The 115,343-nt window shown below is 72.6% G+C and carries 94 protein-coding genes and 7 pseudogenes; 69 read left to right on the forward strand and 32 right to left on the reverse strand.

Features of this window, described 5'->3' with window-relative positions; all coding sequences use genetic code 11:
• Positions 1-115 precede the first annotated feature (115 nt).
• From ACXKR8_RS34415 to rny, 9 genes and pseudogenes are all read left to right on the forward strand, one after another.
• Entirely contained in the window at positions 116-1,714 is a 1,599-nt protein-coding gene (locus ACXKR8_RS34415) for an MFS transporter (RefSeq protein ID WP_458268463.1), read from the forward strand.
• A 157-nt stretch (positions 1,715-1,871) separates the two neighbouring features.
• A pseudogene (locus tag ACXKR8_RS34420) lies at positions 1,872-2,618 on the forward strand (AraC family transcriptional regulator); the annotation flags it as partial.
• Between the two features lie 112 nt (positions 2,619-2,730).
• Entirely contained in the window at positions 2,731-3,561 is an 831-nt protein-coding gene (locus tag ACXKR8_RS34425; RefSeq protein ID WP_458268464.1) for an AzlC family ABC transporter permease, read from the forward strand.
• Positions 3,558-3,866: an AzlD domain-containing protein gene (locus ACXKR8_RS34430; protein WP_458268465.1), complete on the forward strand. Its 309-nt coding sequence runs from the start codon at positions 3,558-3,560 to the stop codon at positions 3,864-3,866. Before ACXKR8_RS34425 ends, ACXKR8_RS34430 begins: the two co-directional genes overlap by 4 nt.
• A 31-nt stretch (positions 3,867-3,897) precedes the next feature.
• Positions 3,898-4,092: a DUF3046 domain-containing protein gene (locus ACXKR8_RS34435; protein ID WP_458268466.1), complete on the forward strand. Its 195-nt coding sequence runs from the start codon at positions 3,898-3,900 to the stop codon at positions 4,090-4,092.
• 45 nt (positions 4,093-4,137) lie between these two features.
• A complete protein-coding gene (locus tag ACXKR8_RS34440) occupies positions 4,138-5,328 on the forward strand; it encodes an AI-2E family transporter (RefSeq protein WP_462099956.1) in 1,191 nt (396 codons plus the stop codon).
• A 126-nt stretch (positions 5,329-5,454) separates the two neighbouring features.
• Positions 5,455-6,651 carry a recombinase RecA gene (gene recA, locus ACXKR8_RS34445; protein ID WP_458268467.1) on the forward strand — a complete coding sequence of 399 codons (1,197 nt, stop codon included), beginning with the start codon at positions 5,455-5,457 and terminating at the stop codon, positions 6,649-6,651.
• A gap of 29 nt (positions 6,652-6,680) precedes the next feature.
• On the forward strand, positions 6,681-7,364 hold the full coding sequence (gene recX, locus ACXKR8_RS34450; RefSeq protein ID WP_458275160.1) for a recombination regulator RecX: 684 nt from the start codon (positions 6,681-6,683) through the stop codon (positions 7,362-7,364).
• A 221-nt stretch (positions 7,365-7,585) separates the two neighbouring features.
• Positions 7,586-9,001 carry a ribonuclease Y gene (gene rny, locus ACXKR8_RS34455; RefSeq protein ID WP_458268468.1) on the forward strand — a complete coding sequence of 472 codons (1,416 nt, stop codon included), beginning with the start codon at positions 7,586-7,588 and terminating at the stop codon, positions 8,999-9,001.
• Between the two features lie 71 nt (positions 9,002-9,072).
• Here rny and ACXKR8_RS34460 read toward each other — a convergent pair whose 3' ends face one another.
• The 4 genes from ACXKR8_RS34460 to ACXKR8_RS34475 form a co-directional block, all read right to left on the reverse strand.
• Positions 9,073-9,489 carry a rhodanese-like domain-containing protein gene (locus ACXKR8_RS34460; RefSeq protein WP_458268469.1) on the reverse strand — a complete coding sequence of 139 codons (417 nt, stop codon included), beginning with the start codon at positions 9,487-9,489 and terminating at the stop codon, positions 9,073-9,075.
• Between the two features lie 2 nt (positions 9,490-9,491).
• A complete protein-coding gene (locus ACXKR8_RS34465; RefSeq protein WP_458275161.1) occupies positions 9,492-9,962 on the reverse strand; it encodes a cupin domain-containing protein in 471 nt (156 codons plus the stop codon).
• 506 nt (positions 9,963-10,468) lie between these two features.
• Positions 10,469-12,115: an FAD-dependent monooxygenase gene (locus ACXKR8_RS34470; protein ID WP_458268470.1), complete on the reverse strand. Its 1,647-nt coding sequence runs from the start codon at positions 12,113-12,115 to the stop codon at positions 10,469-10,471.
• A 233-nt stretch (positions 12,116-12,348) separates the two neighbouring features.
• A complete protein-coding gene (locus ACXKR8_RS34475; RefSeq protein ID WP_458268471.1) occupies positions 12,349-13,161 on the reverse strand; it encodes an ATP-binding cassette domain-containing protein in 813 nt (270 codons plus the stop codon).
• Positions 13,162-13,458: 297 nt separating this feature from the next.
• On the opposite strand from ACXKR8_RS34475, the gene ACXKR8_RS34480 reads away from it, so the two are divergent.
• A complete protein-coding gene (locus tag ACXKR8_RS34480; protein WP_458268472.1) occupies positions 13,459-14,205 on the forward strand; it encodes a response regulator transcription factor in 747 nt (248 codons plus the stop codon).
• Positions 14,205-15,616 (forward strand): annotated as a pseudogene (locus ACXKR8_RS34485) (sensor histidine kinase). The gene ACXKR8_RS34480 and the pseudogene ACXKR8_RS34485 overlap by 1 nt, the downstream one beginning before the upstream one ends.
• A gap of 27 nt (positions 15,617-15,643) precedes the next feature.
• Here ACXKR8_RS34485 and ACXKR8_RS34490 read toward each other — a convergent pair.
• Positions 15,644-16,441, reverse strand: a complete 798-nt coding sequence (locus ACXKR8_RS34490) for a class I SAM-dependent methyltransferase (protein WP_458268474.1) — start codon at positions 16,439-16,441, stop codon at positions 15,644-15,646.
• Between the two features lie 160 nt (positions 16,442-16,601).
• On the opposite strand from ACXKR8_RS34490, the gene ACXKR8_RS34495 reads away from it, so the two are divergent.
• Positions 16,602-17,405, forward strand: coding sequence for a MerR family transcriptional regulator (locus ACXKR8_RS34495; protein ID WP_458268475.1), 804 nt, complete (start codon positions 16,602-16,604; stop codon positions 17,403-17,405).
• A 36-nt stretch (positions 17,406-17,441) separates the two neighbouring features.
• On the opposite strand, the gene ACXKR8_RS34500 is transcribed toward ACXKR8_RS34495, so the two are convergent.
• Entirely contained in the window at positions 17,442-18,512 is a 1,071-nt protein-coding gene (locus ACXKR8_RS34500; RefSeq protein WP_458268476.1) for a TAXI family TRAP transporter solute-binding subunit, read from the reverse strand.
• Between the two features lie 39 nt (positions 18,513-18,551).
• Between ACXKR8_RS34500 and miaB the strand changes: the two genes are divergently transcribed.
• Positions 18,552-20,051 (forward strand): tRNA (N6-isopentenyl adenosine(37)-C2)-methylthiotransferase MiaB, encoded by a 1,500-nt coding sequence (miaB, locus tag ACXKR8_RS34505; RefSeq protein WP_458268477.1) that lies wholly within the window; start codon positions 18,552-18,554, stop codon positions 20,049-20,051.
• Between the two features lie 10 nt (positions 20,052-20,061).
• Positions 20,062-20,757 (forward strand): class III extradiol dioxygenase subunit B-like domain-containing protein, encoded by a 696-nt coding sequence (locus tag ACXKR8_RS34510; protein ID WP_458268478.1) that lies wholly within the window; start codon positions 20,062-20,064, stop codon positions 20,755-20,757.
• Here ACXKR8_RS34510 and ACXKR8_RS34515 read toward each other — a convergent pair.
• Positions 20,754-21,020, reverse strand: a complete 267-nt coding sequence (locus ACXKR8_RS34515; protein WP_458268479.1) for an antitoxin — start codon at positions 21,018-21,020, stop codon at positions 20,754-20,756. The two genes, ACXKR8_RS34510 and ACXKR8_RS34515, sit on opposite strands and share 4 nt — an antisense overlap.
• A 111-nt stretch (positions 21,021-21,131) precedes the next feature.
• On the opposite strand from ACXKR8_RS34515, the gene miaA reads away from it, so the two are divergent.
• From miaA to ACXKR8_RS34570, 11 genes and pseudogenes are all read left to right on the forward strand, one after another.
• Positions 21,132-22,088: a tRNA (adenosine(37)-N6)-dimethylallyltransferase MiaA gene (miaA, locus tag ACXKR8_RS34520; RefSeq protein ID WP_462099957.1), complete on the forward strand. Its 957-nt coding sequence runs from the start codon at positions 21,132-21,134 to the stop codon at positions 22,086-22,088.
• A gap of 228 nt (positions 22,089-22,316) precedes the next feature.
• Entirely contained in the window at positions 22,317-22,772 is a 456-nt protein-coding gene (locus ACXKR8_RS34525; RefSeq protein WP_458275162.1) for a hypothetical protein, read from the forward strand.
• 43 nt (positions 22,773-22,815) lie between these two features.
• Complete coding sequence (dapF, locus tag ACXKR8_RS34530) at positions 22,816-23,703, forward strand: diaminopimelate epimerase (protein ID WP_458268481.1); 888 nt, start codon at positions 22,816-22,818, stop codon at positions 23,701-23,703.
• Between the two features lie 193 nt (positions 23,704-23,896).
• Entirely contained in the window at positions 23,897-26,227 is a 2,331-nt protein-coding gene (locus tag ACXKR8_RS34535) for a RelA/SpoT family protein (protein ID WP_458268482.1), read from the forward strand.
• A 25-nt stretch (positions 26,228-26,252) separates the two neighbouring features.
• A complete protein-coding gene (gene hflX / locus ACXKR8_RS34540; RefSeq protein WP_458268483.1) occupies positions 26,253-27,788 on the forward strand; it encodes a GTPase HflX in 1,536 nt (511 codons plus the stop codon).
• A gap of 233 nt (positions 27,789-28,021) precedes the next feature.
• A pseudogene (locus tag ACXKR8_RS34545) lies at positions 28,022-29,427 on the forward strand (diaminobutyrate--2-oxoglutarate transaminase).
• A complete protein-coding gene (locus ACXKR8_RS34550) occupies positions 29,424-30,983 on the forward strand; it encodes a pyridoxal phosphate-dependent decarboxylase family protein (protein WP_458268484.1) in 1,560 nt (519 codons plus the stop codon). The pseudogene ACXKR8_RS34545 and the gene ACXKR8_RS34550 overlap by 4 nt, the downstream one beginning before the upstream one ends.
• Complete coding sequence (locus ACXKR8_RS34555; protein WP_458268485.1) at positions 30,980-32,887, forward strand: IucA/IucC family protein; 1,908 nt, start codon at positions 30,980-30,982, stop codon at positions 32,885-32,887. Before ACXKR8_RS34550 ends, ACXKR8_RS34555 begins: the two co-directional genes overlap by 4 nt.
• Positions 32,884-33,582, forward strand: a complete 699-nt coding sequence (locus tag ACXKR8_RS34560; RefSeq protein ID WP_458268486.1) for a GNAT family N-acetyltransferase — start codon at positions 32,884-32,886, stop codon at positions 33,580-33,582. Before ACXKR8_RS34555 ends, ACXKR8_RS34560 begins: the two co-directional genes overlap by 4 nt.
• Before the next feature lie 84 nt (positions 33,583-33,666).
• Positions 33,667-35,028: a lysine N(6)-hydroxylase/L-ornithine N(5)-oxygenase family protein gene (locus tag ACXKR8_RS34565; RefSeq protein ID WP_458268487.1), complete on the forward strand. Its 1,362-nt coding sequence runs from the start codon at positions 33,667-33,669 to the stop codon at positions 35,026-35,028.
• Positions 35,029-35,098: 70 nt separating this feature from the next.
• Positions 35,099-37,231, forward strand: coding sequence for an ATP-dependent DNA helicase (locus ACXKR8_RS34570; protein ID WP_458268488.1), 2,133 nt, complete (start codon positions 35,099-35,101; stop codon positions 37,229-37,231).
• A gap of 90 nt (positions 37,232-37,321) precedes the next feature.
• On the opposite strand, the gene lexA is transcribed toward ACXKR8_RS34570, so the two are convergent.
• On the reverse strand, positions 37,322-38,191 hold the full coding sequence (gene lexA, locus ACXKR8_RS34575) for a transcriptional repressor LexA (protein ID WP_458268489.1): 870 nt from the start codon (positions 38,189-38,191) through the stop codon (positions 37,322-37,324).
• Between the two features lie 483 nt (positions 38,192-38,674).
• On the opposite strand from lexA, the gene nrdR reads away from it, so the two are divergent.
• From nrdR to ACXKR8_RS34600, 5 genes are all read left to right on the forward strand, one after another.
• A complete protein-coding gene (nrdR, locus tag ACXKR8_RS34580) occupies positions 38,675-39,172 on the forward strand; it encodes a transcriptional regulator NrdR (protein WP_458268490.1) in 498 nt (165 codons plus the stop codon).
• Between the two features lie 164 nt (positions 39,173-39,336).
• Positions 39,337-42,225 (forward strand): vitamin B12-dependent ribonucleotide reductase, encoded by a 2,889-nt coding sequence (locus ACXKR8_RS34585; RefSeq protein ID WP_458268491.1) that lies wholly within the window; start codon positions 39,337-39,339, stop codon positions 42,223-42,225.
• A gap of 94 nt (positions 42,226-42,319) precedes the next feature.
• Complete coding sequence (locus ACXKR8_RS34590; protein ID WP_458268492.1) at positions 42,320-42,712, forward strand: hypothetical protein; 393 nt, start codon at positions 42,320-42,322, stop codon at positions 42,710-42,712.
• Positions 42,713-42,748: 36 nt separating this feature from the next.
• Positions 42,749-43,381, forward strand: coding sequence for a histidine phosphatase family protein (locus tag ACXKR8_RS34595; RefSeq protein WP_458268493.1), 633 nt, complete (start codon positions 42,749-42,751; stop codon positions 43,379-43,381).
• A 33-nt stretch (positions 43,382-43,414) separates the two neighbouring features.
• Positions 43,415-43,702, forward strand: a complete 288-nt coding sequence (locus ACXKR8_RS34600) for a YciI family protein (protein WP_458268494.1) — start codon at positions 43,415-43,417, stop codon at positions 43,700-43,702.
• Here the strand turns inward: ACXKR8_RS34600 and ACXKR8_RS34605 are convergent.
• A complete protein-coding gene (locus tag ACXKR8_RS34605) occupies positions 43,665-45,170 on the reverse strand; it encodes a DHA2 family efflux MFS transporter permease subunit (protein ID WP_458268495.1) in 1,506 nt (501 codons plus the stop codon). The two genes, ACXKR8_RS34600 and ACXKR8_RS34605, sit on opposite strands and share 38 nt — an antisense overlap.
• A 78-nt stretch (positions 45,171-45,248) precedes the next feature.
• On the opposite strand from ACXKR8_RS34605, the gene ACXKR8_RS34610 reads away from it, so the two are divergent.
• Positions 45,249-45,713: a winged helix-turn-helix transcriptional regulator gene (locus ACXKR8_RS34610; protein ID WP_458268496.1), complete on the forward strand. Its 465-nt coding sequence runs from the start codon at positions 45,249-45,251 to the stop codon at positions 45,711-45,713.
• Here the strand turns inward: ACXKR8_RS34610 and dapA are convergent.
• Entirely contained in the window at positions 45,662-46,570 is a 909-nt protein-coding gene (gene dapA, locus ACXKR8_RS34615) for a 4-hydroxy-tetrahydrodipicolinate synthase (protein ID WP_458268497.1), read from the reverse strand. The genes ACXKR8_RS34610 and dapA overlap by 52 nt on opposite strands.
• A 136-nt stretch (positions 46,571-46,706) precedes the next feature.
• Between dapA and ACXKR8_RS34620 the strand changes: the two genes are divergently transcribed.
• Positions 46,707-47,186, forward strand: a complete 480-nt coding sequence (locus ACXKR8_RS34620; protein ID WP_458268498.1) for a pyridoxamine 5'-phosphate oxidase family protein — start codon at positions 46,707-46,709, stop codon at positions 47,184-47,186.
• An 81-nt stretch (positions 47,187-47,267) separates the two neighbouring features.
• Here the strand turns inward: ACXKR8_RS34620 and ACXKR8_RS34625 are convergent, their stop codons facing one another.
• Positions 47,268-48,827, reverse strand: coding sequence for an MFS transporter (locus tag ACXKR8_RS34625; RefSeq protein ID WP_458268499.1), 1,560 nt, complete (start codon positions 48,825-48,827; stop codon positions 47,268-47,270).
• 111 nt (positions 48,828-48,938) lie between these two features.
• Here ACXKR8_RS34625 and ACXKR8_RS34630 point away from each other — a divergent pair, with 111 nt between their 5' ends.
• From ACXKR8_RS34630 to ACXKR8_RS34640, 3 genes are all read left to right on the forward strand, one after another.
• Positions 48,939-49,523 (forward strand): TetR/AcrR family transcriptional regulator, encoded by a 585-nt coding sequence (locus ACXKR8_RS34630; RefSeq protein WP_458268500.1) that lies wholly within the window; start codon positions 48,939-48,941, stop codon positions 49,521-49,523.
• A gap of 112 nt (positions 49,524-49,635) precedes the next feature.
• Positions 49,636-50,316 carry a ribonuclease HII gene (locus tag ACXKR8_RS34635; RefSeq protein ID WP_458268501.1) on the forward strand — a complete coding sequence of 227 codons (681 nt, stop codon included), beginning with the start codon at positions 49,636-49,638 and terminating at the stop codon, positions 50,314-50,316.
• A gap of 358 nt (positions 50,317-50,674) precedes the next feature.
• Positions 50,675-51,079, forward strand: a complete 405-nt coding sequence (locus ACXKR8_RS34640) for a hypothetical protein (RefSeq protein WP_458268502.1) — start codon at positions 50,675-50,677, stop codon at positions 51,077-51,079.
• Positions 51,080-51,082: 3 nt separating this feature from the next.
• Here the strand turns inward: ACXKR8_RS34640 and ACXKR8_RS34645 are convergent, their stop codons facing one another.
• Positions 51,083-51,739 (reverse strand): hypothetical protein, encoded by a 657-nt coding sequence (locus ACXKR8_RS34645; protein WP_458268503.1) that lies wholly within the window; start codon positions 51,737-51,739, stop codon positions 51,083-51,085.
• A gap of 220 nt (positions 51,740-51,959) precedes the next feature.
• Positions 51,960-54,218, reverse strand: a complete 2,259-nt coding sequence (locus ACXKR8_RS34650; protein WP_458268504.1) for a RecQ family ATP-dependent DNA helicase — start codon at positions 54,216-54,218, stop codon at positions 51,960-51,962.
• Positions 54,219-54,380: 162 nt separating this feature from the next.
• Here ACXKR8_RS34650 and ACXKR8_RS34655 point away from each other — a divergent pair, with 162 nt between their 5' ends.
• The 7 genes and pseudogenes from ACXKR8_RS34655 (at position 54,381) to ACXKR8_RS34685 (ending at position 62,647) form a co-directional block, all read left to right on the forward strand.
• Positions 54,381-55,610: a DUF4192 domain-containing protein gene (locus ACXKR8_RS34655; protein WP_458268505.1), complete on the forward strand. Its 1,230-nt coding sequence runs from the start codon at positions 54,381-54,383 to the stop codon at positions 55,608-55,610.
• 19 nt (positions 55,611-55,629) lie between these two features.
• Positions 55,630-56,375, forward strand: a pseudogene (locus ACXKR8_RS34660) (NUDIX hydrolase).
• Positions 56,376-56,511: 136 nt separating this feature from the next.
• Positions 56,512-57,729, forward strand: coding sequence for an ATP-binding cassette domain-containing protein (locus ACXKR8_RS34665; RefSeq protein WP_458268507.1), 1,218 nt, complete (start codon positions 56,512-56,514; stop codon positions 57,727-57,729).
• Between the two features lie 4 nt (positions 57,730-57,733).
• Positions 57,734-58,486, forward strand: coding sequence for a hypothetical protein (locus ACXKR8_RS34670; RefSeq protein ID WP_458268508.1), 753 nt, complete (start codon positions 57,734-57,736; stop codon positions 58,484-58,486).
• A 180-nt stretch (positions 58,487-58,666) separates the two neighbouring features.
• A complete protein-coding gene (locus ACXKR8_RS34675; RefSeq protein WP_458268509.1) occupies positions 58,667-59,629 on the forward strand; it encodes a FadR/GntR family transcriptional regulator in 963 nt (320 codons plus the stop codon).
• A gap of 284 nt (positions 59,630-59,913) precedes the next feature.
• Positions 59,914-61,560, forward strand: coding sequence for an RNA polymerase sigma factor (locus ACXKR8_RS34680; RefSeq protein ID WP_458268510.1), 1,647 nt, complete (start codon positions 59,914-59,916; stop codon positions 61,558-61,560).
• A gap of 283 nt (positions 61,561-61,843) precedes the next feature.
• Complete coding sequence (locus ACXKR8_RS34685; protein WP_458275164.1) at positions 61,844-62,647, forward strand: S1 family peptidase; 804 nt, start codon at positions 61,844-61,846, stop codon at positions 62,645-62,647.
• A gap of 227 nt (positions 62,648-62,874) precedes the next feature.
• Here the strand turns inward: ACXKR8_RS34685 and ACXKR8_RS34690 are convergent, their stop codons facing one another.
• Positions 62,875-63,105 (reverse strand): DUF7455 domain-containing protein, encoded by a 231-nt coding sequence (locus ACXKR8_RS34690; RefSeq protein ID WP_123500679.1) that lies wholly within the window; start codon positions 63,103-63,105, stop codon positions 62,875-62,877.
• A 529-nt stretch (positions 63,106-63,634) separates the two neighbouring features.
• Between ACXKR8_RS34690 and ACXKR8_RS34695 the strand changes: the two genes are divergently transcribed.
• The 6 genes and pseudogenes from ACXKR8_RS34695 to ACXKR8_RS34720 all read left to right on the forward strand — a co-directional run bounded on the left by ACXKR8_RS34695 (position 63,635) and on the right by ACXKR8_RS34720 (position 70,806).
• Positions 63,635-65,761 carry a DNA gyrase/topoisomerase IV subunit B gene (locus tag ACXKR8_RS34695; protein WP_458268511.1) on the forward strand — a complete coding sequence of 709 codons (2,127 nt, stop codon included), beginning with the start codon at positions 63,635-63,637 and terminating at the stop codon, positions 65,759-65,761.
• A gap of 178 nt (positions 65,762-65,939) precedes the next feature.
• Positions 65,940-66,425, forward strand: a complete 486-nt coding sequence (locus ACXKR8_RS34700; RefSeq protein WP_458268512.1) for a DUF1453 domain-containing protein — start codon at positions 65,940-65,942, stop codon at positions 66,423-66,425.
• A gap of 45 nt (positions 66,426-66,470) precedes the next feature.
• Positions 66,471-67,649: a sensor histidine kinase gene (locus ACXKR8_RS34705; protein ID WP_458268513.1), complete on the forward strand. Its 1,179-nt coding sequence runs from the start codon at positions 66,471-66,473 to the stop codon at positions 67,647-67,649.
• 28 nt (positions 67,650-67,677) lie between these two features.
• A complete protein-coding gene (locus tag ACXKR8_RS34710; RefSeq protein WP_458268514.1) occupies positions 67,678-68,409 on the forward strand; it encodes a response regulator in 732 nt (243 codons plus the stop codon).
• A gap of 212 nt (positions 68,410-68,621) precedes the next feature.
• Positions 68,622-69,209, forward strand: a complete 588-nt coding sequence (locus ACXKR8_RS34715; protein ID WP_458268515.1) for a DUF485 domain-containing protein — start codon at positions 68,622-68,624, stop codon at positions 69,207-69,209.
• A pseudogene (locus ACXKR8_RS34720) lies at positions 69,206-70,806 on the forward strand (solute symporter family protein). Before ACXKR8_RS34715 ends, ACXKR8_RS34720 begins: the two are co-directional and overlap by 4 nt.
• A 199-nt stretch (positions 70,807-71,005) precedes the next feature.
• Here the strand turns inward: ACXKR8_RS34720 and ACXKR8_RS34725 are convergent.
• Together ACXKR8_RS34725 and ACXKR8_RS34730 are read right to left on the reverse strand one after the other, a co-directional pair.
• Entirely contained in the window at positions 71,006-71,899 is an 894-nt protein-coding gene (locus ACXKR8_RS34725) for a sucrase ferredoxin (protein ID WP_458268517.1), read from the reverse strand.
• A gap of 37 nt (positions 71,900-71,936) precedes the next feature.
• Entirely contained in the window at positions 71,937-73,463 is a 1,527-nt protein-coding gene (locus tag ACXKR8_RS34730) for an IucA/IucC family protein (RefSeq protein WP_458268518.1), read from the reverse strand.
• 194 nt (positions 73,464-73,657) lie between these two features.
• Between ACXKR8_RS34730 and ACXKR8_RS34735 the strand changes: the two are divergent.
• Together ACXKR8_RS34735 and ACXKR8_RS34740 are read left to right on the forward strand one after the other, a co-directional pair.
• Positions 73,658-74,500, forward strand: a pseudogene (locus ACXKR8_RS34735) (IucA/IucC family protein); the annotation flags it as partial.
• Positions 74,382-75,167 (forward strand): IucA/IucC family C-terminal-domain containing protein, encoded by a 786-nt coding sequence (locus ACXKR8_RS34740; protein WP_462099958.1) that lies wholly within the window; start codon positions 74,382-74,384, stop codon positions 75,165-75,167. The pseudogene ACXKR8_RS34735 and the gene ACXKR8_RS34740, both read left to right, overlap by 119 nt.
• Before the next feature lie 14 nt (positions 75,168-75,181).
• Here ACXKR8_RS34740 and ACXKR8_RS34745 read toward each other — a convergent pair whose 3' ends face one another.
• The 3 genes from ACXKR8_RS34745 to ACXKR8_RS34755 all read right to left on the reverse strand — a co-directional run bounded on the left by ACXKR8_RS34745 (position 75,182) and on the right by ACXKR8_RS34755 (position 78,967).
• A complete protein-coding gene (locus ACXKR8_RS34745) occupies positions 75,182-75,418 on the reverse strand; it encodes a hypothetical protein (protein ID WP_458268520.1) in 237 nt (78 codons plus the stop codon).
• A gap of 136 nt (positions 75,419-75,554) precedes the next feature.
• On the reverse strand, positions 75,555-76,256 hold the full coding sequence (locus ACXKR8_RS34750; protein ID WP_458268521.1) for a DUF6082 family protein: 702 nt from the start codon (positions 76,254-76,256) through the stop codon (positions 75,555-75,557).
• 257 nt (positions 76,257-76,513) lie between these two features.
• Positions 76,514-78,967 carry a DNA gyrase/topoisomerase IV subunit A gene (locus tag ACXKR8_RS34755; RefSeq protein WP_458275165.1) on the reverse strand — a complete coding sequence of 818 codons (2,454 nt, stop codon included), beginning with the start codon at positions 78,965-78,967 and terminating at the stop codon, positions 76,514-76,516.
• A 297-nt stretch (positions 78,968-79,264) separates the two neighbouring features.
• On the opposite strand from ACXKR8_RS34755, the gene ACXKR8_RS34760 reads away from it, so the two are divergent.
• Both ACXKR8_RS34760 and ACXKR8_RS34765 read left to right on the forward strand, forming a co-directional pair.
• Positions 79,265-80,662: a M16 family metallopeptidase gene (locus ACXKR8_RS34760; protein WP_458275166.1), complete on the forward strand. Its 1,398-nt coding sequence runs from the start codon at positions 79,265-79,267 to the stop codon at positions 80,660-80,662.
• On the forward strand, positions 80,659-82,044 hold the full coding sequence (locus ACXKR8_RS34765) for a M16 family metallopeptidase (RefSeq protein WP_458268522.1): 1,386 nt from the start codon (positions 80,659-80,661) through the stop codon (positions 82,042-82,044). Before ACXKR8_RS34760 ends, ACXKR8_RS34765 begins: the two co-directional genes overlap by 4 nt.
• Here ACXKR8_RS34765 and ACXKR8_RS34770 read toward each other — a convergent pair.
• Positions 81,985-83,292: an MFS transporter gene (locus ACXKR8_RS34770; protein WP_458268523.1), complete on the reverse strand. Its 1,308-nt coding sequence runs from the start codon at positions 83,290-83,292 to the stop codon at positions 81,985-81,987. The two genes, ACXKR8_RS34765 and ACXKR8_RS34770, sit on opposite strands and share 60 nt — an antisense overlap.
• A gap of 127 nt (positions 83,293-83,419) precedes the next feature.
• The gene (locus ACXKR8_RS34775; RefSeq protein WP_458268524.1) at positions 83,420-84,673 is read right to left on the reverse strand and encodes an MFS transporter; all 1,254 of its coding nucleotides are present in this window, start codon (positions 84,671-84,673) and stop codon (positions 83,420-83,422) included.
• A 240-nt stretch (positions 84,674-84,913) separates the two neighbouring features.
• On the opposite strand from ACXKR8_RS34775, the gene ACXKR8_RS34780 reads away from it, so the two are divergent.
• The 3 genes from ACXKR8_RS34780 (at position 84,914) to ACXKR8_RS34790 (ending at position 88,733) form a co-directional block, all read left to right on the forward strand.
• Complete coding sequence (locus ACXKR8_RS34780) at positions 84,914-85,585, forward strand: TetR/AcrR family transcriptional regulator (protein WP_458268525.1); 672 nt, start codon at positions 84,914-84,916, stop codon at positions 85,583-85,585.
• 79 nt (positions 85,586-85,664) lie between these two features.
• Entirely contained in the window at positions 85,665-87,191 is a 1,527-nt protein-coding gene (locus ACXKR8_RS34785) for an MFS transporter (RefSeq protein WP_458268526.1), read from the forward strand.
• A gap of 348 nt (positions 87,192-87,539) precedes the next feature.
• Positions 87,540-88,733 (forward strand): RtcB family protein, encoded by a 1,194-nt coding sequence (locus ACXKR8_RS34790; protein ID WP_458268527.1) that lies wholly within the window; start codon positions 87,540-87,542, stop codon positions 88,731-88,733.
• A 44-nt stretch (positions 88,734-88,777) separates the two neighbouring features.
• On the opposite strand, the gene ACXKR8_RS34795 is transcribed toward ACXKR8_RS34790, so the two are convergent.
• Positions 88,778-89,878 carry a DNA glycosylase AlkZ-like family protein gene (locus tag ACXKR8_RS34795; RefSeq protein ID WP_458268528.1) on the reverse strand — a complete coding sequence of 367 codons (1,101 nt, stop codon included), beginning with the start codon at positions 89,876-89,878 and terminating at the stop codon, positions 88,778-88,780.
• A 304-nt stretch (positions 89,879-90,182) separates the two neighbouring features.
• Between ACXKR8_RS34795 and ACXKR8_RS34800 the strand changes: the two genes are divergently transcribed.
• The 3 genes from ACXKR8_RS34800 to ACXKR8_RS34810 all read left to right on the forward strand — a co-directional run bounded on the left by ACXKR8_RS34800 (position 90,183) and on the right by ACXKR8_RS34810 (position 91,200).
• Positions 90,183-90,410 (forward strand): hypothetical protein, encoded by a 228-nt coding sequence (locus tag ACXKR8_RS34800; protein ID WP_458268529.1) that lies wholly within the window; start codon positions 90,183-90,185, stop codon positions 90,408-90,410.
• A 156-nt stretch (positions 90,411-90,566) separates the two neighbouring features.
• Positions 90,567-91,031, forward strand: a complete 465-nt coding sequence (locus tag ACXKR8_RS34805; protein WP_458268530.1) for a luciferase domain-containing protein — start codon at positions 90,567-90,569, stop codon at positions 91,029-91,031.
• Positions 90,985-91,200, forward strand: coding sequence for a three-helix bundle dimerization domain-containing protein (locus ACXKR8_RS34810; RefSeq protein ID WP_458268531.1), 216 nt, complete (start codon positions 90,985-90,987; stop codon positions 91,198-91,200). Before ACXKR8_RS34805 ends, ACXKR8_RS34810 begins: the two co-directional genes overlap by 47 nt.
• A gap of 1 nt (position 91,201) precedes the next feature.
• Here the strand turns inward: ACXKR8_RS34810 and ACXKR8_RS34815 are convergent, their stop codons facing one another.
• On the reverse strand, positions 91,202-91,822 hold the full coding sequence (locus ACXKR8_RS34815) for a transglutaminase domain-containing protein (protein ID WP_462099959.1): 621 nt from the start codon (positions 91,820-91,822) through the stop codon (positions 91,202-91,204).
• Positions 91,823-91,992: 170 nt separating this feature from the next.
• On the reverse strand, positions 91,993-93,339 hold the full coding sequence (locus ACXKR8_RS34820; protein WP_458268533.1) for a hypothetical protein: 1,347 nt from the start codon (positions 93,337-93,339) through the stop codon (positions 91,993-91,995).
• Between the two features lie 187 nt (positions 93,340-93,526).
• Between ACXKR8_RS34820 and ACXKR8_RS34825 the strand changes: the two genes are divergently transcribed.
• The 3 genes from ACXKR8_RS34825 (at position 93,527) to ACXKR8_RS34835 (ending at position 97,015) form a co-directional block, all read left to right on the forward strand.
• Positions 93,527-94,612 carry an S-(hydroxymethyl)mycothiol dehydrogenase gene (locus ACXKR8_RS34825; RefSeq protein WP_458268534.1) on the forward strand — a complete coding sequence of 362 codons (1,086 nt, stop codon included), beginning with the start codon at positions 93,527-93,529 and terminating at the stop codon, positions 94,610-94,612.
• Positions 94,612-95,271, forward strand: coding sequence for an MBL fold metallo-hydrolase (locus ACXKR8_RS34830; protein ID WP_458268535.1), 660 nt, complete (start codon positions 94,612-94,614; stop codon positions 95,269-95,271). Before ACXKR8_RS34825 ends, ACXKR8_RS34830 begins: the two co-directional genes overlap by 1 nt.
• Before the next feature lie 139 nt (positions 95,272-95,410).
• The gene (locus tag ACXKR8_RS34835) at positions 95,411-97,015 is read left to right on the forward strand and encodes a BCCT family transporter (RefSeq protein ID WP_458268536.1); all 1,605 of its coding nucleotides are present in this window, start codon (positions 95,411-95,413) and stop codon (positions 97,013-97,015) included.
• A gap of 28 nt (positions 97,016-97,043) precedes the next feature.
• Here ACXKR8_RS34835 and ACXKR8_RS34840 read toward each other — a convergent pair whose 3' ends face one another.
• The 3 genes from ACXKR8_RS34840 to ACXKR8_RS34850 form a co-directional block, all read right to left on the reverse strand.
• Complete coding sequence (locus ACXKR8_RS34840; RefSeq protein ID WP_458268537.1) at positions 97,044-98,138, reverse strand: ATP-grasp domain-containing protein; 1,095 nt, start codon at positions 98,136-98,138, stop codon at positions 97,044-97,046.
• A gap of 245 nt (positions 98,139-98,383) precedes the next feature.
• Positions 98,384-100,132 carry an AMP-binding protein gene (locus tag ACXKR8_RS34845; RefSeq protein ID WP_458268538.1) on the reverse strand — a complete coding sequence of 583 codons (1,749 nt, stop codon included), beginning with the start codon at positions 100,130-100,132 and terminating at the stop codon, positions 98,384-98,386.
• Positions 100,133-100,254: 122 nt separating this feature from the next.
• A complete protein-coding gene (locus ACXKR8_RS34850; RefSeq protein ID WP_458268539.1) occupies positions 100,255-100,533 on the reverse strand; it encodes an HPr family phosphocarrier protein in 279 nt (92 codons plus the stop codon).
• 181 nt (positions 100,534-100,714) lie between these two features.
• Between ACXKR8_RS34850 and ACXKR8_RS34855 the strand changes: the two genes are divergently transcribed.
• From ACXKR8_RS34855 to ACXKR8_RS34870, 4 genes are all read left to right on the forward strand, one after another.
• On the forward strand, positions 100,715-103,531 hold the full coding sequence (locus ACXKR8_RS34855; protein ID WP_458268540.1) for a bifunctional acetate--CoA ligase family protein/GNAT family N-acetyltransferase: 2,817 nt from the start codon (positions 100,715-100,717) through the stop codon (positions 103,529-103,531).
• Between the two features lie 92 nt (positions 103,532-103,623).
• The gene (locus ACXKR8_RS34860; RefSeq protein ID WP_458268541.1) at positions 103,624-104,214 is read left to right on the forward strand and encodes a DUF5998 family protein; all 591 of its coding nucleotides are present in this window, start codon (positions 103,624-103,626) and stop codon (positions 104,212-104,214) included.
• Positions 104,215-104,264: 50 nt separating this feature from the next.
• Positions 104,265-105,431, forward strand: coding sequence for an alkaline phosphatase family protein (locus ACXKR8_RS34865; RefSeq protein WP_458268542.1), 1,167 nt, complete (start codon positions 104,265-104,267; stop codon positions 105,429-105,431).
• Positions 105,432-105,481: 50 nt separating this feature from the next.
• On the forward strand, positions 105,482-106,147 hold the full coding sequence (locus ACXKR8_RS34870) for a thymidine kinase (RefSeq protein ID WP_458268543.1): 666 nt from the start codon (positions 105,482-105,484) through the stop codon (positions 106,145-106,147).
• A gap of 7 nt (positions 106,148-106,154) precedes the next feature.
• Here the strand turns inward: ACXKR8_RS34870 and ACXKR8_RS34875 are convergent, their stop codons facing one another.
• Complete coding sequence (locus tag ACXKR8_RS34875; protein WP_462099960.1) at positions 106,155-106,883, reverse strand: VOC family protein; 729 nt, start codon at positions 106,881-106,883, stop codon at positions 106,155-106,157.
• Between the two features lie 141 nt (positions 106,884-107,024).
• Here ACXKR8_RS34875 and ACXKR8_RS34880 point away from each other — a divergent pair, with 141 nt between their 5' ends.
• Complete coding sequence (locus ACXKR8_RS34880) at positions 107,025-107,873, forward strand: sulfurtransferase (RefSeq protein WP_458268545.1); 849 nt, start codon at positions 107,025-107,027, stop codon at positions 107,871-107,873.
• A 59-nt stretch (positions 107,874-107,932) separates the two neighbouring features.
• On the opposite strand, the gene sepH is transcribed toward ACXKR8_RS34880, so the two are convergent.
• Positions 107,933-109,117 (reverse strand): septation protein SepH, encoded by a 1,185-nt coding sequence (sepH, locus tag ACXKR8_RS34885; RefSeq protein WP_458268546.1) that lies wholly within the window; start codon positions 109,115-109,117, stop codon positions 107,933-107,935.
• A gap of 389 nt (positions 109,118-109,506) precedes the next feature.
• Here sepH and ACXKR8_RS34890 point away from each other — a divergent pair, with 389 nt between their 5' ends.
• Entirely contained in the window at positions 109,507-110,310 is an 804-nt protein-coding gene (locus ACXKR8_RS34890) for a hypothetical protein (RefSeq protein ID WP_458268547.1), read from the forward strand.
• Between the two features lie 2 nt (positions 110,311-110,312).
• Here ACXKR8_RS34890 and ACXKR8_RS34895 read toward each other — a convergent pair whose 3' ends face one another.
• Positions 110,313-111,653 carry a D-arabinono-1,4-lactone oxidase gene (locus ACXKR8_RS34895; protein ID WP_458268548.1) on the reverse strand — a complete coding sequence of 447 codons (1,341 nt, stop codon included), beginning with the start codon at positions 111,651-111,653 and terminating at the stop codon, positions 110,313-110,315.
• Positions 111,616-112,857 carry an MFS transporter gene (locus ACXKR8_RS34900; RefSeq protein WP_458268549.1) on the reverse strand — a complete coding sequence of 414 codons (1,242 nt, stop codon included), beginning with the start codon at positions 112,855-112,857 and terminating at the stop codon, positions 111,616-111,618. Before ACXKR8_RS34900 ends, ACXKR8_RS34895 begins: the two co-directional genes overlap by 38 nt.
• Positions 112,858-112,949: 92 nt before the next feature.
• Between ACXKR8_RS34900 and ACXKR8_RS34905 the strand changes: the two genes are divergently transcribed.
• The gene (locus ACXKR8_RS34905; protein ID WP_458268550.1) at positions 112,950-114,095 is read left to right on the forward strand and encodes a ferrochelatase; all 1,146 of its coding nucleotides are present in this window, start codon (positions 112,950-112,952) and stop codon (positions 114,093-114,095) included.
• A gap of 2 nt (positions 114,096-114,097) precedes the next feature.
• A pseudogene (locus ACXKR8_RS34910) lies at positions 114,098-114,911 on the forward strand (inositol monophosphatase family protein).
• Positions 114,912-115,049: 138 nt separating this feature from the next.
• On the opposite strand, the gene ACXKR8_RS34915 reads toward ACXKR8_RS34910, so the two are convergent.
• Positions 115,050-115,232 carry a hypothetical protein gene (locus tag ACXKR8_RS34915; RefSeq protein WP_458268552.1) on the reverse strand — a complete coding sequence of 61 codons (183 nt, stop codon included), beginning with the start codon at positions 115,230-115,232 and terminating at the stop codon, positions 115,050-115,052.
• Between the last annotated feature and the right edge of the window lie 111 nt (positions 115,233-115,343).

The raw sequence follows: 115,343 nt of genomic DNA on the forward strand, positions 1-115,343 counted from the left end.
CGTCCCGACCTCGGGCAAGTCTAGGCGTGTTGACTAATGCGAGCAAAGACTCGTATTCTCGGGGCATCAAAAGCGAGTGATCGCTCGTATTCTACACTCCGCCAAGGGGACAGCCATGTCTGCCGTCGTCGAAACCGCGCACGCCCCGGACGGGGCCGCCGCCGATCGCGCCCCTACCGCCAACCGCTGGTGGACCCTGGGGATCGTCTCCATCGCCACCTTCATGCTGATGCTCGACCTGACCGTGGTGAACGTCGCCCTGCCCGACCTGCGCACCTCCCTGCACGCCGACTTCTCCGACCTGCAGTGGGTGCTGGACGCCTACGCCCTCACCCTCGCGGTGTTCCTGCTCACCGGCGGCTCGCTGGCCGACCGGCTCGGCCGCAAGCGGGTCTTCATCACCGGGTTCGCGATCTTCACCCTGTCCTCGCTGGCGGCCGGCGCCGCCCCCGGCATCCTGGAGCTCAACCTCGCCCGGGGCGCCCAGGGCATCGGCGCCGCGGTGCTGTTCGCGGTCGGTCCGGCCCTGCTCGGCCAGGAGTTCCGGGGCAAGGACCGGGCCATGGCCTTCGGGGTCTTCGGCGGCGTCGCCGGGCTCGCCATCGCCTTCGGGCCGCTGATCGGCGGCGGCCTCACCGACGGGCTCAGCTGGCGCTGGATCTTCCTGGTCAATGTGCCGATCGGGATCGTCGCGATGCTCCTCGGCCTGCTTCGGCTGCGTGAGTCCACCCAGCCCGGCGCGCACCGGGTCGACTGGTCCGGGCTGCTGGTGTTCTCCACCGCGCTGACCCTGCTGGTGCTGGGCTTCCTGCGCGGCGAGGCCGAGGGCTGGACCAGCCCGCCGATCCTCGGCATGTTCGCCGGCTCGGTGCTGCTGCTGGCCCTGTTCGTGCTGATCGAACGCCGGGCCGGGGCCGACGCCATGCTCGACCTCTCGCTGTTCCGGATCCGCACCTTCAACGGCATCTCCGCCGCCACCCTGCTCGGCAACGCCGCCGGGATGTCAGCGATCTTCCTCCAGGTCTCCTACGTGCAGAACGTCCTCGGCTACTCGCCCTGGGCGGCCGGGCTGCGCTTCCTGCCGATGACGCTCACCCTGTTCGTGGTCGCCGCGATCACCGGCAGCCTCACCGTCGCCGTCCCGCCCCGGGTCCTGGTCGGCAGCGCGCTCACGCTGATGGCCGTCGGCCTGTCCCTGGTCGCGCTGGTGCACGTGCACAGCTCCTGGACCGCGCTGCTGCCCAGCATGATCGTGACCGGCGCCGGGATGGGCATGTTCAACCCGCCGCGGGCCTCGCTGTCCATCGCCGTGGTCGAACCGGGACGCGCCGGGATGGCGGCCGGCATGGGCGAGACCTTCCAGCAGGTCGGCATCGCCGTCGGGATCGCCGGATTCGGTGCCATGTTCCAGCACCGGGTGGTCAGCGCCTTCGCCTCGTCCCCGGCCGGCAGCGCGCTCGGCCCGCAGGCGCAGGACTTCGGCCGGGGGGTCGCCGCCGGTGCGGGCGACCAGCTCGCCCGCACCCTGCCCGGCGGTGCGGCCCGGCCGGTCGCCGAGGCCGCCAGGACCGCCTTCGTCCACGGCCTCGACCAGGTGCTGCTCTGCTGCGGCGCGGTGGCCGCGGTCGCCGCGCTGATCGCCTTCGCCCTGATCCGCCGCAGCGACCTGCACGAGAGCGCGCTCGCCGGAGCGGAGACCGCGCACGCGGGCTGAGCCCGCCGCCGCTGCCTCCCGCGCCGCCGCTGCCTCCCGTGCCGCCGCTGCCTCCCGCGCTGCCCTGCCCCTCCCGCGCTGCCCTGCCCCGTCCCCCTGGGGCGGGGCAACGGCGTGGCCGGCGGCCGGTGCGAGGATGGACCCAGCGGAGGTCGCCATGTCCGAGGAACGCGCACACCACTGGACCCACCCGGCCCTGCCCGAGGTCGACCTGCTGGACGCCCACTACGTCCGGCACAACTTCGGCAGGCACACCCATGAGACCTATGTCATCGCCGCGATCACCGACGGGGTGGAGGCGTTCCACCACCGGGGCACCGTGGAGGTGGCCGCCGCGGGCAGCCTCGCCCTGGTCGACCCGGACACCCTGCACACCGGCCACGCCGGGCACCCGGCCGGCTGGAGCTACCAGGTGCTGTACCCGAGCGCCGACAGCGTCGCCGAGGTGGCCGCGGAGCTGGGCGCGCCGGCCGGGACCCCCGGCTTCCGCAGCGCCGTCACCGTGGACCACGAGCTGTCCCGGCTGATCGGCCGGGTGCACCGCGCCGCCGGGCAGAACCAGGCCCTGGCCGCCAGCATCCTGCTCCGGCTGACCCTGGAGCGGACCGTCCGGCTGCACACCACCGCCCGCAGCCCGGCCGCGCCGCCCCCGGCGGCCGGCCGCGAGGCCGCCCGCCGGGCCCGGGACCTGCTGGCCGCCGACCTCGCCGACCCGCCCACCCTGGACCAGCTCGCCGCCGCCGTCGGCGCCCGGCCGTTCCCGCTGCTCCGGGCCTTCCGCGAGGCCTACGGGCTGCCGCCGCACGCCTGGCTCACCCAGTACCGGGTCAGCACCGCCCGGCAGCTGCTCGACCGCGGCAGCATGCCCGCCGACGTGGCCGCCGCCGTCGGCTTCGTCGACCAGGCGCACCTCGGCCGCCACTTCCGGCGCATCGTCGGGGTGCCGCCCGGCGCCTACCGCAGCGCGCGCAGGAACGTACAAGACCTGGCGGCAGGCCCCGGGCCAGCATGGACGGATGACAGCACTCCGCCCGCCCGGCTCCTCCCCGACGGAGTCCTTCCCGCCCGACCCGTCCCCGCCCGACCCGTCCCCGGCCGACTCCTCCCCGACCGACTCCTCCCCGGCCGGCCCGACCGCTGACCCGGGGACGGCGCGGGCGCGCCCGGACGCGGCCGTGGTCCGCGACGCGCTCGGCGTGGGCCTGGCCGTCGGAGCCTCCGGGCTGGCCTTCGGCGTGGCCGGGGCCGGCGCCCACCTGACGGTCTGGCAGACCTGCGCGCTGAGCCTGCTGGTCTTCACCGGGGCCTCGCAGTTCGCCCTGGTCGGCGCGCTGGCGGCGGGCGCCGCCCCGCTCGCCGCCGTCGCCGGGGCGCTCTTCCTCGGCGTCCGCAACAGCCTGTACGGGCTGCGCCTCGGCCCCCGGCTGGAGATCCCGCGGCTGCTCCGACCGCTGGCCGCCCAGGTCGTGATCGACGAGACCACCGCGGTCACCCTGGTCCAGCCGGACCGGCGCTCCGCCCGGCTGGGCTTCACCGTCACCGGGGTCAGCCTCTACCTGGTCTGGAACCTGACCACGCTGGCCGGGGCGGTCGGCGCCGGGGCGCTCGGCGACCCCGGCCGGTACGGGCTGGACGCGGCGGGGCCTGCCGTCTTCCTCGCCCTGCTCTGGCCCAGGCTGCGGGAGGGCGGCGAGGAGCGCTCGGTCGCGCTGCTGGGCGCGCTGCTCGCGCTGGCCGCCGTCCCGCTGCTGCCGGCCGGGGTGCCGGTGCTGCTCGCCGTGCTGGCGGTACCGGCCGTCGCCCTGCTGCGCGGGGTGCGCGCCGCCCGTGGAAAGGACCGGGCATGAGCGTCTGGACCGCCGTGCTGCTCACCGCGGCCGGCTGCTACCTCTGCAAACTGCTCGGCCTCTCGGTCCCGGCCGGGCTGCTCGACCGCCCGGCGGTACGGCGCTTCGCCGCGCTGGCCCCGGTCGCCCTGCTCGCCGCGCTGACCGCGCTGCAGACCTTCGGCCACGGCACCCACGGACTGACCCTGGACCCGAGGGCGGCCGGCCTGGCCGCCGCCGGGATCGCGCTGTGGCGCCGGGCGCCGTTCCTGGCGGTGGTGCTGGTCGCGGTGGTGGTCACCGCGCTGGTGCGGCTGGTCGACTGAGGGGCGCACGGGGCGCGCGATAATGGACGCCATGCGTCTGACGGAGTTCTGGAACAGGATGAACGCCCACTTCGGGGCGACGTACGCGGACAGCTTCGCGCGGGATCACGTGATGACCGAGCTCGGCGGCCGTACCGTGCACCAGGCGCTGGACGCCGGGTGGGAGGCCAAGGACGTCTGGCGCGCCGTCTGCACCGCTGTGGACATCCCCACATCGGCGCGCTGAGCGTCCTACGCCGGTGCGGTCGGGTTCCTGGGAGAGACTGGGGCCGTGGCAGGCAGCAGCGGGATCCCCGACCCAGGCAACGACCCAGGCAACGGACCAGGCATCGGAGGCATGCCGCGCTGGCTGCCCCGGGCGATCGTCACCGCGCTGCTGCTGGTCGGTGCGTTCGAGCTGGTCAGCTGGGCTTTTCTGCAGCTCACCAGCTTTCTGTCGACCCTGCTGGTCTCCTTTGTGCTCTCCCTGGCGATGGAGCCGGCCGTCACCTGGATGGCGGCCCGCGGCATGCGCCGGGGCCTGGCCGCCTTCCTGGTCTTCCTGGTCGCCGCCGTGCTGGCGCTTGGCTTCGTCGCGGCCATAGTGACCCTGCTGGTGGACCAGGTCGGCCAGGTCGCGGCCCAGCTCCCGCAGCTGCTGGACTCGCTGATCAGCTGGATCAACAGCACCTTCCACGCGGACGTCTCGCTGGACAAGCTGCAGCAGATGCTGCTGAACAACGCCGGCAGCATCGAGCAGTACGCGCAGAAGGCCGCCAACAACATCTGGGGCGTCTCCAGCACCCTGCTCGGCGGGGTCTTCCAGCTGTTCACCATCGCCCTGTTCACCTTCTACTTCACGGCGGACGGGCCCAGGATGCGGCGGGTGCTGTGCTCGATGCTGCCGCCGGCCCGGCAGGCCGAGGTGCTGCGGGCCTGGGAGCTCGGCATCGAGAAGACCGGCGGCTACCTCTACTCGCGGGCCCTGCTCGCGGTCGCCTCCGCCGCCGCCCACTTCGTCCTGCTGTGGCTGCTCGGCATCCCCTACGCGGGCCCGCTGGCGATCTGGGTCGGGGTGGTCTCCCAGTTCGTGCCGACCATCGGCACCTATCTGGCCGGGGCACTGCCGATGCTGGTCGGGCTGACCGTGGACCCGGTGGACGCGGTCTGGATCCTGATCTTCGTGGTCGCCTACCAGCAGGTGGAGAACTACCTGCTGCAACCCCGGATCACGGCCAGGACGGTGGAGATCCACCCGGCGGTGGCCTTCGGCTCGGTGATCGCCGGCGCGGCCCTGCTGGGCGCGGTCGGCGCGCTGATCGCGATCCCGGTCACGGCCACCCTGCAGGGCTTCCTCAGCACCTACATCCGCCGCTACGAGCTGGTGGAACCCCCGACCGACCGGCTCCGCGACCCGGTTCGGCGGCGGCGACACGGGGAGGAGCAGGAGCAGGATGAGGGCTCCGAGGATAATTCGAACTAATGTTCTCTATACTGGGCCCGCAGCGAGTTATCCACAGGCGTGGCCCGGACCGCGACCGATTGTCAGTGGCGCGCGCTAGCGTCTTTGGTGATGAAGCGCTCAGCACCAACCCCCAGGACGGAATCCATGGCAGCGAATGACCGCGAGCGGGCCCTCGAGACCGCGCTCGCCCAGATTGAACGGCAGTTCGGCAAGGGCTCCGTCATGCGCCTCGGCGACGAGCCGCGCGCCCCGATCGAGGTCATCCCCACCGGCTCGGTCGCCCTGGACATCGCCCTCGGCGTCGGCGGCCTGCCGCGCGGCCGGGTGGTCGAGGTCTACGGCCCCGAGTCCTCCGGCAAGACCACGCTCACCCTGCACGCGGTGGCCAACGCGCAGAAGGCCGGCGGCATCGTCGCCTTCATCGACGCCGAGCACGCGCTCGACCCCGACTACGCCAAGAAGCTCGGCGTGGACCTCGACGCCCTGCTGATCTCCCAGCCGGACACCGGCGAGCAGGCGCTGGAGATCACCGACATGCTGATCCGCTCCGGCGCGGTCGACCTGATCGTGATCGACTCGGTGGCGGCGCTGGTTCCCCGCGCCGAGATCGAGGGCGAGATGGGCGACTCCCACGTCGGCCTGCAGGCCCGGCTGATGAGCCAGGCCCTGCGCAAGATCACCGGTGCGCTCAGCCAGTCCAACACCACCCTGATCTTCATCAACCAGCTCCGCGAGAAGGTCGGCGTGATGTTCGGCTCCCCGGAGACCACCACCGGTGGCCGGGCGCTGAAGTTCTACGCCTCGGTGCGGCTGGACATCCGGCGGATCGAGACCCTCAAGGACGGCACCGAGGCGGTCGGCAACCGCACCCGGGTCAAGGTCGTCAAGAACAAGGTGGCCTCGCCGTTCAAGCAGGCCGAGTTCGACATCATCTACGGCCAGGGGATCAGCCGCGAGGGCGGCCTGATCGACATGGGCGTGGAGCAGGGCTTCGTCCGCAAGGCCGGCGCCTGGTACACCTACGAGGGCGACCAGCTGGGGCAGGGCAAGGAGAACGCCCGCAACTTCCTCCGGGACAACCCGGAGCTGGCGGACGAGATCGAGACGAAGATCAAGGAGAAGCTCGGCGTCGGGCCGCGCAAGACCGAGGGCGCCGCGCCCGCGGTCAAGGAGATCACTCCGGTGGTGAAGTCGGTGACCACCCGGGCCAGCAAGGCCAGGGCGGAGAAGGCCGCCGCCGCCGCGGCGACCCCGGTGGTCCCGGAGCCCGCCGCCCCGGTGACGGTGCCGGCCGCCGCCACGGCGCCGGCTGAGCCGGTGGCCGCTGCGGCCAAGTCCTGACCGTGCCGGAACGCGAAGCCTGGGGGCCGCTGGACTGGTCGGTCAACGGTGCCGGCGGGGAGTCGTTCGATCTTCTCCCCGCCGACACCGCTGCGGACACCGCCGCCGACGCCGAACCCGGGTCCGGGCAGCGGCGGCCTGCGGCGGCCCTGCCCTGGAGCGCCGCGCCCGCAGGGCAACCGGGCGAGGGCGGCAAGGAGCCCAAGGATCCGGTCGCCCAGGCCAAGGGGCTGTGCCTGCGGCTGCTCACCGGTTCGTCGAAGACCCGGAAGCAGCTCGCCGACGCCATGCGCAAGCGGGAGATCCCGGACGAGGTCGCCGAGGAGGTGCTCTCCCGCTTCGAGGAGGTCGGGCTGATCGACGACGCCGCCTTCGCCGACGCCTGGGTGGAGTCCCGCCATCGCGGCCGCGGCCTGGCCCGTCGCGCGCTGGCGATGGAGCTGCGCAGCCGGGGGGTGGACCAGGCGGTGGTCGCCGAGGCGGTGGAGCGGCTGGATCCGGAGCAGGAGGCCGAGACGGCGCGGGAGCTGGTCCGGCGCAAGCTCCGGTCGACCCGGGGCCTGGACCGGCAGGTCCGGATCCGCCGGCTGGCCGGCATGCTCGCCCGGCGCGGCTATCCCGAGGGGTTGGCCCTGCGGGTGGTCAGACAGGCGCTGGATGACGAGGGCGCGGAGGATGAACAGGACATGCCGTCCTGGGGCGAATTTGAGTGAAGTTAGCGGGAAGAAGTCACGGAGGATATGTGAATTGGCTGATGACGAATGGTCAGCATCGATCGCTATCTTGACCATTTCGTAACCTGGTCTTAGCCTCGCATGCAGTGAGGGATCGCTACAAGCGCACCCGAACGGGCTGAAACCGACTGAACTGACGATCTGTTTCCTGTGGGTCACACGACCCTTCGGCATGCCCTACTGCCTGCAGGGGAGGACCGATGGAGATCGTGCTTTTCGCAGTGGCCGGTCTGGTCCTGGCAGGTGCGGCGCTGACCGCCCGCGCCCAGCTCCGCCGCGGCCGGGAGGAAGCGGCTCGGCTGCGGGTCGAGTGGGAGCGCAGGGAGTCCCGCAGCGCCGAACGGGAGAGCCGGCTGGACGACGAGCAGCGGCGGCTGCACATCTGTGCGGTCGAGGCGGCCGAGACCCAGGCGGTGCTGGCCCGGCAGCGTGAGGAGATCAGGGCCCAGAGCGTCCTCGCCGAGGCCGAGCAGCGGCTCGCCCTGGAGCGTGCGGCCGGGCTGAGCGCCGCCCAGGCCCGCGCCGAGATCGTCCGCACCGCGGAGGAGCAGGCCAAGCGCGAGGCGGTCAGGACCGTCCGCGAGATCGAGCGCAAGGCCCGCAGCGAGGGCGAGGCCCGGGCCAGGGAGATCGTCGCCACCGCGATCCAGCGGATCGCGGCCGAGCAGACCGCCGAGTCGGTGGTCGCCGTGGTGCGGCTGCCGGGGGACGAGATGAAGGGCCGGATCATCGGCCGCGAGGGCCGCAACATCCGCTCCTTCGAGTCCGTCACCGGGGTGAACCTGGTGATCGACGACACCCCCGCCTCGGTGCTGCTGTCCTGCTTCGACCCGGTCCGCCGGGAGATGGGCCGGCTCACCCTGGAGGCCCTGGTCGCGGACGGCCGGATCCATCCGATGCGGATAGAGGAGGAGTACGAGCGCAGCCAGGTCGAGGTGGAGCGGCTCTGCGCCCGCGCCGCCGAGGACGCGCTGGCCGAGGTCGGCGTCGGCGAGATGCACCCGGAACTGCTGCGGCTGCTCGGCCGGCTGCGCTACCGCACCTCCTACGGGCAGAACGTGCTGGGGCACCTGGTGGAGTCGGCGCACATCGCCGGGATGATGGCCGCCGAGCTGCGGGTCGACCCGGTGCTGGTGAAGCGCTGCACCCTGCTGCACGACGTGGGCAAGGCGCTGACCCATGAGGTGGAGGGCAGCCACGCGCTGATCGGCGCCGAGCTGGCCCGCCGCTACGGGGAGGCGGAGGAGGTGGTCCACGCGATAGAGGCGCACCACGGCGAGGTCGATCCGCAGACCGTCGAGGCGGTGCTGACCCAGGCCGCGGACGCCTGCTCCGGCGGCCGCCCCGGTGCCCGCCGGGAGTCGGTGGAGCTGTTCGCCCGCCGCCTGGAGCGGCTGGAGACGATCGCCCGGCGGCACGAGGGCGTGCACAAGGTGTTCGCGATGCAGGCCGGACGGGAGGTCCGGGTGATGGTGCTGCCGGAGGCCGTGGACGACCTCCAGGCGCAGGTCATCGCCAGGGACGTGGCCAAGCAGGTCGAGGAGGAGCTGACCTACCCGGGGCAGATCCGGATCACGGTGATCCGGGAGAGCCGGGCCACCGAGTTCGCCCGCTGAGCGGCGCCACCCTACCCTCAGCCGCTCAGCCGCTCAGCCGCTCAGCCGCCCGGCTCCCCGACCTCAACTGCTCAGTCCGCGGCGGGTTCGGTCCAGCCGACCGGCCGCTGGACCGGGAGCCCCGCCGCCGCCCAGGCCTGGAAGCCGCCGATCAGGTCGGTGGCCCGGTGCAGCCCCAGCGCCTGCAGCGACCGCGCGGCCAGACTGGAGGCGTAGCCCTCGTTGCAGAACACGATGACCTGCAGGTCGTGCCCGGTGACCTCGGGCAGCCGGTAGTCGCACAGCGGGTCCAGCCGCCACTCCAGCTCGTTGCGCTCCACGATCAGGGCGCCGGGTACGGTGCCGTCCCGGTCGCGCAGCGCGGCATAGCGGGTGTCGATCAGCAGCGCCCCCGCGTCGGTGACGGCGTCGGCCGCCTGCCGTGCGGTGAGTCGGCCGAGGTGGGTGCGTTCGCGTTCGAGCAGGTCGTCGATCCCGGTGGAGGCCATGGTCACCACTCCTCGGGGCCCTCGACCAGCGCCAGCCGCAGCGTGTCGCCGGTGCGGGCGTAGCGGCGCTGCATCGGCAGCGGCGGGTAGTAGCAGTGCACCGACACCGCGACCTGCTCCTCCGAGGGGTTGACCACCTGGTGCACATGGTGCGGTCCGAAGGACCGGCCGCGCCCGGCCGGAAGGGCCCGCTGCCGGTCGACGCCCTCCATCAGTTCCAGGCTGCGCCAGCCCGCGGTCGGGATCGGCAGGCCGAGCGACAGTTCGCTGAGCTCGCCGCTGGCGGTGACGAACGCGCCGCTGGAGCCGCCGTGGTCGTGCCAGCCGGTCTCCGACCCGGGCGGCCAGCCGATCAGCCAGGCCTCGCTGCCCATCGGGCCTTCGATCCGGACCCAGGTGCGCTCCTCCGGGTTGATCGGCAGTTGGGCCAGCACCTCGGGGTCGGCGGCGGTCGCCCTGGCGAAGGCCAGCATGTCGGCGAGGGTGGGTGCGGGGGTGGCGGACTCGTTTCTGGAGGGAGCGGGAGCGCTGGTGATCGACAAGGGAGCATCCTCGGGGTGTGGAGGCGACCGGGTGCGCAAAGGACCCACGCGACACTGCGCGGGTACGGGTACGCGAAAGCAGGAGGGGGCGGGACGGCTCCGCGGAACGCGGTCGTGCGCCGGAGGCGGCTCGAGGCCGTACGACGGGATGGTGCTACAGCTGGTTCGCGGCCGCTGCTAGCCGCGTGTACAGAGCGAGCCCAGGTACCTGACGAGGTCGAGGTGGGCTCGGCGGACCAGGTGGACACCGGTCATCGAGGGGGCGGGCAGCGCTCCGACGTCCCGGGGGGCGACACCCGGGCTCTCAGCCGAAACTCCGAGGGGCCGAAGCCTCCTGTACTGCTGCCGCATGGTCGCCAGTGAAGCACGGGGCCCATTGATCGTCAAGATTGCGCCATCGGCACTGAACCCGTTCGCGAGCTGCACTCCAGACACTTCTAGGCCCTTGCCCCATGGGCGGGAATGCGCTCCCCGGGGGCGGGTTCGCGGCGGCCGCGCGGGGTCGGCAGCTCGGCGGAGCCGCCCCTGGCCCGGTCGGCCAGGGTCCACAGGTCGTCCGGACGGCAGCCCTGGACGGCGGCGACCAGATGGCCGTCCGGGCGGATCAGCAGCACGGTGTGCGGGACCGCGGTCGGGTAGGCCTCGGTGACCAGCAGCTCGGCGGGCAGCGGCAGGGCCCGGGTGGCCTCGGTGAGCTGCGGCATCAGTCCGGCGCCGAGCCAGTGCTCGACCGCCCACACGGTGGTGCCGGGGGCGACCAGGACCACCAGGAAGCCCCGTCCGAGCCGGGCCCGCAGCCGGTCCGGGGTGCCGTCGGTGGTGACCACCGGCACGTCGGGGACGAGCACCCCGGGGCTGGTCGGCGACAGCGCCGGGCTGAGCGAGGGACGGGACTGCGCGGGGTGGCCCGGGTAGGCGGGGGCCGCGCCGAGCTGTCCCCGGCCGAGCGTGCCGTCGGACAGCAGGGTGGCGTTGCGTCGCAGCGAGCCGGAGAGCACGCTGCGGCGGGCCTCCAGCAGCGGGGTGCTGGGCTGGAGCAGCGGCATGGCCTGGTCGACGGCCCGCAGTCGGGCGATCACCGCGCTGCGGCGCTCCTGCTGGTAGGTCGCCAGCAGTCGCTCGGTGGCGCAGTGGTGCCAGACCAGGGCGAGCTTCCAGGCCAGGTTGTCGGCGTCCCGCAGGCCTTCGTCCAGGTTCTGCATGCCGAGCGAGCCGAGCAGGTGCGCGGCGTCGCCGGCCAGGAACACCCGGCCCACCTGGAAGCGGCTGGCGAGCCGCTGTTGGACCACGTAGTCGGCGCTGGTGATCAGCTCGTACGGGGGCACCGCGCCCTCGTGCCAGCCGGCCAGGGTCGACCGCAGCTGCTCGACCAGGATGTCCGGGGTGAGCGCGGGGCGGCCCACCGGCAGCCGCCAGTCGAACCGCCAGACCCCGTCGGGCAGCGGACGCGCGGTGACCTCGCGGCTGCCGGGGCGCCCGTTCGCGGAGCCGACGAGCAGCAGCGGGGCGTCGCGGTGCAGCCGGGCCTCGCCGGGGAAGGGCAGATCGACCCTGACCGTGGCGACGGCGTAGTGGTCGGCGGAGGCGCGTCCGGGGAAGCGCAGCTGCAACTGCTTGCGCACCACGGAGCGCGGTCCGTCGCAGCCGACCAGATGGCTGCCGCGCCACCAGGTCTTGGCGGTGTGGACGCTGATCCCGTCGGCGTCCTGCTCGACCTCGGTGACGACCGAGTCGTGCACCAGCTGGACCAGCGGCGCGGCCGAGACGGCGTCGCGCAGTCCGCGCTGCAGCCGGTGCTGGGCCAGGTGCAGCAGCTCCTCCTCGGGCAGCGGGAGGTGCAGCAGCTCGCGGCTGCGGCGCAGGGTACGCCAGGAGGTCAGCGCCCGGCCGTCGGCGGCGATCCGGCCGTAGCCGAGCCGGGTGAGGAACTCGGTGGTGTCGGCGCGCAGCACGGTGGAGCGCGCGCCCTCGGGCGACACCCCGGCCCCGTCGTCCAGCACCACGGAGGGGACCTGGTGCCGCGCCAGCGCCAGGGCCAGGGCCAGCCCGACCGGACCGGCGCCGACGATGATCACCGGGTCCACGGCCGCCCCCTGCTCGTGCCGGCCCGCGGCCCGGTCCGCGCCTGCGCGCCGGGCGCTGTCGGGCGCCCGGGTCGGGCTCGGCCAGTCATAGAGGCCACTGCAACAGATTGCCTGGTGCGTCGTCAAGCAGCGTCAGGTGTACGCCGGTTCGTGGCGCACCCAGGCGGCGCACTGCTGCGGTCCCGTGCGCCCTGCCCCGCGCCCCACAGGAGTTTCCGGCACGGGTCGAGGGGTCAGGGTTTGCCTGCGGAGGAGAGGAAGTCGCGGGCCCGGACCGTGCGGGGAGTGGTGAAGAACTCCTCCGGCGGCCCCTGCTCGATGATCCGTCCGCCCTCCATGAACACCACCCGGTCGGCGGCACGGCGGGCGAACGCCGGATCCCCGGTGGCGACCAGTACGGCGAGGCCGTCGGCGGCCAGCTCGCGCAGCAGTACCGGCAGCGGGGGCTGCAGCGGCGGCTCGTCGGCGGGCTGGTCCGCCGGGGCCGGCGGGGGCTGGTCCACCAGGATCAGCCGGGGCGCGCCCGCCAGCGCGCGGGCGATCGCCACCCGCTGCCGCCGCTCGCCGGACAGCTCCCAGGGGTAGTGGGCGGCGTACTCGGCCACGCCGACCCGCTCCAGCAGCGCCAGGGCCCGCCGCTGCCCGTCGGCGGCGCCGAGCCGCAGCCGCCGCCAGGAGTCGCCCACCCGCCGGCCCTGCGAGACGTTCTGCAGCACGGTGCGGTGGGCCAGCAGACTGCCCGGGTCGGCCACCGGCCCGACGCCGCCGCGGCCGTCCCCGCGGATCCTGGCGCTGGACAGCCGGCCGCGCCGCAGCGGTTCACCGGCGATGGTGACGCTGCCGGAGTCGATCCGCTCGCTGCCGCCGACGGCCCGGCACAGCATCGACTTCCCGGCGCCGGCCGGTCCCAGCAGGGCGGTGACCTGGCCGGCGGCCAGCTCCAGATCGATCCCGTTCAGCACCTGCACCAGACCGCTGCGCCGGCTGACCCCGCGCAGTACGACCAGGCTCCCGGCGGTGTCGGCCCGCTGCACGCCGTCCGGCACGGTCGGGCTCCCTTGCGAGGTCTGCGGTCCGCCTCCGGGCGATCGGAGGCCTGCCCCGACGATATGCCTGATGGGAGGGGCTGATCGGGGATCTGAGGGGGATTTGAGGAAGCCGTTTCACGAAACCGGACTACTCGGCTCGTCGCATCTCGATAACGGTCGGTCCACTCCGCGGGACAGCCCTTGACCGCGGGGGCGGAACCGGGATGAGGTGCACCCACCGGGTATGCCCCCGGGCCGACCCCAGCCCCAGCCCCGACCCACCATGGGCCCCGAACCGACACAGGAGAGACCACCGTGCGCCTGCTCCTCGTCGAGGACGACGACCATGTGGCCGCCGCGCTGGTGGCCGTGCTGAGCAAGCACGGCTTCGAGGTGCGCCACGCCCGGACCGGGAACGAGGCCCTGGACGCCCTGGTCCCGGACGGCCGCGGCCCGTACCGGGTGGTGCTGCTCGACCTGGGCCTCCCGGACCGGGACGGTTTCGAGGTCTGCGGGCAGATCCGCCGCCGCGGCGGAATACCTGTGATCATGGTCACCGCCCGCTCGGACATCAACTCCAGGATCCACGGCCTGAACCTCGGCGCGGACGACTACGTGGTCAAGCCCTACGACATGGGCGAGCTGCTGGCCCGGATCCACGCGGTGGCCCGGCGCGGGGCGGCCCCGTCGCCGAGCGCCGCCGGGGACCGGCCGCGGCCCGCCGAGGCCTCCGCCGACCTGCTGGTCCGCTCCTGCGGCCTGCGTCTGGACGCCGACGCCCGCCGCGCCCTGGTGCACGACCGGGACGTGCCGCTGACCCGCAAGGAGTACGACCTGCTGGCGCTGCTCGCGCAGAGCCCGGGCGTGGTGATCCGCCGCGAGCAGATCATCAGCGAGGTCTGGCGCAGCAGTTGGGAGGGCACCGCGCGCACCCTCGAGGTGCACATCGCCTCGCTGCGGCACAAGCTCGCGGTGCCCGCGCTGATCGAGACGGTCCGCGGGATCGGCTACCGCCTGGTCGTCCCGAGGGACGACCAGGACGCGGACCCGGCGGGCGGTTGATGCGCACCCGCCTGCTCGGCATCCTGCTCGCCCTGATGGCCTGTGTGCTGGTCGCGCTCGGTCTGCCGCTCGCGATCAGCGAGGCCGCGGCCGAGCAGCAGCGGGTGGTGGTGGACCGGATCGACGACACCGCGCGCTTCGCCGCGCTGGCCCAGAACCCGGTCGGCCAGCCGAACGGCCCGATGGCCGCCGAACAGCAGCTCACCCTGGACACCGAGGTCAAGCGCTACTACGACGTCTACGACATCAGGGCCGGGGTGTTCCGGCTGGACGGCAGCGCGATCACCGCCGACCCGGGATCCTGGACCGACGGCGCCAAGGACGCCTCGGCCCAGCCGTTCCTGGAGGCGCTGGACGGGCGCCGCAGCCACGACCCGCCGCAGGCCTGGCCCTGGCAGGACGACCGCCGGCTGGTCGTCGCCTCCCCGGTGGTCTGGGACGGCGACGTGGTCGCGGTCGTCGTCACCGAGTCGCCGACCGGCGCCCTGGGCTCCCGGATCCTGCACCGCTGGCTGCTGCTCGCGGGCGGTGAGGCGGCCGCGGTGCTGGTGGCCGTGGCGGCGGCGGTGCTGCTCACCGGCTGGGTGCTGCGACCGGTGCAGGACCTGGACAAGGTGACCCACGACATCGCCACCGGACGGCTCGCCTCCCGGGTCGCCCCGGCCGGTGGACCGCCCGAACTGCGGCGGCTGGCACGGGCGTTCAATGAGATGGCGGACCATGTCGAGCAGGTGCTCGACCAGCAGCGGGCCTTTGTCGCCGACGCCTCGCACCAGCTGCGCAACCCGCTGGCCGCACTGATGCTGCGGGTCGAGGCGATGGGGATGGAACTGCCCGAGGACATGAGGGCGAGATGGCCGGGGTCCGGGTCGAGGGCCGCCGGCTGGCCACGGTGCTGGACGACCTGCTGGGCCTGGCCGTGGCCGAGCACGCCGGGCAGGGCGCCCGGCCGACGGACCTGGCGGCGCTGGCCGCCGAGCGGGTCGAGGGCTGGTCCGCGCTGGCCCGGGAGCGCGGGGTGGGCCTGGCCTGCGAGGCCTCCGCGGGACCGGTCCTCGGCCTGGCCGACCCGGTCGGCTTCGGCAGCGCGCTGGACGCGGTGATCGACAACGCGTTGAAGTTCACCCCGCCCGGCGAGCTGGTGCGGGTCGCGGTGAGCGCCGACCGGGACCGGGGCCGGGCCGCGGTCGCCGTCTCCGACGCAGGGCCCGGGCTGACGGGTGAGGAGATGGACCGGGTCGGCGACCGCTTCTGGCGCAGCCCCCGGCACCAGAACGTGGACGGCTCCGGCCTCGGCCTCTCCATCGCCCGCACCCTGCTCACCGCCTCCGGCGGGTCGCTGGAGTTCGCCCCCGGCGAGCCCTGGGGGCTGACCGTGACCCTCACCGTCCCGGCGGTCGGCAAGCACTGACCAGCACCGGACAACGCTGGGCGGGGGTCAGGCCCGGCACAGCACCTCGCCGTGCAGCAGGCTGAACCAACCGTCCTGGTCCGCCGCCCAGCTCCGCCAGCCCGCGGCGATCCGGCGCAGGTCGTCCTCGGTGGCGAAGCCGCCCGCGACGGCCTGGGCGGCGATCGCGGAGTCGGTGATCCGCTCCGCCCACATCCCGCCCCACCAGGCCCGTTCCTCGTCGGAGGCGTAGCACCAGGTCGCGGAACCCGAGGCGATCTCGGTGAAGCCGGCCGCCCTGGCCCAGGAGCGCAGCATCCGCCCGGCCTCCGGCTCGCCGCCGTTGCCGCGGGCGACCCGGTGGTACAGCGCGTTCCACTCGTCCAGCGCCGGGACCTCGGGGAACCAGGTGAAGGCCGCGTAGTCGGAGTCGCGGGCGGCGACCACCCCGCCGGGGCGGCAGACCCGGCGCATCTCCCGCAGCGCCTGGACCGGGTCGGCGACATGCTGCAGCACCTGGTGCGCGTGCACCACGTCGAAGGAGTCGTCCGGGAACGGCAGCGCGTGGACGTCGGCGACCTCGAAGGCCACCCCGGTCACCCCGGCCTCCGCCACCGCGCGTTCGGCCTGGGCCAGCACCTCGGCCGAGTTGTCCACCGCGGTCACCCGGCCCGGGGCCACCGCCTTCGCCAGGTCCGCGGTGATGGTGCCGGGACCACAGCCGACGTCCAGCAGGTCCTGACCCGGCTTCAGCTCCGGCAGCAGGTAGGCGGCGGAGTTCGCCGCGGTGCGCCAGCTGTGCGAGCGCAGTACGGCGGCGTGGAAACCATGGGTATAGGGGGACATTTTGCTTCTCCTGTCATTCCGTCAGTGGCCGTGCCGGTACTGAGGACTCTAGGACGAGTCTCTCTCCTTGAGAAGATTTGTCTCAGCATTCGGTCTTTTTCGGCGAGCCGGCCATGGTCGGGCATTGACCGTGCCAGGAGCCACTGACACATTTGCTGCCGTGAAGCTTCCAGTGCCTTCGCAGGCCGCGGGCGACCGGGCCGAGTTGCGGATCGACGACCTGGCCCGCGCGGCAGGCACCACCGTCCGCAACGTCCGCGCCTACCAGGACCGCGGCCTGCTGCCGCCCGCGGCCCGCCGGGGGCGTGCCAACGTCTACGAGCAGGCCCATCTGGAGCGGCTGCGGCTGATAGCGCAACTGCTCGACCGCGGCCACACCCTGGCCGGGATCAAGGAACTGCTGGACGCCTGGGAGAGCGGCACCGGGCTCGGCGGCGTGCTCGGCCTGGTCGCCGAGGTCACCGCGCCCTGGACCGACGAGGAGCCGGTGCGGCTCGGGCGGGCGGCGCTGATCACCTACTTCCAGGGGGTCGAGGACCTGCAGGCCATCGCCGACGCGGTACGCCTCGGCGTCCTGGTCCCGGTCCCCGAGGGCGCCGACGTGGACGCGCACGAGTTCCTGGTGCCCAGCCCGGGCCTGCTCGATGTCGCCGTGGAACTGCATGCCCTGGGCGTCCCACTGGCCGCGATCACCGCGCACCTGGAGCAGCTGCGGCTCGACATCGGCCGGCTGGCCCGCCGCTTCGTGGAGTTCAGCGCCGTCCATATCTTCGTCCGCTATGCGGGACACCAGCTGACCGACGACGAGGCGGTCGAGGCGGTCGGCACGGTGCGCCGGCTCCGCCCGCTGGCCCAGGCCGCGGTGGACGCCGAGCTGGCCCGCGCCATGCGCCTGGAGGCGACCCGGCTGCTGGACGCCGCCGTCACCGGGCCGCTGCGCGAACTGGTGCGCGGCGAGTTCTGAAGCAGGTTCAGCTTCTGGGACAGACCCAGCGCAGGTTCAGGGCTTGACCGAGCGGTAGTACCGCCGGGCGCCCTCCGCCAGCGGCAGCGGGTCGGTGTAGATCGCCGACCGGATGTCCACCATCTGCGCCGAGTGCACCTTCTGGCCGATCGCGTCCCGGCTGTCGATGATCGCGGCGGTGACCCGTTCGACCAGTCCGGTCGGCACGTCGTCCCTGGTCACCATGAGGTTCGCCACCGCGAGGGTGGAGACGGCGGTGTCGGGGTCGGTCAGCGGGTAGGCGCTCGCGGGCACCGTGGAGGTCCGGTAGATCTGGCTGTGCTGCGCCCCCTGGTCCTCCTCGGAGGCGAGCGCGTCCAGCTGGGTGGCCAGCCCGCCGAGCGGCACCAGCCGGACCTTGGCCCGGGCGGTGAGCGTGGTCACGGCCGCGCTCGGCAGCCCGCCGGACCAGAAGAACGCGTCGATCTTTCCCTCCGCGAGCTGCTGCGGGGCCACGTCGATGCCCAGCGGCAGGGCGGTGAGATCCCCCTTCGCGGCGCTGAGCTTGGACACCCGCAGCACCCGGTCCGCGATCAGCGCCACCCCGGACCCGGGCTGCCCGGTGCCCACCCGCTTGCCGCGCAGGTCGGCGACGCTCTTGATCGGCGACCCGGTGGGCACCACCAGCTGCACGTAGTCGTCGTAGAGCCGCCCCAGCGACCGCAGGTGCACCGCCCCCGGGCCGGTGAAGTGGGCCACCGCGTCCGCGGTGGCGATGCCGAAGGTGTCCCGGCCGTCGCTGATCCGGCTGAGGTTGTCCGGGCCCCCGGCCGAGGCGTCGAGGCGCAGGGTCACGCCCGGCAGGTCCCGGTCCACGGTCGGCCGCAGCAGAGCCCCGTAGCGCTGGTAGACACCGCCGGTCGACCCGGTGGCGAGCCCGTAGCTGCCGCGCGGGTAGCCCGCCCCGCCCGGGGCGGCCAGCCACCAGCCGAAACCGGCCGCGGCCAGCACCACCAGCACCGCCGCCAGCCGTACCGCCCGCGACCGCAGGCTCCGCCGCAGGCCCTGGGCCATGCCCCGGCCCGGGCCGGCGCCCGGGAGCGCGTGCAACTGCGTGGTGTCCGCCATGCGGGTGATCCTGCCAGCACAACCCTTACTCTTGGGGGCGTGGGTACCGCAGAAGTTTCCAAGACCGTGGCAAAGACCTATGAGATCCGCACGCACGGATGTCAGATGAACGTGCACGACTCCGAGCGCCTGTCCGGGCTGATGGAGCAGGCCGGCTACGCCAGGGCCGGCTCGGGCACCGACGCCGACGTGGTGGTGTTCAACACCTGCGCGGTGCGGGAGAAGGCCGACAACCACCTCTACGGCAACCTCGGCCAGCTCGCCTCGGTCAAGGCGGTCAAGCCCGGCATGCAGATCGCCGTCGGCGGCTGCCTGGCCCAGAAGGACCGCGAGACCATCGTCAAGCGGGCCCCCTGGGTCGACGTGGTCTTCGGCACCCACAACATCGGCCACCTGCCCGCGCTGCTGGAGCGGGCCCGGGTGCAGGAGGAGGCCCAGGTCGAGATCCTGGAGTCGCTGGAAGTCTTCCCCTCCACCCTCCCCACCCGCCGCGAGTCCGCCTACGCGGCCTGGGTGTCGATCTCGGTCGGCTGCAACAACACCTGCACCTTCTGCATCGTCCCGGCGCTGCGCGGCAAGGAGAAGGACCGCCGCACCGGCGACATCCTCGCCGAGGTGCAGGCCCTGGTGGCGGAGGGCGTGGTCGAGGTCACCCTGCTCGGCCAGAACGTCAACGCCTACGGCCAGGACATCGGCGACCGCGCCGCCTTCGGCAAGCTGCTGCGCGCCTGCGGCGAGGTCGAAGGACTGGAGCGGGTCCGCTTCACCTCCCCGCACCCCAAGGACTTCACCGACGACGTCATCGCCGCGATGGCGGAGACCCCGAACGTGATGCCGCAGCTGCACATGCCGCTGCAGTCCGGCTCGGACGCCGTGCTGCGGGCGATGAAGCGCTCCTACCGGCAGGACCGCTACCTCGGCATCATCGAGAAGGTCCGCGCGGCGATGCCGGACGCGGCCATCACCACCGACATCATCGTCGGCTTCCCCGGTGAGACCGAGGAGGACTTCCAGCAGACCCTGCACGTGGTCCGCGAGGCCCGGTTCGCCAACGCCTACACCTTCCAGTACTCCAAGCGGCCCGGCACCCCCGCCGCCGAGATGGAGGGGCAGATCCCCAAGGAGGTCGTCCAGGAGCGCTATCTGCGCCTGGTCGCGCTCCAGGAGGAGATCTCCTGGGCGGAGAACAAGAAGCAGGTCGGACGGACCCTGGAGGTCCTGGTCGCGGAGGGCGAGGGACGCAAGGACCAGCACACCGACCGGCTCTCGGGCCGCGCCCCGGACAGCCGCCTGGTGCACTTCACCCGCCCCGACGAGGGCGTCCGCCCCGGCGACGTCGTGACGGTGGAGATCAGCTACGCGGCCCCGCACCACCTGCTGGCCGAGGGCGCGCCGCTCGCGGTGCGCCGGACCCGGGCAGGGGACGCCTGGGAGAAGCGCCAGGCGGAGCCCGCCAAGTCGGCCGGGGTGATGCTGGGCCTGCCGTCGCTCGGCGTGCCCGCGCCACTGGCCGCCGTCGACGCTCCGAGCTGCCGGTAGGGTCGGTCGCATGCTGGTCGCCGCTGCCGTCTGCCCCTGCCCGCCACTGCTGGTCCCCGAGCTCGCCTCGGGCGCCGCACCCGAGCTGGACGGCCTCCGCGCCGCCTGCGACAACGCGGTCCGCGCGGTCCTCGCGGCGGATCCGGACCTGCTGTGGGTGGTCGGACCCGACGCCGAGCACGGCAGTTTCGAGGACGGCGGCACCGGGAGCTTTCGCTCGTTCGGAGTGGATCTGGCGGTGACCCTCGGCCGCAGCGGTTCGACCGAGCCGCTGCCCGCCTCGCTCAGCGTCGGCGCCTGGCTGCTCGCCCGGGCCGGCTGGGACGGCGCCGCGAAGGGGCTGGCCGTCCCCGACTACCTGGAGCCCGAGCTCTGCGCCGCCAACGGGGTCCGGCTGGCCGAGTCGGCGACCCGGGTCGGCCTGCTGGTGCTCGGGGAGGGCAGCGCCCGGCGCACCGTGAAGGCCCCGGGATACCTGGACGAGCGCGCCGAGGGTTTCGACGCCGCCGCCGCCCGCGGCCTGGCCGGAGCGGACGCGGGCGGCGAGCTGGCGGCCATGGACGACGAGCTGGCATTCGAACTGATGGCCTCGGGGCGGGCCCCCTGGCAGGTGCTCTCCGGCGCGTCGAACGGCGCGCTGGACGCCGAACTGCTCTACCAGGACGCCCCGTACGGCGTCGGCTACTTCGTCGCCAGCTGGACCTAGCTCACCGGCGGGTCGGTCGGCTCGGCCGGGTCGGTCGGAGCAGTCGGCTCGGCCGACTTCTCGGCGAGGTGGTCCAGCGACTCCTTGGCCTTGTCCCGCCCTGAGTGGATCTTGTCGCTGTACTTGCCCTTGGTGGCCTTGTCCGCCAGGTCGCCGACCTTGTCCAGGCCGGAGTCGATGGTCGAATTGTGCTTGCCGGCAAGCTCGGTGGCCTTCTCCTTGGCCTGGTCCAGCGCACCCTTGAGACTGTCCGAGAGACCCATCACCACTCCTTGAATCACACCTGGGCAGATTTAGACAAACAGCCCAACATTACCCATAGCGTACGAGTGGCCACCGCTCCGCGCGCTTCGCACCGCCGGGGTTTGCGAGACTTGCCCCGTGAACAGCGACTCCACCCCTCGCGCCACCCCCCGCGGGTCATCGCCGTCGTCGGCGCCACCGCCTCGGGCAAGTCCGACCTCGGCGTGGCCCTGGCCCGCGAACTGGGCGGTGAGGTGGTCAACACCGACTCCATGCAGCTCTACCGGGGCATGGACATCGGCACCGCCAAACTCACCGTCGAGGAGCGCGGGGGCATCCCGCACCACCTGCTCGACGTCTGGGACGTCACCGTCGCCGCGAGCGTCGCCGAGTACCAGCGGATGGCGCGGGAGACCGTGGACGCGCTGCTCGCCCAGGGGCGCACACCGGTCCTGGTGGGCGGCTCGGGCCTCTACGTCCGCGCGGTGATCGACGAGCTGGAGTTCCCCGGCACCGACCCGGCCGTCCGGGCCCGGCTCGAACAGGAACTGGAGCAGCTCGGCTCCGCGGCGCTGCACGAGCGGCTGGCCGCGCTCGACCCGCCGGCCGGCCTGGCCATCCTGCCCAGCAACGGGCGCCGGATCGTCCGGGCGCTGGAGGTGGTGGAGATCACCGGCAAGCCCTTCACCGCCAATCTGCCCGGCCACCAGGCGGTCTACGACGCGGTGCAGATCGGGGTCCAGGTGCCCCGGCCCGAGCTGGACCGCAGGATCGCGCTGCGGGTGGACCTGATGTGGGAGGCCGGTCTGGTCGAGGAGGTGGAGCAACTGGCCGCGGTCGGTCTGCGCGAGGGCCGGACCGCGTCCAGGGCGCTCGGCTACCAGCAGGCGCTGTCCCAGCTGGCGGGGGAGTCCGCGGAGCAGGAGGCGCGGGACGAGACGGTGCGCGCGACCAAGCGCTTCGCCCGCCGCCAGGAGTCCTGGTTCCGCCGCGACCCGCGGGTGCACTGGCTGCCGCACGAGGGCCGCCCCGGCGACCAGGACGAGCTGCTGCGGCGCTCGCTGGAACTGATCGCGGCGGGAAGCTGAGCGGTTCCGCCGCAGGAACCCGACCGGTTCGCCCACAGATCCTCCGCACACCACCGGCGCCCGGTGGGGCGGGGGTTACGGGCTGATCACGTCATGGCCACGGATCACCGATCCGGCCCTGAGGAGCGTGGTCGGGTGAGATGTACGTGCCATCATCAAGCATCGAGAGAGCCAGTTGAGTTCCGAGCCGATTCGGGCCGGAACCGGGACCAGGGAGGCCGTGTGTCGATGGATACCGGCCCCGAGACCCATCGGCTGCCCGAGGACCCGTTCGGTCCCGTGGGACTCCCCTCCTTCGCCGAGCTGACCCCGCTCCCGCCCGCCGACAGCATCGGCGAGGGCAACTTCCAGGAACGCGAACTGCGTCCCGAGGGCCGGCTCAGGTACTGGCAGATCCTTCCCATCGCCGCGCTCGCCATCCTCGGCTCGCTGATGTTCGCCTTCCCGCTGGCCTTCGAGTCGGGGGACGCCGGATCGCTGGTGGGAATGCTCGGCCTGCTGCTCACCGCCGCCTCGGCGGGCTGGGGCGCGGTTGCCGCCCGCCGGGCCGGCTACAACTGGCCGGGGCTGCCGCGGCAGGGATCGGGCCGCCGGACCGGCTGGCGCGCGCTGCTCGGCTACACCGCCTTCACCGCGCTGGTGCTGGCCCTCGGCGTGTGGCGGGTCTCGCACATCAGCGGCTGATCCCGCCCGGCCGCCGGATCCGCCCGCCCCTTACCATGGAGCGGTGAGCGAGATCTTGAAGGGCCTGCGTTTCCTGAAGGGCCACGGCACCGAGAACGACTTCGTGATCGTCCCCGATCCGGAGGGCGAGCTCGACCTCTCGTCCGCCCAGGTGGCACGGCTGTGCGACCGGCGGGCCGGGATCGGCGGCGACGGGATGCTGCGGGTGGTGCGCTCCGCCGTGCACCCGGAGGCCGCGCCGATGGCGGCCGAGGCCGAGTGGTTCATGGACTACCGCAACTCCGACGGCAGCATCGCCGAGATGTGCGGCAACGGGGTCCGGGTCTTCGCCCGCTACCTGGTGCTGGCCGGCCTGGCGAGCAGCGGCGAGCTGGCCGTCGCCACCCGGGCCGGGGTGCGCCGGGTGCGCATCGGGGCCGAGGGCCCGGACGGCCCCGGCCAGGTCACCGTGCAGATGGGCCGGGCCGAACTGCCGGGCCCCGACGGGATCCGGGTCACCGTGGACGAGCGGCAGTGGCCGGCCGTCCACGTCAGCATGGGCAACCCGCACGCCGTCGCCTTCGTGGACGACCTGGCGCACGCGGGGAGCCTGCTGGACGCGCCCGCCGTGGCGCCGGCCGCCGCGTACCCGACCGGGGTGAACGTGGAGTTCGTGGTGGACCGGGGGCCGCGGCACGTGGCGATGCGGGTGCACGAGCGCGGCTCCGGCGAGACCCGCTCCTGCGGCACCGGCGCCTGCGCGGTGATGATCGCCGCCGCCCGCAGGGACGGGGTGGATCCGGCGCTGACCGGGCGGCCGGAGACCTACACCGTGGACCTGCCGGGCGGCCGGCTGCTGATCACCGAGCTGGTGGACGGCACGGTCGAGATGACCGGCCCGGCGGTGATCCTCGCCGAGGGCGAGATCGACCCGCTGTGGCTGGCCGGTTAGCACCGGCTGGTCGCACCGGCCGGATGACACCGGCCCAAACTAGTAAGCCTTGCCATTCCCGACCCACTTCAAATCCCCCGAACGGGTGATCAAGGTGACGTTGGGAACACAACGCATCGCCCAGCGTGTTGCAATCGCTAGCATGGACCATCGGGGTGCTGTACCACTCCGGTGATCGCTGCCGGAGGTGCGCATGAACGTCAATGCCAGTGATCTCCCCGCCGTCCCCCTGGTGGGTCGCAAACCCGCGCCGCCACCGGGCGCCGTACCGGTCTCGGCCGGCGGCTCCCGGCGCGCCCGGGGCCGCTCCGGGCTGGGCCGGGCCGGCTTCGCCGCGCTGCTGGCCGGCGGCCGGCCGCAGTTCGCCGACGCCCTGGAGCCGGTGCTCGGCGCGCACCGCACCCACCACCCCCGGGCCGACCTCGCCCTGCTCGACCGGGCCTACCAGGTCGCCGAGGCCTCGCACCGGGGCCAGATGCGCAAGAGCGGCGAGCCGTACATCACCCATCCGCTCGCGGTCACCATGATCCTGGCGCAGCTCGGCGCGGAGACCACGACCCTGGTCGCCTCGCTGCTCCACGACACGGTCGAGGACACCGCGGTGACGCTGGATCAGGTCCGCGAGGGCTTCGGCCAGGAGGTCGCCTATCTGGTCGACGGGGTCACCAAACTGGAGAAGGTCGACTTCGGCGCCGCCGCCGAGGCGGAGACCTTCCGCAAGATGCTGCTCGCCACCGGCGAGGACGTCCGAGTCATGGTGATCAAGCTCGCCGACCGGCTGCACAACATGCGCACCATCCGGCACATGAAGCCGGCCAGCCAGATCCGGATCGCCAAGGTCACCAGGGACGTGCTGATCCCGCTGGCCGAGCGGCTGGGGATCCAGGTCGTCAAGACCGAGCTGGAGGACATCGTCTTCGCCACCCTCCGCCCGGAGGAGTACGCGGCGACCCGCGCCCTGCTCGGCACCAGGGAGGCCGCCCAGGAGGACGGCGAGGACCTGCTCGCGGACTTCGCCGTCGCGCTGCGCCGGCAGCTGCGCGAGGCCAGGATCCAGGCCGAGGTCACTGTCCGCCCCCGGCACTGCGTGTCGCTGCACCGCACCCGGCTGCGCCGCAACGAGCTCGGTCCGGCCGACTTCGGCCGGGTGCTGGTGGTGGTCGAGGAGAACGCCGACTGCTACGCGGTCCTCGGCGAGCTGCACACCTGCTGGTCGCCGCTGCCCGGCGAGTTCAAGGACTTCGTCGCCGCCCCCAAGTTCAACCTCTACCAGTCGCTGCACACCGCCGTCGCCACCGGCCCGGCCGAGGTGGTCGAGGTGCTGGTGCGCACCGCGCAGATGCACCGGGTCGCCGAGTTCGGCGTGGTCGCCCTGGACAGCCCGGCCGCCCGCGCCGACGACGGCGCCGCCAGGGACGAGCTGGACCGCACCGACCCGTCCCGTCCCGGCTGGCTCTCCCGGCTGCTGGAGTGGCAGCGGGAGACCCCGGACGCCGACTCCTTCTGGTCCGCGCTCACCGCCGACCTCTCCGGCGACGGCGAGCTCACCGTGGTCACCGAGGACGGCCGGACGCTGCAGCTGCCGATCGGCTCCAGCTGCGTGGACGCCGCGTACGCGCTCGGCGAGGACGTCGGGCACCGATGTATCGGGGTACGGCTCGGCGGCCGCTTGGCCGCGCTCTCCACCCCGCTGCAGGACGGGGACGTGATCGACGTGCTCACCGAGGCGGAGGAGCAGGGCGGCCCGGCCAGGGAGTGGCTGGAGCACGCCAGGACGGCCGCCGCCCGGATCGCCATCGAACGCTGGCTGGCGGAGCATCCGGCGGCCGAGCAGGCCGGCTCCGGGTCCGTGGAGGGGCTGCCGCAGCAGGCGGTCGAGCGGCCCTTCCCCGATCCGCCGGTGCTGCCGGCCGGGTCCGAGGCCGCCGCCCGCGAGCCGGTGGCCGTAGTCGCCGAGGGGATGCCGGGCGCGTCGGTCCGGCTGGCCCGCTGCTGCACCCCGGTCCCGCCGGACCCGCTGCTCGGCTTCGCGGTCAAGGGCGGCGTCGCCGTGCACCGCACCGGCTGTCCGACCGGGGTCGGCATGGCCGGCGGCGGACGGGCGCCGGTGGCCGTGTCCTGGGTCCAGGACGCGGCGCCGGTCGGCTACATGGTCACGGTCCAGGCCGACGCCCTGGGTCGGCCCCGGCTGCTGGCCGACCTCACCGCGGCGATGTCGGCGGTGGGGGTGGACATCGTCTCCGCCTCGGTCGAACCCCCGCAGGAGCTGCGGGTACGGCACCGCTACACGGTCGAGCTGCCCGAGCCGGGGCTGCTGCCCGACCTGATGAAGGCGATGCTCAGGGTGCCCGGGGTCTACGACGTCTACCGGGCGGTCCCGCAGACCGCCGAGCATCAGTCCGCTGAGCACCAGTCCGTTGAAAATGCGGATGACCATTCCGGAGAGGGCGTGGGACGATCGTGGGGAATCCGCAGCACCGCTGCGGCGTTCACTGATGGTGAGGCGGAAATCTCGCCTCCGTGAACCGATCCCCTTTCCTAAGGATGCAATGACCTCCACGTACGAAGCCCGCGAAGCCTCCGCAGAGCAGGACCCCACGCAGGACCGCGGCTCACGCCGTGCGGACGCACTGATGGACGAGGACCTCGCGGGATTCGACGAGGGACTCGGCGGCGGCTACCGCGCCAACGACTACGACGGCGACCAGTTCGACCGCGGTGACCGCGCCTCGCTGCGCCGGGTGTCCGGGCTCTCCACCGAGCTCCAGGACGTCACCGAGGTCGAGTACCGCCAGCTCCGCCTGGAGCGGGTGGTCCTGGTCGGCGTCTGGACCGACGGCACGGCCCTGGAGGCGGAGAACTCCCTCGCGGAGCTCGCCGCGCTCGCCGAGACCGCCGGCTCCCAGGTGCTCGACGGCGTGATCCAGCGCCGCGACCGGCCGGACCCGGCCACCTACATCGGCTCCGGCAAGGCCAGGGAGCTGCGTGACATCGTCGAGTCCACCGGTGCGGACACCGTGGTCTGCGACGGAGAGCTCAGCCCCGGCCAGCTGATCCACCTGGAGGACGTGGTCAAGGTCAAGGTGGTCGACCGCACCGCCCTGATCCTGGACATCTTCGCCCAGCACGCCAAGTCCCGGGAGGGCAAGGCCCAGGTCTCGCTGGCGCAGATGCAGTACATGCTGCCGCGCCTGCGCGGCTGGGGCGCCTCGCTGTCCCGGCAGATGGGTGGCGGCGGCGGCTCCTCGGCCGGCGGCGGTGGTGGTATGGCCACCCGCGGCCCCGGTGAGACCAAGATCGAGACGGACCGGCGACGGATCCGCGAGAGGATGGCGAAGCTCCGCAGGGAGATCGCCGACATGAAGAAGGGCCGCGACACCAAGCGGCAGGAGCGGCGGCGCCACCAGGTGCCGTCGGTGGCCATCGCCGGCTACACCAACGCCGGGAAGTCCTCGCTGCTGAACCGGCTCACCGGAGCCGGCGTGCTGGTCGAGAACTCCCTCTTCGCCACCCTGGACCCGACGGTCCGGCGCGCGGAGACCCCCGGCGGCCGGGTCTACACCCTGGCCGACACCGTCGGATTCGTCCGGCACCTGCCGCACCACCTGGTCGAGGCGTTCCGCTCCACCATGGAGGAGGTCGCCGACGCCGACCTGATCCTGCACGTGGTCGACGGAGCCCACCCCGAGCCGGAGGCGCAGCTCGCCGCCGTCCGCGAGGTGATCGTCGAGGTCGACGCGCAGAACGTGCGCGAGATCGTGGTGATCAACAAGGCGGACGCGGCCGACCCCGAGGTGCTGGCCCGGCTGCTGCGCCGGGAGCCGCACGCCATCGCGGTGTCGGCCCGCACCGGGCAGGGCATGGCGGAGCTGCTCCGCCTGATCGAGGAGGAGCTGCCGCATCCGGCGGTCGAGGTGAACGTGCTGGTCCCCTACACCAGGGGGGACCTGGTCTCCCGGGTGCACCAGGACGGCGAGCTGCTGTCCGAGGAGCACACCGGCGAGGGCACGCTGCTCAGGGCCCTGGTCCTGGCGGACCTCGCGGCCGAGCTGCAGCAGTACGCCCCGGCCGTGCAGGCCGGCTGAGCAAGGCCTGAGTATCGCCCGAAGGGCGGCTGTCCCCGCAGGTCAGGGGCAGCCGCCCTTCGGCTTGTGATTTTCTCGCCGGCTCTCTCGCTACCTCCGGGGGTGCGGTCTCGTTAGACCAAAGGGGCGTCACCCGTGGGGGTGCACATCCAGCCGCCGGTGCTGCCCGTTCGGGTGGTTCCCGGCGGCCCGATCCTGCCCCGGAGCAGCCAGGAGGAACCGAGGCCGTGCCGCTGACCGTCCTGCCATCCGCAGCCGAGGCTGCCGCCCGATCGGCGGTGGATCCGGCCGAGGCGATCCTCGGCCGACAGGCGGCCCGCGAGTCCGCTGCCCGCACCTACGCCCGCTCGCTGCCGATCGTCCCGGTGCGGGCCCACGGGATGACGGTGGAGGGCGCCGACGGCAGACGCTACCTGGACTGCCTCTCCGGGGCCGGCACGCTGGCGCTGGGCCACAACCACCCTGTGGTAATCCAGGCCCTGCGCGGGGTGCTGGACTCCGGGGCGCCGCTGCACATCCTGGACCTGGCCACCCGCTGAAGGACGAGTTCACCACCGAGCTGCTGGCCTCGCTTCCCGAGGAGTTCGCCAGGGACGCCAGGATCCAGTTCTGCGGCCCGGCCGGGACGGACGCGGTCGAGGCGGCGCTGAAGCTGGTCCGCACCGCCACCGGGCGCAGCGGGCTGCTGGCCTTCACCGGCGCCTACCACGGCATGACCGCCGGGGCGCTGGCCGTCGGCGGCGACGTGGACGCCAGGGCAGGCCTGGGCGGGACGGTGCAGCAGCCGGTGCGGCTGCCGTTCCCCTACGACTACCGCTGCCCGTTCGGCGTCGGCGGGCCGCAGGGCGCGCGGATCGCGGCGCACTGGACCGCCGCGCTGCTGGACGACCCCAAGGGCGGGGTGGAACCGGCCGCGGGGATGATCGTGGAGGCGGTCCAGGGCGAGGGCGGGGTGATCCCGGCCCCCGACGCGTGGCTGCGCGAGATGCGCCGGATCACCGGCGCCCACGGCATCCCGCTGATCGTGGACGAGGTGCAGACCGGGGTCGGCAGGACCGGGGCGTTCTGGGCCGTCGAGCACTCCGGGATCGTCCCCGACGTCATGGTGGTCTCCAAGGCGATCGGCGGCAGCCTGCCGCTGGCGGCCATCGTCTACCGCGCTGAGCTGGACGTCTGGGCGCCGGGCGCGCACGCCGGGACCTTCCGCGGCAACCAGCTGGCCATGGCCGCCGGGACCGCGACCCTGCGCTTCGTCCGCGAGGAGCGGCTGGCCGAGCGGGCCGCGCAGGTCGGTGAGCGGATGCTGACCCGACTGCGGGCGCTGGCCGGGGCGCTGCCCGCGATCGGGGACGTGCGCGGGCGCGGGCTGATGCTCGGCGTCGAACTCGTCGACCCGCACGCGGACGCGGATGCGCTCGGCGCGCGCCCGGCCGCGCCGGGGCTCGCGGCAGCGGTGCGGGCGGAGGCGCTGCGGCGCGGCCTGATCATCGAACTCGGCGGCCGCCACAGCAGCGTGCTCCGGCTGCTGCCGCCGCTCACCATCACCGACGACCAGGTGGACACGGTGCTCGACCGCCTCGCCGAAGCCGTCCACGCCGCCACGGCCCTGCCGGCCCCCCGCCCGGACCAGCCCCGATGACCGACGTTTCCGACTCAGGGGCGGGTGCCGCGCCGCCCTGGGGGCCGTTGCCGGCCGGAGCCGGGCTGGCGGGCGGGGTGGGCGGGGCGGACGCGCTGGAGCCGCTCCTGGCTGTGGTGCTGGCGGCGCTGCGGGACGGGGCCACCCGTCGGGGCGGCCCGCTGCCGGCCGGAGGGCCGACCGCCGTGGCCGAGGGCCTGGCCCCGCTGCTCGCACCGCACACGCTGCTGCCGGACGTCGGCGACCCGCACACCCTGCGGCAGCTCACCGAGGCCCTCGCCGCCACCGCGGCGGACCCCGCCGACCCGGCCTGCGCCGCCCATCTGCACGTTCCGCCACTGGCGGTGGCCGCCGCCGCCGACCTCGCCGCCTCCGCCCTCAACGCCTCGCTGGACTCCTGGGACCAGGCCCCCGGCAGCACCTCGGTGGAGCTCGCCGTGCTGCGCGTCCTGGCCGAGCTCGTCGGCTTCGAACGGCCCGAGGCCGCCGTGGGCGTCCTCACCAGCGGCGGCACCGAGTCCAATCTGATGGGGCTGCTGCTGGCCCGCGACTCCGTCACCACCCCGGACGGCAGCCCCGTGGCCCGGCCCACCGTGCACTGCTCGGCCGCCGCGCACTTCTCCATCGCCCGCGCCGCAGCGATCCTGGGCCTCGGCCAGGACGCCGTCGTCCCGGTCGACACCGCCCCGGACGGCAGGATGGATCCTCGACTGCTCGACTGGGCCATCGCCGACGCCCGCGCCGTCGGCCGCACCCCCGTCTGCGTCGTCGCCACCGCCGGCACCACCGACCTGGGGGCGATCGACCCGCTGGCCGCGGTGGCCGCCGTCGCCCGGCGCCATGGCGTCCGGCTGCACGTGGACGCCGCCTACGGGGGCGGCGCGCTGTTCTCGCGGCGGCTCGCACCGCTGCTGGACGGGCTGGGGGAGGCCGACACCATCGGCCTCGACCTGCACAAGCTCGGCTGGCAGCCGATCGCCGCCGGGGTCCTGCTGGCAGGTCACGCTGGGCTGCTGGCGCCGCTGGAGCAGCGCGTGGCCTATCTGAACCCGGAGGACGACGAGGACGCCGGATACACCTCGCTGCTCGGCCGTTCGCTGCGGACCACCCGCAGGGCCGACGCCTTCAAGATCGCGGTGACCCTGCGCACCCTGGGCCGGGACGGCCTCGGCGCGCTCGTCGACCGTTGCCACGACCTCGCCCACGAGGCCGCCGCACGCATCGCGGCCGCACCCGCGCTGGAGCTGACCGCCGCTCCGGTGCTCAGCACCGTGCTGTTCCGCTACCTCCCGGCGCGGGCCGACCCGGACCTGGTCAACGCCGCGCTGCGGCGACGGCTGCTCGCGGACGGGCTGGCTGTCGTCGGCCGGACCGCGCTCGGCGAGGGCCCCGGATCGGTGCGGCTCAAGCTGACCCTGCTCAACCCGCACACCACGACGGCGGACCTCGACCGGCTGCTCGGACTCGTCCTCACCGCAGGCGCCCAGGCAGAAGCAGAAGCAGAGGCCGCTGCGGAAGCCACAGCAGCCCAGGAAGACCAGGAGACCCACTCGTGACCTCTGCTGCCACCACCGGCGGACTCCCCGCGCAAGCCCAGGCGCTGGAACCCCACCCGCTGGAAGCCGACCCGCTGCTGCATCCGGACCCGGCCGTGGCCGCCGACTGCGCGGCCACCGAGAGCCTGCTCCGCTGCTGGGTGCGCGAGACCGGCGTCACCGAACCGGTCGGCGGCGTGCTCAGGGTGGCCCTCGGCGACGGGCTGCAGTTCAGCGTCCCGATCCGCTACTGGTCGCCCTGCGGCTGGCACCGCTTCGGCCGGGCCTCGCTGGTCGCGGGCACCACGGCAGGCGCCAGCACAGGCGCCGACAGTGGCACCGGCGTCGGGCACCCGGTGGACGCGGTGACCGTCGCCGCCCTGCTCGCCCGGGGTTCGGATCCGCTGCAGGCGGCCTCCCCGCGCCATGTCGCCGACCTGGCCGGGCGGGTGGTCGACTCGGTCCGCCGCACCGCGCGCTTCATCGCCGAGCACCGGGAGGCTCCCGCGCCACCCCCCGGTACCACCCCCTTCCTGGACACCGAGCAGTCGCTGCTGCTCGGCCACCCCTGCCACCCCACCCCCAAGAGCCGGGAGGGCCTCGGCGAGGCCGAGACCGCCGCCTACTCGCCCGAACTGCGCGGAGCCCATCCGCTGCACTGGTTCGCCGTCGACGCGGAGTTGGCCGCCACCGACTCGGCGCTGCCGCAGGACGCCGCCGCGATCACCGCCGCCCTGCGCGGCGACGACGGCCCGCCGCTGCCGCGCGGAACCATTGCGCTGCCCCTGCACCCCTGGCAAGCAAGGGAACTGACGCATCGTCCGGCGATTCGTCAACTCCTGGACCAGGGACGGCTGTACGACCTCGGCAGCAGCGGCGGCGACTGGTACCCCACCTCGTCCGTGCGCACCCTCTACCAGCCCGGCACCCCCTACATGCTGAAGCTCTCGCTCGGTCTGCGGATCACCAACTCCCGCCGGGAGAACCTCCGCAAGGAGCTGCACCGGGGAGTCGAGGTGCACCGGCTGCTGAACAGCGGGCTCGGCCGGGAGTGGCGGGCGGCGCACCCCGGCTTCGACATCGTCCGCGACCCGGCCTGGATCGGCGTCGACCTGCCCGGCAGCCACTCCGCCGCCGGCAGCCCCGCCAACGGCCTGGACACCGTCATCCGGCAGAACCCCTTCGGCCCCGGCGACCGCGCCCACTGCGTGGCCGGCCTGGTCGCCGAACGCCCGTCCAGCACGTCGGCCGGTGGCCCGGCCCGGTCCCGGCTCGGCGACCTGCTGCACACCCTCGCCGCCCGCACCGGCCGTCCCACCGCGACCGTCGCCACCGAGTGGTTCCTGCGCTACCTCGACGCCGTGGTGCTCCCGCTGCTCTGGCTGGACGGGCAGGCCGGCATCGCGCTGGAGGCGCACCAGCAGAACAGCCTGGTGCTGCTGGACGCCCAGGGCTGGCCCTGCGGCGGGCGCTACCGGGACAACCAGGGCTACTACTTCCGCGACTCCCGGGCCGCCGCGCTGGACGCCAGGCTCCGCGGCATCGGCCAGGACAGCGACACCTTCGTCCCGGACGCCGTCGCCGACGAACGCTTCGCCTACTACCTGGGCATCAACCACCTGCTCGGCCTGGTCGGCGCCTTCGGCTCGCAACGGCTGGCCGACGAACGGGTCCTGCTCGCCGCCCTGCGCCGCTTCCTGGCCGGGCCCGCGGCATCGGCCACCGGCTCCACCCTGCCCGCACTACTGCTGGACGCCGACACCCTGCGCTGCAAGGCCAATCTGCTCACCCGGCTGCACGGTCTGGACGAGCTGGTCGGCCCGGTCGAGACCCAGTCGGTGTATGTCACCATCGGCAACCCGGTCGCCGCCGCGCCGACCTCGGCGCCAGGGCTGCTCCCGCAGGCCGCCGGAGCCGGCCGATGAGCGGCCCCCCGGCCCGCCCGACCGGCACCCACCCCGGCCCCCACCCGGACCCGCATGCCGGGACCGTCTCCGGGGCTGTCCCGCCGCAGCATCCGGGCCCGCCGCCGAAACCCCGGGATCCGCGCCGCCCGGCCGCCGCCGACCTGCTGGACGGGGTGGTCCGCTGGGGCGCGACCGACACCGCCGTGGGCCAGTTCCGGTTCCAGCCGGTCCGGCTGCCGCGCGACCTCCCGCTGATCGCCGGCTGGATGAACGACCCGGTGGTCGCGGCCTTCTGGGAACTCGCCGGACCCACCGAACTGACCGAGCACCACATCAGGGAGCAGTTGGACGGCGACGGCCGCAGCGTGCCCTGCCTCGGTCTGCTCGACGGGATTCCGATGAGCTACTGGGAGGTCTACCGGGCCGACCTCGACCCGCTCGCCCGGCACTACCCGGCGCTGCCCCACGACACCGGCGTCCATCTGCTGCTCGGGCCGCCCGAGTGCCGTGGCCGGGGCATCGGCCCGCTGCTGCTGCGGGCCGTCGCCGAGCGGGCGCTGACGGAGCGTCATGCCGCCCGTCGGATCGTGGCCGAACCGGACGTCAGAAACATCCCCTCGGTCCGGGCCTTCCGCAGAGCCGGCTTCCAGCATGCCCAGGACCTCGCCCTCCCGGCCAAGCACGCCGCGCTGATGGTCTACGACCGCCACTGAGACCGGTCTTTGAGCCCGGCCCTTCGCCAGCACTGCCCGCAACCTCCCTCTCCCTCTTCCTCACGACAAAGGCAAACCGCAGCCGTGGACCTCACCGCCGAACTCCCGCCCGCCACGCCCTACGACCTGGTCGGCATCGGCCTCGGCCCGTTCAACCTCTCGCTCGCGGCGCTGGCCGACGCCGTTCCCGAACTGCACTCGCTGTTCCTGGACGCCAAGCCGGAGTTCAGCTGGCATCCCGGGCTCATGGTCGACGGCGCGACCATGCAGGTCCCGCACCTGGCCGACCTGGTCTCCCTGGTCGACCCCACCAGCCCCTGGTCCTTCCTCGCCTATCTGCGCGAGCACGACCGGCTCTTCCCGTTCTACTTCTCCGAGCAGTCGCACCTGACCCGCCGCGAGTACGAGCACTACTGTCGTTGGGCCGCCGAACGGCTGCCCAACTGCCGCTTCGCCAGCCCGGTCCGGGCCATCGGCTGGGACGCGGCGGCGAAACTGTTCCGGGTGGTCCTGCCGGACGGCCGAACCGTCCCGGCCCGCAACCTGGTGCTGGGCGTCGGCACCGCGCCGGTCATCCCCGAGGCCTTCGGCGAACTGCACCTGGCCGGTGCGGTGCACCATGCCGAGGACTATCTGACTATCCGTCACACCCTGTCCGGGGCCGAGGACATCACGGTGGTGGGCTCGGGGCAGTCGGGCGCCGAGATCTTCCTCGACCTGCTCCGCCGCCGGGGCGACGCCGCCGGCCCGCACCTGCGCTGGCTCACCCGGACCCGGGCACTCGCCCCGATGGAGTACTCCAAGCTGGGCCTGGAGCACTTCACCCCGGACTACACCCGGTACTTCCACGGGCTGCCTGAGCAGGTCAGGGACCGACTGGTGCCCGCGCAGTGGCAGCTCTACAAGGCCGCCAGCGCCGACACCCTGGGCGCGATCCACGCCGCCCTCTACGACCGCACCCTCGGCGGCGCGGCGGCGGACGCCGAGATCCTCCCCGGCACCGAGGTGCTCTCGGCCCGGCGCGGGCCCTGCGGCGGCCTTGAGCTGTCCTGCCGGCACCGCGAGTCCGGCGCCGGGCACACCGTGCGCACCGACGCGGCCGTCCTCGCCACCGGGCACGCCGCCAACCGGCCCGCCCTGCTGGAACCCTTCGCCGACCTGGTCGACTGGGACGACCAGGGCCGCTACCGGGTGGACCTGGACCACCGGGTCGGCCTGCGGCCCGACATCACCGGCGGCCTCTATGTGCAGAACGCGGAGCTGCACACCCATGGCGTCGGCACCCCCGACCTCGGCCTCGGCGCGTACCGGGCCGCCACCATCCTCAACGCCGTGGCCGGACGCACCGTGCACCGACTCCCGACCCGCACCGCCTGGACCACCTTCGGCGCACCCGCGTCGGTGCCCGCACCCAGGGATCTGACGACCATCGCCAACCTCTCCTAGAGGGCCAGCCACCATGTGACGGACACTCTCCATGCCGCTTGTCGGTGCCGACCTCTAGGCTGGGCGCGCCATGACTGAACTTCCCACGCCCGGCGAGGGCGCCACCGAGACCACCCCGTCCACCCCGGCGCCGACCGCAGCGTCTCCCGCCCGGATCGGGGAGCTGCTGCATGCCGCCGTCGCCGCGGTCGGGGGTGTGGAGCGGCCCGGGCAGGTCGCCATGGCCGAGGCCGTGGCCGCCGCCGTCGAGCACGGCGAGCACCTGCTGGTCCAGGCCGGCACCGGCACCGGCAAGTCCCTCGCCTACCTGGTGCCCGCCCTCGCCCACGGCGAACGGGTGGTCGTGGCCACCGCCACCCTCGCCCTGCAGCGGCAGCTGGTGGAACGCGACCTGCCGCGCACCGTGGACGCGCTGCAGCCGCTGCTGCGCCGCCGCCCGCAGTTCGCGATGCTCAAGGGCCGCGGCAACTACCTCTGCCTGCACCGGGTGCACGAGGGCGCGCCCAGCGACGAGGGCGAGGGCCTGTTCGACCCGGCGGAGGTGCTCGGCGGCCCCAGCAGCAAGCTCGGCAAGGACATCGTCCGGCTCCGCGACTGGGCCGACGAGACCGAGACCGGCGACCGCGACGACATGTCACCCGGCGTCTCCGACCGGGCCTGGGCCCAGATGTCGGTCAGCTCCCGGGAGTGTCTGGGCGCGACCCGCTGCCCCTACGGCGGCGAGTGCTTTGCCGAGGCCGCCCGGGAGCGGGCCAAGCTCGCCGACGTGGTGGTCACCAACCACGCGCTGCTGGCCATCGACGCCCTGGAGAGCGCGCCGGTGCTGCCCGAGCACGAGCTGCTGATCGTGGACGAGGCGCATGAGCTGGTGTCGCGGATCACCGGCATCGCCACCGCCGAGCTGACCACCGGCGCGGTCAACCGCGCGGTGAAGCGCTCGGCCAAGCTGGCCAATGAGAAGGCGGTGGACGCGCTGCAGGCCGCCGCCGAGAACTTCCACGGCCTGATGGAGATCGCCCAGCCGGGCCGGGTGGAGGAACTGCCGGAGAACATCGCCTATGCGGTGGCCGCGATCCGCGACGCCTGCCGCGCGGTGATCACCTCCATCGGCGAGGTGCGGGACAAGTCGCTCAGCGACGAGGACGCGGTCCGCAAGCAGGCGCTGGCGTCGGTGGAGACCATCCACGACACCACCGACCGGATGCTGGAGGGCTCCGAGTACGACGTGCTCTGGATCGAGAACAACGACCGCTTCGGCGCCGGCACCTCGTCCCTGCGGGTGGCCCCGCTGAGCGTCTCCGGACTACTCCGGGAGAACCTCTACAAGGAGCGCTCGGTCGTCCTCACCTCGGCCACGCTGCAGCTCGGCGGCGACTTCAACGGGGTCGGCCTCTCGCTGGGCCTCGGCCCGGAGGGGCGGCTGACCGAGGAGCGCACCGCCACGTATCCCACGGCCAAGGGGGCAGGACGCGACGACGTGGGGGAGCCGCTGGCGCAGGCCACGCCCAACTGGCGCGGCATGGACGTCGGCTCGCCGTTCGACTACCCCCGGCAGGGCATCCTCTATGTCGCCAGGCACCTGCCGCCGCCCGGCCGGGAGCCCGACCGTCCGGCGATGCTCGACGAACTGGCCGAGCTGATCGAGGCCGCCGGCGGGCGCACGCTTGGTCTGTTCTCCTCGATGCGGGCCGCCCAGACGGCAGCCGAGGCGCTGCGCGAGCGGGTGCCGGGGGAGATCCTGCTGCAGGGCGAGGACACCCTGGGCGAGCTGATCCGGAACTTCTCCGCCTCCACCGAGAGCTGCCTGTTCGGGACGCTGTCGCTGTGGCAGGGGGTGGACGTGCCGGGCTCGGCCTGCCAGCTGGTGGTGATGGACCGGATCCCGTTCCCCCGGCCCGACGACCCGCTGATGAGCGCCCGGCAGAAGGCGGTGGAGGAGCACGGCGGCAACGGCTTCATGGCGGTGGCCGCCACCCATGCCGCGCTGCTGATGGCCCAGGGCGCGGGCCGGCTGATCCGCGCGGCCGAGGACCGCGGGGTGGTCGCGGTGCTCGATCCGCGGCTGGCCACGGCCCGCTACGGCAGCTTCTTCCGCTCCTCGATGCCGGACTTCTGGTACACCACCGACCGCAACCAGGTCCGCCGCTCGCTGGCCGCCATCAACGCGGCCGCCGTCCCCCCGCACCCGGTCCGGGCCCGCTGACTGGCTGCGGCCGCTGACAAGGCCGTGGCCGCCGTCCCGGCTTCGGGGCGGCGGCCAACGGTCATGGTGCGGTGTGCGTCGGGGCGGTTACTACAGCCGCCGCAGCACCGCCACGACCTTGCCCAGGATCGTCGCGCTGTCGCCGGGGATCGGCTCGTACGCGGCGTTGTGCGGCATCAGCCAGATGTGTCCGTCGTCGCGCTTGAGCCGCTTGACCGTGGCCTCGCCGTCGATCATGGCCGCGACGATGTCGCCGTTCTCAGCCACCGGCTGCCGGCGCACGGTGACCCAGTCGCCGTCCATGATGGCGGCCTCGATCATCGAGTCGCCGCTGACTTTGAGCACGAACAGCTCGCCGTCGCCGACCAGCTGGCGCGGCAGCGGGAAGACGTCCTCCACCGACTGTTCGGCCAGGATCGGCCCACCGGCCGCGATACGCCCGATCAGCGGGACGTACGAGGTCGCCGGGCGGCCCGCGGTGCTCTCCGGGACCGGGCGGACCACGTCCATTCCGCGTACCTCGTAGGCGCGCGGACGGTGCGGGTCGCGGCGGAGGAATCCCTTGCGTTCCAGCGCCATCAGCTGATGGGCCACCGAGGAGGTGCTGGAAAGGCCGACCGACTGGCCGATCTCGCGCATGCTCGGCGGATATCCGCGCCGCTGCACGGAATCCCTGATGACCTCGATGACCCGGCGCTGCCGCTCGGTCAGGCCGGCCTCGTCGGTGCGGATCCCCGGGGGGCGGCCCGGAGCGGAGCGGTGCGGGGTGTCGCCGGCGGCATTCTCGACGTCGGCGGCGGCGTTCTGCGGAGCGTCCAAGGAGTGTCCCGAGGAGTGCGGAGCGGAGGACCCCGAGGCCTGGCTCGGAACGAGTCCCGATGCGGCGTTCCCGAGGTCTTCCTGGCGACGTTGCTGACTGCTGTGCGGCGTGCTGACAGTGCTACTTTCTGCGGTGGTCACGGGGGCCCCTCTCAACGGACGATCTCCCTTGAATAGGCCAACGGTATGACCGATCGAAAGGTTGCGCCAAACACACGTTCGAGTGAATTATTCGCCGAACGCCTGCCGCGATCAAGCTTTGCGGTGTAAGCGGCGGATATGGATACGATCGTTTGTTCGACCAGCAGGATCTCATGAAACCACTCCGGCGTGCCCGCCGATGCTCTTTTCCCGGCATCCGGAGCCCGGTCCGGCCATCCGGGTGAGACCTCCGCGGGTGCCTCGGCGCTGACCTGCGGTGATCGCGGGGCGTGAGTTCGGGACTACGACACGCGGTGGACAGAGGCTTGCTCTGCACCCCAGATCTAGTGGTTGAATGGGTCCTCGAAGCCCACAGGTTGTGTTCATCGCCGGTTCCCGGCGTGGAAACGATCACGGTGCTTGACCTAGGATGCTGCTCTGCGACCATCGCCGCGGGTCGCCCGACAGAAGGGAAACGGACATATGCACTGCCCCTTCTGCAGGCACCCCGACAGCCGGGTCGTGGACTCCCGCACCACCGACGACGGCACCTCGATCCGCCGCCGCCGGCAGTGTCCGGACTGCAACCGCCGCTTCACCACGGTGGAGACCGCCGCTCTCATGGTGGTCAAGCGCAGCGGGGTCACCGAGCCGTTCAGTCGCGACAAGGTGATCAGCGGGGTCCGCAAGGCATGCCAGGGCCGACCGGTCGGCGAGGACGCCCTCGCCGTGCTCGGCCAGCGGGTCGAGGAGTGCGTGCGGGCCACCGGTGCCGCCGAGCTCTCCACCCATGACGTGGGCCTGGCCATACTCGGCCCGCTGAAGGATCTGGACGTGGTGGCCTACCTGAGGTTCGCCTCGGTCTACCGCGCCTACGAATCGCTCGAGGATTTCGAGGACGCCATCGCGCAGCTCCGCGTGGACCGTCCTCCAGCGGCGGAGGGCGTCGACGTGCCTGCCCCTGCCCCCGCGTCGCCCTGATCGGGACGCCACAACTTTTTCATCGGCTTTTTTCACCAGCTTCACGACAACGCAGGCCGGACGTTCCCCGGACGCTCCGCCCTGCGCTGAATCGAATCGCGACACGAAGGACGACCCCGGAAGCAGCGGGGCGCCCAGGGCGTTATGCCCAGGAGGAGGCGGCAATGACGGACACCACCAGCGGTACTCGCGCAGCCAAGGGCGGTGCGGCCAAGGGCGGCAAGCCCACCGGTTCAAAGGCGGGCGCGGGCCTTCGTGTCGAGCGCATCTACACCACCCCGGGCGTGCACCCCTACGACGAGGTCAGCTGGGAGCGCCGCGACGTCGTCATGACCAACTGGCGCGACGGCTCGGTCAACTTCGAGCAGCGCGGCGTGGAGTTCCCCGACTTCTGGTCGATCAACTCCACCAACATCGTCACCAGCAAGTACTTCCGCGGCGCACTGGGCACCCCGCAGCGCGAGTGGAGCCTGAAGCAGATCATCGACCGGGTCGTCCTCACCTACCGGGCCGCCGGTGAGAAGAACGGTTACTTCGCCTCCTCGGCCGACGCCGAGATCTTCGAGCACGAGCTGACCCACGCCCTCCTCCATCAGGTGTTCAGCTTCAACTCCCCGGTCTGGTTCAACGTCGGCACCACCCAGCCGCAGCAGGTCAGCGCCTGTTTCATCCTGGCCGTGGACGACTCCATGGACTCGATCCTGGACTGGTACAAGGAAGAGGGGATGATCTTCAAGGGCGGCTCCGGCGCCGGCCTGAACCTCTCCCGGATCCGCTCCTCCAAGGAACTGCTCTCCTCCGGCGGCAACGCCTCGGGCCCGGTCTCCTTCATGCGCGGCGCGGACGCCTCCGCCGGCACCATCAAGTCCGGCGGCGCCACCCGCCGCGCGGCCAAGATGGTCGTCCTGGACGTGGACCACCCCGATGTCGAGGCCTTCATCGAGACCAAGGTCAAGGAGGAGGAGAAGATCCGCGCCCTCCGCGACGCGGGCTTCGACATGGACCTGGGCGGGGACGACATCACCTCGGTCCAGTACCAGAACGCCAACAACTCGGTCCGGGTGAACGACGAGTTCATGCAAGCCGTGGAGAACGGCACCGAGTTCGGGCTGCGCTCCCGGCTGAGCGGCGAGGTCATCGAGACCGTCGACGCCAAGAGCCTGTTCCACAAGATGGCCGAGGCCGCCTGGGCCTGCGCCGACCCGGGCATCCAGTACGACACGATCATCAACCAGTGGCACACCTGCCCGGAGTCCGGCCGCATCAACGCGTCCAACCCCTGCTCCGAGTACATGCACCTGGACAACTCCAGCTGCAACCTGGCTTCGCTGAACCTGATGAAGTTCCTCCGCGACGACGACACCTTCGACGCGGTGACCTTCGCCAAGGTGGTCGAGCTGGTCATCACCGCGATGGACATCTCCATCTGCTTCGCCGACTTCCCGACCACGAAGATCGGCGACACCACCCGCGCCTACCGCCAGCTGGGCATCGGCTACGCCAACCTCGGCGCCCTGCTGATGGCGACCGGACACGCGTACGACTCCGACGGCGGCCGGGCCCTGGCCGGGGCGATCAGCTCGCTGATGACCGGCACCGCCTACAAGCGCGGCGCCGAGCTGGCCGGGATCGTCGGCCCGTACGACGGCTACGCCCGCAACGCCGAGCCGCACCAGCGGGTGATGCGCCAGCACGCCGACGCCAACGCCGCGGCCGTGCACGGCGACGACCTGGACAACCCGATCTGGGCCGCCGCGACCGAGACCTGGCAGGACGTCCTCCGGCTCGGCGCGAAGAACGGTTTCCGCAACGCCCAGGCCAGCGTGCTGGCCCCGACCGGGACCATCGGCCTGATGATGGACTGCGACACCACCGGCGTCGAGCCCGACCTCTCGCTGGTCAAGTTCAAGAAGCTGGTCGGCGGCGGTTCCATGCAGATCGTCAACGGCACCGTGCCGCGCGCGCTGCGGCGGATGGGCTACCAGGAGGAGCAGGTCGAGGCGATCGTCGCGCACATCGCCGAGCGCGGGAACATCGTCGACGCCCCCGGCTTCAAGCAGGAGCACTACACGGTGTTCGACTGCGCGATGGGCGAGCGGCCGATCTCGGCGCTGGGCCACGTCCGGATGATGGCGGCGATCCAGCCCTTCATCAGCGGCGCGATCAGCAAGACCGTGAACATGCCGGAGAGCAGCACGGTCGAGGACGTCCAGGAGATCTACCTCCAGGGCTGGAAGCTCGGCACCAAGGCGCTCGCGGTCTATGTCGAGGGCAGCAAGGTCGGCCAGCCGCTCTCGGTGAAGAAGAACGACGCCAAGGCGACCGAGTCGGCTCCGGCCGCCGCAGCCGCGGTCGAGAAGAAGGTCGTCGAGTACCGCCCGGTCCGCAAGCGCCTCCCCAAGGGCCGCCCGGGCATCACCACCTCCTTCACGGTGGGTGGCGCCGAGGGCTACATGACGGCGAACTCCTACCCGGACGACGGCCTCGGCGAGGTCTTCCTGAAGATGTCCAAGCAGGGCTCGACCCTCGCGGGCATGATGGACGCCTTCTCCATCGCCGTCTCGGTGGGCATGCAGTACGGCGTGCCGCTGGAGACCTACGTCTCCAAGTTCACCAACATGCGCTTCGAGCCGGCCGGACTGACCGACGACCCGGACGTGCGGATGGCGCAGTCGATCGTCGACTACATCTTCCGCCGCCTGGCGTTGGACTTCCTGCCCTTCGAGACCCGCTCCGCGCTGGGCATCCACTCGGTCGACGAGCGCCAGCGCCACTTGGAGACCGGCTCCTACGAGCCCAGCGACGACGAGGAGCTGGACGTCGAGGGCCTGTCCCAGTCGGCGCCGCTGACCGCTGCCAAGCCCAAGGCCGTGCCCCCGGCCCTGGTCCAGCCGCTGCCCAGCCCGGTGGTCCACAACTCCACCGAGCTGCTGGAGCTCCAGCAGGGCATCAACTCCGACGCCCCGCTCTGCTTCTCCTGCGGCACCAAGATGCGCCGCGCCGGCAGCTGCTACCTCTGCGAGGGCTGCGGCTCCACCAGCGGCTGCAGCTGACCCAGCCCGCCGGTGAAGGGGGATCCGGGAACCTGCCGGATCCCCCTTCGCCGTTGTTCGATTTTGATGGGGTCCTCTTCGATAGGGTCCTCGGGTGGAGACCTCGAGTGAGCGGCCGGACATCGCCTCGGTGCTGCGGTTCAGTACCGAGCTCATCGCCTGGGTGGCCACGCCCTGGGCCCTGGCCGAGCATTCGATCGTGCTGGCCGTGCTCTCGGTGCTGCTGCTGATCGGCCTGCCCACGCTGTTCGGCACCCCTGGCGACAAGCCCGGCCGGCCGCCGGTGGCGGTGCCGGGCATCGTCACCATCGCGCTGGTGCTGCTGCAACTGGTGGCGGCCGTGGTCGCGGCCTGGGCGGTCTGGCCCACGGCGGCAGCGGTGGCGGTCTCGCTGCTGGCGGGCGCCACCGTCGTCACCGAGCTGCCCCGCTGGCGCCGGCTGTGGCGCACCCCGGCAAACTCCGGCGGCCAGGGCAGCGTGCGCTGAGCCCGGTGGTTCATGCCACCGGCTAGGGTGGCTGGTATGTCACGTCCACGGCGCATTGTGCTGGTCAGGCATGGGGAGTCGCAGGGGAACGTCGATGAGACGATCTACGAGCGGGTACCCGACCATGCGCTGGAGCTGACCGAGCGGGGCCGGGCCCAGGCGCGGGCGGCCGGGCAGGAGCTGCGCGGGCTGTTCGGCGAGGCGCCGGTGCAGGCCTATGTGTCGCCGTATCTGCGCAACCGGCAGACCTATGAACTGCTCGGCATGAACCCGGCGCGGACCCGGGTGATGGAGGAGCCGCGGCTGCGGGAGCAGGACTGGGGGAACCTCCAGGACGTCGAGGACATCCGGCGCCAGCGCAAGGCCAGGGACGCCTACGGGCACTTCTTCTACCGCTTCACCCAGGGTGAGTCGGGCGCCGACGTCTACGACCGGGTGGGCGCCTTCTTCGAGACGCTGCACCGGAACTTCGAGCGGCCCGACTACCCCTCGAACGTGCTGCTGGTCACGCACGGGCTGATGATGCGACTCTTCTGCATGCGCTGGTTCCACTGGAGCGTCGAGGAGTTCGAGGCGCTGTCCAACCCCGACAACGGCGAGTGGCGCTGCCTGATCCTGGGCCCGGACGACCGCTACTCGCTGGACCGGCCGTTCGACCGCTGGATCTGACCCTGACCCTGATCCTGACCCGAAGGACACCGCATGTTCGTCGTCACGCTCACCTACACCGCGCCGATCGAACGGATCGACGAACTGGTGGCCGAGCACCGTGCCTGGCTGGACCAGCAGTACGCCGCTGGAGTGCTGCTCGCCTCCGGCCCGCAACTGCCGCGGGTGGGCGGCATCCTGCTGGCGCGGGCCGCCGACCGCGCCGCGCTGGAGCAGGTGCTGACCGGCGACCCGTTCCGGCTGGCCGGGGTGGCGACCTATGACGTGGTGGAGTTCGACCCGATCAAGACGGCACCCGAGCTGGACTTTCTGCGGACCTAGCGACGGCGGGGGCAGCAGCCTGGCCTTCGCCCCTGCCTCCGTCCTTGCCTCCGCGCAGGACGGTCAGGGCCACCGCGGTGGCGGCCAGGAGCAGGCCGGTGCCGATCGCGAAGGCCAGGTGGTAGCCGCCGTTGAGGGCGGCCGCGGCGCTGTGGCCGGAGGCCTCCAGCCGGCTGGTGCGCGCGGCGGCGAGGGTGGAGGTGACCGCCACACCGAGCGCGGCTCCGATCTGCTGGGTGGTGTTGAAGAGGCCGGAGACCAGGCCGGAGTCGGCCGGGGTGGCGTCGGACATGCCCAGGGCGGTGAGCGCGGTGATGGCGAGGCCGAATCCGGCGGCGAGCAGGGTGACCGGCAGGACGTCCGCCGGGTAGTGGCCGTGCAGCGGGGTGCGGGTCAGCCAGGCCAGGCCGGCCACCAGCATCAGCAGTCCGCCGACCAGGACCCGGCGCTCGCCGTGCCGGGCGATCAGCCGGGCGGCGAAGCCGAGCGAGGCGACGGCGATGGACAGGGCCGAGGGCAGCATGGCGAGGCCGGTCGCCGCCGCGCCGTAGCCGAGGACGTGCTGCAGGTACTGGGCGAGCAGCACCTGGAAGCTGAACAGCGCGGCGACCATCAGCGCCTGGACCAGGTTGGCGCCGGTGACCTTGCGGGAGCGGAACATCCTCAGCGGCAGCAGCGGGGTCGCCGCGGTGGCCTGCCGGGCGACGAAGCCGGCCAGCAGGGCGACGGACAGCGCGCCGGTGCCGAGGGTGCGGGCGGAGGCCCAGCCGTGCTGGGCGGTGCCGACCAGGGTGTAGACGGTGAGCATCAGCCCGGCGGTGACCAGCAGGGCGCCGAAGGCGTCGAGGTTCCGGCGGGAGAGGCGGGTGGCCGGACCGTCCGGCGGGAGCAGCCGCAGCGCGGGCAGCGCGGCGGCCAGGCCGATCGGGAGGTTGACGAAGAAGATCCAGTGCCAGTTCAGGGCCTGGGTCAGCACCCCGCCGAGGACCAGGCCGAGCGAGGCCCCGGCCGAGCCGACGAAGCTGTAGCCGGCGAAGGCGCGGCGGAGCTCGGCCGGCTCGGTGAACAGGTCGACGATCATGCCGAGGCTGACCGCGGAGACCAGCGCTCCGCCCGCTCCCTGGACGAAGCGGGCGGTGATCAGCAGGGTCTGGTCGTCGGCGAGGCCGCAGAGCAGCGAGGCCAGGGTGAACAGGGCGAGTCCGGCGAGGAAGACCTGCCTGCGGCCGAGCAGGTCGCCGAGCCGTCCGGCGAGCAGCAGCAGGCCGCCGAAGGAGATCAGATAGGCGTTCATCACCCAGGCCAGCCCGGCCGGGGAGAAGCCCAGGTCGTTCTGAATGGCGGGCAGGGCGACGGTGACGATCGTGCCGTCCAGGATGATCATGAGCAGTCCGCTGCAGAGGACCACCAGGGCGGCCCAGCGCGAGCGTTCGGGGGAGCGCGTGGACGGGTGGGCGGGTGCGGTCATCACAGGCCTCCATGGGGCACTTCTTGTTACTGGGGCCATCCTGTGTGACGGTGGCGGAAGGCGTAAGGAGGCACTTTGATGTCCCGAAGGAACACCGAAGTAACGGTGGACGTGAAGCCGGGCCTGAATCCGGGCCCGGACGCGGTGGAGGCGTCGGCCAGGGCCCGGGTGGTGGAGACCTGCCCGATGGTCGAGGTGCTCGGCCGGGTCTCGGCGAAGTGGAACATCTCGATCCTGGTGGCGGTCAGCGAGGGCCCGGTCCGCTTCACCGAACTGGAGCGCGCGCTGGTCGGCATCAGCCGGCGGATGCTGACCCTCAACCTCCGCAACCTGGAGCGGGACGGCCTGGTGATCCGCACCGTCTACCCGACCGTGCCGCCCAAGGTCGAGTACGAGGCGACGGCGATGGCGCGCGAGCTGTACGGGTCGCTGCTGGGGCTGACCTCCTGGGCCGAGCGGCACCGGGAGGACGTGACGTTGGCCAGGGCCCGCTACGACGCGGTCGCCGTCACCGTCGCCGGCACCGGCCCGGCGGCGACGTAGCCGCGCAGCAGAGCGTCCGTCAGTTCCCGGTCGGCGTCGAGCAGCGGGAGCCGGACCGGGCCCGAGGGGAGCTGCTGGTGCCGCAGCAGGGCCTTGGCGGTGACCACGCCGGGGGCGAGCGTCATCATCGCCTCCACCAGCGGGAGCAGCCGGGCGTTGAGCGCGGTCGCCCCCGCGGTGTCGCCGCCGGTGTGGGCGTCCAGGACCGCGCGGGTCGCGGCGGGGGCGACATTGGCGACGGTGCTGACCGCGCCGACCGCGCCGAGGGCGTAGAGCGGGAGGTTCAGCTCGTCCGCGCCGGAGTAGTAGTGCAGACCGCTGTCGGCGATCAGCCGGGCGCTGCCGAGCAGGTCGTAGGCGGCGTCCTTGACCGCGCTGATCCCGGGGTGCTCGGCGAGCCGGAGCAGGGTGTCCCGGGTGAGCGCGGTGCCGGTGCGGCCGGGGATGTCGTAGAGCATGACGGGCAGTGAGGTGGCGTCGGCGAGCGCGCTGAAGTGCCGCCCGATGCCTTCCTGGGAGGGCTTGCTGTAGTACGGGGTGACCGCGAGCAGGCCGTGCGCGCCCGCGCGTTCGGCGGCGCGGGCGAGTTCCACGGTGTGCCGGGTGTCATTGCTGCCGACGCCGGCGGTGACGGTGGCCCGGTCGCCGACCGCCTCCAGGACGGCGCGCAGCAGGATGTCCTTCTCGGCGTCCGAGGTGGTCGGCGACTCGCCGGTGGTGCCGCTGACCACGATCCCGTCGCAGCCCTGGTCGACCAGGTGGACGGCGAGGGCCTGGGCGCCCTCCGGGTCGAGGCTGCCGTCCGGGTGGAAGGGGGTGACCATGGCGGGCGCGAGACGGCCGAAGGGTGGGTGCACAGGAGGGTCCGTTCCTGGAGCGGAGGTGGGTCGGGATCCAGCCTGCCGCAGTAGTCAGGTGAGGACTACTGAATTCTCCTAGGGTTGATCATTCACCTCTGGTTAATTGTCAGACCCTCGCGCGACGATGGATCGCATGAGTAGCTGGAGCGAGACCGAGGAAGCCGCGCCCGAACTCGCCGCCGCCGTGCGGGGTCGGTTCGAGGCGCACGGGATGGGCCTGCTGGCCACCCTGCGGCGGGACGGGGCGCCGCGGATCAGCGGGATCGAGCCGCTGTTCGCGCTGGGCGAGCTGTGGCTGGGCATGATGCCCAGTTCGCTCAAGGGCGCGGATCTGCGACGGGATCCCCGGCTCGCGCTGCACAGCGCGACCGAGGACAAGGACGTCACCGAGGGCGACGCGAAGATCGCCGGACGGGCGGTGGAGGTCACCGACGAGGGCGTCCGGCAGGAGTACCTGGAGGCGCTGAGCGCGGCCACCGGGTTCGAGCCCGAGGGCTGCGACGTGTTCCGGGTGGAGGTCACCGGCCTGTCCCTGGTCAGACCGGCCGGTGACCACCTGGACATCCACGCCTGGAGCGAGGGCGGCGAGCCCCGGCTGATCGAACGGAGCTGACCGGGTGCGGCACCAGGCCGGCGCCGCACCCGGACCGCGGCCCTCGGAGCGCGGCCCTCGGACCGCGGCCCTCGGCCCGGCTCAGGCGGCGATGGGCGGCGTCTCGTGCAGTCCGGGCTCGGCCGGCTGCCGTGCCGGGGGCTTGGGCTTCATCACGAACACCGCGATGATCACGGCGAGCACGGCGAAGACCAGCCCCATGTCGAAGGCGGTGGAGATGCCGTGGGAGAGCACCTGGTCGGCGTACTCCTTGGGCAGCTGCCCGGTCTGCTTGAACGCGGCCAGCTGCTGCGGGCCGGGGTGGGACGCCAGGAACCGGCCGACCTGCTGCTTGCCCTCGTGCCTGCTGGCCGTGCCGAACACGGTGACCAGGATGGACAGCCCCAGCGAGCCGCCGACCTGCTGGGTGGTGTTCAGCAGCCCGGACGCGGCGCCGGTCTCCTGCGGGGCCACGCCGGACACGGCGGTCAGCATGACCGGGACGAAGATGCTGCCCATGCCGAGGCCGAAGAGCAGGGTGGGGCCGAGCACTCCGCTGAGGTAGCCGCTGTCGGTGCTGATCTGGGTCAGCCAGGCGATGGCAGCGCTGACCAGCAGTGATCCGCCGACCAGGAAGGGCTTGGCGCCGAACCTGCTCTGGAGCCTGGCCGAGATCTGGGCGGCGGTGACGATGGCGACGCTGATCGGCAGAAAGGCCACCCCGGCCCGCAGCGGGGTGTAACCGAGGATGTCCTGCACGAACAGGGTGACGAAGAAGAAGATGCTGAACATGGCGGCGGCCAGGCAGAGCATGATCCCGTAGCTGCCGGAGCGGTTGCGTTCGCGGAACATCTTCAGCGGGGTGATCGGCTGCGCGGTGCGCGACTCGATCAGCAGGAACGAGGCCAGCAGCACCACGGCCGCGCCGAACGCGGCCAGCGTCCAGGAGTCGCCCCAGCCGTCCTGGGAGGCCCGGATGAATCCATAGACCAGGGAGACCATGCCCAGGGTGGCGGTCAGCGCGCCGGGGAGGTCGAAGCGGCCGGGGCGGCGCTCGGAGTCGTTGATGTAGAGCGGCGCGAGCAGGGCGATGGCGATGCCGATGGGCACATTCACGAACAGCACCCAGCGCCAGGAGAGCCAGGAGGTGAGCATGCCGCCGGCCAGCAGACCGATGGCGCCGCCCGCTCCGGCGACGGCGGAGAAGACGCCGAAGGCCCGGTTGCGGGCCGGGCCCTCCGCGAAGTTGGTGGTGATCAGCGCGAGCGCGGTGGGTGAGGCGATGGCCCCGCCCATGCCCTGCAGCGAGCGGGCGGCCAGCAGCATCCACGGCGCCGTGGCCAGGCCGCCGAGCAGCGAGGCCAGGCTGAACAGCAGCACCCCGGTCATCAGGGTGCGGCGGCGGCCGAGGATGTCGCCGATGCGCCCGCCGAGCAGCAGCAGGCCGCCGAAGGTGAGGGTGTAGGCGTTGATCACCCAGGACAGGTTGGTGGTGGAGAGCTTCAGCGCCGTCGCGATGTGCGGCAGCGCGATGTTCACGATGGTGGCGTCGAGGACGACCATCAGCTGGGTGGCGGCGATGACGGTGAGCGCCACGTTGGGGTGCTGCCCCCGGCGGGCCTGGGGCGGATCGGATTTCCGCAGAGCTGTTGGCAGAGCCACACGTTCCCCCTGTGGACTAGGAGTGAACGGAGGCGTTCACTACAATCGACGGTAGTACCGTCGGCATTGTGAACGCAACCGTTCACTACGGATTATGCGGAGGCACTCCCGTTGCAAGCGCAGGGGCCACCGCGCCGTCGCGGCAAGGTACTGGAGCAGGCGATCTTCCAGGCCACCCTGAACGAGCTGGTCAGCACCGGCTACGCCCGGCTGAGCATGGAGGCGGTCGCGGTCGGCGCCCGTACCGGCAAGGCCGCCCTCTACCGCCGCTGGCCCTCCAAGGAGGAGCTGGTGCTGGACACCCTGCGGGCTACCCTGGCCGAACTCGGCCCCGCCCCCGACACCGGCAGCCTGCGCGGCGACCTGCTGGCGCTGGTGGCCATGGCCAGGGCGGCGATGCTCTCGCTGCCGGGCTGCGCCGGCCGGGTGATGATGGGCGAGCTGGACCACGAACGGGCGGAGCCCTTCGTCGGGTTGATGCACCAACGGGTGATCGCGCCGGGCAAGGCGTTGACCCGGGAGGTGCTCAGCCGGGGGGTGCTGCGCGGCGAGGTCCGGGCGGAGGCGGTGAACCCGCTGGTCATCGATGTCATCCCGGCGATGATGATGTACCGGGTGAAGACCGTGGGGCCGCCGAGCGAGGCGGAGACCACCGACCTGGTGGACCAGGTGCTGCTGCCGGCCGTACGGGCCTAGCTGGGAGACTGTCTTCCGGACCTGTGGCCGCACCTGCTTATGGCTGCATTAGTTGAACGCTGCATCTGTTGCCTGCCGCATCTGTTGAACGCCGAGGAGAGCTGAGCCGGACATGCCTGTCGAACCCCCGAACCACCGGGTCGAACGCGCGCTCCGCAAGGCCGGGGCCGTGGTGGTGGCCGGAGTGGACGAGGTCGGCCGCGGCGCCTGGGCCGGTCCGGTCACGGTGTGCGCGGCGGTCACCGGACTGCGCCGGCCGCCCGAGGGGCTGACCGACTCCAAGCTGCTGACCCCCCGCCGCAGGACCGGGCTCGCCCCGGTCCTGGCCGACTGGGTCGACGCGCACGCGCTGGGCCACGCCTCGGCGCTGGAGTGCGACCAGCTGGGGATGACGGCCGCGCTCCGGCTCGCCGCGGTCCGGGCGCTGGAGGCGCTGCCGATCCGTCCCGACGCGGTCATCCTGGACGGGAAGCACGACTACCTCGGCGGCCCGTGGCAGGTGCAGACCGTGATCAAGGGCGACCAGTCCTGCGTCTCGGTGGCCGCCGCCTCGGTGCTCGCCAAGGTCCAGCGGGACGGGTACATGGCCGAGCTGGGGGAGGGCTTCCCCGACTTCGCCTTCGGCGACAACGCCGGCTACCCCTCCCCGGTGCACCGGGCCGCCCTGGCCGAGCTGGGGCCGACCCCGCACCACCGCCTCTCCTGGTCCTACCTGGACGACTTGCCGGCCTGGCGGCACCTCCGCACCTCCCGCCTGGACGACGGCTCCGAGCAGCTGTCGCTGGGGTTCTGACGGCTCGTCACTCGTTCGAGGGGATCGGATCCGGCCGGATCGCGGCGAATCCAGGACCCCCTACCCGCCGTTCACCGGTACCGAGTAGGCTCTGTTTCGCTGTGCGACGCCATCCGGTGTGCCGCCAGATTCTGCCGAGGAGCTGGAGATCCACAAGACCGCCCCGGGCCCTCGTGTTCCATCCAACGACGAGACGGACGCGACAGCCCACACCATGCCTTCCGTGACACCGCCCGTGACCCCTGCCGTACACCTTCCCGCCGCCGCCTCACGCCCGGTTCCACGTCCCGGGCCGCCGCGGGTTCCCAAGCCGGGACCGGCTCCGCGCCGGCCGGCTGCTCCGCTTCACCCGCCGGCCGTGCCGGCTCAGGCCGCGCCGTCGGTGCAGGTCCAGCTGGTTCCCGCCGAGCCGGGGAACGCCCTGGGCCGCGCGGAGGACTCGGTCGACCTGCTGCTGGACTCCGGCCGGGCGCCGGGCCAGATCCTGGTGCTGACCACGGGCGGACACCACCCGTGGCAGCAGCACGAGGAGTCCTTCGGCGCCGACGGCTACTGGGCCCAGTTGGTCGCGGCCGAGGACGTCTTCTACGCCGACGCCGCGCAGTGCCGTCCGGCCCACCGCGAGGTCGTGGTGCTCGCGGTGAACGGCGGCAGTCCGGCGGCCGCCGGACAGGCGCTCAGCGCCGCCCTCGACCGGGCCACCCGGCTGGTCGTGGTCTGCGGCGACGCATCCGCGATCCCCGGGCTGCCGGCCGCCGGCTGAGGTTCAGCGGACGGCGGTCCTGGCCCGTTCCAGCGCGGCTGGGAGCTGGCCGGCCGGGACCGGGTTCGGCGCTGCCTCCAGCATGCGCAGCGGCTGGTCGTTGCCGCGCCCGGGCAGCGGGCTGAGGGTCCGTACGGTCTCCTCGGTCCATGAGTTGGCGTGCGGGTGGCGCCCGGCCCGGTGCTCCCCGATGACCTGCCAGCCGGTGTCGGCGAGGGTGATGTAGGCGCCGCAGCGCAGCCCGTGCAGGCTGCTGGCGTCCCGCAGCCCCCACATCCAGGGGCCGTCCTCCTCGGTCCACTCGGCGGTGCCCCGACGGCAGAGCAGCAGCACCGCCGTGCGCACCGGACGGGGCAGCCGAAGGTCGTGCGGGACCACCCGGCGCAGGTGCGCCAGGATCGCGTTGCGGTACTGCCAGCCGTCGCCGTGGCCCACCCGGGACGGGAAGGACGCGCCGGCCACGATCCGGTCGTCCTGCTCCAGCACGGCCACGATGGCCGTTCCCGGTTGCGGGCGGTGCACCCGGTGCAGATCGGTGACCAGATCCCTGGGCGCGCGCAACAGTGGGACCTCGGCCTCGGCCCAGGTCGGCTGGTCGATCGTGCGGCTGGTCGGGCGCAGCCTGGCGGCGCGCAGCGGGGTGACCGGCCGGGTTCTCACGGAGGGCCAATTGCTGGCTGAGTCGATGCTCAAGACCCTCCTTCCCCGTGCCTGTGCGGGCACCTGGGCCCAATTCTCACGTCAAGAGGTGTGATGCGGCAACGGCGTCACTGTCGGAAGTGCCCCCGAATGTGACGATTCGGTCTCTATCTTCTTTCAATTCGATTCATTTCAACACTCTTCCCGACCGTATGCGCAGAGACACGACGCCGGCCACCCGTCAGCTCTGCTGCGCCAGGACCAGTGGGAGTACGCCGGCCGCCCCGGCCCGGCGCAGCAGCCGGGCGGCGACGGCGACGGTCCAGCCGCTGTCGGTGAAGTCGTCCACCAGCAGCACCGGCCCCTCGACCGTCGCGAGGGCCTGGGCCAGCTCGTCCGGAAGCACAAAACTGCCGTGCAGCATGCGCAGCCGCTGGGCGCTGTTGCTGCGTGAGCCGCGCGGCGGCTCACCCTCGGCGTACTCGATCCGGCCCAGCAGCGGGAGCCGGCCGACCCGGGCGATTCCGGTGCCGAGGCTCTGCACCAAACGGGGGCGGCTGCCGGAGGCCATGACCACCACCCCGGCCGGTCGGCCGTGGGCGTTCTGCGCGTTGTCGGGCCCGGCCCAGCCGCCAGGTCCGCGGGCCCAGTCGGCGAGCACGGTGACCACCGCGTCCAGCACCTCGGGCGGTACCTCGACGTCAGGGGCGCCGGGGGCCAGCAGCCCGCGCAGCCTGGTGCCCCAGCCGATGTCGGAGAGCCGGCCGAGGGCGCGTCCGGCGGTGGCCTGCTCACCCGGGGGGATCCGGCCCTTGAGCTCGATCCCGGCCGCTGCGAGGCCGGTCGGCCACTGCCGCCGGGGCTCCAGCTCGATGCCGGGCCGCCCCAGCGCGGCCCTGGCGGCGGCCATGGCCTCGGCGGAGACCTCGGTCGAGTGCCGGGAGCCGGCGCAGTTGTCGCAGCGGCCGCAGGGGACGGACTCCTCGTCGTCGAGCTGCCGGCGCAGGAAGTCCATCCGGCAGCCAGTGGTCGCGGCGTAGTCGAGCATCGCCCGCTGCTCGGCGCTGCGGGTCTCGGCCACCCGGGCGTAGCGCTCGGTGTCGTAGGACCAGGGGCGCCCGGTGGAGGTCCAGCCGCCGCGCACCCGCTTCACCGCGCCGTCGACGTCCAGGACCTTGAGCATGGTCTCCAGCCGGGTCCGCCGCAGGTCGACCCGGGCCTCCAGGGCCGGGGTGGACAGCGGCAGCGGGACGCCCTCGCGGTCGGTGTGCGCGGCCAGTGCGGTGAGGGTGGTCCGCACCTGCTCCTCGGGCGGGAAGGCGAGACCGGCGAAGTAGCGCCAGATGGCCTGGTCCTCCGGGCCGGGGAGCAGCAGCGCCTCGGCCTTCTTGATCCCGCGGCCGGCACGGCCGACCTGCTGGTAGTAGGCGATGGGGGACTGCGGCGAGCCGAGGTGCACCACGAAGCCGAGGTCGGGCTTGTCGAAGCCCATGCCCAGGGCCGAGGTGGCGACCAGGGCCTTGACCCGGTTGGCCAGCAGATCGGCCTCGGCGCTGCGCCGGTCGACGTCCTCGGTGCGGCCGGAGTAGGAGGCGACCGGGAAGCCCCGCTGCCGCAGGAAGGCGGTGACCTCCTCGGCGGCGGCGACGGTCAGCGTGTAGACGATGCCCGAGCCCGGCAGGTCGGCCAGGTGGTCGGCGAGCCAGGCCAGCCGGTGCGCCGGGTCGCCCAGCGGCAGCACGCTCAGGGCCAGGCTCTCCCGGTCCAGCGGGCCGCGCAGCACCAGCGCCGCGGCCGAGCCCTCGCCGGAGCCGCCCTGGCCGCCGGAGCCGCCCTGGCCGGCCGTGCCGCCGGTGCCCAGCTGCTCGGCGACGTCGGCGGTGACCCTGGTGTTGGCGGTGGCGGTGGTCGCCAGCACCGGGACGCCGGGCGGGAGCTCGGCGAGCATGGTGCGCAGCCTGCGGTAGTCGGGGCGGAAGTCATGGCCCCAGTCGGAGATGCAGTGCGCCTCGTCGACCACCAGCAGGCCGGTGGAGGCGGCCAGCCGGGGCAGCACCTGGTCCCGGAAGTCCGGGTTGTTCAGCCGCTCCGGGCTGACCAGGAGCACGTCCACCGCTCCGGCGGCGACCTCGGCCTGGACCGTCTCCCACTCGTCGGCGTTGGCGGAGTTGATGGTGCGTGCGGTGATCCCGGCCCTGGCGGCGGAGTCGATCTGGTTGCGCATCAGGGCGAGCAGCGGGGAGACGATCACGGTGGGCCCGGCCCCGGCCGCCCTGAGCAGAGCGGTGGCCACGAAGTAGACGGCGGACTTGCCCCAGCCGGTGCGCTGCACCACCAGCGCCCGGCGGTGGTCGATCACCAGGGCCTCGATGGCGCGCCACTGGTCCTCGCGCAGCCGGGCGTCGCCGCCGGCCAGCTCGCGCAGCACGGCGTCGGCGCGTTCGCGCACGGCCGCACGGTCGGCGGGGGAGAGGCCCAGGGGGGCGGGGGTTGCGTCCATGGTTCATTGATAGTCGCTGGGTCCGACAATCGACGAATGCCGGGAGGACCGGGCTCTTCCCGCTCACTCGTCCGGGTGGCCGGTTTTTGCACAGCCCCCGAGCTGTCCACAGGCGGCGGGCGATCGCCCCGGCCGGCTTGCGGAGCCGTACATCCTCATCCCATGGACGAACACGAGCTGTCCCCTTCCGGTGCCTTCGAGCCCGGAGCTTTCGAGTCCGGCGCCTTCGGGTCCGGCTCCTTCGAGCATCCCGTGGTGACCATGCGCAGTCCCGGCGACATGGTCGACGCGCTGCCGTTCCTGCTCGGCTTCTTCCCCAGCGACAGCATCGTGGCGCTGGGGCTGCAGGGCCCGCGCCGCCGTCAGGGCGGGACGGTCAGGATCGACATCCCCGACCGCGCGATCTGGCCGGAGGCCGCCGAGGAGGTCGCCCGCTTCCTGGTGGCGCTCTCCGAGCACCGCGACCGCATCCCGGACGCGGTGATCCTCTATGTCTGCCGCGATCCCGCACCCGGGCAGAGCGGGCGCGAGGTCTGCGAGGAGCTGCGGCCCCTCGCCGCCCTGCTCGCGGCGGCGTTCCAGGCCGCCGGCATCCCGGTGCACGACTCGCTGTGCGTGTCGGACGGGCGGTGGTGGTCCTACTCCTGCGACAACGTCTCCTGCTGCACCGAGGAGGGGACGCCGGTGGACCGGCCCGGATCCACACCCGAGGTGGCCGCCGCTGCCGCCTACGCCGGGATCCGGGTCCACGGCAGCCTCAAGGAGCTGCACCAGGAGCTCGAACCGGTGGGCACCCCGACCGCCGAGGCCCAGCTGCGGGCGTTCGAGGAGGCGATCCCCGCGCTGGTCGAGGAGCTGGGGCGGCGCGGCGGCCGGGAGGAGGTCAGGGAGCGCACGGCCGAGCTGGTCGACACGGCGGTGGCCCGGTTCAGGGGCGGGGCGCAGGAGGTCAGCCCGGCGGAGGCGGCCCGGCTGATCCTGGGGCTGCAGGACCGGATGGCCAGGGACCGGGCCGCGGAGTGGCTGGATCCGCCCGATGTGGGCCATGCCCAGCGGCTCTGGCGGTTCCTCGCCCGGCGCTGCGCCTATCCCTTCCACACCCAGGGCGCCGCCCCGCTGTCGCTGCTGGGCTGGACCGCGTGGGTGTCCGGGGACCAGGTCACCGCCCGGGTGGCGCTGGGCCGGGCGCTGGCCGCCGACCCGGACTACGCCTTCGCCCAGCTGCTCTACCAGGCGGTGAACACCGGCGCCGAGCCCCAGGAACTCTGCGCCACCCTGCGCGAGGAGCGCCGCTCCCGGCAGCGCCGGAGCCCGGTCCGCACGCCGGGGGAGCACGGCCGGGCCGGACGGGGCAGGCGGGACCGCTGCGACGGGGGTGTTTATCGTCAGTGAGACGACTATGATCACCGGCATGTCGCGCTACGATCCGTCGGCCTTCCCCCGTTCGCGGTCACCGTTGACCTGGTGGTTCTGACCGTGCGCGATCATGCCCTGTGCGCCCTGATGGTGCGCCGCGGCGAACCGCCGTTCCAGGGGTTCTGGGCGCTCCCCGGCGGCTTCGTCCGGCCGGACGAGGGGCTGAGCGAGGCGGCGGCCCGGGAACTGGCCGAGGAGACCGGGCTGCGCACCCATGGCGCGGCCGGGCAGGAGCCCGGCGTCGGGGCGCACCTGGAGCAGCTGGGCACCTACGGCGACCCGCAGCGCGACCCGCGGATGCGGGTGGTCAGCGTCGCCCACCTGGCGCTCGCCCCCGACCTGCCCACCCCCCGCCCCGGCGGGGACGTCCGCAGCGCCCGCTGGGCCCCGGTCGAGGAACTGCTCGGCCGCGGCAAGGACGACGGACTGCTGCTGGCCTTCGACCACACCCGGATCCTCGCCGACGGGGTGGAGCGGGCCCGTTCGAAGATCGAGTACTCCTCGCTGGCCACCGCGTTCTGCCCGGCGGAGTTCACGGTGGGGGAGCTCCGCCAGGTCTACGAGTCGGTCTGGGGGGTCTCGCTCGACCCCCGCAACTTCCACCGCAAGGTCACCGGGACGCCCGGCTTCCTGGTCCCGGCCGGCGGGACGACGACCCGTCAGGGCGGCCGCCCGGCCCAGCTGTTCCGGGCCGGGGACGCCACCGTGCTCAACCCGCCGATGCTCCGGCCGGACTCCTGAGGCGCGAAGCCTGAAACGCTGGTCCTGGGGCGCGTACACGCCGTAGTCGGCAATGCGACGCAAAGTAACTATGTCGGTCTATCGTGCTGGCACGGGCGGAGGAAGGCTGCGCACCGGCATCGCGAGGTGGAGCCCCATGTTCCAGGCCATCGGACTGACCAAGAGCTACCGCAGGGGATCCCCTCCCGCTGTGTTCGACCTCTCCTTCGACGCACGCGAGGGCCAGGTCACCGCCCTGCTCGGGCCCGAGGACTCCGGGCGTTCCACCACCCTGCGGCTCGCCCTCGGCCTGGAACGCGGCCAGGGCGTCGCCCTCTTCGACGGACGCCCCTACCGTCGGCTGCGGCGGCCCGAACGCGAGGTCGGCGCCGTCCTCGGCGATCCCGGCAGCCGTCCCACCGGGCACCCGGGGCGGCGGGCCAGGGCGCACCTGCGCATGGTCGCGGCCGCGGCCGGAGTCCCGGCCCGGCGCGCCGACCAGCTGCTGGAGCAGACCCGGCTGGCGCCGGCCGCGGGACACCGGCTGCGTACCTTCTCGCCGGGGATGAACCGGCGGCTCGCCCTCGCCGAGGCCCTGCTCGGCGAGCCCGGGACGCTGCTCCTGGACGAGCCCACCTTCGGGCTCTCACCCAAGAACACCGAGTGGTTCCACGCCTTCCTCCGGGCCTTCGCCGCAGGCGGCGGTTCGGTCCTGGTCACCCTCCGCGACCCCAGGGAGGCGGCGGTGCTGGCCGACCGGGTGGTCACCCTGGACGCCGGCCGGCTACTCCAGGACCAGCCGGTGGCCGAGTTCGTCGGCAGCAGGCTCCATGACGAGGTGTCGGTCCGAGGACCGCAGATCGCCCGGCTGGCCGACCTGCTGGCGGAGTCGGGCGCCGAGGTCCGCAGGGACGGCGGCACCAGGATCTCGGTGGCCGGGGCGACCCGCACCGAGATCGGCGAACTGGCCTACCGGCACGGCATCCTGCTGCACGAACTGGCCGACCAGGTGGTCGAGCAGCCGCCGCGGCGCGAGGTCCCGCTGGTGGCGGCGCGAAGCCCGGAGGCCCGGACGCCGACGGCGCAGAACCCGGAGGCCCCTGGCGCCCCGGCTGCACGCCCCCCGGCCCACCTCTCCGCGCTGTCCTCCCTGTCCGCCGGGGGCCGGGCGGGGTCCACCGGCCCGGTGGACCTCCTCGACGAGACCGTGGTCGTGCTCAGCCCCGGCAGCGCCGTCTCCGCCTCGGTGGCCGGCCGCGCCAGGATCCCCTCCGGACCCACCCCGGTCAGCGGCCCGCTCTACCGCGACGAGCAGTCCGCCCCGCCCGCCCGGTCCGCCCCGCCCGCCCAGCCCGCCGACCTGCGAAGCGAGTGATCACGTGCACGCCCTGACCTATGAGCGCCGACGGCTCACCGGCGTCCGCTCCAGCTGGCTGGTCCTCCTCGCGGTGCTGGTCGTGGACGCCGTCATCGCCGCGCTGACGGTGCGCCAGCCCGCCCTGGCGCAGTCGGTCCGGGTGCTCACCGCGGGCGTCCCGCTGCTGCCGCTGCCGGTCGCCGCCCTCGGCGCGGGCGCCGTCGGGGCGCTCTCCTACGGCCACGAGGTCCGCTACCCGGTGCTGCGGACGCTGCTGCTCCCGGCCCGGCGCCGGTTCGGCCTGCTGTTCGCCAAGCTGGTCGTGGTCGGTGTCTTCTCCGCACTGCTCGCCGCCGCCACCCTGGGCCTGGACGCCGGCGTCTACACGGTGGTGCTGCACCGGGCCCCGGTGCCGACCCCGGCCCTGGCCGGTTTCGCCGCGCTGGTGGTGACCGGCGGCTGGATCGGCCTGCTGGCCGCCGGGCTGCTGCGCAGCGCCGCGGCCGGGATGCTGGCCCTGCTCGCCCTCCCGTTCCTGGTCGAGCCCGCCGTCACGGCCCTGCGCGGGGGTCTGGGCGGGCATCGGGCGGTCCTGGCGCTGGCCGGCACCCTGTGGCCGGTGGGCGGCGGCCACGCCTGGCTCTACGGGCCGCTGAGCGGCCTCCACGACACCGCCTCGCTCTCCCCGCGCGGTCTGGTGCTGCTGGTGGCCGGACCTGTCCTGCTGCTGCTCCTCGGCTACCTGGTGCTGCTGCCCCGCAGGCGCGGGGTCTGACCGGGCGTCACGTCAGGCGTCACCCCGGACGCCACCTCGGACGTCATCCCGGACGCCACCCCGGGCCGGTATCACTCTGAGTGATCGTCAGTAGTGCGCAACGCGCGGATACCTGACTGTTTTGTGCGGGAAATCATGCTTTGGCGTCAATTGTGCAATGACGGGCGATCACCCTTTCGTGTGCTTTTCACGAAAGTCCTTAAGGCGGGGCCCGGCATCGCCGACAAAGGAGACGTGAGTACCGTTGCGCATCCCCCGATGACCACCGCCCGTCTGGCCGAGACCTCCCGCACCGGCGCGGGCGATCTCGACCGCTTCCCCGTCGGCGAACGCACCGCCGACCGTGCCTTTCCCGAGCGCGGCGCGCCCGGCCCCTCGCTGCACTGGGACAGCCCGGAACCCGAGCTCGGCCGGGTCGGCCGCCGCGCGGCCGGCAGCCGCGGCCGGGGCCTGCACGGCCAGCTCGTCCAGCAGCTCGGACAGATGATCGTCTCCGGCGACCTCGGGGCCGACCGCCCGCTGGTCCCCGAGGAGATCGGCCAGCGCTTCGAGGTGTCCCGCACCGTCGTCCGCGAGTCGCTGCGCGTCCTCGAGGCCAAGGGCCTGGTCAGCGCCCGTCCCAATGTGGGGACCAGGGTCCGCCCGGTCTCCGACTGGAACCTGCTCGACCCGGACATCATCGAGTGGCGCGCCTACGGCCCGCAGCGCGACAGCCAGCGCCGCGAGCTGTTCGAGCTGCGCTGGGCCATCGAACCCCTCGCCGCCCGGCTGGCCGCCGGCCACGGCCGGGACGAGATCCACCAGCGCATGGTCGACATGACCGAGATCATGGGCCACGCCGTCGGCCAGGCCGACCAGGTCACCTTCAGCCGCGCCGACAGCGAGTTCCACGCCCTGCTGCTGGAGCTGGCCGGAAACCGGATGCTGGAGCACCTGGCCGGCATCGTCGGCTCGGCGCTCACCGTCTCCGGGAGCCCGATCACCGCCTGCGAGCGCCCCTCCGAGCCCTCGGTCGGGCTGCACGCCCGCCTGGTGGAGGCCCTGGGCACCGGCGACGGCACGGCGGCGGAGGCCGCGATGCGCGCCCTGCTCACCGTCCACCCCGAGGTCGACCACGTGGTTCCGGCCCCGCGCGAGCACTGACCGCACCCGCCAGGCACACTGGGTGGACCCTTCCGAGGAGGCCGCCGTCCCCGACGGGGCGGCGGCCTCCGGCACGAACCTTCCTTTGCCGGAATGGCCGTCCGCCGTTGCGCGTTGGGGATTGTGACCTGCACCACGAAAGGAAGGCGTAACACTTCTCCGTCGGCAGCGATGTCTACGGGGGTGGCCGCACTTTCGGTTGCCCGTCATCACGTCCCGCAGTTTCCAGAGACCGCCCCGCTGAACGGGTCGGTTTCTGTTCACTCACATCCGAGAGGTTGTTCGTGTCGGCCAGCACATCCCGTTCGCTCCCCCCCGAAATCGCCGAGTCCACCGCGCTGATGGCACTCATCGAGCGGGGTAAGGCACAGGGGCAGATCGCCGGCGATGACGTGCGCCACGCCTTCGAGGTGGACCAGATCCCGGTCACCAAGTGGAAGAACGTCATGCGCAGCCTCAACCAGGTCCTCGACGAGGAGGGTGTGACGCTGATGGTGAGCGCCGCGGCGGATTCCTCCGCCTCCAAGCGCACCCGGAAGAGCGTCGCCGCGAAGAGCACCGCGACCAAGGCGACCGCGACCAAGGCTGTGTCCTCGCGCAGCTCTGCTCCGAACACCACGACCACCACCACCACGACCCGGCCCGCCGCTCCCCGTGCCGCCGCGGTGACGACCACGAGCGCGGCGGCCCAGGCCGACGCGGGCTCGTCCCAGGCCCAGGCGCAGGACTTCGACGGATCCGCGTCGATCGTCGACGGGCTGGCTGCCCCGGCGAAGAAGGCGGCTGTGAAGAAGGCCGTCGCCAAGAAGGCGGCCCCGGCCAAGAAGACCGCGGCGAAGAAGACCGCCGCCGGCAAGGCCAAGACCGACGAGGATCCCGGCACCGAGGACGAGGCGCTCGAGGACGACCGGCCCGCCAAGGCCGAGGGCGAGGTCGCCGAGGGCGAGGAGGAGACCAAGGGCTTCACCCTCTCCGACGACGACGAGGACGACGCCCCGGCCCAGCAGGTCGCCGTGGCCGGCGCCACTGCCGACCCGGTCAAGGACTACCTCAAGCAGATCGGCAAGGTCCCGCTGCTCAACGCCGAGCAGGAGGTCGAGCTCGCCAAGCGGATCGAGGCCGGCCTCTTCGGAGAGGACAAGCTCGCCGCCGCCGACAAGCTGGCCCCCAAGCTCAAGCGCGAGCTGGAGATCATCGCCGAGGACGGCCGCCGCGCCAAGAACCACCTGCTGGAGGCCAACCTCCGGCTGGTGGTCTCGCTGGCCAAGCGCTACACCGGACGCGGCATGCTCTTCCTGGACCTGATCCAGGAGGGCAACCTCGGCCTGATCCGCGCGGTCGAGAAGTTCGACTACACCAAGGGCTACAAGTTCTCCACCTACGCGACCTGGTGGATCCGGCAGGCGATCACCCGCGCCATGGCCGACCAGGCCCGCACCATCCGCATCCCGGTGCACATGGTCGAGGTCATCAACAAGCTGGCTCGGGTGCAGCGCCAGATGCTCCAGGACCTGGGCCGCGAGCCCACGCCGGAGGAGCTGGCCAAGGAACTCGACATGACCCCGGAGAAGGTGGTCGAGGTCCAGAAGTACGGCCGCGAGCCCATCTCCCTGCACACCCCCCTCGGCGAGGACGGCGACAGCGAGTTCGGCGACCTGATCGAGGACTCCGAGGCCGTGGTCCCCGCCGACGCGGTCAGCTTCACCCTGCTCCAGGAGCAGCTGCACTCGGTGCTGGACACACTGAGCGAGCGCGAGGCCGGCGTGGTCTCGATGCGCTTCGGCCTGACCGACGGCCAGCCCAAGACCCTGGACGAGATCGGCAAGGTCTACGGCGTGACCCGCGAGCGGATCCGCCAGATCGAGTCCAAGACCATGTCCAAGCTGCGCCACCCGTCCCGCTCGCAGGTCCTGCGCGACTACCTCGACTAGTCGACAGCCGGCACGACACCAGGCCGGGGGCCGGAGCGTACGCGCTCCGGCCCCCGGCCCTTTCGCGCCCGCCTTCACTCCTCGAAGGGATGTGCCGGGCCGGTTGCGGGCGCGCCGATCGGGCACCTGAGGTGATCGCCCGCCTACGCTGAGTGGCATTCATGTGCGGCTGTTGAGCAGCGGCAGCAGCAGCGGCGGAAGGCGACGGGTGGCGGTCAACAGGCGTGCGGCGGAGGGTGCCGGTTCGGCGGCGGGGGCGCGGAGGGGCGGGCGCAGGGCGGTGCTGGTGCTGCTCGCCGCGCTGCCCGCGGCGGTGGTGCTGCAGGCGCCGTCCCCGGCCTCCGGGCAGGAGCTGCGCATCATCGGCGGCAGCCCCACCGACACCGGGCGGCAGCCCTGGATGGTCGCCCTGGCCAGCCGCTCCGTCTACGGGGACTCCCGCTCGGGGCAGTTCTGCGGCGGGACGCTGGTCTCCCCGACCAAGGTGGTCACCGCGGCGCACTGCCTCTACGACGAGTCGACCATGCGTCCGGCGAACCGCCCGGACCTCAAGGTGGTCGTCGGGCGGACCGACCTGTCGGGCTCGGACGGGACCGAGGTCCCGGTGTCCGGGGTGTGGGTGGACCCGGACTACTCGATGAGCAGCAACACCTGGGACGTGGCGGTGCTCACCCTGGCCGTGCCGCAGACCGGACGGGCGGTGCTCCCGCTGGTGGCCCAGGGCGCGACGGCCCCGTACCTGGCCGGGACCACGGCGACGGTCTACGGCTGGGGCGACACCTCGGGCAGCGGGCAGTACCCGTTCGACCTGCACGCGGTGCAGCTGCCGATGATCAGCAACAGCGTGTGCGCGCGGGACTACCCCGGCGGCCCGGACGGCACGTTCCAGGCGCGGACCATGGTCTGCGCGGGCGAGCAGCGCACCGGCGGCAAGGACGCCTGCCAGGGCGACAGCGGTGGACCGCTGGTGGTCGACGGCAGGCTGGTGGGCCTGGTCTCCTGGGGCACGGGCTGCGCCGAGGCAGGGCATCCCGGCGTCTACACCCGGCTCGCCGCGATGGCGGACACGGTGCGGCAGCAGCTCTGAGGCGGCTCTGTGGCGGCACTCAGGCAGCTCTGACCCGGCTCTGTGGCGGCTCTGAGGCCCGGAGGGCCGGGGGCCGTCAGCTGACAGGGCGTGAGCTGACGGTGAGTGAGCTGGAGTTGTGTGAGATACGACACAGGCCGGGCGGCAACCTCTCGGTCACCGCCCGGCCTGCTGGCGTTGTTCAGCTCGTCGTCGGGGCTGCCTCTAGCGCAGCCCGGTGGAGCGCCTCAGTGATCCTCTTCGCCCGTAGAGGCGGGGGCGGCCGTCAGCCGGCCGGTCTCGTCCTGTATCTCAGCTGCGATCTTCTTCAACTCCGGCTCGAACTTGCGGCCGTGGTGAGCGCAGAAGAGCAGCTCGCCGCCGGATGCCAGCACAACGCGCAGGTAGGCCTGGGCGCCGCACCGGTCGCAGCGGTCAGCTGCGGTCAGCGGGCTCGCGGGGGTCAGAACTGTAGTCACGTCGCCTCTTCTCTAGCTCGACGAGCTGTCGTACCAGGGTCAACATCCAACCAGGCCGAAAACGTTCCCGCTCGCGGCTTTTCTTTTGTGTCGCTGGGTGCGGGTCGGCCCGGCCGTTGAGCCGGGAAGGGGGTCCCTTGCCGGGAGGCGAAGGGGAGTCTCGGGTGCATCCTCTGCACGTGGAGTTTTTCTCTTGTTGGAGAGGACGTGCCCCGAGCTTCAATGGTTCATGCCTGCTGCCGACTATGGCATGTGCGTCACTCGTTCGTGGTTTCGAACACCCGTACGAGTTACGCGTACCATAAGCGGCGATCAGGTCGGAGCAGAAGCCCTGCCCCGAGCACCGGTAACCTGCATCCCGGCACCATTGACGCCATGGTGCACTGGCACCCGCACCAGGAGCCAGGGAATTGACCCGTGTTCGCCCTCCGCGTAGCGGCGAAACGATGATCGACCACCATCCGAGACGAACCCGAAGCAGCGCCCAGCAGGACCCGAGCAGGACCCGACTACGAGGAGTAGTACGCGCGTGACCGCCGAAACGACCGTGCCGACCGCCGCCCTCCGGGGCGGCGTGAGTTCCACCAGCGACGGTTCCAACTACACCGCGCGGCACCTCCTCGTCCTGGAAGGGCTCGAGGCCGTCCGTAAACGGCCTGGCATGTACATCGGCTCCACCGACAGCCGCGGGCTGATGCACTGCCTCTGGGAGATCATCGACAACTCCGTCGACGAGGCCCTGGGCGGCCACTGCGACCGGATCGAGGTCATGCTGCACGCCGACAACTCGGTCGAGGTGCGGGACAACGGCCGCGGCATCCCGGTGGACGTCGAGCCCAAGACCGGTCTTTCCGGCGTCGAGGTCGTGATGACCAAGCTGCACGCCGGCGGAAAGTTCGGCGGCGGCTCCTACGCGGCCTCCGGCGGCCTGCACGGCGTCGGCGCCTCGGTGGTCAACGCCCTGTCGGCCCGGCTGGACGTCGAGGTCGACCGCACCGGCCACACCCACGCCATCAGCTTCCGCCGCGGCACCCCCGGCGGCTTCGCCGGCGAGGGCCCGGACACCCCCTTCACCGCTGCCAACGGCCTCACCAGGACCAAGAAGGCCCCGCGCGGCCGCACCGGGACCAGGATCCGCTACTGGGCCGACCGGCAGATCTTCCTCAAGGACGCCGCCCTCTCCCTGGAGGGCCTGCACGCCCGGGCCCGGCAGACCGCCTTCCTGGTCCCCGGGCTGACCATCGTGGTCCGTGACGACCGCGCCCTGAACGGGGCGCCCAGCGACGAGCAGACCTTCCGCTTCGACGGCGGCGTCGCCGAGTACTGCGACTTCCTGGCCCCCGACAAGGCCGTCTGCGACACCCTGCGGCTGCAGGGCACCGGCAGCTTCAAGGAGACCGTCCCGGTCCTCGACGAGGTCGGCCACATGACCGCCACCGAGGTCACCCGCGAGCTGGGCGTCGACATCGCGCTGCGCTGGGGCACCGGCTACGACACCACCCTGCGCTCCTTCGTCAACATCATCGCCACCCCCAAGGGCGGCACCCATGTGGCCGGATTCGAACGTTCGCTCACCAAGACCCTCGGCGAGGCGCTGCGCTCCGCCAAGCTGCTGCGGGTGGCCGAGGACGACATCACCAAGGACGACGCCACCGAGGGCCTCACCGCCGTGGTCACGGTCCGGCTGGCCGAGCCGCAGTTCGAGGGCCAGACCAAGGAGATCCTGGGCACCTCGGCCGCGACCAGGATCGTCGCCGCCGTGGTCGCCAAGGAGCTCAAGGCCTATCTGACCTCCACCAAGCGGGACGACAAGGCGCAGGCCCGCGCGGTGATGGAGAAGGTGGTCGCGGCCGCCAGGACCCGGGTCGCCGCCCGGCAGCACAAGGAGGCCCAGCGCCGGAAGACCGCGCTGGAGACCAGCTCGCTCCCGGCCAAGCTGGCCGACTGCCGCAGCGACGACGTGGACCGCAGCGAGCTGTTCATCGTCGAGGGAGACTCCGCGCTGGGCACCGCCAAGGTGGCCCGCAACTCCGAGTTCCAGGCGCTGCTTCCGATCCGGGGCAAGATCCTCAACGTCCAGAAGGCCTCGGTCTCGGACATGCTCAAGAACGCCGAGTGCGCCGCGATCATCCAGGTGATAGGAGCGGGGTCGGGCCGGACCTTCGACATCGACCAGGCCCGCTACGGCAAGATCGTGCTGCTGGCCGACGCCGATGTCGACGGCGCGCACATCCGGACCCTGCTGCTGACGCTGTTCCAGCGCTACATGCGCCCGATGATCGAGGCCGGGCGGGTGTTCTCGGCGGTGCCGCCGCTGCACCGGATCGAGCTGACCAACCCGCGCAAGGGCCAGGACAAGTACGTCTACACCTACTCCGACAGCGAGCTGCGGAACGCCATGCTGGAGCTGCAGCGCAAGGGACAGCGCTGGAAGGAGCCGGTGCAGCGCTACAAGGGCCTCGGCGAGATGGACGCGGACCAGCTGGCGGAGACCACGCTGGACCCCCGGCACCGCACCCTGCGCCGGATCAACGTCGGCGACCTGGAGGCCTCCGAGCGGGTGTTCGACCTGCTGATGGGCAATGACGTCGCGCCCCGCAAGGAGTTCATCGTGGACTCGGCGGCGCTGATGGACCGCTCCCGCATCGACGCCTGAGCAGCGCCCTCCCGCAGCGCTCCGAGAAGGCGCTCCGAGAAGGCGCTCGGAGAAGGCCCTCCACCCCCGGGTGGAGGGCCTTCTCCATCTGCGCTTCCACCCCTGCTCCGAGGCTGTGAACTGCATGGATCCGTAGATTCTGAGGCGTAGGAAGCGGACATCCAGCGGGGAGCAGGTCATGAACAGCACAGCGAACGTCGCACTGGTCGTGGTGGTGGTCGTCTATGTCGTCGCCCGTCAGTTCAAGGCGCGGCGGGTGAGCGAGGACGGCCGCAAGATGCTGATCGTCCCCGCCCTCCTCGCGGTGCTGGCCTTCAAGAACGGCAACCTGGTGGACCCGGCCCACAAGGACGCCGCTGCCGCGCTGCTGGTGGTCAGCATCGTGCTGGAGGTGGGGATGGGCTTCGCCTGGGGCTTCACCACCCGGATCTGGCGCGATGCCTCCGGTGCCGTCTGGTACAAGGGAACCAAGGCAACGGGCTTCGCCTGGACCGGCATGATCCTGGTCCGGGTCCTGCTCTATGTCGTGGCCGGCGGGCTGGGGATCGCGACCGGGCAGGGTGCGCTGCTGCTGTCGCTGGCCGCGGTGCTGCTGGTGCGCAAGGCGGTGGTGACCTGGCGGGCCCGCGAGGTCGGCCCGTCGTACGGTGTTGCCGCGAGCTGAGTTGCCGCAGGCTGAGTGGCGGGCGGACGGACGAACAGGAACGCAGTGGACAACTGGACCGACTGGCCCTCGGCCGAGGCGCTGAAGCGGGACGGCGTGGCCGCCCCCCGGCGCTTTGTCGGCATCGGGGCCCGCTACCTCGGTCTGGGCGCCGCGCTGTGGACCACCTATGTGCAGAGCGATCTCACCGGCGCCCAGAAGTGGCTGGTGGCCCTGATCGCCGTGATCGGGATGGTCGGGTTCTGGGCGTTTCTGCACACAGTGCCGCAGCGGCGGATCGAACGCTCGCTCGGCTTGCTGACGCTGGTGCTGGTGGAAGCACTGTTCGCAACGGTGAACGGTGCTCCGCTGATTGGGATCATCCTGATCTGCTGCATCGCCATGGGCAGCACCCAGCGGCTGCCGCTGGTGGTCGCGGTGCCGACCACCGCCCTGTCCACGCTGCTGTTCCTGCTGGTGGTGCCGCATCCCGGCTCCTGGGTGGGGAACGCGGCGGTGATCTTCGGCCTCGGAGTGCTCGGTTATGTCGGCCGGCTGGACTGGGAGGCCCGGGGCGCCACCCAGCGGCTGCTGCAGCAGGAGCGGGCGGCCAGGACCGCCGAGGCGGAGTCGGCGGCGCTGGCCGAGCGGGCCAGGATCGCCCGGGAGATCCACGACGTGCTGGCGCACAGCCTCTCCGCGCAGCTGGTCCACCTGGAGGCCGCGCGAGTGATGCTGGACGCCGGGGCCGACCGGGAGCAGCTGCGCGAACGCATCGTCGCCGCCCGGCGGATGGCCCAGGACGGCCTGGCCGAGACCCGGCAGGCCCTGTCCGCGCTGCGCGGGGACTTCGCCCCGGTCGGCGACTACCTCAAGGAACTGGTCGAGCAACTGCCGAACGCCACGCTGGCGGTGGAGGGGCTGCCCCGTCCGCTGGACGCCGAGGCGGGGGTCGCGGTGCGGCGCACGGCGCAGGAGGCGCTGACCAATGTGCGCAAGCACGCCCCCGGCGCGGCCTGCGCGCTCCGGCTGGCGTACCTCGACGCCGCGGTCGAGCTGGAGATCGTGAACAGCGCGTCGGAGGACGCCCCGGGCTCGGACCTGGCGACGGCCGGCAGCGGCCTCGGGCTGCTCGGGATGCGCGAACGTGCCGAGCTGCTCGGCGGCTCCCTGGTCGCCGGGCCCGAGCCGGAGGGCTTCCGGGTGCTGCTGACCGTCCCCGCGCCCTGCATACCCGCTCCCTGAGCGCCGGCGCCGGCCCTAGGGTGGCCGTATGAGCGAGAAGGCGGTAACGGTCCTGGTCGCGGACGACCAGAAGGTGGTGCGTGAGGGCATTGTGATGCTGCTCGGGCTGCTGCCGGGGATCGAGGTGGTCGGGGCGGCGGCGGACGGCGAGGAGGCGGTGGCGCTCGCCGCCGAACGGCGGCCCGACGTGGTGCTGATGGACCTGCGGATGCCGCGCTGCGACGGGGTGGAGGCGACCCGGCGGATCCGCGCCGCCCAGCCGGGCACCGAGGTGGTGGTGCTGACCACCTACGCCGACGACGACTCGCTGTTCCCGGCGCTGGAGGCGGGCGCGCGGGGGTATCTGACCAAGGACGCCGGGGCGGAGGAGATCGCCCGGGCCATCACCGACGTCCGGTCCGGCGCGGCCGGGCTGTCACCGCGGATCCAGGCCCGGCTGCTGGAACGGCTGGCCGCCCCCTCGTCGACACCGGCACCCGCTCCGGCACCGGCACCGGCGTCCGTTCCTGCCGTGGCACCGGCACCGGCACCGGCACTGGCCCCGGCAGCGGCTCTGCCGGACGGTCTGACGGTGCGTGAGGCGGAGGTGCTCGGGCTGATCGCGGAGGGCCTCTCCAACGCGGAGATCGCCGCCAGGCTGTTCGTCAGCATGGCCACGGTCAAGACCCACATCAACAACCTCTTCGCCAAGACCGGAGTCAGGGACCGGGCCCAGGCGGTCGGTTACGCGTACCGGCACGGGCTCTCCCGACACGGGTGAACCGGCGACATCACCTGATGGAGTGAACGTCCGCACACCGGACCCCAGGAGCGCGGTCCGCTGACCATCCTGGAGGCGGCGGGTCAGTCGAGACACTCTCAGGCACGACAGGGGGCTCCCGTCACTCCATCGACGCGGGAGCACAGTTGTTGAGACATCGGGAACCCACATCGACGTCCACGGAGCAGGAACCGTCGGCGCCGCACGAAGGGATGCCCGCAGGGGGTGGGCCGGGGGAGGACCAGGGCGGGGCATTCGACTGGTGGGCGGCGCCGGAACAGCGGGTCGCCCGCGCGGCGGAGCCGGCCGAGGCCGTGACCGTCGTCGCGGAGCTGGTCGAAGCGGAGACGGAGACCGGGGCGGAGGCCGGGGCCGGGGTTGAAGCGGAGGTCGAGGCCGAGGCCGAGGTCGAGGCCGAAGCGGTCGGGGCCGTCGAACCCGAGGCCGCGGCCCCGGACCCCGGCCCCGAGCCGCCCCCGGCGGAGTCCGCCGCCGCGGTGTACCGCAACGTCCAGGCGGGGGAGGAGTTCCAGGAGATCCGCCGTGAGTACCGCAGCTTCGTCTTCCCGGCCTGTGCTGCCTTCCTGGTCTGGTACCTGCTCTACATCGTCGCCGCGGTCACCCTGCCCAAGCTGATGGACCAGCAGGTCGCCGGCCCCTTCAACATCGCCTGGGTGCTGGGCCTGCTGCAGTTCGCCAGCACCTTCCTGATCACCTGGCTCTACGCCCGGCACGCCCGCGACCGAAGGGACCGCATGGCGCTCGGCCTGCGCTGGGAGACCCAGGACCGGCTCCGGTGAGCGGGGGTCCGCACAACCTCGCCACCGTGCTGTTCGTGGTGGTGGTCGTGGTCACCCTGGGCATCACCGCCTGGGCCGGGCGCCGCAACCGCGCGGCGAGGACTTCTACGCGGGGGGCCGCGACTTCAGTCCTCTGCAGAACGGTTTCGCCATCTCCGGCGACTACATGTCGGCGGCCTCGTTCCTCGGCGTCACCGGTCTGATCGCGCTCTACGGCTACGACGGCCTGCTCTACACCATCGGCTTCCTGGTGGCCTGGCTGGTGGTGCTGATGCTGGTCGCCGAGCTGGTCCGCAACTGCGGCCGCTACACCATGGGCGATGTGCTGGCGATGCGGATGCGGCAGCGCCCGGTGCGGGCGGCGGCCGGGATCTCCTCGATCGTGGTGTCGCTGTTCTACCTGCTGGCGCAGATGGTGGGCGCGGGCAGTCTGGTGTCGCTGCTGCTCGGGCTGCACTCGAGCCAGGCCAGGGCCTGGGCGATCATCGGGGTGGGCGCGCTGATGGTGGTCTATGTGACCGTCGGCGGGATGAAGGCGACCACCTGGATCCAGATCGTCAAATGCGTGCTGCTGATGACCGGCACGCTCGGGCTGTGCGTGCTGGTGCTGATCCGGTTCCACGGCGATCTGGGGACGCTCGCCCGCTCCGCCGCCACCGGCAGCGGCTACGGCCACAGTTACCTGGAGCCCGGGCGCAAGTACGGCGGCAGCGCGACCGACCGGCTGGACTTCGTCAGCCTGGGCATCGCGCTGGTGCTGGGCACCGGCGGTCTGCCGCACATCCTGGCCCGCTTCTACACCGTGCCCACGGCGCGGGCGGCCCGGCGTTCGGCGATGTGGGCGATCGGGCTGGTCGGCTCGTTCTACCTGATGACCATCATCCTCGGTCTCGGCGCCGCGGCGCTGGTGGGCGCGACGGCGGTGAAGGCCTCCAACGAGGCGGGCAACACCGCCGTGCCGCTGCTGTCGGAGATCCTCGGCGGCGGGGCCGGCAGCAATGGCGGGGCGATCCTGTTCGCGCTGACCTCGGCGGTGGCCTTCGCCACCATCCTGGCCGTGGTGGCCGGCCTCACCCTGGCCTCCTCGGCCTCCTTCGCCCACGACCTGTGGGCCAGGGCGTTCCGCCACCCGGACGAGGAGCCGCCCACCGAGCACCAGGAGGTGGTGGTGGCCAGGATCGCCGCGGTGGTGATCGGCGCGCTGGCGATCGTGCTCAGCCTCTACGCGCAGAAGCTCAATGTGGCCTTCCTGGTGGGGATCTCCTTCGCGGTGGCGGCCTCGGCCAACCTCCCGGCGCTGCTGTTCAACCTCTTCTGGCGGCGCTTCACCACCCGTGGCGCGACCTGGGCCATCTACGGCGGCCTGGTTCCGGCGCTGGTGCTGGTGGTCTTCTCGCCGATCGTCTCGGGCAGCCCGTCCGCGATCTTCCCCGGGGTGGACTTCCACTGGTTCCCGCTGCAGAACCCGGGGATCGTCTCGATCCCCTGCGGCTTCCTCTTCGGCTGGCTGGGCACGGTCAGCTCACGCGAGCGGGCCGATCCGGACGCCTACGCGGAGCTGGAGGTGCGCTCGCTCACCGGGGCCGGCGCGGTGTGAGCCGGCGGGCGGCCTCGCAGCCGGCGAGGCCCCGGAGCCGGTGAGGCCCGCAGTCGGTGAGGCCAGGACACAGCAGGCCGGAGACGACGAGGCCTCCGGGCGCGACGGGGGAGGCGCGCCCGGAGGCGGTTTCAGGATAACGCCGGTACCGGTCCGGCGTGGGCACTTCGGCCCTCTCCCGGTCGGCTGCTTTCGTCCGCTATGTCGAGGTCACGTCGTAGCGGTCCGGGTTGGTGGGGAGCTTCAGGCAGCTCTCCGAGCGGGCCGGTTCGGCGGCGCTGCGGTGCACCTGCACGGTCCAGCTGCGGCCGTCGGTGTGGGTGACCGTGACCGACCAGGCGTCCTCCCCGGACGGGAGCTGGCTGACCGTCAGCGCCTCGGCCAGGTCCTCGCCGATCTGCTCGCGCACGGCGAGTTCGGCGGCCTGTCCCGGGCGGTCCCAGTAGGAGCGGCCCCGGCACCACTCGGGGACCATCCGCCCCTCCCTGGTGGCCTCCAGGATCTCCTTGGCGGTGTGCGCGGACATCCGCCCGTACGCGAAGCCGTACGGCAGCACCAGCATGGTGGGGGAGAAGCGGTGGCCGCCCAGGTGGGTGACCTCCCAGACCTGGGTGTGGCCGCTGGCGGCCAGTTCGGCGGCCAGCGGGCGTCCGAGCAGCGCGCAGCAGCGGTCCCGGCGGCCGTTGGTGCACACCAGCGCCAGCGGCTCGCCCTGGTACTCCCGGCCGAAGCCGCCGTGGTCGCCCGCGGCCAGCGCGGCGAAGTCGCACGTCAGCAGCTCCGCCGGGTCGTCCAGGACCAGTTCGCGGACCCAGGAGCGGCCGGGCCCGGTGTGCGCGAGGTAGACCTGGCGGCTCGGCGCGGGCGGGGCGTCGGCATGGCGTCCGGGACGGCGGATCAGCGCGATCCGGAGGTCGGTGCCCTTGGCCCGGGCCTCCAGGGCCCGGCCGGTCGCCGGGTCCAGGTGGCTCTGGGTGAGGGCCTTGGCACCCCAGGGGCCCGGCTGCTCCAGCAGCAGCCAGGTGGCGCCGGTGGCGGCTGTGCCGCTCATTGGCTCAATCAGTTCCCTTGACAGGGTGGTGCAGGTGCTCACTCGAGCAAGGTTAGCCTTACCGGCCTCAATTTCCGCCTCAGATTGCTGCAAGGGGGTTGGGCAGCAGGGTCCACTGGTCGCCGGAGGGCTGCCCGGCCAGCCGCATCAGGCTCAGCGCTTTGACCGGAAGCGGCTGCTCCAGCAGCGCCCGCCGGTCCTCCGGGAGCAGCACGTCGGCCGCCTCCCGGGCGGCCGCGGCCACCGCCGCCCACAGTGCGTCCTCCACCGGGCGGACGCCGCCGCCCAGTTGGGCGACCAGGCTGCTGAGGCCGCCGCCCAGCAGCGAACCGAACAGCTTTCGGCGCAGCGCCACCGGGTCGTCGTCCAGGACGTGTCCGCCGAGGCCGACCGGGCGCAGCCCGATCGCGGCCAGCCGGACCGGGCTCACCCTGACGTCGGCGAGATCCCGGTAGACCAGCCGCTGCGGCCGGCCCCGCGGGTCCAGCACCACCAGCAGATTCTGGCCGTGCGCCTCCAGGGCCACCCCCCAGGACAGCAGTCGCAGCAGCGGCGGCCAGAGCAGCCGGGCCAGGTCGGCGGTCCAGCGCACCGGGTCGCCGGGCACGGTGCTGAGCGCCGCCAGCGGCACCACCCGCTCGCCCGGTCCGGCGTGGACCTCGGGGGACTCGCGCAGCAGCACCGCGAGATCCGGGCTGAGCGCGGGGCCCGAGCCGGCCGCGACCGCGAGGTGACCGGCGGCTGCGGCCAGGTTGCGGGTGATCAGCAGAGCGCCGCCGAGCCGGTCGGTCACGGCGGCCAGCAGCGCCGACAGGGCGGCACTGTTCAGTACCGAGCTGCCGGAGATGTCCCGCACCGAGGAGGTCATCCGCAGCGACAGCGAGGTCTTGATGTGCGGACCGCCGCCGATCGGTGCCAGCGTCCGCACCGCCATCAGCGGATCCGCGGCCAGGGTGCCCGTGGCGGCCGGGAAACCGAGCCCCGGCAGCACCTCCCTGAGCTGCCAGGGATGGGCCGGCAGCAGCAGCCGGCCCCGGTCGTCCCGGAGCGACTCCGGCCAGTCGCCGACGACCGTGCAGGCCGACGGGGCGAGCGGCACCAGGCCGAGATCCACCACCGGCCGGTGCTCCGGCGCATAGGCCAGCTGGTCGGCCACGGTGAAGCCGGGACGGCTGCGGCAGCAGGGGTGGTACGGGTGGCCATCTACCACGCTCTGCTCGTAGCCGACCAGGCTTTCATCCGTTCGGGGGAGCGCCCCGGCGCGGGAGAGCGCCAGCGAGACCGCACTGTGCTCCAGCTCGGCGGCGAAGCCCTCGCCGCCGGTCAGTCCCAGCGCGGTGACCAGCCGGTCGGGACGGGTGAAGCGGCGGCCGTCCGCCCACACCGCGAACTCGTCCTTGGGCGCGCCCACGTCGTAGCCGCGCACCTCGGGGCCGCGCAGCCGGTACTGGTCGGCGCCGGGCAGCCGCTCGAACCGCAGCGAGCGCCACAGCCTGGCCAGCACGGCGGCCCGGGCCCCCGGCAGGGCCTGCCGGAAGCCGGGGACGAGGTCGGGGCGGACCGCGCCCAGCTCGTCGGCGAAGGCGGTTTCCCTGGAGGATTCCACGGGGGTCTCCGGTTCCACGGGGCGCTCCGGTTCCATGGGGCTCTCCGGCGAATCCGGATCGGCAGGCATGAGTCAGGTCATACCCAGGGTTTGCGGTGGATCACCGCAGGAGACTGGTCCAAGGGCCGGAACATCGCAGCTGGGGAGAGGTCGGCGGGATGAGCGGGAACAGCGGGCGGGCGGACGCCCTGGCGATGACGGCGCTGCTCAACTGCGTGGTCCGGGAGCTGGCCGTGGCCGAGGGCGGGGGCCTGCTGCTGCCCGCCACCGGGCAGCGGCTGACGGTCGGCCCCGGGCGCTGGCCCAGCCGTCCGGCGCTGGTCTCCGGTTCCGGCGCCTCCCGGCCGCTCTCGCTGGACGGGCTGTTCGCCGTCGCCGCGTGGGAGCTGCGGGCCCGTACCGGGACGGACAACAGCACCCTGGCGGGGGAGATCGCCGACAGCCGGGACGTGATCGCCGAGCTGCTGGCCGCCCGCGAACGGCGGGCACCGCCCGCGGACCTGTTCCTGCGCTCCGAGCAGGCCCTGGTCGCCGGCCACCGGCAGCACCCCGCCGCCAAGACCCGGGGCGGCGGCCCGCCGGAAGCGTGGCTGCCGTACGCGCCGGAGGCGTACGCGGCCTTTCCGCTGACACTGCTGGCCGTGCGCGAGGACCTGCTCACCGGGGAGGGCGACAGCACCGTCCTGGACGAGCTGTGGGGCGGGCAGGCGCCGGAGGGCTTCCGGATCCTGCCCGCACACCCCTGGCAGCTCCGGCTGCTGGACCGCCACCCCGCCCTGGGGCCCGCCCTGGGCGACGGACGGCTGCGGGTCCTCGGCCCGACCCGGGAGCGCGCCTGGGCCACCTCCTCGGTCCGCACGGTGTACCTGCCGGACGCCGACCTCTTTCTGAAGTTCAGCCTGGATGTCCGGATCACCAATGACATCCGGCGGCTGTGGCGGCGCGACCTGCGCTGGCTGCTGTCCGTCGACGAGGTGCTGGCGAAGACCTTCGGGGACGCCCCGGCCGGCGCCTCGATGCTCTCCGACCACGGCTACCGCACGGCGGCGATCGGCGGCGAGGACGGCTACGAGGCGTTCGCTGTGCTGGTCAGGGGCGGGGTTCGGCGGCCCCGGCGACCGTCCGCTGCTCGCCGCCGGGCTCAGCGAGGGCTTCCCCGGCAGCCCGCTGGACCGGCTGGCGGACGACGCGGCGGCGCTCCGCTGGTGGCGCCGCTACGTCGAGCAGGTGGTGCCGCCGGTGCTGCACGCCTATCTGCGGCACGGCGTGGTGCTGGAGAGCCATCTGCAGAACGTGCTGGTGGGGATGGACCGGGACGGATTCCCCGACCGCGCGGTGTTCCGCGACCACGAGGGCGTCAAGCTCCTGCAGGAGCAGCACGGCGAGCTGCTGGCAGCCTTCGGCCCGGACCTGCCGACCCCCGGGCTCTCCGCCGCCGACGGCTGGAAACGGCTGGTGTACTGCCTGGTGACGAACCATCTGCTGGAGATCGCCGGCGCGGTCGCGGAACACCGCCCCGGCGTCGCCCCCGCGCTGTGGCCGCTGGCCCGCCCGGTCTTCGCCGGCTACGCCGACCACCGGGAGGTCGCCGACCTGCTGGCGGCGGCGACCGTCCCGGCCAAGACCAACCTGCTGCTCCGCTGGACCGCCGCGGACGGCGGCGACTCGGCGTACGTACCGCTGGCCAACCCGCTGGCCTGCTGACGCGGTGTCGAGCCTCAGACGTCGGGGATGTCGGCCTTGGCGCGGATCAGGGTGTCGCGGGTGATCACCACGATGCGCTCATAGTCGGCCCGACTGGCGTCCGCGGGGAGCAGACCGTCAAGACTGTCCGTCATTTCCGTGCCGATCACGGCGAAACGGCCGTCGGACAGTTCGAAGATGTCCGGGCAGCTTGATCCGGACAGGCTCCCGCGCTGGCGGGGCGACGCGCCGATTCGGCGTGTAATGAACAACGGTGTTCCCTCGTACGTGACCGACAACCTCGCTGGTCATTTCAGCAGCTGAGGTTCCGAATCTGAGTGACCGTAACACTCGTGAGTGAAAGGTGTGCCGGAATGGCTCAATCTCCCAGCGGCGCATTGACGCCCTTCAGGCGACATGCAGGTCAGGGGGATCGCCGCTGGATTCCATGACCTCGTCGACGAGCCGCCCGAAACGGCGCTCGTCCGAGTCCTGGGCGAGCACGGCCCGGCTCTCGGCCGAGATGTGCCAGTACTCGCGGAAGGCCGGGCTCCGGGCCAGGATTCGGAGGTGCCCGCGGACCTCGTCGTCGTCGACGATGCCGAGCCGGTGGTTCAGGAAGTAGTGCGAGAAGATCAGGTTCGCGTAGATGGTCTGTCGCCGGCGTTCCGGCGGTCCGACGGCGAAGTCGCCCCACACCTCTGCCAGTTCGGGGTCGTCGATGCTCATCCGGAGCAGTTGCATGTGCAGGGCGCGCAGATCCGCTTCGGCGCTGCGGCGCAGCTGGGTGCCGGAATCCTGCATCACTGCCCGTTGTAGCGCCAACTCCTGCCGCTGGGAATGGAGTTCACGCCTCTGCAGGATGGTGTTCCCGATCACCAGAAGCAGGGCGAGTCCGGAGAAGACCGCACTCACGGCCTCGAAGTACTGTCCGATTTCACCGAGTTGCACCGCTCTGGGAGTGCCGCCCCAGGACAGCTCGACCATCCGGTCCATCCAGCCGCTGAGCGCCACGCAGGCCAGGATGACCACTGTGAGGATGGCCAGCGCGGCCACGGCCCTTCCGAAGCTCCGCCACAGCGCTTTTCCGCTGCGCTCGCCGTTGTCCATGGGCGACCCCGATCCCTGCGCCTGGGTGGATGTGCTGCGCATGGCTGCCGGACAACGCTGGCCGACCCGCCAAGGGCACCAGGGGTGAGACGGTTCGCCCCGACGCCTCCCCCCTGTGATGCCCGGCGGGGCGCGTCGGAAACGACGGCGACGTGCTGGTTCATGGTCGGTGGTCTGGACAGGTGACGCCAGATGATGATGCGTCAGTTGGGGGTGGCCGGAGCCCGGCCACCCCCAGCTGACGCCACGTCAAGCGGCTAGGCCGGCCCGGCGACCGCGGCGATCTCCTTGGCCAGGGGGACGCCGGAGCCGTCGCGGCGGGGGTCGCGGCCGGGGAGTTCGGCGGGGGAGCCGTTGGCGGTGGCGGCGCGGGCCGGGGCGGCCCCGGCCCAGGCCAGCACCAGCTTGTCCTCGCCGCGCAGGAAGCGCTGGCAGCGCACCCCGCCGGTGGCCCGCCCCTTGCGCGGGTACTGGTCGAACGGGGTGGCCTTGGCCGTGCCCAGGCCGCCGAGGCCGTCCAGCGCGTCGGTGGAGCCGGCCACGGTCACCACCACCGCGTCCACGGCGGCGTCCACGGCCGTGAAGGAGAGCACCCGGGCGCCGTCCGTCAGCTTGATCCCGGCCATGCCCCCGGCCGGGCGCCCCTGCGGGCGGACCTGGGTCGCCTGGAAGCGCAGCAGCTGGGCGTCGGAGCTGATGAAGACCAGCTCCTCCTCCCCGGTGCGCAGCTCGATCGCGCCGACCACCCGGTCGCCGTCGCGCAGGCCGATCACCTCGAACTCGTCCTTGTTCTCCGGCCAGTCCGGCACCACCCGCTTGACCACGCCCTGCTCGGTGCCCAGCGCCAGGCCGGCCGAGGCCTCGTCCAGGGTGGTCAGCGCGAGCACCTTCTCGCCCGCGTCCAGCTTCAGGAACTCGGAGACCGGCGCCCCGCCGGAGAGCACCGGAGCGCTGGAGCTCGGCGGCAGCGACGGCAGGTCGATCACCGGCAGCCGCAGCACCCGTCCGGCCGAGGTCACCGCGCCGATGTCGGCGCGGGCCGTCGCCAGCACCGCGGACACCACCACGTCGTGCCTGGCCCGGCCGCTGTCGCCGTCCGTCGGCTGGACCTCGTCGGAGGTCCTGGCCAGCAGCCCGGTCGAGGACAGCAGCACCCGGCAGGGGTCGTCCGCGACCTCCAGCGGCACCGCCGCGGCGGCCACCGCGCCGGCCTCCAGCAGCACCGTGCGCCGCTCGGTGCCGAACTTCTTCGCGACCGCGCCCAGCTCGTCGGAGACGACCTTGCGCAGCAGGGTGTCCGACTCCAGGATCTCGGTCAGCGCCTGGATCTCGGTCTGCAGCTTGTCCTGCTCGGCCTCCAGCTCGACCTGGTCGAAGCGGGTGAGCCGGCGGAGCGGGGTCTCCAGGATGTAGAGGGTCTGCGTCTCGGACAGCCCGAAGTGCTCCATCAGGCGTTCCTTGGCCATCGCGGTGTTGTCGCTGCCGCGGATGATCCGGATGACCTCGTCGATGTCGATCAGGGCCACCAGCAGGCCCTCGACCAGGTGCAGCCGCTCCTGGCGCTTGCGGCGGCGGAAGTCGGAGCGCCGCCTGACCACCTCGAAGCGGTGGTCGACGTAGACCTCCAGCAGCTCCTTCAGGCCCAGCGTCAGCGGCTGGCCGTCGACCAGGGCGACGTTGTTGATGCCGAAGGACTCCTCCAGCGGGGTCAGCTTGTAGAGCTGCTCCAGCAGGGCCTCCGGCACGAAGCCGTTCTTCACCTCGATGACCAGGCGCAGCCCGTGCGAGCGGTCGGTCAGGTCCTTGACGTCCGAGATGCCCTGCAGCTTCTTGGCGTTGACCAGGTCCTTGATCTTGGCGATGACCTTCTCCGGGCCCACCGTGTAGGGGAGCTCGGTCACCACCAGGCCCTTGCGGCGCGGGGTGACGTCCTCCACCGTCACCTTGGCGCGGATCTTGAAGGTGCCGCGGCCGCTCTCGTAGGCGTCCCTGATCCCGCTGAGCCCGACGATCCGGCCGCCGGTCGGCAGGTCGGGCCCGGGGACGAAGCGCATCAGGGTGTCCAGGTCGGTGCCCGGGTGCTTGATCAGATGCCGGGCGGCCGCCACCACCTCGACCAGGTTGTGCGGCGGCATATTGGTGGCCATGCCGACGGCGATCCCTGACGACCCGTTGACCAGCAGGTTCGGGAAGGCGGCCGGCAGGACGCTGGGCTCCTGCTCGCTGCCGTCGTAGTTGGGGGCGAAGTCGACGGTGTCCTCGTCGATCGACTCCACCATCGCCATCGACGCGGCGGCGAGCTTGGCCTCGGTGTAGCGCATCGCGGCCGGCGGGTCGTCGTTGCCCAGCGAGCCGAAGTTGCCGTGGCCGTCGATCAGCGGCAGCCGCATCGAGAACGGCTGCGCCATCCGGACCAGGGTGTCGTAGATCGAGGCGTCGCCGTGCGGGTGCAGCCGGCCCATCACCTCGCCCACCACGCGGGCGCTCTTCACATGCGACCGCTCGGGGCGCAGGCCCATCTCATTGGCCTGGTAGAGCACCCGGCGGTGGACCGGCTTGAGGCCGTCCCGGGCGTCGGGGAGCGCCCGGGAGTAGATCACCGAGTAGGCGTACTCCAGGAAGGAGCCCTGCATCTCGTCCACGACGTCGATGTCGAGGATCCGCTCCTCGAAATCCTCGGGCGGCGGGGTCTGCGAACTGCGGCGGGCCATCGCGGCGGGGCTCCCTTGCACTCACGGAACTATTTGCGGGTGTGACTTCTGCGGACTGCTGCGGACTGCTGCGGACTTCTGCGGGACGTAACCACGTGGGGCGGTGAAGGCTACGGGCCCCCATTGTGGCCCCTCCCACCGACAGTCCCGCGACAGGGCGGCCGTACGGACCTGGGAAGAACGCTTGCAGCGAACATCAGCACAGTCAGGGACGGTCTTTCGTTGGACTTGTGTTGGACCACAATGAGGCACGCAGCAGCTCACGTGGCAGCAATCGAGCGGAAGGACGACGAGCGGATGGCCCACCCGGCCCACAGCACCACCGATGCATCCACGCCCATCGACGGACCCGGCATCATCGAGCACACCCTGGCCAACGGCCTGCGGGTGGTGCTCTCCGAGGACCACCTCACGCCGGTCGCGGCGGTGTGCCTCTGGTACGACGTCGGCTCGCGGCACGAGGTCAAGGGCCTGACCGGCCTGGCCCACCTCTTCGAGCACCTGATGTTCCAGGGCTCCGCGTCCGTCCCCGGCAACGGGCACTTCGAGCTGGTGCAGGGCGCGGGCGGCTCGCTCAACGGCACCACCAGCTTCGAGCGCACCAACTACTTCGAGACCATGCCGACCCACCAGGTCGAGCTGGCGCTGTGGCTGGAGGCGGACCGGATGGGCTCGCTGCTGTCCGCGCTCGACCTCACCGGCCTGGACAACCAGCGCGCGGTGGTGAAGAACGAGCGCCGCCAGCGCTACGACAACGTCCCCTACGGGACCGCGTTCGAGCGCCTGGTCGCGATGGCCTTCCCGGACGGCCACCCCTACCACCACACCCCGATCGGCTCGATGGCGGATCTGGACGCGGCCACCCTCGGCGACGCCCAGGACTTCTTCCGCACCTACTACGCGCCCAACAACGCGGTGCTCTCGGTGGTCGGCGACATCGACCCTGAGCAGACGCTGCGGTGGATCGAGAAGTACTTCGGCAGCATCCCCTCCCACGACGGCAAGCGCCCGCCCCGCGACGGCAGCACGGTCGTCCGCGACGGGGTGGCGCCGCTGCGCCAGCACCTGGTGGAGGAGGTCCCCTCGCAGGCCCTGATGGCCACCTACCTGCTGCCGCTGGACGGCACCCGCGAGGCCGACGCCGCCGACCTGGCGCTCACCATCCTGGGCTCGGGCGAGTCCAGCCGCCTCTACAACCGGCTGGTCCGCCGCGACCGCACCGCCGTCACCGCCGGCTTCGGGCTGCTGCGGCTGGCCGGGGCGCCCTCGCTGGGCTGGCTGGACGCCAAGACCTCCGGCGAGGCCGAGATCGCGACGGTCGAGGCCGCCGTGGACGAGGAGCTGGCCCGCTTCGCCGCCGAGGGCCCCACCCCGGAGGAACTGGAGCGCGCGCAGGCGCAGATCGAGCGGGAGTGGCTGGACCGGCTCGACACCGTGAACGGGCGCGCCGACGAACTGTGCCGCTACGCGGTGCTGTTCGGCGACCCCAAGCTGGTCGACGGCGCGCTGGCGAAGGTGCTGGACGTGACCGCGGCGGAGGTCCAGGCGGTGGCCGCGCGCTACCTCACCCCGGACAACCGCGCCGTGCTGACCTACGAGCCCGCGCCGCCCGCAGACGCAGACGCCGCTGCCGACTCCGACGAGACGGACGCCGACGCCGCCGCCGACTCCGCTGCTGAGGACGTGAACCGATGACCATTGCCTCCACGATGACCTTCCACCCCCGCCCCGAGCCGGGCGAGGCCACCCCCTGGGCGTTCCCCGCGCCCACCCGCAGCGTCCTGCCCAACGGCCTCACCGTGCTGCGCTGCGACCGCCCCGGACAGAAGCTGGTGGCCGTCGAGCTGCTCCTGGACGCCCCGCTCTCGGCCGAGCCGGCCGGCCAGGACGGTGTCGCCACCATCCTCGCCCGCGCCTTCTCCGAGGGGACGCAGGACCTCAGCGCCGAGGAGTTCGCCGCCGAGCTGGAGCGGGCCGGGGCCAACCTGGACGCCCACGCCGACCACACCGCGCTGCGGCTCTCGCTGGAGGTCCCGGCCTCGCGGCTGGAGCGCGGCCTCACCCTGTTCGCCGACGCGGTACGCGCCCCGGCACTGGCCGAGGCCGAGATCGAGCGGGTGGTCGCCAACCGCCTGGACGAGATCGTGCACGAGCTGGCCAACCCCGGCCGCCGCGCCGCCTTCGCGCTCTACGGCGAGCTCTTCGACGCCGCCGACCGGATCTCCCGCCCCCGCTCGGGCACCGCCGACACGGTCAAGGGCATCGACCGCGCGGCCGTGGCCGCCTTCTACGCGGCGCACGTCCGCCCGGCCACGGCGACCGCCGTGATCGTCGGCGACTTCTCCACCGTCGACTTCGACGCGGTGCTCGCGGCCACCCTCGGCGACTGGACCGGGACCCCGGCCGCCGCCTCGGTCCCGGAGCCGGTCACCGCCGACGACGCGGGCCGCGTGATCATCGTCGACCGACCAGGCTCGGTGCAGACCCAGGTGCTGATCGGCCGGATCGGCCCGGACCGCCACGACCCGTCCTGGGCCGCGCAGATCCTCGGCACCTACTGCCTCGGCGGCACCCTGACCTCGCGTCTGGACAAGGTCCTGCGCGAGGAGAAGGGCTACACCTACGGGGTCCGCGCCTTCGCCCAGCCGCTGCGCTCGGCGGCGGACGGCAGCGGCCGGGCGATGCTGGCGATCTCGGGATCGGTGGACACCGAGTCCACCGTCCCGGCGCTGGCCGACACCCTGGTCATCCTGCGCGACCTGGCCGCCGAGGGCCTCACCGACGAGGAGCGCGACATCGCCGTGCAGAACCTCGTCGGCGTGGCGCCGCTGCGCTACGAGACCGCGTCGGCGGTCTGCTCCACCCTGGCCGACCAGGTGGAGCAGGGCCTTCCCGACGACTACCAGGCCCAGGTCTACCGCCGGCTGGCGGAGACCACCACCGCGGAGGCCACGGCCGCCGTGGTCGCCGCCTTCCCGCCGGACCGGCTGGTCACCGTCCTGGTCGGTGACGCGGCGTCATTTGCCGCCCCGCTCAAGGACCTCGGCCTCGGCGAGGTCACCGTGGTGCACGCCTGACGCACCGTCGTCGGCGGCAGCGCCGCGGGCCGACCGCGGGCCCGGTGGCGGCGTGCGGAGGGTTCGCCCTCCGCACGCCACCACCGCGGCCAGTGCCGCCAGCCCGGCCACCGCGGCGGCCGCGGTGAGCCCCGCTCCGGTGCCGGAGCGGTCGAGCAGGGCCCCGGCCAGAGCCGAGCCCAGGGCCACCCCGAGGTTGTAGCCGGTGTTGACCCAGGCGCCCGCCTCCACCCGCGAGCCCTCCGGGACCAGGGCGTCCACCTGCAGATAGGCCGTGATCAGCAGCATGTCCCCGCTGACCCCGATGCCCAGGAGGGCGACCGCGGCGACCGGGACCGCGGGCAGCAGGGCCGGCAGGGCGTAGCAGAACGCGCCGGCCGCGCCGAGCAGCGCCAGCCGTCGTCCGGGCGAGGACCGCCAGGACCGCCTGCCGTAGACCAGCCCGCCGACCACTCCGCCCACCGAGCAGAGCGCCAGCAGGCCGCCGGTGGTACCGGCGCCCCAACGGGCGGCGGAGGTGATCTCCGCCACCGCCAGGGCGCAGCCGGAACCGAGGACCACCAGCAGCATGCCGGCGAACCCGGGCCCGCGCAGCAGGCTGCGGCTCCGGCGCGGATCCGCTGCGGCGGGGGCCGGGCGCAGCCGTCCCGGGGCGCGGCGCAGCGCTGCGGCGAGCGCCGAGAAGCCGACCAGCACCAGGGCCGCGCAGGCGGTCAGCGCCAGCGGCGCCGAGCCGACGGTGATCAGCGTCCCGCCGAGGGCGGGGCCCACCGCGAAGACGGCCGACTCGGAGACGGTGTCCAGGCTGAGGGCGCGCTGCCGCTGTCCCGGATCGGCGGCGAGCAGGCCCCACAGGGCCCGCATCAGCGGCCCGACCGGGGGCGGGAACAGGCCGGTGACACCGGCCAGGGTGATCGCGAGCCAGGGCGCGACGCCGGTCCAGCCCGCTGCGGCGATCACCGCGAGCAGCCCGGCGTAGCCGCAGGCGAACAGCATCAGAGTGCGCGGGCGGCGTTCGACCAGCCGCGCCCGCATCGGTCCTAGCAGCGCGCTGAACAGCCCGAAGAGACCGGCGGCGGTCCCGGCGACGGCGTAGGAGCCGGACCCCTGGCGCAGGGTGAGCAGCAGTGGCAGGCCCAGCAGCCCGTACGAGAGCCGGGCGAGCATGGCGGCGGCGAACAGGCCGCGGGCATGGGGAAGAGCGAGGACAGCGCGATAGGAGGCGCTGCCCCTGACGGGGCGTGACATGGGAATCTCCGGAACCTGGACTCGGACACGACGAAGCGTCGCCGCCACCTGCCGTCTCCGGCGGGGCGGTGCTACGAGTCCGTCTAGTGCGGTCCGGAGAGATTCATGGAACGGACTTTATCGGACGTCACTCACGGTCGGCCAGCGCTTTCCAGCCGAGCAGCGCGGCGAGCAGCATGGCCGCTCCGGAGCAGGCGAAACCCGACCGCGCGCCCAGGGTCTCGATCACCGAGGAGACCACGAAGCCGGTCAGCGGGACGGTGCCGGGCAGGGCCATGCTCCACAGGCCCATCACCCGCCCGCGCATCTCCGGCGCCGACCGCAGCTGGACCAGGGTGTTCGCGGTGGCGATGAACCAGATCGAGGTGAAGCCGGCCAGCGCCATCGCCGCGAACGCCAGGACCAGGTACGGGGAGAAGGCGACCAGCAGCACCGAGCCGCCGGTGGCCACCGCCAGCGCCCGCACCCGCGGCCCGGTGGGGGTACGGGTGGCCGCGGCGAGCAGCGCGCCGGGGAGCGCCCCCAGGCCGAAGGCGGACAGCAGCGCGCCGTACCCGCCGCCGCCCAGGTGGAAGGTGCGGGTGGCCAGCACCGGCAGGGCGATGCCCATGGTGAACAGCATCCCGCCGGCCGCCGCCATCGGCAGGCAGGCCCGCACGGTCGGCGTGCGCCAGGCGTAGCGCAGCCCGGAGCGGATCGCCCCGGGCTCCTTGTGCGGACGGGTGCGCTCCGCGTCGGCCGCCGGGATCAGCCGCCACAGCACGTACAGCGGGAGCAGGAAGGAGAGGCCGTTGACCAGGAAGCAGGCGCCGGGGCCGACCGTGGCCAGCAGCGCGCCGCCGATGGCCGGGCCGAGCACCCGGGAGGAGTTGACCACCACCTCCCAGAGGCCGACCGCGCCGGCCAGGCCGTCCTTGCCGACCAGGTCGACGATGAAGACCTGGCGGGCCGGGGAGTCCAGCGAGGAGACCGCCCCGGTGAACAGGGCGATGCCGAGGATGGCCCCCAGCGAGAGCGCGCCGAGGCCGGTCAGCAGGCTCAGCAGCAGACCGGCCGCCATCAGCAGGAACTGGGTGAGCAGCAGGATCAGCCGGCGGTCGTGGCGGTCGACCCGGGAGCCGGCCCAGGGGCTGAGCAGCAGCATCGGGCCCCAGCTGCAGACCATCAGCACGCTGAGCCAGAACGCGTTCCCCGTGGTCTGCAGGACCACCCAGGACATCGCCACCACCTGGGTGGCGTTGCCCGAGGCGGACGCGATCTGGCTGCCGAACCACCAGCGGAAGTCGCGGCGCTGCAGGGTTCCGCCGATGCGTGAGAGTGCGCCCCTGACGCCGTCCGACCTGTCCGACGTACTGTTCTGTGCGGCCGTTTCTGCCGTCATGGTCTAGACCTCCCGTGGTCGTCCGCGGACCTTACTGGGTCTGAGCTGGGCCAAGTGAAAATGTGGCGTAGCTCACGTCCAGCTGGGCAATTTCTGGGGACCCTCTCCCCGTTTAGCTGATTGACTGGGGAAACGGGGAGGAACTCCCCGGATCCGTAACCTCTGATTAACCGCACCGATACAACCCACAGACCAACCCCCAATACGTCAGTACCCGACACGTCAGTAGAGGAGCGCTCCATGGTCGCGACAGCCGTCACCCGCGGTGCCGCCCCCCGGCTGCGTGCCGACGCCACCCGCAACCGTGAGCGCATCGTCGCCGCGGCGCAGGAGGCCTTCATAGAGTTCGGCCCCGACGTCCCCCTGGACGAGATCGCCCGTCGCGCCGGCATCGGCAACGCGACGCTCTACCGGCACTTCCCGGACCGGCGCGAACTCGTCCGCAGCGTCGTCCTCTCCGTTCTCGCCACCATGGCCGACGAGGCCGAGGCCATCGTGGACGCCGCCCCGGACGCCTTCACGGCGCTGGAGGGCTTCGTCCACGGGGCCGTGGAATGGAAGGTCGGGGCCCTCTGCCCCATGCTTTCCGAGTGGATGGACCCGGCCCAGCCGGACATCCGCGCCGCTCAGGACCGCCTCGACATCGTGGTCGCGGGCGTTGTCCACCACGCCCAGGCCGAAGGCAGCCTGCGGACCGACGTGGGGCCTGGCGACATCCTGATCCTTGCCTCCCAGATCGCCCGTCCGCTGCCGGGCGTCGGGTCCGTCGACCACGGCGGCTTCGTGCACCGGCACCTCCAGCTCGTCCTCGACGGGCTGCGCGCCCCCCAGCGTTCGATTCTTCCCGGTAGCCCGGCGACTCTCGCGGACCTGCGCGCGAGCTGCCTGGCCACCCGTACCGAGCACCACTGACGCAGCTTCAGTACCGGCGCGCAACCGAGCGCGTGCCGTCCTTAGTTCAAGCCTTTCCTAGACAGCCATGGGAACACTCATGTCCAACCTCAGTAAGTCAGACCAGCCAGTTCAACCCGCACCGGACCCGCAGCGCTGGAAGGCGCTGATCTTCATCGCCATCGCCCAGCTGATGGTGGTCCTCGACGCCACTGTTGTGAACATCGCCCTTCCGCACGCCCAGGTGGACCTGCACATCTCGGACGCCAACCGGCAGTGGGTCATTACCGCCTACAGCCTCGCCTTCGGCGGTCTGCTGCTCTTCGGCGGACGCATCTCCGACCTCTGGGGCCGTAAGCGCACCTTCATACTCGGTCTGATCGGCTTCGCCGCGGCCTCCGCGCTGGGCGGCGCGGCCGTGAACGAGGGGATGCTGCTCGGCGCCCGCGCCCTGCAGGGTGTCTTCGGCGCCCTGCTCGCCCCGGCCGCGCTGTCGCTGCTCGCGGTCACCTTCACCGAGGCCAAGGAGCGCGCTGCCGCGTTCGGCATCTTCGGCGCCATCGCCGGCGCCGGCGGCGCCGTCGGCCTGATCCTCGGCGGTGTCCTCACCCAGTACGCCAACTGGCGCTGGGCCCTGTTCGTGAACATCTTCTTCGCGATCATCGCCGCCGTCGGCGCGGTGCTGTACATCCACGAGCGTGAGGACGGCCGCAACCGGGACCGGCTCGACATCCCCGGTGTGCTGCTCGCCACCACCGGTCTGGTCTCGCTGGTCTACGGCTTCACCAAGGCCTCCACCCCCGGCGACGGCTGGGGCGCGCCCATCACCATCGGCATGTTCATCGCCTCCGCCGTGCTGCTCGCCGCCTTCGTGGTGGTCGAGGGCAAGGTCAAGGCGCCGCTCCTGCCGCTCCGGGTCATCACCAACCGCAACCGCGGTGGCGTCTACCTGTCGCTGGGCCTCGCCATCATCGGGATGTTCGGCCTGTTCCTCTTCCTGACCTACTACCTGCAGCAGGTCAAGGGCTACACCCCGGTCATGACCGGCGTCGCCTTCCTGCCGATGATCGGCGGCATGATCGTCGGCTCCACCCAGATCGGCGCCCGCCTGATGAACCGGGTCCCGGCCCGGATGCTGATGGGCCCCGGCTTCCTGGTCGCCGCCGTCGGCATGCTGTTCCTGGCGCAGCTCAAGGTCGACAGCTCCTACGCCGAGGTGCTGCTGCCCGGCTTCCTGCTGCTCGGTCTCGGCATGGGCAGTGCGTTCATGCCCGCCATGAGCCTGGCCACCTACAAGGTGCAGCCGCGTGACTCGGGTGTCGCCTCGGCGATGATCAACACCTCGCAGCAGATCGGTGGCTCCATCGGCACCGCCCTGCTCAGCACCATCGCCGTCAACGCCACCACCAGCTTCGGCAAGACCCACGGTGCCGGCACCCCGGCGCTGCTCGCCCAGGCCCAGGTGCACGGCTACGCCACGGCCATCTGGGTGGCGGTCGGCATCCTCGTCATCGCCGCGGGTCTGGCCTTCAGCCTGATCAACGCGGGCCGCGACGCGGTCGCCCCGCCGACCGGCGGCGCCGGTGAGGAGATCGGCGAGGCGTCGATCCCGGTCATCGCGCACTGACACCAGCTCTGCTGGACCGAACGGCGGCCCCGTCTCGAAACATTGAGGCGGGGCCGCCGTTTGCCGTTCCACCGCGTTCAAATTCCATTGCGGGGGTGCCGACCACCGTGGCTAGATAGTCCTACGACCGGTCGACAGGCCGGTCGTAGGCAGTGGAGAGGAGGCGGTCACCATGCGGGTCGAGTTGTATCGCGGGCGTTTCAGCGCCTGCTCCTCCCCGAGGCGACGCCCCTCCACTGCCTGCTCCCGTCCCAGGCGCTGAGCCCTTCACACTGAAAGCCCCTCACGCCGAGCGGCGGCTCTCCCCACTGACTTTCCCCACCCACCGACCGCGGAGGTCGATCTCGCATGTCGTACAACGAAGTTCCGGGCGTCCGGGTACCGATCCGGATGTGGACCGACCCGGCCGCGGTCGAGGGCCAGGCCATGCAGCAGCTGCGGAACATCTCCTCGCTGCCGTGGATCAGCGGCCTCGCCGTCATGCCGGACGTCCACCTGGGCAAGGGCGCGACCGTCGGTTCCGTCATCGCCATGAAGGGCGCGGTCTGCCCGGCCGCGGTCGGCGTCGACATCGGCTGCGGTATGAGCGCGGTCAAGACCTCGCTCACCGCCCGCGACCTCCCGGACAACCTGGGCCGGCTCCGGTCCCGGATCGAGGAGGCCATCCCGGTCGGCCGCGGCGCGCACGCCGAGGTCGTCGACCCGAGCAGTCTGAACGGTTTCCAGGCCGCCGGATGGGACGACTTCTGGTCCCGTTTCGACGGCATCGCCGAGGCGGTGAAGTGGCGGCGCGAGCGGGCGATGTCCCAGATGGGCACGCTCGGCGGCGGCAACCACTTCATCGAGGTCTGCACCGACACGTCGGGCGCGGTCTGGCTGATGCTGCACTCCGGCTCCCGCAACATCGGCAAGGAACTGGCCGAGCACCACATGGGCGTCGCCCGGACGCTGCCGCACAACCAGGGCCTGGTCGACCACGACCTCGCGGTCTTCATCTCGGACACCCCGCAGATGGGCGACTACCGCCAGGACCTGTTCTGGGCGCAGGAGTACGCCAAGAACAACCGGGCGGTGATGATGGCGCTGTTCCAGAACGTGCTCCGCAAGGAGTTCGCCAGGGCGAAGGTCACCTTCGACCCGGTGATCAGCTGCCACCACAACTACGTCAGCGAGGAGCGCTACGACGGCCAGGATCTGCTGGTCACGCGGAAGGGCGCGATCCGGGCCGGCGCGGGGGAGTTCGGCATCATCCCCGGTTCCATGGGCACCGGTTCGTACATCGTCAAGGGTCTGGGCAACGAGCGGGCGTTCAACTCCGCCTCGCACGGCGCGGGTCGGAAGATGAGCCGTACCGCGGCCAAGAAGAAGTTCGGCGTGCGTGATCTGGAGGAGCAGACCCGGGGCGTGGAGTGCCGCAAGGACTCCGGCGTCGTGGACGAGATCCCAGGCGCGTACAAGCCGATCGAGAAGGTCATGGCCCAGCAGACCGACTTGGTCGAGGTCGTGGCCCAGCTCAAGCAGCTGGTCTGCGTCAAGGGCTGACCGCACGAAGCCGGGTGGGGGTGCGGCGGCTGAGGCCGCGCCCCCTACGTGCGTACCAGGTCCAGCTGCAGCCAGTGGGCCAGGGAAGTGATCTCGCTGTCGACAGCGGTGGACATCGCCCTGGTGAACGGCTCGTCCTCGTGGATCGCGTGCACCCGCAGGACGCCCGCCTTCCGGTCGGCCATCGCGTCGAGCTTTCCGACCAAGCGGTCGGCGTACAGGATCGGCAGCGCGTAGTACCCCCACCGGCGCTTGGCGACCGGCTTGTACATCTCCAGGCCGTATTCGAACGCGAACAGCTCCAGCAGCCGCCTGCGGTCGTGGATCAGCCGGTCGAACGGCGACAGCAGCGCGGCTCGGCCGGTGAAGGGCTGCCCGAGCTGCTCGGGGTCGACGCGCCACTCGCCCTTGACGCCCTCCACCACCGCCGGCTCGCCGATCGGCCCGACGTCGTACGGCTCGATGGGGACCTGCGTCGTCCTGGCACGGGCGATCCCCAGGGCCCGCAGTCGGCGCTCGTTGCGGCGGAGCAGTGCCTGGTCCGAGGGAACCACCGGGTCATCGGGGTAGATCCGCTCGGCCAGATCCCACAGCCGGTCCCGGCCCAGCCGGCCGGCGACCGCGACCTCACCCCTCGCCGACATGACTTCCAGCAGCCGGATGACGTTCTGGTTGTTCGTCCATCCGGTCGACGTCCAGGACACCGCGCAGGTGTCGGGAATGCTGCGCGAGGGCAGCGGCCCCTCGACGCCCAACCGGGCCAGGATGTCCTGTCGGCAGGCTTCATTGGCCTGTACCCAGGCGCGGTTGCGCCGCTGCCAGTCGGCCACCGGCGGCAGCTTGTGCCGTTCGGCCATCTCGGCGCGGTACAGCGCCAGATCACCGGCCGGCCGGATCGTCGCCATCAGCTCGATCAGCGACCGCTGCTGCAGGGCGCCGGCCAGGTCGGTCGGAGCGTACGCCGAGCCGAGCCGGCTCCACGCCACCAGGTCGGCCGTCGGCGCGACCGCCGCGGTCGGGTCGATCTGCAGCAACGTGAGGTGCTGCACCAACTCGACCAGCCCGGCCGGCCGCCGCCGGTCCAGCAACTGCGCGCGCACAGCGATGCGGCGCGCGTCGCGGAGTGAGAGGCGGTGGATGGTCACCGCCCGAGCCTACTGACAGCATGCGGACGGTGGAATCCGCGGCCGGTGAGGAGTTGGCATGTCAGAGGAGGTCCTGTGGGAGCGCGACCTGCACCAGCGCGGTTCCGGTTCGGCGCTCGCGGCCGGGGGCGACTGCGTCGTCATACACGAGCGCTGGACCCGACTCGTCTGATCCCAGCGAGCAGGTGGAGCGATACCGCGTGGATGCCTTGGTCTACGAGGCCATGGTGGAGCGTCTGGGGATCCCGAACAGCCCTGGCCGGTCCTGCGGGTCTGTTTCGACGGCGGGCATGCGGTGTACGTCATGTATGCCGGGCCCGGGCTGTCCTGGGCCGAGCTCATCCATCTTGCAGAGAGCGAACAGGAGGGCGGCGAGGGTTTGTCCGACGCGTCGCAGCGGCTGATCGCCCTGCTGCCGATGCTCGGTGACGCCGACACGCCTGGCGAGGCGCGGGACATCGTGGCGCAGGCCCTGTCCCGTCGTGGCATCACCGCCGGCCAGGCCCAGGCCCTGGCCGACGCCCTCAACTGACCTGCCGCGCAAGCTGGTGCGGGGGCCGGGGGACCACGACCAACGCTGATGGAAGTGACCGGCCCCCACATCTCGGAACGCTATCGGGGCGGGGGTCGGAACGCCGTAAGTATTGCGGGGTAGCCGCGGGTGCGGGGGCGGGGCCATGATGAGCCCATGAAGGCTGCATGTCGCGCCTGGGAACAACTGGAATCCTGGGCCGACCTCCGCAATGCCCCAGCCAGTTGCGGCCAGGGCCGGGCCCTGGTCACGGATCTCAGCGAGATCGCCCACCTCCACAACGACCACGACGCCGATCTGCACCTGACCCATGAGGCCATCGAGCGGATGCAGGCCGAACTGGAGCAGTCCACCGCCGTGCGGCTGCATCCGGGCACCGACTGGATCACTTTGCGGCTGGACTGCGACCAGGACGCCGAGTTGATGGTCTCCCTGGTCAGCGTCGCGCTCCAGGCCCATGCCCGCCCCCGGCCGGAGACGTCGACGAGTCCGTGCAACCGCGGACACATCAGCATCCTGCAGTCCGGGCAGGCGACCGCGGGTACGGAGCAATCCGAACCACCGAGGAGGACGCATGTCCCTCGACTTGTACGAAGACGAAGCCGTCCACAAGGTCGCTGAGCGGCTCAAGGCCAACTACCGCGGCCGGTACCGCCCGGACACGGTCGAGAGCACCGTCGCCGCCGCCCGCGAGCACTTCCACGGCTCGCCGATCCGCGACTTCATCCCGGTCCTGGTCGAGCGGCGCGCCCGCGCCGAGCTGGACCACCGGCCCCTGCGCCGCGGCTGACCTACCGGCCGCCCGCGTTCCAGCGGCTGAGCAGGGGCTCGGCCAGGTGGCGGGCGGCCCGGGGCAGGGTCTGGCCGTGTTCGGCGAAGAGCAGGTCTCTGGACGGGTACTGCCCGAGGTCCGCGGTGACGCTGGCGGACAGGTCGCAGGAGGAGCACGCCCCCGGGCGGCTGGTCGCTCCGTCCCAGTCCAGCGCGGTGCGCGACAGGGCCTCGAACATGGTTTCGCTGCCGACGTTGGTGAAGCCGCCTGCGGAGGCCGCGCTCAGCTCCGGCAGGCTGCCGAAGAGCTCCGAGGCCTGCAGCCAACCGCCGTCGAGGGCGAACTCGGGCCAGGCCAGCACCACCGTGTCCGGGACCAGGGCCCGCAGCCGGGGGAACCGCGGATACCAGAAGGCGCCGTCCACCAGCAGGCCCCGTACCCGGGTCGGTACGCCCGAGGCCCGCGCGACCGCCTCCAGCACCGCCAAGCGCTGGCTGCAGGAACCGCGCCCGCGCCGCAGGGTCCGTGACACCGGCTGCCGCTCCTGGACCGAGTACACCGGTCGGATGCCCGCGACGATGGCCGTGTGGGCGGACCGCAGCAGGCCCAGTTGACCCAGCGGACCGTCCGGCTGCTGCACCTGCAGCTGCTCCAGCAGGCGGCGGACCCGCCAGTGCTCCCAGTCCAGGATCTCGGTGGGCAGCAGCTCGGCCCGGTCGGGCTCTGCGGTCGCAGCGGCGCGGTGTTCACGGCTCTATTCTGCCTGCGAAGAAGCGCAGGTCAGCCCACGGCCGGTCAGCCCACCGCAGGTCAGCCCACCGCCGGGTAGGCGGCCAGTGGGCTCTTGGCGCTCGGGGCCAGGCCGACGCTGCCGTCCACCAGGGTCGGGGCGATGCCCGGGACCGTCGCCCGGGCGGCGCCGGTCCGGGCGTCCAGGACCAGGGGGCCGTCGGCGGTGGTTCCGTACGCCGCGCCGTGCCAGACGGCGGTCAGCGACGGGACCAGCCGGGTGGCGCCGGAGGCCGGGTCGGGAATCTGCCAGTGCTGCTTGCCGGTGGCGGCGTCGAGGCCGTACAGATGGTCGCCGGCGCTGTTCTGGCCGTTGCAGAGCAGCATGGAGACGCCGTCGTAGCGGCAGCCGGCCGCGTTCTGGGTGGTGTTGGGCAGGGGGGTCTTGTCCCCGCTGTCGGCCTCGACCAGGTAGGAGAAGCCGGACGGACCGCCGCTGCCGTTGACCACGGTGACCATGCCGAGCCCGGCGGGGCCGATCGCCACCTGGGCGTCGGTGTCCTGCCCCTTCCACTTCCACTTCTGGCTTCCGTCGCTGAGCCCCAGGCCGACCAGGGCGCGCTCGGTTCCGGCCGCATCAGCGGAGGAATCGGAGGAGTCCGAGGAGCCGGAGGAGCCGGAGGAGTTGGCGGCCGCGGTGCCGACGACCGTGTCCTCGGCCACCGCGGCGGCCTCGAAGCCGTCCTTGTGCCACACGGTCCGGTGGGACATCAGGTCGATGCCGAAACTGGCGCCGATGTGGTCACCGTCGGTCAGCGTCACCACGGCGGTGTTGCCGTGGAAGCCGACGACGTCCGCGGTCAGGCCGCCGGCGCCCAGGTCGGTGGCCCAGTCCGGCAGGTCGGTGAGCTGCGTGGTCCACACGGCCTGCCGGGTGGAGGTGTCGACCGCGACCAGCTCCACACCGGCTCCGCCGGGGGTGGAGCCCTGGGCGGCGACCGTCACCGGGAAAGCGTCCAGCACCAGGCTGAGGGTGCTGTCGCCGACGGCGGCGACCAGCGGGGCCGGCAGCGCCGCGCCGCTGTTGCCGGCGGCGTTCGCCACGGCCGCCTTCGGCCGGACCGTGACCAGCACCTTGCCGGTACGGGTGTCCACCACCTGCAGGCCGGCCCGGCCGGCGACATAGGCGTCGGTGCCGACCAGGGCGACCGCCCCGGTCGACGAGGGCAGCGGGACGGAGGCGGTGCTGAACTTCAGCGGCGGGTTGTAGCTCCTCACGGAGGGGTCGGCCGGGTTGGTCGCCGCGACGAAACTGCTGGTCGGATCGGCCCCGGGCCCGCTGTGACCGCCGCAGGCGCCGACCAGCAGCAGCACCGCGAGGGCTCCGCCCACCTGCGCGTACGTCCTGCTGAGCCGCCGTGCCCGCATCCGAGATTCCCCCGTCAGAAACTTGTTCGAGGCCGTGCCCCCTCACCGGATCTTACGAGGTAGGACTTCCGGAGTTCAGTCGATTGAGTGCCGCCGGACATCCGCGGGTCGGTGCTTCCGCCTGTGAGGACGCCAGTATCGGGCCTAGGGTTGCCCCTGACCGACCACAGTGAGGGAGAGCGCGGCCATGGCCCAGCGTGTACGCGGAGTGATCGCACCCGGCAAGGGTGAGCCGGTCCGGATCGAGACCATTCTCGTCCCCGACCCGGGGCCGGGCGAGGCGGTGGTACGGGTCCAGGCGTGCGGGGTCTGCCACACCGACCTGCACTACCGCGAGGGCGGCATCAACGACGAGTTCCCCTTCCTGCTCGGCCACGAGGCCGCCGGGATCGTCGAGTCGGTCGGCGCGGGCGTCACCGAGGTCGCCCCCGGTGACTTTGTCATCCTCAACTGGCGCGCGGTCTGCGGCCAGTGCCGGGCCTGTCTGCGCGGACGGCCGCAGTACTGCTTCAACACCCACAACGCCAAGCAGAAGATGACCCTGGAGGACGGGACCGAGCTCTCGCCCGCCCTGGGCATCGGCGCATTCGCCGAGAAGACCCTGGTCGCGGCGGGGCAGTGCACCAAGGTCGACCCGGCCGCCTCCCCGGCCGCTGCCGGGCTGCTCGGCTGCGGAGTGATGGCGGGCCTGGGCGCGGCCGTCAACACCGGCAACGTGTCGCGCGGCGACAGCGTGGCGGTCATCGGCTGCGGTGGGGTCGGCAACGCGGCGATCATGGGCTCCCGGCTGGCCGGCGCGTCCAGGATCATCGCCGTCGACATCGACGACAGCAAGCTCGCCACCGCCCTGCGGCTGGGCGCCACCCACACCGTCAACTCCCGCGCCGGCGACCCGGTCGAGGCGATCCGCGAGCTGACCGGCGGCAATGGCGCGGACGTGGTGATCGAGGCGGTCGGCCGCCCGGAGACCTACCAGCAGGCCTTCTACGCCCGTGACCTGGCCGGCACGGTGGTGCTGGTGGGCGTCCCCACGCCGGAGATGACCCTGGAGCTGCCGCTGCTGGACGTGTTCGGTCGCGGCGGCGCGCTGAAGTCCTCCTGGTACGGCGACTGCCTGCCCTCGCGCGACTTCCCGATGCTGATCGACCTCTATCTGCAGGGCCGTCTCGACCTCGACGCCTTCGTCTCCGAGACCATCGGCCTGGAGGACGTGGAGGCGGCCTTCGCCCGGATGCACCGGGGCGAGGTCCTGCGTTCGGTGGTGCTGTTCTGATGGCCGCGCGCATCGAGCACCTGGTCACCTCGGGGACCTTCGACCTGGACGGCGGCAGCTGGGCGGTCGACAACAACGTCTGGCTGGTCGGCGACGACAGCGAGGTCCTGGTCATCGACGCCGCCCACGACGCGGAGGCCATCGCCGCGGCGGTGGGGGAGCGGCGGCTGGTCGCGATCGTCTGCACGCACGCCCACAACGACCACGTCGACGCCGCCCCGGCCCTGGCCGAGCGCACCGGGGCGCCGATCCTGCTCCATCCGGACGACCTCCCGCTGTGGAAGCAGACCCACCCCGACCGGGCCCCGGACGCCGAGCTGGCCGACGGGCAGCGGATCACCGTGGCCGGCACCGGGCTGACCGTCCTGCACACGCCGGGCCACAGCCCCGGGGCGGTCTGCCTCTACGCGGACAATCTGGGCACGGACGGCCTGGGCACGGACGGCCTGAGCACGCTGTTCTCCGGCGACACCCTGTTCTGCGGCGGCCCGGGGGCGACCGGCCGGTCGTTCTCGCACTTCCCGACCATCATCGACTCCATCCGCGACCGGCTGCTGACCCTCCCGGGGGGAACGGTGGTGCGCACCGGCCACGGCGACTCGACGACGATCGGCGCGGAAGCGCCGCAGCTGGGTGAATGGATCGCCCGAGGCCACTGACCCGGCGCCACTGACCCGGTGCCACTGACCGGGCGTCATGCGCGCGCCTTCCCTGGGTGGGCCGGACCTTCTCGGCATAGTTGATATGCCCGGAGATGTCCGATTCCGGGCACCCCCAGGGAAGGGCGCGCAGCACTCCATGCCAGCCAGTGACGAACAGGACTTCCCCGTCGACCGCGTGGTCTTCGGATTCGGTGCGGTGGCCGTGCTCGCCGTGGTGGCCTGGGGCGCCTTCGGCCATCACTCCCTCGACCGCGCCTCGATCACCGGTCTGAACTGGGTGCTGCACAACTTCGGCTGGCTGTTCGTGGTCGCCGCCGACGTCTTCCTGGTGCTCTGCGTGCTGCTGGCGTTCAGCCGCTACGGCCGGATCCGGCTCGGCGCGGACGAGGACGAGCCCGAGTTCACCACGCTGGCCTGGGTGGCCATGATGTTCAGCGCGGGGATGGGCATCGGCCTGATGTTCTACGGCGTCGGCGAGCCGCTCCAGCACTATGCCGCGCCCCCGCCCGGCACCGGGGTCAAGGCGCTGACCCCGGCCGCCGCGCAGACCGCGCTGCAGTACTCGCTGTTCCACTGGACCCTGCAGCCCTGGGCCATCTACGGGGTCGGCGGCCTCGCCCTGGCCTACGCCACCTTCCGCAAGGGGCGCGGCAACCGGATCAGCTCCGCCTTCGTGCCGCTGCTCGGCGAGCGCGGCGCCAAGGGCTGGCCGGGACGGGCCATCGACCTGCTGGCGGTCTTCGCCACCGTCTTCGGCTCCGCCACCAGCCTCGGCCTGGGCGCCCTGCAGGTGGCCCAGGGCCTCGGCGTGATCGCGCACGTCAAGGACTCCCAGTCGGTCCAGCTGATCATCATCGGCTCGCTGACCGCCGCCTTCGTGCTCTCCGCCTTCTCCGGGGTGCACCGCGGCATCAAGTGGCTGAGCACGGCGAACGTGGTGCTGGCGGCCGTGATCATGCTCTTCGTCTTCATCCTCGGCCCCACCATCTACGTGCTGGACGCCATCCCGGCCACCCTCGGCGGCTACCTCGGCGACCTGCTCACCATGTCCACCCGGACCGGGGCCTTCACCGACGAGGACTGGCTCGGCGCGTGGACCATCTTCTACTGGGCCTGGTGGCTGTCCTGGGCGCCCTTCGTGGGCACCTTCATCGCTCGTATCTCGCGCGGCCGGACCATCCGCCAGTTCCTGCTCGGGGTGCTGCTGGTGCCCAGCGGCGGCACGGTGCTGTGGTTCTGCGTGATGGGCGGCAGCGCGATCCGGCTGGACTCGACCGGCGCGGCGAAGCTGGTGGACACCGCGACCGGCCCCGGCGGCGCGGAGGCCGCGCTGTTCGGACTGCTCAAGGCGCTGCCGCTGGGCTCGGTCACCTGCGTGGTCGCGGTGCTCCTGGTGATGACCTACTTCATCACCAGCGCGGATTCGGCCTCGCTGGTCCTCGGCTCGCTCTCGCAGAGCGGCGCGCTGCACCCGCGGACCTGGCTGGTCGTCAGCTGGGGTGTGCTGATGGGCGCGGTGGCCGCGGTGCTGCTGGTCGCCGGAGGCCTGGAGGCGCTGCAGCGGGCCACCATCCTGGTGGCGCTGCCCTTCGTCCTGGTGATGCTCGCCCTCTGCTGGGCGCTGATCAAGGACCTCAGAACGGATCCGGCCGCCGCCCCGTCCCGGCTGCACACCCACCCGCAGGGCCTGGCCGCCGCGATCCGCGCCGCGGTGGGAGACGCCCTGGCCGGTCGGGAGTGACGCCGGCGGCCCTGGCGCGCCGAACGGCTCAGAGCACCGTCCCGGTCACCACCGCCGCCTCGGCCGGGAACCGCGGCATCGGGATCGGCAGCTGCCGGGCCAGCGCCGGATAGGGGGTGGAGATCAGCGTGTAGTCCTCGCCCAGGGTCTGCACGGTGATCTCCGTCGGCTCCTGCCCCAGCGCCAACTGCATGGCCGCCCACGGGAAGTTGACCCCGCACCGGGACAGCTGGTGCAGCCCGCCGGAGGGCCTGGTGTTGATGTCGAGCAGCATCGGCACGCCCTGGTGGTGCCGGAACTGAACATTCGTCAGATAGGCCAGGCCGAAGGTCTCCACCAGCAGCACGGTCGGTTCCAGATAGGCCGGGTCGAGGGTGAACCCGCGCCGCCGCCCGTCCTTGCTGCGCCCCACCGCCGCGCGCAGCCGCCCGTCCGGGCCGGCCAGGCAGTCCACCGAGACCTCGGGGCCGGCCAGGTGCGGCATCACCAGCCAGTCCACCGGGCGCTCCCGGCCGTCCCGCTCCAGCGCGCCCACCACGTCGTCCAGCGGGACGTACCAGCTGGGCGCCCCGCCCAGTCTGGCCAGCGAGAACGGCTTGCGCGACAGCATCCGGAAGCCCTCGCCGCCGGCGCCGGTGACCGGCTTGAGGCAGGGCGTCCCGCCGTCCGCCTCGATCCGCTCCACCGCGTCCACCAGCTCGGCCGCGTTCTGCACCCGCCACCAGGGCGGCACCGGCAGCCCCGCCGCCGCCAGTTCCACATAGGCCGTGGCCTTGTCGTTGAACAGCTCGATCGCCGCCGTCGGCGGGCTCAGCACGGTGGTGCCCACGGCCGCGAAGTCGGCCCGGTGGGCGGCGACGGCCTGCTGGTGCAGCCGGGGGAGGAACAGCGTGATGCCCTGCCGGGTGCAGTAGTCCAGCGCGAACTCGACGTACGCCGCAGGTGAGAGCCCCTCGGGTTCCAGTGAGGAGACATCGGCGGCCCGCAGCACCGGTGAGTCCGCGTCGACGTGGGTGGCGTGGACCTCCAGCTCGACGTCGTCCCGGTTCTCTCTCAACAGGCCGATGAAGAAGGCGTTCTCGGCGTAGGTACGGTTCAGCCAGATGCGCAGCGGGTGGTTCACGCGGTGTCTCCAGGACGAAGGCCGGCAGGGCGGGGAAGGGCTTCGTGGCGACACTGGTTCACGGCACCAGCCTCTTCGCCGGCGTCGTGGCCATGGTCGGGTGCGACCGCACATATGGCAGGGGCGGGGATACCTGGGCATCGGGGGGTCGTGGGCGTATCAGATCACGTCGCGGGGTGGTTGCGCGAGTGGGAGTTTCGCCAGCACGGGCGACGTCATGCGTTATTAACATGACACCTGCGGGATCAGGGCCTTTCCCGGGGGAAGTCCTCCTCCCAGAACTCGGCCGCGGCGCGCTCCGGAACCCCATCGCCGGGGCCGGTCAGGCCGTGCCGCTGGTCCTCCTGGCCGCGCAGTTCCACCCGCCGGATCTTGCCCGAGACGGTCTTCGGCAGCTCCGCGAACTCGATCCGCCGCACCCGCTTGTACGGCGCCAGCCGCTCCCGGGCGAAGGCCAGCACCGACCGCGCCGTCGCCGCGTCCGGCTGATGGCCGGGGGCGAGCACCAGATAGGCCTTGGGCACCGAGAGCCGCACCGGGTCGGGCGAGGGGACGACCGCGGCCTCGGCCACCGCCGGGTGCTCGACCAGCACGCTCTCCAGCTCGAACGGGGAGATCCGGTAGTCGGAGGACTTGAAGACGTCGTCGGTCCGGCCGACATAGGTGACGTAGCCGTCGGCGTCGCGGAAGGCCACGTCACCGGTGTGGTAGAAACCGCCGGCGGTGGCCTCGGCCTGCCGGGCCGGGTCGTCCTGATAGCCCGTCATCAGCCCGAGCGGGTCGCTGTCCAGCGGCAGGCACAGCTCGCCCTCGGCGCCGGTCTCGGTGACGACGGCGCCGGTGAGTGGGTCGACCAGGGCGATCTGATAGCCCGGCAGCGGCAGTCCCATCGATCCGGGCTTCACCGTCAGCCCCGGCGGATTGCCGATCTGCGCGGTGGTCTCGGTCTGGCCGAAGCCGTCCCGCAGCAGCACCCCCCAGGCGTCCCTGACCCGCTCGATCACCTCGGGGTTCAGCGGCTCACCGGCCCCGACCAGCTCCCGCAGCGGCACCTTCCACTGGGTCAGGTCCTCCAGCACCAGCATCCGCCACACGGTCGGCGGCGCGCAGAAGGAGCTGACCCCGTGCCGCACCATGGCGTCCAGCAGCGGGCGGGCCGCGAACCGCGGCTGATTGACGATCAGGATCTCCGCCCCGGCGTTCCACGGCGCGAAGAAGTTGCTCCAGGCGTGCTTGGCCCAACCGGGTGAGGAGACATTGAGGTGGACGTCGCCGGGGCGCAGCCCGATCCAGTACATGGTGGAGAGGTGCCCGACCGGGTAGGACTGGTGGGTGTGCTGCACCAGCTTGGGGCTGCTGGTGGTGCCCGAGGTGAAGTAGAGCAGCAGCGGGTCCTCGGCCAGGGTCACCCCCTGCGGCTGGAAAGCGCCGCCATGGGCCTGGTAGTCCGCGAAGTCCAGCCAGCCGGCGGCCGGCGGGCCGACCGCGATCCTGGTCCAGTCGCCGTCGATGCCGGCGAAGCGCTCGGCCAGCGCGCTCTGCGCCACCACGTGCCGGACCGAGCCGCGGTCGACCCGGTCGGCGAGGTCGTCGGGGGAGAGCAGGGTGCTGGCCGGGATCACCACCGCGCCGAGCTTGATGGCGGCGAGCATGGTCTCCCACAGCTCGACCTGGTTGCCGAGCAGCAGCAGCACATGGTCGCCGCGGCGGACGCCGAGGCCGTCCAGCCAGCCGGCCAGCTGGTCCGAGCGGCGGCTCAACTCGGCGAAGCTCAGCGCGGTCTCGGCCTGCGGCCGGCCCTCGGCGTCCAGGTCGACCACCCGGAGCCCGACCGCGTCATTGCCGGCCGCCTGCCGGTCGAACCAGTCCAGGGCCCAGTTGAACCGCTGCGAGCGCGGCCGGGGGAAGGCCCGGGCGCCGTCGAGGTCTCCGCGGTGCGCCAGCAGGTAGTCCCGCGCGGCCTTGAATTCCTCATAGGCACTGGGTTCCGTCACGGCGCTCTCCTCCCGAACGGCGCCTCGTTGCGCCCACCGGGCACGCTCGCAGCGCGGCACCCCGAAGGTCAAGCCCCTCGGGCCGTGGCGTGGTCGAGCCCTTCGGGCCGTGGCGGGGGAGGTCAGGCCGGCGGGAGTTCGTCCAGGCCCTCGCCGACCAGCTTCGCCAGCCGGTCCAGCGCGGCGTCCGCGCCCTCGGCGTCGGAGGCCAGCACGACCTCCTCGCCGCCCTGCGCGCCCAGGCCGAGCAGCGCCAGCATCGAGGCGGCGTTGACCGGGGTGCCGCCGACCTTGGAGATGGTCACCGGCACGCCGACGGCGCTGGCCGCGCGGACGAAGACGGAGGCGGGGCGGGCGTGCAGGCCCTCGGCCCAGCCAATGGTGACGTGGCGTTCAGCCATGATGCGGTGCCTTTCGGGTGGCGCGGAGCGGTCCGGCGGCGGTGCCTGAAGACCACAGGTTGTCTAGACCATTCTCACATGACCGGACCGGCGGAATGTCCGTTCAAGCGAAGAACAGGGCTTTGGTCCCACCCTGCCCCGCCGCGCAGCCGCCCGCACCCGGAAGTCGTACTGTGACCGGGTGACCGACACGCAGGACACCGCACCCGGCGCGAGCCCGAGCTACCCCTCCCACTGGGAGGCGGACATCCTGCTGCGCGACGGCGGCACGGCCAGGATCCGCCCGCTCACCCCGGACGACGCCGACCGGCTGGTCGCCTTCTACACCGATGTCTCGGACCAGTCGAAGTACTACCGCTTCTTCGCCCCCTACCCCCGGCTCTCCGACCGGGACGTGCACCGGTTCACCCACCACGACTACGTCAACCGGGTCGGCCTGGCCGTGCTGGTCCGCGACGAGATCATCGCCACGGTGCGCTTCGACCGGATCGACGAGACCGGCCGGCCCACCGAGCACAGCACCGACGCCGAAGTGGCCTTCCTGGTCCAGGACGCGCACCAGGGCCGCGGGGTCGCCTCCGCCCTGCTGGAGCACATCGCGGCGGTGGCCCGCGAACGCGGCATCCGCCGCTTCATCGCCGAGGTGCTGCCGGACAACCGCAAGATGGGCAAGGTCTTCACCGACGCCGGCTACACCCAGCACCGCAGCTTCGCCGACGGGGTGGCGCACTTCGAGCTGGACCTGGAGCCCACCGAGCAGTCCCTGGCCGTGATGCGGGCCCGCGAGCACCGGGCCGAGGCCGAGTCCACCCAGCGGCTGCTGGTCCCCGGCTCGGTCGCGGTGATCGGCGCCGGACGCGACCCGCGCGGCGTCGGCCGCAGCGTCCTCGGCAACCTGCTCGCGGCCGGGTTCACCGGCCGGGTCCAGGCCGTCAACCGCAACGCGGGCGAGCTGACCGAGCTGGACGGCGTGCCGCTGCGGGCCTCCCTCGCGGAGCTGCCGCACCCGGTCGACCTGGCCGTGATCGCGGTCCCGGCCGCCGAGGTCCCCGCCGTGGTCGCCGAGTGCGGCGCGCACGGGGTGCAGGGCCTGGTGGTGGTCACCGCCGGCTACGCCGAGACCGGCGCCGAGGGCCGGGCCCGCCAGCGCGAGCTGGTCGGCCAGGCCCGCGCCGCCGGGATGCGGGTGATCGGGCCCAACGCCCTCGGCCTGGTCAACACCGACCCCGCGGTCCGGCTCAACGCCTCGCTCTCGCCGCAGCTGCCCGAGGCGGGCCCGCTGGGGGTCTTCAGCCAGTCCGGCGCGATCGGCGCCGCCCTGCTGGAGGCCGCGCACCGGCGCGGCCTGGGCCTCTCCAGCTTCGCCTCGGCGGGCAACCGCGCCGACGTCTCCGGCAACGACCTGCTCCAGTACTGGGAGGAGGACCAGGCCACCCGGGTGGTGCTGATGTACCTGGAGTCCTTCGGCAACCCGCGCAAGTTCAGCCGGATCGCCCGCAGGGTCGCCGCCGCCAAGCCGATCGTGGTGATCAAGGGCGGTCGGCACACCGGCAGCATCCCGGCCGGACACGCCGCGGCCCTGGCCCGGATCGACGACCGGACCGTGGACACCCTGTTCCAGCAGGCCGGGGTGCTCCGGGTGGACACCATCACCGAGCTCTACGACGCCGCCGACCTGCTCGCGCACCAGCCGCTGCCGCCCGGCGACCGGATCGCCATCGTCGGCAACTCCGACTCGCTCGGCCTGCTCACCCATGACGCCGCCCTCAGCGCCGGGCTGCGCCCGCTGCTGCCGCACGACCTGACCACCAGCGCCACCCCGGAGGACTTCAGCACCGGACTGAGCGCGGCGGTCGACGACCCCGGCAACGACGTGGTGATCGCCGTGGTGATCCCGCCGATCGGGGTCGGCGCCCTGCCGCACTTCCCGGGCTCGGGCCTGCTGGACTCCGGCGCGGCGGCCGCCGCCAGGCTCACCGCGACTGAGGGAGCCCCGGCGGGCGGCGGCCCCGGCGGCGAGCCGTACGCGCCGTTCGCGGACGCGCTGCGCTCGGCCGCCACCCGCGCCAACGCCGCGGGCAAGCCGCTGCTGCTGATCCACCTCGCGCTGCCCGAGCTCGCCGCCCAGCTCACCGCCGAGGTGCCGGGCTACCCCCGCCCGGAACGCGCGGTGCGGGCGCTGGCCCACGCCACCCGGCACGCGGCCTGGCGCCGCGACAACGCCGAAGCCGGCCGGATCCCCGAGCTCGAAAACATCGCCGAGGGCCCGGCCCGCCGCCAGGTGGCCGCCGCCCTCAGCGCCGCCGCCCTCACCTCCGCGCCCGAGGTGACCCTGGACGAGACGGCGGCGGCCGGCCTGCTCGCCCACTACGGCATCACCCTGCTCCGTACCCTGCCCGCCGCCGACGAGGGCGCCGCGGTCCTGGCCGCGGACGCCCTCGGCTACCCGGTGGCCCTCAAGGCCACCAGCCCCAGCCTGCGGCACCGGCCCGACCTGGGATCCGTCCGGCTCGACCTCACCACCGAGGCCGCGCTGCGCCGGGCGCACCAGGAGACCGCGGCGCTGCTCGGCCCGGACGCCCGGCTGGTGGTCCAGCCGATGGCCCCGCGCGGGGTCGACACCACCGTTTCCGCGACGGTGGACCCCGCCGTCGGCGCGATCCTCTCCTTCGGCGTGGCCGGGGCCGCCTCCGAGCTGCTCGGCGACCTCGCGCACCGGCTGATCCCGGCCACCGACCGCGATGTCGCCGGACTGGTCCGGGAGATCAGGGCGGCGCCGCTGCTGTTCGGCTGGCGCGGCGCGGAACCCGTCGACACCGGGGCGCTGGAGGAACTGCTGCTGCGGGTGTCCCAGCTGGTCGACGACGTCCCCGAGGTCGCCTCGGTCGCGCTGGAGCCGGTGGTGGTCGCCCCGCACGGCCTCGCCGTCCTCGGCGCGACCGTCCGGCTGGCGCACCTGCCGGCCCGTACCGACCTCGGTCCGCGGGCGCTGAACTAGGGCAGGCCTGCGGGCAGACGCCGGGGGAACGCGCGCGGATCGCGGGTGGAACGATGGCGCGCACTGTCACCGGTACGTGCCAGGATGGAGTCATGGCGAAGACCGGTATGACCACCACCCAGGGGCTGCGCTCCGCTATCGAGCGCAGCGGCTACTACCCGACCCTCGTCATCGAAGCGGTCGAGTCCGCCGTCGGGGCCGAGCCCGTCTCCGCCTTCCTGGTCCACCAGGAGACCACCTTCGACGCCAACGAGGTCCGCCGGCACGTCACCGTGCTGGTCCTCACCGAGGGTCGCTTCATCGTCAGCCACACCGACGAGCAGGGCGCCGACGACAGCTCCCCGGTCCCGTACGCCACCACCTCCACCGAGAGCGTGCGGATCGACCGGATCTCCTCCGTCGTGGTCAGCCGGGTCGTCGCCAACCCGGAGACCTACACCCGGGGCCAGCTGCCCCGCGAGGTGGTGCTGACCATCGGCTGGGGCGCGGTGTCCCGGATCGACCTGGAGCCCGCCGCCTGCGGCGACCCCAACTGCGAGGCCGACCACGGCTACACCGGCTCCGCCACCGCCGACGACCTGTCGCTGCGGGTCAGCGAGGCCGGGGACGGCCCGGAGACCGTCCAGCAGGCGCTGACCTTCGCCCATGCGCTGTCCGAGGCGACGGTGGCCGCCGGGGCCTGACCCGGCCGCTGTACCGTCGTGTGTCCCCCGTCGCCTCCAGTGAAGATTCCATGACACTCCCCATCGCGCTCGACCCTGCCGCCGCGCCCGCCCCGGCGTACGGCCGCGCCGCCCTCTCCGACCTGCTGCCCGCCGCGGCCCGGGGCCTGGGCGTGCCGGACCTGCCGCCGACCGGGTTGGTCCTGCCGGCCGCGGACCGGGTCTGCGTCTTCCTGGTGGACGGCCTGGGCTGGGAGCTGCTGCGGGCGCACCCGGCCGAGGCGCCGTTCCTCTGCTCGCTGCTCCCCAGCTCGCTGGGCGGCAGCGGGCTGCCGATGACGGCGGGCTTCCCGGCCACCACCGCGACCAGCCTGGCCTCGGTCGGCACCGGGCTGCCGCCGGGACGGCACGGGCTGGCCGGGTACACCGTGCGGATCCCGGGCGACCGCCGGCTGATGAACCAGCTCCGCTGGCAGCCGCACGTCAGCCCGCGCACCTGGCAGCCGCACCCCACCGTGTTCCGGCTGGCCGAGCGGGCCGGGGTGGCGACGTACCAGGTGTCCTCACCGAAGTTCGAGTACACCCCGCTCACCGAGGTCGCCCTCTCCGGCGGCAGCTTCCTCGGCCGGCTGCCCGGCGAGGAGCGGATGGACCTCGCCGCCGACCGGCTGGCCAGTGCCGACCGCAGCCTGGTCTACACGTACTACAGCGAGTTGGACGGCATGGGCCACCGCTACGGCGTGAATTCCGACGCCTGGCGCGGGCAGCTGATGATGGTGGACCGGCTGGCCCAGCGCCTCGCCGAGCAGCTGCCGCCCCGCTCGGTGCTCTATGTCACCGCCGACCACGGCATGATCGACATCGCCCCGGAGCACCGGGTCGACTTCGACGAGGACTGGGAGCTCAAGGCCGGGGTCGCGCTGCTCGGCGGCGAGGGCCGGGCCCGGCACGTCTACGCCGTGGACGGCGCCGCCGCCGACGTCTTCACGGTCTGGAGCGAGGTCCTCGGCGAGCAGATGTGGATCGCCACCCGGGACCAGGCCATCGAGGCCGGCTGGTTCGGGCCCGAGGTCGACCAGCGGGTGTACGAGCGGATCGGCGACGTGGTCGCCGCCGCCAAGGAGGACATGGCGGTGATCGCCACCCGGCGCGAGCCCGGCGAGTCGGCGATGGTCGGCCTGCACGGCTCGATGACCCCGGTGGAGCAGCTCGTCCCGCTCCTCGAAGTCCGTCGCTGACGTACGTCGCCGACTCCGCAACCCCCTCCTGAAAGGTATCCCCGCACCCCATGGCTGAGCTGGTCTTCTTCTCCGGGACGATGGACTGCGGCAAGTCCACTCTCGCCCTCCAGATGGACCACAACCACAGTGCGCGCGGCCGGCAGGGGCTGATCTTCACCCGGGACGACCGCGCGGGTGCGGCCACCCTCTCCAGCCGGCTCGGTCTGGCCACCCGGGCGGTCGAGGTCGGCGACGGCCTGGACTTCCACGCCCATGTGGTGGCCGAGCTGTCGGCGGGCGGCCGCTGCGACTACCTGATCTGCGACGAGGCCCAGTTCTTCACGCCCGAGCAGGTGGACCAGCTGGCCCGGGTGGTCGACGACCTCGACGTGGACGTCTTCACCTTCGGCATCACCACCGACTTCCGCACCCGGCTCTTCCCCGGCTCGCGGCGGCTGATCGAACTCGCCGACCGGGTGGAGGTGCTCCAGGTCAAGGCCCTCTGCTGGTGCGGCGCCCGGGCCACCCACAACGCCCGTACGGTCGGCGGGGTGATGGTGGTCGAGGGCGCCCAGGTGGTGGTCGGCGACGTGGCGGCCAGCTCGGACCTGGTGGGCTACGAGGTGCTGTGCCGACGGCACCACCGGCGCCGGACCACCGCCGCCACCTCCGGCGCGGGCCCGCTGTCGCCCGATGTCCTGCCGTTCGAGGAGCGGGCGCAGCACGTCAGTTGACGCTACGTCAGTTCATTCGGACGATGCCGAACCGGCCGCCCTCCGGATCCCGCAGCAGCGCCGTCCGCCCGTACGGGGTGTCCGTCGGCTGCTGCTCCACGCTGCCGCCCAGGTCGAGGGCCCGCGCCGCCACCTGGTCCACCGAGTCGACCGCGAACAGGATCCGCCAGCGCGGCCGGTCGTCCAGCTCCGGCACCTGCCGGATTCCGGCCACCCGCCGGCCGCCCACGGTCAGCACCACCATGCCCTGGTCCCGCTCGACCCTGGCCGAGTCCGACTGCACCGCCGAGGCGCCGAACACCCCCTCGTAGAAGGTCCCGGTCCGCCGCGCGCCGGTGGTCGCCAGCTCGCTCCAGGCCGCCGCGCCCGGCTGGTGCTGCACCGCCCAGCCGGGGTGGTCGCGGGCCTCCCAGATGCCGAAGACGGCCCCGTCCAGGTCGGCTGCCAGGGCCAGCCGTCCGGCCTGCTCCGAGTCGATCGGCCCCAGCGCCAGCGTCCCGCCGTTGGCGCGGACCCGGTGCGCCACCTCGTCCGCGCTGTCGGCGGCGAAGTAGGTGATCCAGTCCACCGGCATCCCGGTGCCGGCCGGGATCACGCCGATCCCGGCCACCGGCAGCCCGTCCACCACGGCCCGCCGGTACGGGCCCAGCTCCCGGCTGCCGGGGATGAAGTCCCAGCCCAGCAGCGGGCCGTAGAACCGCTCGGCGGTGTCGAGGTCGCGGGCCGTCAGGCTCACCCAGCAGGGCGTCCCCTGCGCATGCCGCGGTCCTGTGCCGGACAACAGGTGCTCCCTTGGTTGACGGACACGCTGAGCCGATGCTGCCATCAACACCCCTCCCGCGCACCGACTACCGCGCGACACGACAGAATGACGTCCATGGAGACAGCCACTCTGATCACCGCCGGACAGCTCGCCACCGCCCTGTCCGGGCCGCGTCCGCCCGCCGTGCTCGACGTCCGCTGGCAGCTCGGGGGGCCGCCCGGCGCGGAGGACTACGCCGCGGGGCACATCCCCGGCGCGCACTTCCTCGACATGAACGCGGACCTCGCCGCCCCGGCCGGCCCTGCGGGCCGGCATCCGCTGCCCGACCCGGCCGTGCTGGGCGCGGCCCTGCGCCGGGCCGGGGTGAGCGCCGACCGCGAGGTGGTCGTGCATGACGCCGCGACCTCCGCCGCCGCGGCCCGGGCCTGGTGGCTGCTGCGCTGGGCCGGGCACCAGCAGGTACGGGTGCTCGACGGCGGCCTGGCCGCCTGGACCGCCGCCGGGCTCCCGCTGGAGCAGCAGGCAGCCCCGGCCGAGGACGGCGACTTCGTACCGGCCCCCGGCGCGCTGCCGACCCTGGACGCGGACGCCGCCGCCGCGCTGGCCCGGACCGGACTGCTGCTCGACGCCCGGGCGGGTGAGCGCTACCGGGGCGAGGTGGAGCCGATCGACTCCCGGGCCGGGCACATCCCGGGCGCGGTCAGCGCCCCGACCACGGAGAACCTGCGGCCGGACGGACGCTTCCTCCCGGCCGAGCAGCTGGCCGAGCGTTTCGCGGCGCTCGGGGCCAAGCCCGGCGCGGAGCAGGTCGGCGTCTACTGCGGCTCAGGGGTGACCGCCGCGCATGAGCTGCTGGCGCTGCACCTGGCCGGAGTCGACGGGGTCGCGCTCTACCCGGGCTCCTGGAGCGAGTGGTCCGGCCAGCCCGACCGTCCGGCCGCGACCGGCCCCGACCGGGGCTGACACAACGAGGAGCGGGGCCGCCGAGGCGGCCCCGCTCCTGTCGTCTGCGTACTGACCTGCTACTCCTGCTTCTTGCGCCTGGTGCCGAACACGATCTCGTCCCAACTCGGCACCGCCGCACGCCGGCCCGGCCGTACGCCGTCGGCCTCGGCCTGCCGGTCGGTGCTGCCGATCAGCCGGTCCCGGTGCGGCGCCGTCGCCCTGGGCATCAGGATGTCCGCGTAGGCGGACCCGGCGCCGACCGCGGCGGCCGGTGGTTCGGCCTGTTCGGCGGCCAGGTCCGGGGTCTCCTCGGGTGGAGCCGTCGGCGGCTGGGCCACGTCCAGCAGGCTGGTCAGCGACTCACGGGCCTCCGCCGCAGGCACGGCGGGGGGCTCGGACGGACGTTCGGGCGTCATGCGGTCAGGTGACAGCCGGTCAGGTGCGTGGCGGTCAGGTGACAGGCGATCAGGTGCATGGCGGTCGGGTGCGACCCGGTCCACCGACATCCGGTCGACCGCCATCCGGTCCACGCCTGCGCCGGGCACGGCCGGTCGCGCCGGGGGCCGCTCGGGGGCCATCGGGCGCATGCCCATGCCCCGGTCGGCTCCGGGCAGCCGGGCGATCCTCGGCACGAACGGGAAGGTCGGCTCCTCCTCGACCCGCTGCGGGCTCTCGCCGATCAGCGAGCGCGCCTCGTCGTCCAGCGGCTGCACCAGTCGGCGCGGCGGGTCGTAGGTCCAACGGGCCTGCTGCGGCTGGCCGCCGACCCGGAAGAACAGCACGATCTCCCAGGTGTTGTCCTCGCGGCGCCAGGAGTCCCAGTTGTCGCTGTCCTTCTCGGCGCCGCGCAGCAGCAGTCGCTCCGCCACGGCGTCGCCGAGCTGGGGTCCGGTGCTCTCGCCCTGGCGGCGCACCGAGGTCTTGCGGGCGCGCTCGGCCATGAAGGCGCGCTCGGCCAGCACTGGTCCCTCGAAGCGGCGGACCCGCTCGACCGAGATCCCGGCGAGCTGGGCGACCTCCTCGGCGCTGGCTCCGGCCCTGATCCTGGCCTGGATGTCGCGCGGACGAAGGTGGCTCTCGACGTCGATCTGCCCCAGCCGGGGGCGGTCGCCGCGCACGGCGGCGCGCAGCCGCTCATCAATCGGAAGAAAGTATTCCGTCGAGTCGGCGGCCTTGAGCACCAGTCGTGATCCGTCATTGCTGACAGCCACGACACGCAGTTCGGGCACGGTTACCTCCCGGGTGGTGCCTGCCGACGTCACCTGCGTCGCTGCTCCCGTAACGAGTGTGACCTGCCGACGGGCGGCAGACCACAACATTGCAGAGTTACCCGGTGCGTCGGCCCCTATCCGCGACTCACCGATTTGGCACGGTAATCATTTTTGTTCGTGCAGGTCGTGAGAACGGCACGCCGAGATGGCCCGCAGTCGGGCTCCACGAACAGTACTCCATTCGTGGCACCCGGGTGGTGCGGCTCGCGGCTCAAGTCTCCCCTGAATCACTGGATTCTCAAGGGTCGCCACTCCGATGGCGGGCCACCGACCGGCGGACGGTGATCATCTTCACACCTTCAGCCTGGCTGGAACCTCTCACTGCCTCGAACGGTCGTACCTCATGCAAGAGGTAAAAAAGATTGTATAGAGGGGCATTGATGGAGGATCTGGATCAGGAGCATCGAACGAAGAGCCGAACAGTCAAGCGCAGGGCCCTCGATCTGAGCGTGGTCCAGGTCGCCGCGAGCGCGCTCGCCGCCGTCGTCGGCGCCATCCTGGCGTCCGAGCTCGGGGTCTACGGCACGATCGCCGGCGCGGCCGTGGTCAGCATCGGCGCCACCACGGGCGGCGCCGTGCTGCAGCACGTCTTCCGGCGGACCGGGGAGGAGATCCGCAGCCGGGTTCCGGCAGCGGCTCCGGGAGCCTCCCGTACCGAGCAGGAGGAGCTCGCGGGTCGGCGTGCGGACGCCGAGGCGGCGTTCGACCCGTTCCACCCGGGCGGCGAGCAGACCAGGATGATGGCGGTGGCCGAGCTGTCGAAGGACGAGTCGGTCGGCACCTACCGGGGCGGCAGCCGGATCCGGCCGAAGAGCTGGAAGTCCTACGCCCTGATCGCCGGACTGGTGTTCGCCCTGGCCATGGGCACGGTGACGGTGGTCGAGGTGTTCGCGGGCAAGCCGCTCGCGGCCGTGGTCAGGAACGAACCAGGGGACGGCACCTCCTGGGGCGGCTCCGCGGGGGGCTCCACGCCGACTCCGCGACAGACCCCGCCGACCGTCCCGCCGACGAACCCGAGCGGCATGCCGAGCGGTGGGCCCAGCGGCTCGACCTCCCCCACGCCCAGCGTGACGCCCTCGACCACGCCCAGCCACAGCGCGGAGCCCTCGACCACCCCGAGCGCCACCCCGTCCACCAGCGGGACCGGAGCCGGGAGCACCGCATCGGGCACTCCCAGCCCCTGAGCTCAGCTGCCGAGCACCCGGCGCAGGTAGTCGTTGCCGAAGCGGCGCTCGGGGTCGACCTGGTCCCGCAGCGCGGTGAACTCGCCGAAGTGCGGATAGACCCCGGCCAGGTACTCGGCGTCGCGGGTGTGCAGCTTGCCCCAGTGCGGACGGCCCTGATGCGCCGTCATGATCTTCTCGACCTCGGTGAAGTAGCCCTGGTCCGCGGTCCCCCGGTAGAGGTGGACCGCGATGTACGCGGTGTCCCGCTCGTTCGCGGTGGACATCCACAGGTCGTCGGCCGGGGCGACCCGCACCTCGACCGGGAAGCTGATCTTCCAGTCGGAGCGCTCGACCAGGGTCTTCAGCTCGCGCAGCACCGAGGTCGCGGCCTCGCGCGGCACCGCGTACTCCATCTCGACGAAGCGCACCCGGCGCGGGCTGGTGAAGACCTTGTAGGAGACGTCGGTGTAGGTCCGCTCGGACCAGGCCTTGCTGGCGATCCTGGCGATGCCGGGGACGACGGCCGGCACCCGGCGGCCGATCCGGCAGGCGCCCTCCCAGACGGTGTTCGACAGGAACTCGTCGTCCAGCCACTTCCGGAACGGCGGCAGCGGCTCGGCCGGGCCCTCGCTGCGGTTGTTGCGCTTGGTGGAGCAGCCGTCGGTGTGCGGGAACCAGTAGAACTCGAAGTGCTCGTTCTCGGTCGCCAGCTCCTCGAAGCGGCCGACCACCTCGTCGAAGTGCATCGGCTTCTCGTGCGCGGTGAGCCGGAAGGCCGGCTCCACCCCGAAGGTGATCGCGCTGACCACGCCGAGCGCGCCGAGGCCGAGCCTGGCCCCGGCGAACAGCTCGGCGTTCTCGGTCGGCGAGCACTGCCGCACACTGCCGTCGGCCAGCACGATCTCCAGCGCCCTGATCTGCGCCGCGGTCGATCCCGAGCTGCGCCCGGTGCCGTGGGTGCCGGTGCTGGTCGCGCCGGCCACGGTCTGCACCATGATGTCGCCCATGTTGGTCAGCGCCAGCCCCGCGTGCTCCAGCAGCAGGTTGAGCTTCTCCAGCGGCAGGCCCGACTCGACGGTGACCGTGCCGCCCTTGTGGTCGATCTCCCGGATTGCGGTCAGCCGCTCGGGACGGACCAGCACGCCGTCGGTGGCGGCGATCGCGGTGAAGGAGTGGGCGCTGCCGACCGCCTTCACCGGCAGCCCGTCCTCGGCCGCGCCGCGTATCGCCGCGGCCAGTTCCTCGACGGTGGCCGGGGCGACGGTGCGGCGCGGCCGCGCGGTCTGGTTGCCGGCCCAGTTGCTCCAGGTGCCCGCGGTGGGGCTATCCGGCCTGGTGCTGCCGCTGGTCGTGGTCGACATGTGCACGCTCCTGCTGCTGTTCCGGTGCCGACCTGAGCCGGCGTGACCCGAGGAACGCCGCGGCTGCGGAGAAGCAGCCCGCGCCCACTGTCACCCAGTAGCCCGACGCCGCCCCCGCACCGTCCACCACCCAGCCCGCCGCCGAGGAGCCGAGGGCCACGCCGACGGCGAGGCCCGTGGTGGTCCAGGTCATCCCCTCGGTGAGCTTGGAGGCGGGGACGATCCGTTCCACCAGCCCCATGGTGGTGACCATGGTGGGGGAGATGGACAGCCCGGCGACGAACAGTGCCAACGCCAGGGCCACGAGGTTCTTCACGAATAGGAGGGGCAGCATACTCACCGCCATGGTGAGGATCCCCACCAGGAACCTCCTGGACAACGGACCGCGCAGTTTCAGCGTTCCGAAGACCAGTCCGGCCACGCACGATCCCAGCGCGTAGACGGACAGCACCACGCTGGACAGCGCCTTGTGGTGCAGGTGGTCGGCGAAGGCCACGGTCACCACGTCCACCGAGCCGAAGATGGTGCCCACGCCGACGAAGGTCAGCACCAGCACCCACAGTCCGGGGGTGCGCACCGCCGAGGTGGACTTCTGCGGGGTCGCCGGGTGCAGCGGCGGCTCGGTCCGCCGCTGGGTGGCGAACATCAGCACCCCGGCCGTCAGCAGTACCGCCGCGACCAGCGGCCCGGCCTCGGGGAATACGGAGGTGCAGAGCCCGACCGAGAGGATCGGGCCGATGATGAAGACGATCTCGTCCACCACCGACTCGAAGGAGTAGGCGGTGTGCAGCAGCGGGGAGCCCCGGTAGAGCAGGGCCCAGCGGGCCCGCACCATCGATCCCATGCTCGGCATGGTGCCGCCGGCCACCGCCGCGGTGACGAACAGGGTCCAGGCCGGGGCGTCGAAGCGGGCGCAGAGCAGCAGCACCCCCATCGCCGCCACGCTCAGCCCGGTGCTGGGCAGGATCACCCGGGTCTGCCCGAAGCGGTCGACCAGGCGGGAGATCTGGGGGCCGAGCCCGGCGGCGGCGAGCGCGAGGGTCGCCGAGACGGCGCCCGCGAGGCCGTAGTCGCCGCGCAGGGTGGACAGCATGGTGACGATGCCGATGCCGGTCATGGAGAGCGGCATGCGGGAGACGAAGCCGGAGGCCGAGAAGGCCAGGCTCCCGGGGGCGTCGAAGATCCGGCGGTAGGTGGACAGCACGGGTCGCTCCGTAAGGGATGTCAATAACCTTCACAGCTTACGGGGAGGGTCAATCAGTTTCTTCCCGACCTGGTGATGGCAGGATCGGTCCCATGTCCGATTCGCAGACCAGCCCGTACGAAGCCCTGCTGCTGCTCTCCTTCGGCGGTCCTGAGGGGCCGGAGGACGTGGTGCCGTTCCTGGAGAACGTCACCCGGGGCCGCGGCATCCCGCGCGAGCGGCTGGCCGAGGTCGGGCAGCACTACTTCCGCTTCGGCGGGGTCAGCCCGATCAACGCCCAGAACCGGGTGCTGCTGGACGCGCTGCGCAAGGACTTCGCCGAGCACGGTCTGGACCTGCCGGTCTACTGGGGCAACCGGAACTGGGCCCCCTACCTGGTGGACACCCTGCGCGAGCTGGCCGCCGACGGCCACCGCCGGGTGCTGGTGCTGGCGACCAGCGCCTATGCCAACTACTCCGGCTGCCGGCAGTACCGGGAGAACCTGGCCGCCGCGCTGGGCCGGCTGCGCGAGGAGGGCGCGCCCGGCGCGGCCGGTCTGCGGCTGGACAAGCTGCGGCACTTCTACAACCACCCGGGCTTCGTCCAGCCGATGGCCGAGCACACCCTGGCCGCCCTGGCCGAACTGCCCGAGGGCGTGCGCGACGGCGCGCGGCTGGCCTTCACCACCCACTCGATCCCCAACGCGCTGGCGGACACCTCGGGCGCCCCCGACGATCCCGCCCGCGGCACCCCCGGCGGGGCGTATGTGGCGCAGCACCTGGAGACCGCCCGGCTGGTGGCCGAGGCGGTCGCCGAGGCCACCGGGGTGGCCGGGCGGCCCTGGGAACTGGTGTTCCAGAGCCGCAGCGGCTCGCCCGCGACGCCCTGGCTGGAACCCGACATCTGCGACCACCTGACCGCCGTCCACGAGCAGGGGGCCCCGGCGGTGGTGATGGTGCCGATCGGCTTCGTCTCCGACCACATGGAGGTCGTCTACGACCTGGACACCGAGGCCAGGGCGCGGGCCGAGGAGCTCGGCCTGCCGGTCTCCCGGGCCGGCACGGTCGGCGCCGACCCGCGCTTCGCCGCCGCCGTGCGCGACCTGGTGCTCGAACGCGCCGCGAGCGCGCGCGGCGAGCGCCCGGCGCGCTGCGCCCTCGGCGCGCTGGGCCCCAGCCACGACCTCTGCCCCGCCGACTGCTGCCCGGCGGCCCGGACGGCCCTCCCGGCCGCCGCGGGCGCCGACTGGAAGGACTGACCGTGCCGGATCCGGCCGACGACCACCTGACCGCGGAACTGCTCGCCCTCGCCCTGGAGGCCGCCCGCAGCGCCGGGGCGCTGCTGCGCGACGGCCGTCCGGCCGATCTGGGGGTGGCCGCGACCAAGTCCAGCCCGGTCGACGTGGTCACCGAGATGGACCTCGCCGCCGAGAAGCTGATCACCGAGCTGATCACCGCCCGCCGCCCCGACGACGGCCTGCTCGGCGAGGAGGGCGCGTCCAGCCCCGGCCGCAGCGGCGTGCGCTGGGTGATCGACCCGCTGGACGGGACCGTGAACTACCTCTACGGCCTCCCCACCTGGTGCGTCAGCATCGCCGCCGAGCTGGACGGGGAGACCCTGGTCGGGGTGGTCGAGATCCCCTCGCGGGCCGAGACCGTGCACGCGGTCCGGGGCGCCGGGGCCTTTCTGAACGGCCGTCAGCTGCACTGCGGCGCCGCGCCGGAGATGGCGCAGGCGCTGATCGGCACCGGCTTCGGCTACCTCCGTGAGCGCCGGGTGCAGCAGGCGGCGGTGGCCCCGCGAGCTGATCCCGCGGTTCCGTGACATCCGCCGGGCCGGTTCGGGGGCGGTCGACCTCTGCGACGTCGCGGCGGGCCGGCTCGACGGCTACTACGAGCGCGGCCTGCACCCCTGGGACCATGCCGCCGGCGTGCTGATCGCCACCGAGGCCGGCGCCCTGACCGGCGGCCGCCCGGGCGCCCCGGCCTCCGACGAGCTGACCGTCGCCGCCCCGCCCGGCCTGTTCGAACCGCTGCAGCAGGCCCTGGACCAGCTCGGCGCCTGGCACGACTAGGCAGCCGGCGCAGGTGGGACCACAGTGGCCCCGGACACCAGGACGCCCCGGACGGTTCCTGCTGTCCGGGGCATCGCGCTGTTCGTGGGTAGGGGCGAGGGTGGGTGAGGGTGGGGTGGCGCTTCGGCCCGGATGGGCTCAGGCGGCGTGGGCTTCCGGCTGCGACACCGAGATGCCGTGATCAGAGGCGAGTCGGTGCAGGTCGTCGAGTTCGGACTGCTCCACCTCGGCCAGGAAGTCGTCCCCCGACTCCTGGGCTCGGTGCAGGTCGAGCTCGGCGTTCCTTATGCGCTGAAGGATGCCGGCGGTGAAGGCGTCCATGAGGCAAGACCCCCTTGCTCTTGTTTCGGGCGACCCCGGGCGTGAGCCCGGTGCGGACGGTCGCACGGAACGGGCGGGTGCGAGCTTGCGTTGCGGCGCAAGCGTGATCGC

Source organism: Streptacidiphilus sp. PAMC 29251 (assembly GCF_054208735.2).

Bases quoted from the DNA above. Each gene is read 5' to 3' on its own strand.
- ACXKR8_RS34415 (WP_458268463.1), top strand. From the start codon at position 116: ATGTCTGCCGTCGTCGAAACCGCGCACGCCCCGGACGGGGCCGCCGCC.
- ACXKR8_RS34425 (WP_458268464.1), top strand. From the start codon at position 2,731: ATGACAGCACTCCGCCCGCCCGGCTCCTCCCCGACGGAGTCCTTCCCG.
- ACXKR8_RS34430 (WP_458268465.1), top strand. From the start codon at position 3,558: ATGAGCGTCTGGACCGCCGTGCTGCTCACCGCGGCCGGCTGCTACCTC.
- ACXKR8_RS34435 (WP_458268466.1), top strand. From the start codon at position 3,898: ATGCGTCTGACGGAGTTCTGGAACAGGATGAACGCCCACTTCGGGGCG.
- recA (WP_458268467.1), top strand. From the start codon at position 5,455: ATGGCAGCGAATGACCGCGAGCGGGCCCTCGAGACCGCGCTCGCCCAG.
- rny (WP_458268468.1), top strand. From the start codon at position 7,586: ATGGAGATCGTGCTTTTCGCAGTGGCCGGTCTGGTCCTGGCAGGTGCG.
- ACXKR8_RS34460 (WP_458268469.1), bottom strand. From the start codon at position 9,489: ATGGCCTCCACCGGGATCGACGACCTGCTCGAACGCGAACGCACCCAC.
- ACXKR8_RS34465 (WP_458275161.1), bottom strand. From the start codon at position 9,962: ATGCTGGCCTTCGCCAGGGCGACCGCCGCCGACCCCGAGGTGCTGGCC.
- ACXKR8_RS34490 (WP_458268474.1), bottom strand. From the start codon at position 16,441: ATGTCCCCCTATACCCATGGTTTCCACGCCGCCGTACTGCGCTCGCAC.
- ACXKR8_RS34500 (WP_458268476.1), bottom strand. From the start codon at position 18,512: ATGGCGGACACCACGCAGTTGCACGCGCTCCCGGGCGCCGGCCCGGGC.
- ACXKR8_RS34510 (WP_458268478.1), top strand. From the start codon at position 20,062: ATGCTGGTCGCCGCTGCCGTCTGCCCCTGCCCGCCACTGCTGGTCCCC.
- ACXKR8_RS34515 (WP_458268479.1), bottom strand. From the start codon at position 21,020: ATGGGTCTCTCGGACAGTCTCAAGGGTGCGCTGGACCAGGCCAAGGAG.
- ACXKR8_RS34525 (WP_458275162.1), top strand. From the start codon at position 22,317: ATGGATACCGGCCCCGAGACCCATCGGCTGCCCGAGGACCCGTTCGGT.
- ACXKR8_RS34535 (WP_458268482.1), top strand. From the start codon at position 23,897: ATGAACGTCAATGCCAGTGATCTCCCCGCCGTCCCCCTGGTGGGTCGC.
- hflX (WP_458268483.1), top strand. From the start codon at position 26,253: ATGACCTCCACGTACGAAGCCCGCGAAGCCTCCGCAGAGCAGGACCCC.
- ACXKR8_RS34550 (WP_458268484.1), top strand. From the start codon at position 29,424: ATGACCGACGTTTCCGACTCAGGGGCGGGTGCCGCGCCGCCCTGGGGG.
- ACXKR8_RS34560 (WP_458268486.1), top strand. From the start codon at position 32,884: ATGAGCGGCCCCCCGGCCCGCCCGACCGGCACCCACCCCGGCCCCCAC.
- ACXKR8_RS34570 (WP_458268488.1), top strand. From the start codon at position 35,099: ATGACTGAACTTCCCACGCCCGGCGAGGGCGCCACCGAGACCACCCCG.
- nrdR (WP_458268490.1), top strand. From the start codon at position 38,675: ATGCACTGCCCCTTCTGCAGGCACCCCGACAGCCGGGTCGTGGACTCC.
- ACXKR8_RS34585 (WP_458268491.1), top strand. From the start codon at position 39,337: ATGACGGACACCACCAGCGGTACTCGCGCAGCCAAGGGCGGTGCGGCC.
- ACXKR8_RS34595 (WP_458268493.1), top strand. From the start codon at position 42,749: ATGTCACGTCCACGGCGCATTGTGCTGGTCAGGCATGGGGAGTCGCAG.
- ACXKR8_RS34600 (WP_458268494.1), top strand. From the start codon at position 43,415: ATGTTCGTCGTCACGCTCACCTACACCGCGCCGATCGAACGGATCGAC.
- ACXKR8_RS34605 (WP_458268495.1), bottom strand. From the start codon at position 45,170: ATGACCGCACCCGCCCACCCGTCCACGCGCTCCCCCGAACGCTCGCGC.
- ACXKR8_RS34610 (WP_458268496.1), top strand. From the start codon at position 45,249: ATGTCCCGAAGGAACACCGAAGTAACGGTGGACGTGAAGCCGGGCCTG.
- ACXKR8_RS34620 (WP_458268498.1), top strand. From the start codon at position 46,707: ATGAGTAGCTGGAGCGAGACCGAGGAAGCCGCGCCCGAACTCGCCGCC.
- ACXKR8_RS34635 (WP_458268501.1), top strand. From the start codon at position 49,636: ATGCCTGTCGAACCCCCGAACCACCGGGTCGAACGCGCGCTCCGCAAG.
- ACXKR8_RS34650 (WP_458268504.1), bottom strand. From the start codon at position 54,218: ATGGACGCAACCCCCGCCCCCCTGGGCCTCTCCCCCGCCGACCGTGCG.
- ACXKR8_RS34655 (WP_458268505.1), top strand. From the start codon at position 54,381: ATGGACGAACACGAGCTGTCCCCTTCCGGTGCCTTCGAGCCCGGAGCT.
- ACXKR8_RS34665 (WP_458268507.1), top strand. From the start codon at position 56,512: ATGTTCCAGGCCATCGGACTGACCAAGAGCTACCGCAGGGGATCCCCT.
- ACXKR8_RS34700 (WP_458268512.1), top strand. From the start codon at position 65,940: ATGAACAGCACAGCGAACGTCGCACTGGTCGTGGTGGTGGTCGTCTAT.
- ACXKR8_RS34710 (WP_458268514.1), top strand. From the start codon at position 67,678: ATGAGCGAGAAGGCGGTAACGGTCCTGGTCGCGGACGACCAGAAGGTG.
- ACXKR8_RS34715 (WP_458268515.1), top strand. From the start codon at position 68,622: ATGCCCGCAGGGGGTGGGCCGGGGGAGGACCAGGGCGGGGCATTCGAC.
- ACXKR8_RS34740 (WP_462099958.1), top strand. From the start codon at position 74,382: ATGACATCCGGCGGCTGTGGCGGCGCGACCTGCGCTGGCTGCTGTCCG.
- ACXKR8_RS34750 (WP_458268521.1), bottom strand. From the start codon at position 76,256: ATGGACAACGGCGAGCGCAGCGGAAAAGCGCTGTGGCGGAGCTTCGGA.
- ACXKR8_RS34755 (WP_458275165.1), bottom strand. From the start codon at position 78,967: ATGGCCCGCCGCAGTTCGCAGACCCCGCCGCCCGAGGATTTCGAGGAG.
- ACXKR8_RS34760 (WP_458275166.1), top strand. From the start codon at position 79,265: ATGGCCCACCCGGCCCACAGCACCACCGATGCATCCACGCCCATCGAC.
- ACXKR8_RS34765 (WP_458268522.1), top strand. From the start codon at position 80,659: ATGACCATTGCCTCCACGATGACCTTCCACCCCCGCCCCGAGCCGGGC.
- ACXKR8_RS34770 (WP_458268523.1), bottom strand. From the start codon at position 83,292: ATGTCACGCCCCGTCAGGGGCAGCGCCTCCTATCGCGCTGTCCTCGCT.
- ACXKR8_RS34775 (WP_458268524.1), bottom strand. From the start codon at position 84,673: ATGACGGCAGAAACGGCCGCACAGAACAGTACGTCGGACAGGTCGGAC.
- ACXKR8_RS34780 (WP_458268525.1), top strand. From the start codon at position 84,914: ATGGTCGCGACAGCCGTCACCCGCGGTGCCGCCCCCCGGCTGCGTGCC.
- ACXKR8_RS34785 (WP_458268526.1), top strand. From the start codon at position 85,665: ATGTCCAACCTCAGTAAGTCAGACCAGCCAGTTCAACCCGCACCGGAC.
- ACXKR8_RS34790 (WP_458268527.1), top strand. From the start codon at position 87,540: ATGTCGTACAACGAAGTTCCGGGCGTCCGGGTACCGATCCGGATGTGG.
- ACXKR8_RS34800 (WP_458268529.1), top strand. From the start codon at position 90,183: ATGTATGCCGGGCCCGGGCTGTCCTGGGCCGAGCTCATCCATCTTGCA.
- ACXKR8_RS34805 (WP_458268530.1), top strand. From the start codon at position 90,567: ATGAAGGCTGCATGTCGCGCCTGGGAACAACTGGAATCCTGGGCCGAC.
- ACXKR8_RS34810 (WP_458268531.1), top strand. From the start codon at position 90,985: ATGTCCCTCGACTTGTACGAAGACGAAGCCGTCCACAAGGTCGCTGAG.
- ACXKR8_RS34820 (WP_458268533.1), bottom strand. From the start codon at position 93,339: ATGCGGGCACGGCGGCTCAGCAGGACGTACGCGCAGGTGGGCGGAGCC.
- ACXKR8_RS34825 (WP_458268534.1), top strand. From the start codon at position 93,527: ATGGCCCAGCGTGTACGCGGAGTGATCGCACCCGGCAAGGGTGAGCCG.
- ACXKR8_RS34830 (WP_458268535.1), top strand. From the start codon at position 94,612: ATGGCCGCGCGCATCGAGCACCTGGTCACCTCGGGGACCTTCGACCTG.
- ACXKR8_RS34835 (WP_458268536.1), top strand. From the start codon at position 95,411: ATGCCAGCCAGTGACGAACAGGACTTCCCCGTCGACCGCGTGGTCTTC.
- ACXKR8_RS34850 (WP_458268539.1), bottom strand. From the start codon at position 100,533: ATGGCTGAACGCCACGTCACCATTGGCTGGGCCGAGGGCCTGCACGCC.
- ACXKR8_RS34860 (WP_458268541.1), top strand. From the start codon at position 103,624: ATGGCGAAGACCGGTATGACCACCACCCAGGGGCTGCGCTCCGCTATC.
- ACXKR8_RS34865 (WP_458268542.1), top strand. From the start codon at position 104,265: ATGACACTCCCCATCGCGCTCGACCCTGCCGCCGCGCCCGCCCCGGCG.
- ACXKR8_RS34870 (WP_458268543.1), top strand. From the start codon at position 105,482: ATGGCTGAGCTGGTCTTCTTCTCCGGGACGATGGACTGCGGCAAGTCC.
- ACXKR8_RS34880 (WP_458268545.1), top strand. From the start codon at position 107,025: ATGGAGACAGCCACTCTGATCACCGCCGGACAGCTCGCCACCGCCCTG.
- ACXKR8_RS34890 (WP_458268547.1), top strand. From the start codon at position 109,507: ATGGAGGATCTGGATCAGGAGCATCGAACGAAGAGCCGAACAGTCAAG.
- ACXKR8_RS34895 (WP_458268548.1), bottom strand. From the start codon at position 111,653: ATGTCGACCACGACCAGCGGCAGCACCAGGCCGGATAGCCCCACCGCG.
- ACXKR8_RS34905 (WP_458268550.1), top strand. From the start codon at position 112,950: ATGTCCGATTCGCAGACCAGCCCGTACGAAGCCCTGCTGCTGCTCTCC.
- ACXKR8_RS34915 (WP_458268552.1), bottom strand. From the start codon at position 115,232: ATGGACGCCTTCACCGCCGGCATCCTTCAGCGCATAAGGAACGCCGAG.